This is a genomic window from Tardiphaga sp. 20_F10_N6_6 (assembly GCF_052076045.1).
GTDB lineage: Bacteria > Pseudomonadota > Alphaproteobacteria > Rhizobiales > Xanthobacteraceae > Tardiphaga > Tardiphaga robiniae.
In genome coordinates this window covers 284,772-400,114 of record NZ_CP197239.1, presented here as the reverse complement: position 1 = coordinate 400,114, position 115,343 = coordinate 284,772, and the positions used below count along the sequence as shown (strand labels likewise).

Below are 115,343 nucleotides of genomic sequence, written 5' to 3'. Positions count from 1 at the left end.
GAACGCGATCATATCGGGCATCGCCTCGCGCGGGATGATCGCACCGGGATGGCAGACGACAGTGCCGGCGAGATAGTGACCTGCCTGTGCGGCGGCGACGGGCTGAGCGCCGCTCAGACGTGCGTGCAGATAGGCAGCAGCGAAACTGTCGCCGGCCGCGGTGGTATCGACCACCGCGCCCCTGACCGGCTCGGCCTCGATACGCTGCGGCTGGCCGTTATGCCGTATGATGCTCGCGGGACTGTCGAGCTTGAGCACCACTTCATCTGCTTTAATACGCGACAGCAGCTTGTCCTCGGCCTCGCCGGGATAGAGCGGCAACAAGTCCTCGACCGAGGCGAGCACGATATCGGAGACCGCAAAAGCATCCTGAAACGCGGCGCGCGCCAGATCGAGATCGGGCCAGCCCCGCGCGCGGAAATTGGTATCGAAAGCGACGCGGACGCCTGCACCGCGCGCTTGTTGAAGCGCCGCAATCAGGCGGTCGCGTCCAGCGATGTCGAACAGCGACAGTGTGATGGCCGAGAGATAGATCAGATCATAGTCCGCGAGTGCGGACAGCAGCGCGTCAGTCTCGGGTAGACTTAGCAAGCTGCGGACAGCTGACGCATCGCGCCAGTGATAGAAGCGGCGCTCGCCCGCCTCATTGGTCTCGATCATATACAGGCCGGGCAGCTTGCCCTTGAGGCGCATCACCCGCTCAGTGCCGATGCCCTCGGCCTGCCAGCCGGCAATCATCTCGTCGCTGAGCGGATCGTCACCGAGCGCGGTGACGTAATCGACCTCCGCGCCAAGCCGAGCAAGGTAGACCGCAGTGTTCAGCGTGTCGCCGCCAAAGGACCGCGTCAGGTGCCCACCCGGCATCTGACGCAGCTCGATCATGCATTCGCCGATGCTGGCGATCCGCATGGTGGCCTCAATCGACGAACTTGCCGCCGAGTTCATCCTCGATATGGATGCGGATGATGTCGTCGAAGGTTTTCTCGGCCGTGGTGAAGCCGAGCTTCAGCGCGCGTGCGGTATCGAAATCACGCGGCCAGCCTGACACGATGCCAGTGATGACCGGATCGGTCTCGCGCTTGATGCGGGCGACGACATTCTTGCCGGCAACGCGATCCAGTGCGGCGATCTGCTCGCCGACGGTCACCGACATGCCGGGCATGCTGAGATTACGCCGCGGGCCCATCGCTTGAAGATCCGTCGTGCCGGCGTGGACGAGGAAGCCCACCGCAGAGCGCGGCGACGCGTGCCAGTGGCGGACGTCCTCGGACACCGGCAGGATGGCTTCCTTGCCGGCCAGCGGCTCGCGGATGATGTTGGAGAAGAAACCGGAGGCGGCCTTGTTCGGTGCGCCCGGACGGACGCAGATGGTCGGCAGGCGGATGCCAATGCCGTCCAGGAAACCCTTGCGGGTGTAGTCGGCGATCAGCATTTCGCAGATCGACTTCTGCGTCCCATAGGAGGTCAGCGGCGTGTGAATGAACTCGTCACCGATCTTGTCGGGGAACGGCGCGCCGAACACGGCGATGGACGAGGTGAAGACCAGCCGCGGCTTGTAGCCGCCGCCGATGGCGCGGATAGCGTCGATCAGGTAGCGGGTGCCGTCGAGATTGATGCGATAGCCCTTGTCGAAATCAGCCTCCGCCTCCCCCGACACGATGGCGGCGAGATGAAAGATCACCTCCGGCTTGTGGGCGACCAGCGGCGCAGCCGTCTTGGGGTCGGCGAAGTCCGACGTCACCAGTTCGATCGGAATCGACGCACCCGCAGGCTTTGCCGGCGCCACCACGTCCTGCAGGGTCATGCGGGTAATGTCGCGATTGCCGAGACGGCCGTCGCGAACCAGTTTCTCTGTGAGCTTGCGGCCAACCATGCCGGCGGCGCCGAGGATGAGGATGTGCAAGGGAAAACTCCTTCTTCTTGTTCTTGGGTTCAACTCTGGCCCTCATGGTGAGGAGGCGCCTCTTTGGCGCCGTCTCGAACCATGAATGAGACTACGGCCATCCTTCGAGACGCGGTCGAAGACGACCGCTCCTCAGGATGAGGGCGGTACATTGGGTAAGCCGCCTACTCCTTCACCGCGCCCGTCATCGCCGACACATAGTGCTCGACGAAGAAAGCATACAGGATCACCAGCGGCAGCGAGCCAACCAGCGCGCCGGCCATCAGCGAGCCCCATTTGTAGATGTCGCCGTCGACGAATTCGTTGACGATGGCCACAGGCACGGTCTTGTTCTGGGTCGATTGCAGGAAGGTCAGCGCATAGATGAACTCGTTCCAGCACAAAGTGAACGAGAAGATGAAGGCCGAGATCAGGCCGGGCACCGCAAGCGGGATGATGATCTTGACCAGGATCTGCCAGCGCGAGGCGCCGTCGATGAGGGCGCATTCCTCGAGCTCAAACGGGATGGTCTTGAAATAGCCCATCAGGAGCCAGGTCGAGAACGGGATCAGCAGCGTCGGATAGACCAGGATCAGCGACAGCGGCGAGTCGAACAGGCCATAGGCCTGGATGACCGAGGCCAGCGGGATGAACAGGATCGACGGCGGCACCAGATAGGCCATGAAGATCAGCGCCCCGACCGTCTCGGCACCACGGAAGCGCAGCCGCACGATGGCATAGGCGGCGAGCACACTGGCAACGATCGACAAAAATGTCGAAGCCGCTGCCACATACATCGTATTCCACAGCCACTGCGGATAGTTGGTTTCGAACAGCAGCTTTTGAATGTGCTTGAAGGTCGGCTTGATCACCCAGAACGGATTGAACCGCTCCATGTCGATCAGTTGCTCGTCGGGTTTGATCGAGGTCAGCGCCATCCAGTAGAACGGGAACAGCAGGATCACCACGATGATGAACAACGGAATGTAGAGCGTGACGATGCGCCTCGGCAGCGACTCCAGATAGGCCATGCCCTCACTGTGATCGTCTTTCTCGACGGTCGGCGCGACGGCAGTACGGTGATCGACGGCGTGATCAGTCATTGTCAGTGCCTTGCTGCCACTTGCGGCGTTGCATGCCGAACCAGGAAATGGCGATGGCTGCCAGGAGGAACGGGATCATGGCGGTGGCGATGGCTGCGCCCTCGCCGAGCCGACCCGAAAGAATGCCGCGCTGATAGCTCAGCGTCGCCATCAGATGCGTTGCATTCACCGGACCGCCGCGAGTCAGCGCCCAGATCAGCTGGAAGTCGGTAAACGTAAACAGCACCGAGAAGGTCATGACGACCGCGATGATCGGCGTCAGCAGCGGATAGGTGATAAAGCGGAAGCGCTGCCACGAGGTGGCACCATCCAGCGTCGCGGCTTCATAGAGTGACGGCGACACGGTCTGCAGACCAGCCAGTAGCGTGATCGCCACGAACGGCACGCCGCGCCAGATATTGGCGAAGATCACGCTCCCTCGTGCCCAATTGCTGTCGCCCAGGAAATTAATGTTGTGGTCGATCAGCCCCATTTTGATCAGCGACCACGAGATGATCGAAAACTGCGAGTCGTAGATCCACCAGAACGCGATGGCCGACAGCACCGTCGGCACGATGAACGGGATCAGCACGGCGGCGCGGATCAGCGCCTTGAACGGCATGTGGCGGTTGAGCAGCAGCGCCAGATAGAGGCCGACGGCGAATTTGATGGCCGAGGCGACGATCGTATAGAGCAGCGTATTAAACACCGAGAGCCAGAAGATGCTGTCGTCCTTCAGCCATTCGTAGTTCTCTAGTCCGACAAACACGCCGCCGCGACCGATGCGATCGTCGGTGAAGCTCATCCAGACGCCAAGGAACAGCGGGTAAGCGAGAAACAGCAGCAGGAATGCCGCGGCCGGCAGCATGAACCACAATGCGAGCCAGTTGCGGTTGATCCGCAGCCGGTCCCAGGCCGAGGATCTGGGGATCACTTTCCCTGCCCCCGGCATCGATGTCTGGATCGTGGTCATTGCAAGATAGCTCCAGTCGGATGTCGGCTTCGGTCTGATGTCGTGCAGTCAGTCATGCGTCATGATCCGGTTACGGCAGGATCGCTTCGCCCTCGATCTCGACACGTGCGTGCGGATCGATCAGAGCGGAAACCTGAACCAGTGTCATTGCTGGAAAATGCTTACCGAGCGTCGCGCCCCAGGCTTCGCCAATGGCGGCGCCGGACGTCTTGAATGCGTTGATGTCGGTAACATAAGCGCGCAGCATCACGATTTGCTTGGGTTCGCCGCCCGCTGCCTTCAGCACGGTGACGAGATTCTCCATCGCGTAGCGCCACTGCGTACCGAAGTCGGATCCCGCGGCGACTTCGCCCTGCCCGTTCTGCTTGCCGAGCTGACCGGAGATCCGGACGCTCCGCGTACCGCCGGCCACCACCGCATGCGCAAAACCGCGCGGCCGCGTCCAGCCTTCCGGGAGAACTGTCTTGTAGTCGGTCTCTGGCATTCCCATTCCCATCGTTCAGGCAGCCTTTTGTGAAACGAGATTCACGGCTGCTCCGGAGAGTTGCCGGCGCGGGTCGCTCCGCGCCGGCAAGGTCGTCCTCAGGCGCGGAAGATGCGCTTCGCCGCGCGCTCGGCAGACGACATCGCGGTCTTCACGTCCTCGCGGCCCGTGCAGTAATTGGCGTACATGTCGACGACCACGAAGTCGGCGATCGCCGCCGCCGCATTCTCGCTCATCTGCGCTTCGCCCGCCGGGGTCGTTGCCGTCGAAGCCACGTCGCGATATGGCGTGTTCTTCGGATCGGCGGTCCAGATCGGGTTCTTCTCGAAAGCAAGCTGGAACGGCGACAGATAGCCCTGGGCTGACTCGACCCACGGATTGAACTGCTCGGGCTCCATCATGAAGGCGGTGAACGCCTTGCAGGCCTGCGGGAACTTGGTGAAGGAGAAGATCAGGATCGGGAAACCGAGATGAAGCTCACGCCGCTTGCCGTCCAGACCGACGGGCAAATGCGCGTGGTTCATGTCTTCGGCAATCGCCGGGGCTTCCTTCTTTGCGGTCACATAGACCGAGATGCCGTTGGTCGTCAGATGCAGCTGGCCGGCCAGGAATGCCTTGTTGTTCGACGAGTCGTTCCAGGATGCGGTGCCGGGAATGAAGTTATCGTAGAGCGACTTGACGTATTCCAGGGACTTCGCGGTCTCCGGAGAATTGATCGTGACCTTGTTGTCCTTGTCGATCAGCTTGCCGCCATGGGCCCACAGCGCCCAGTGCACCCAGCCATTGGCATCGCCCGAAGCGTGGCCCAGCGCCATGCCGCCGGGGGTGCCGTTCTTGTTCATGCCCTTGAACAGATCCTGGAAGCCACCGAGATCATTCGGGAACGTCTTGTGGCCGGCCTTTTCAGCGGCGGCGACGCGATAATTCACCAGACCGCCGGTCGCAGCGACCGGAACGCCGATCCACTTGCCGTTATGCATGCCGTACTGCTTGCCGGACTCGGCCCAGCCGCCGTTCTTCTTGCCGAGATAGTCGGCGACGTCGGAGACGTCCATGCACTTGGTCGGGAACAGGAACGGCAGGGAGTACAGGCCCCAGACCATGTCGAGGCCCTGCCCGGTATTCGCCGCGACCGAAGCCTTTGGCTGAATGTCGTCATAGGATTCGTTGGAGACGGTGATGGTGACGCCGGTCGCCTTCTGGAAGGCGTCGACGATCTTCATGAAAGCCACGTCTTCGGCTTCGACGAAGCGCTTCCAGCGCAGCAGGTTGATCTTGGCGCCGGCTTCCGGCTTCCACTGTGAGGCCTGCGCCCAGGCTTTTGCGTAGCCCAGCAATTGATCCGCGGACATGGTCGCCGCAGCAGCAAGCGTGATCGCGCCGCCCTTGAGCAGAGATCGGCGATCCGGTGTAAATCCAGTCATCTTTCGTCTTCTCCCTGTAATATTGGTTCGTTGATCGACCAATGTTTTGAAATTGATTTGGTGCAACAGCGCGTCAGTTGACGCGCTTGCCGGTCTCCTTGTCGAACAGATGCGCCGAATTCGCGCGCGGCCTGAGATGAATCTTGTCGCCCGGTGCGACCGGACGCCGATCGCGGAAGATCGCGATGATGTCCTGGGTGCCGATGCGCGCAACGACCTGGGTTTCCGACCCCATCGGCTCGACCACCACGACCTCGGCCTCGATGCCGTCATCGGCGAATTCGAGATGCTCGGGACGAATGCCGTAAGTGACAGCCTTGTCGTTCCCTGCCGCAGGTGCTGCCGTAATCGGCAACTTCGCGCCATTGGCGGTTTCCACCCAGGGCTGGCCACCATTCACCTTCAGCGTGCCTTCGAGAAAATTCATCGCAGGCGACCCGATGAAGCCGGCAACGAACTTGTTCTCGGGGCGATCGTAGAGTTCCAGCGGTGCGCCCATCTGCTCGACGATGCCGTCCTGCATCACCACGATCTTGTCGGCCATGGTCATGGCCTCAATCTGGTCATGCGTCACATAGACCGTCGTGGTCTTGAGGCGCTGATGCAGTTCCTTGATCTCGGCGCGCATGGCGACGCGCAGCTTGGCATCGAGATTCGACAGCGGCTCGTCGAACAAAAACACTTGCGGGTCACGCACAATGGCGCGGCCCATGGCGACGCGCTGACGCTGACCGCCCGACAACTGCCGGGGGAAACGCTCAAGCAATCGCCTCAAATCGAGAATATCGGCGGCGCGATTGACCTTCTGATCGATCTCGCTTTTGTCGGCGCCGCGCAGCTTGAGCGAAAAGCCCATATTCTGGGCAACCGTCATATGCGGATACAGCGCGTAATTCTGGAACACCATGGCGATGTCGCGCTCTTTCGGCTGGACATCATTGACCACGCGATCGCCGATCGAGATCGTGCCGGAGGTGATCTTCTCCAAGCCCGCCAACATGCGCAGCAATGTGGATTTTCCGCAGCCGGATGGCCCAACCAGCACCACGAATTGGCCATCCTCGATGGGGACCGACACGCCGTGGAGAACCTCAAAACCGCCAAAAGACTTACGAACGTCGTGAATCTGCACGGACGCCATACATTTCCCTCCCAAATGTCCCATTTTAGAGACTGCGTCCTCCGATTGCCGGAGCCGCCTGTTCTTACTTGTCTGACATCCTACCAGATTTTCTGGCGGCGTGTCGTTGGATCATAGTCGTAGAAAAACTTCGCAGATGCAAACGTTGCGAAGCAGCCAGTGGCGTGCAAACATTCGTGACCAATCAAAAGAGACGACGCACCAGAATATAAAGTGTGCGCTGCGGGAGAAATGATGACCAAGTCGACTTCGTCCACGCCGACTGCGGGGACCTCGCCTGCAAAGGCAACCAAGCGCAAACTTCGTTCGAGCGAATGGTTCAACGATCCCCACAATCCCGGAATGACTGCACTCTATCTTGAGCGCTATCTGAACTACGGCCTGACGCGTCACGAATTGCAGTCCGGCAAGCCGATCATCGGCATTGCGCAGACTGGCAACGACCTGTCGCCCTGCAATCGCCATCATCTCGAACTCGCCAAGCGCGTGCGCGAAGGCATTACCGCCGCCGGCGGTCTTGTGATGGAATTCCCGGTACATCCGATTCAGGAGACCGGTAAGCGGCCGACTGCGGCGCTTGATCGCAACCTTGCTTATCTCGGCCTTGTGGAAATCCTGTTCGGTTATCCGCTCGATGGCGTCGTGCTGACAACCGGCTGCGACAAAACCACGCCGGCCTGTTTGATGGCAGCAGCGACAGTCAATCTCCCCGCAATCGTGTTGTCCGGCGGTCCGATGTTGAACGGCTGGCACGAAGGCCAGCGTACCGGCTCCGGCACCGTGGTGTGGAAATCACGTGAACGCCTTGCCGCCGGCGAGATCGGCTACGAAGAATTCATGACGCTGGTCGCGTCCTCGGCGCCGTCGGTCGGCCATTGCAACACCATGGGCACCGCGTCGACGATGAACTCGCTGGCCGAAGCTTTGGGCATGTCACTGCCCGGCTGCGCTGCCATCCCCGCTCCCTATCGCGAGCGCGGCCAGATTGCCTATGAGACGGGCAGCCGTATCGTCGACATGGTGTGGGAGGACCTCAAGCCGTCCGACATCCTGACGCGCAAGGCGTTCGAGAACTGCATCGTGGTCAATTCCGCCATTGGGGGTTCGACCAACGCGCCCATTCATATCAACGCGCTGGCGCGTCATATCGGTGTCGAACTCGATATCGACGACTGGCAGAAATTCGGCCATGACGTACCGCTGCTGGTCAACATGCAGCCGGCCGGTTTCTATCTCGGCGAGGAATATCATCGCGCCGGTGGTGTGCCCTCGGTGGTCCGCGAGCTGATGAAGCACAAGCGCATCCATGAGGATGTGATCACGGTGAACGGCAAGACCATGGGGGAAAATTGCGCCGCCTCGCCCAAACCGGACAACGACGTCATCTGGTCCTATGACAAGCCGCTGGTGGCTGATGCCGGCTTCCTCGTGTTGCGCGGCAATCTGTTTGATTCCGCGATCATGAAGACCTCGGTGATCTCCAAGGAATTCCGCGATCGCTATCTGATCAATCCGAAGGATCCGAACGCATTTGAAGGCCGCGCCATCGTGTTCGAGGGGCCGGAGGATTATCACCATCGCATCGACGATGCCTCGCTCGATATTGACGAGCATTGCATCCTGTTCGTGCGCGGCACCGGCCCGATCGGCTATCCCGGCGGCGCGGAAGTCGTGAACATGCAGCCGCCGGCAGCGCTGATCAAACGCGGCATTCTATCGCTGCCCTGCATCGGCGATGGCCGGCAGTCGGGCACATCCGGCTCGCCGTCGATCCTCAACGCGACGCCTGAAGCGGCAGCCAATGGCGGCCTCGCAATCCTGAAAACGGGCGACAAGGTGCGCATCGATCTCAACAAGGGCTCGGCGAATATCCTGATCTCCGACGAGGAGCTGAAGCGGCGTCGCGCCGAACTGATGGCCAATGGCGGATTCAAATATCCGGCCAACCAGACGCCGTGGCAGGAGCTCTATCGCAACACCGTCGGCCAGCAGGCCACCGGCGCCTGTCTCGAACTGGCGACGCGATATCGCGATATCGCCGGCACGGTCGGGACGGCGCGGCATAATCACTAATCCCTCGGTCGTCATTGCGAGCGCAGCGAAGCAATCCTGTCTTTCTTCTTGGCTTCTGGATTGCTTCGTCGCTTCGCTCCTCGCAATGACGGCGGAGAGTGAATGAAAAATTTCAGGGAGATTTCACATGTCTGACCGCTTGAAAGGCAAACGCGCCTTCGTCACCGCGGGCGCTGTCGGTATCGGCCGCGCCTGTGCACTGGCCTTTGCGCGCGAAGGCGCAACGGTGTTCGCCACCGATATCGACGACAAGGGCGTGGCGCTGCTGACCAAGGATGGTATCGCCGAGACTGCACGGCTCGACGTGCGCGACACGGCTGCCGTCGAAGCGATGGCGAAGAAGGTCGGCGATATCGACATCCTGCTCAACGCCGCCGGCTTCGTGCATCACGGCGCAGCACTGGAATGCTCCGATTCCGACTGGGACTTCTCGTTCGACCTGAACGTCAAATCGATGCACCGGACCATCCGTGCGTTCCTGCCCGGCATGCTCGCGCGCGGCAATGGTGCGATCGTCAACATTTCCTCCGCCGCCGGTGTCTTCAAGGCAGCGCCTAACCGCTACGTCTATGGCGCAACCAAAGCCGCCGTCGCCGCCCTCACCCGTGCTGTGGCCGTCGACTACATCACCAAAGGCATTCGCTGCAATGCGATCTGCCCTGGCACGATCGAAACGCCGTCGATGCTCGACCGCGCCGCAGCCGCAGGCCCGAATGGCCGCGAGCTGTTCGTGAGCCGGCAGCCGATGGGCCGCCTCGGGACCGCCGAGGAAATCGCATCCCTCGCCGTCTATCTCGCCAGCGACGAGAGCGCCTTCACCACCGGCGTCGCACACATCATCGACGGCGGCTGGACGCTGTAACCGAGGACATCGCATCATGAACAAGATCGATCTGAACGGCCGCTACGCCGTGGTCACGGGCGGCGCCCAGGGCTTTGGCCGCGCGATCACCGAACGCTTCGTGGCTTCCGGCGCCAAGGTGGCGATCTGGGATCAGGATATTGACCTGGCCGTAAAAACGGCGAGCGAAATCGGCGACGACGTGATTGCCCTCAAAGTCGACGTCACGGACGTGGCTTCAATTGATGAAGCTCGCGCTGCGACGCTTCAAGAGTTCGGCAAGATCGATATCCTGGTCAACAATGCCGGCATCACTGGATTCAACAAGCCGGTGTGGGAGATCGATTACGACGACTGGCGCAAGGTGATGCGCATCAATCTCGACGGCCCGTTCCTGTGCTGCAAGGCCGTTGTACCGGTGATGCTGAAGCAGAATTACGGCCGTATCGTCAACATCGCCTCGATCGCCGGCAAGGAAGGCAATCCGAATGCCTCGCACTATTCGGCGTCGAAGGCCGGCCTGATCGCGCTGACCAAATCGCTCGGCAAGGAACTCGCCGGCCACGAGATCAACATCAACGCCATCACGCCTGCTGCCGCGAAGACGGCGATCTTCGACCAGATGACGGAACAGCACATCAACTTCATGCTGTCGAAGATTCCGAAAGGACGTTTCGTACTGGTGCAGGAACTGGCCGCAATGGCTGCGTGGCTGGCCTCGGAAGACTGCGCCTTCTCGACCGGCGCGGTGTTCGATATTTCGGGCGGACGGGCGACCTACTAAGTCGCCCTTCTCGTCAGCCCTTGCCCTTGACGCGGAAGATCACGGGCACGGTGAAGCTCAGGCCGTCGTCGGCGATCAACGGCGGCGGCGCCGGCAGCGGGTCTGAGCGGCGGACCATAGCAACCGCGGCCTCGTCGAATGCGGCGTCGCCAGAGCCCTTCACCACCCGCACAGCCAAGACCTTGCCGACGCGGTCGATCTCGAAATTCACTGTCACTTCGGCGGTCTTCTGCTGGCGTTCCTGCGGATAGCGCTTGTTCTTTTCGAGATAGGCGCTGAGTTGCTTGGACCAGATTGTCGACAGGCGCTTCTTGTCGGTGCCGATGCCGCCCTGCTGCGCCTGCGCTTTCTCGCCGGTCTTGGAATCATCGAGCTTCTGCTGCGCGGCGGCTTCCGACGCGACGGATTCCTGCGACGCCTGCTGCTGTTTTTGCGCCTTTTCGGGTGTCTCTTCTTCCGGCTTGGTCGCCTTGCTCTCGGTCACGACCTGATCGGGTTCTTCGCTCTCGTGCGGCGTCTCCTTGGGGAGATCGCTCTGCTTCTCGACAGCCTTCTGCTCCTGAACGGCCGGAGATGCGGTCGAGGCCTCCGAATCCGGGCCCTGCGGAAGATCGGTCGGCTCGACGTCGGGCGACACCATTTCCATCCCGACTTCGATGGCATTGGCGCCGAGGCCGTCGTCGTCTTCTTCCTGCTGCATCTCGAACACAGCCGCGGCGATGCCGCCGACATGCAGCAGCACGGCGACAAGCGCCGCGATCAGCCACAGTCGCCAGGACGACTTTCTATCGAGCTCGGACATAGCGCTTCCGTAACGTCAGGGCTTCGGCGCGTCAGGTGCAGCGATCGGTGCCGGCGATACCGCAGCGGCATCCGGAACCCCTTCCAGTGCAACAAGCTTGGTCTTCTGATAGCCACCGGCACGCAGCCGTTCCATCACATCGAAGAATTCGCCATAGGGCACCGCGCGATCGACGCGCAGGAAGATCGGACGATCCTTGTTGCCATCGCCCATCGCATCGAGCTGACGCACCAGATCGACACGCTTGACCATGTTCTCGCCGATCGCGACCGCCAGGTCGGGCTTGATGCTCACATAGGTCGGCTTGTCCGGCTTCTTCTGCGGCGTCACCGTAGAGGACGGCAGATTGATCGGCAGGTCCACCGTCGACAGCGGCGCGGCCACCATGAAGATGATCAGCAGAACCAGAATGACGTCGATGAAGGGTGTGACGTTGATTTCGTGATTTTCACCGAAATCATCATCGTCGTCTGCACCCTCGGAAAGCGACATACCCATGATTATTCAGCCGCTGCGCGTGCGTGTGAACTCGAATGCGTGCGATCAAGATCGCGTGACAGCAGACGACCGGCGGCGCCCTGCGCACGGCCGACGATTTCCATGTAGGCCTTCGTCACGCGCGAGAAGTGATTGTAGATGATGACCGCCGGGATCGCCGCGACGAGGCCGATGGCGGTCGCCAGCAGTGCTTCGGCGATGCCGGGCGCGACGACGGCGAGATTCGTAGTCTGCGATTTCGAGATACCGATGAAGCTGTTCATGATGCCCCAGACGGTGCCGAACAGTCCGACGAACGGCGACGTTGCGCCAATGGTCGCGAGGATGCCCATACCGGTGCGTACCTTGCGGCCCTCAGCGCGAACGATCTCGCCAAAGCTCGACGCGGCGCGCTCCTTGATGCCTTCATCGCTCGAAATGCCGGCGGACATCCGCCCTTCCCGCATCGCCGCTGCCAAAAAGCGCGACAGGATCGTGCCGCGCTCACCGAGCGCCATCTGCGCCTCGGACAGCGAACGCGATTCACCGATCTTGCGGAGCGCGGCCTTCAGGCGACGCATGGCCCAGGTCAGTTCCATCATCTTGAAGATGCCGACCGTCCAGGTGACGACCGATGCGAAAGCCAGACCCACCATCACCGCCTTGACGATGATGTCGGCACCCATGAACATTTTCCAGGGCGACAGATCGTGCTCGCCGGTAGCGACCATCGGCCTGGGCGCGGCCTCCGTCACCGGGCTAGCAAGAGCTGTCGAAGCGGCCGGGCTCGCCACTGGGCTGCTCGGCTGAGCAGTTACCGGGGCCGGCGCCGCAGTGGGAGCTGCCTGAGTAACCACCGGCGCCACGGGCTTTGCAGCCTGCTGCGCAATCATTGGCGAAGCAAATGCGACGACTGCCAGCACAGCCAGCAACTTAAGAATAGTTCTAAACAAGCTTATACCTCGGCCCAGTAGCGGATGAGATTATGATAGATGCCCGTTAATTTGACCGTTTCTGGGTCGTCTCTTCCGAGACGTTCAACTAGGCTCTGAATCGCGCTGTCGAGATCGAAGATCATGCTGCGCGCATGAGCATCACGTATCATGCTCTGTAGCCAGAAAAAAGACGCTACGCGCATACCTGCCCTTAGAGGTGTTACAAGGTGCAAACTGGAAGCAGGATAAAGTACGAGGTGGCCGGCCGGCAGCTTCACCTCGTGTGAGCCGTAATTGTCTTCAATGACGAGCTCACCGCCTTCATATTCTTCGGGCTCGGAGAGGAACAGCGTCACTGACAGGTCGGTGCGGATACGCATGCCGGTGAGATGATCGCCGCGCACCGCATTGTCGACATGCACGCCGAAGTGATGTCCATCCGACGAGACGTAACGATTGAACAGCGGCGGGAAGATATGCAGCGGAATTGCTGCAGACAGAAACCGCGGGTTCGACGTCAGTGCCGAGATAATCTGATTACCGAGCGTGCGGGCCACATCGCTGTCCGGCGGCAGTTGCTCGTTCCTTTTGACCAGAGCCGATTGCGCACCGGCAGTCGAGCGACCGTCCTCCCAACCGGCCGCATCCATGATGCGGCGGAACTCCGCCACATCACTTTTGCTCAAGACATCAGGGATGCAGATCAGCATCCTCTAGAACTTCCCACTGAGAACAAGTGTTCCCGACCGACCCGGCGCCACCAGCACGAACGGTGCAGCGCTGTTGTAGAAGCCGTCATAGTAAAGCTTGTTGGTCAGGTTGTTGACGAACAGCTTGAGCGTGATGTTCTGGTCGATCTTCTTCTCGACAAACATGTCGAAGCGCCAGAATTCCGGCAGGACCGTCGTGGTGGTCGTGTACAGAATGCCACCGGTGCGCTGCGACTGATAGGTCGCCTGCCCGCCCAGCTCCCAGCCGTAGTCGAACTTGTACTTGGTCATCAGGTTGAACGATTGATGCGCGATATTGGCGAGATCGCGCCCGATGAAAGCAGGCGTTGCCGAGTTCAACACCTTGGATTCCATCAGAACCAGACCGCCGAACACGCTCCAGCGATCGGTAATCTTGCCGGCGACGCCGAGATCGATGCCGCGGATTCGGTATGACGCGCCAGCCACGACCTGCGTGGTACCGGCAACGGTCAACTGCTCGCGCGCATTGCTCTTGGTGGTCTCGAACAGGGCGCCTGTCAGCAACAAATGGCGATCGAACAGTTCCCACTTGGTACCGACTTCCGCCGACTTGTTCTTCTCCGGCGCAAACACCTGATTATAGGCGCCTGTGAGGTTGAAGCCGCCATAGCGCGCGTCGGTGCCGTCCAGTTCCGCACCGACCGGGTTGGTCGACGTGGCATAGGCCGCATAGACGCTGCCATAGGGTAGCGGCTTCAACGTCAGGCCGACATTCCAGTTTACATTTCCGCTATCCGCCTTTTGCGGGAACGTGGTGGTGGTCGCAAACGGCTTGCCTGCGCTGACGCTGTAGTCGTCATAACGGATGCCGGTGTTCAGATAGACGAGGTCGTTGTAGTTCGCCGTGTTGATGGCGTAGCCCGCATTGGTGTCGACCTTGATCACCGTTGGGTTGTTGGCACGGGTGGGCTGCGCAAAAGCCGAATAGGTCAGATACGGATTATTGATCGGAACGATCACCGAGCCGATGCTGGTGCTGCCACCCGGCAGTGACTCCGTCGTCAGGCCCGTAAAAGTGTCGATATCGACCTTCTCGCGCGAGATTTCGGCGCCGACGATGGTCGTGTGCCTGATCGGGCCGGTGTCGAACTTGAACTTCAAGTCAGACTGGTTGGCGATCGTGTCCGTGGTCTGGTAGCGGCTGACGGCGTTGAGCTGCACCAAACCGTAGCCGGCAGGATCGGGAGAATAGCCGGGAATGCCGGCGCGGGGCGCTTCCGGCAAAGTGCCGACATAGGCCAGGGTCGAACGTTCCAGCCGCATCTTGTTGCTGAAGGTGACATCCGGCGTCAGCGCGACTTCGGTGTTCAGCGAGCCGATATCCTGACGGGCATGCTGGAAGTCGCGATTGGCGAAGCCATAGTAGTTGTTGCGGTTGGCGATGCCGGTTTCCGTTGATGGCTTGTTGGCCGCGCGGTCCCATGGAATACCGAAATCCGGGATCGAATTGAGGTCGGTGTGGATGTAGTTGGCCGTGACCTTCACGGCATCGACCGGCGTCCACTTGATGGCCGCGAAGCCTCCCCAGCGATCGTCAGTCGTGGTGTTGCGGCCAGCAACATTGGCGTCCTGGAACAGGCCGCCGGCGCGCACCGAGACCGTCGGGCTCAGCACCTGATTGGCGTCGATAGTCACGCGCTTGGTGGCATCGGTGCCGAAGGCGGTATCGATATTGGTGAAATTCTTGTCGCCCGCCTGCTTGGTGACAATGTTGATCGCACCGCCTGCGGTGCCGCGTCCTGCGAAGGACGATGCCGGACCGCGCAGGATCTCGACCTGTTCGGTGAAGAAGTTTTCGCGAATGCTAACGGCCGGGTCGCGGATACCGTCGACGAACACGTCATTGCGGGCATCGAAGCCGCGAATGAAGAAGCGATCGCCGAAAGCGTTGCCGCCCTCACCGGTTCCAAGCGTCACGCCGGCTGTCGAACGGACGGCATCGCGCAGCGACGTCGCATTTTTGTCCTCGAGAACTTCCCGGGTGAGTACCGTGACGGTGCGCGGCGTATCCAGCAGCTTCTCGGTGAATTTGCCGCCCGCAAGCCGATCGCCTTTATAGGGCGCGGAGGGATCGGCATAAGGATCAGCGGCAAGTCCGCCAGCATTCGGAAACGGTACGGGCGCGACTGCCACCGGTTGAGCCCGGCGGGCGGCGCGGCGGAGCGCGGTGCGCGCGCGAATCTGGTCCGGACTTGGCTTCGACGCCGCCGGCCGGGGCCGGGCAACTGGGGCATCCACTGTGACCGGCGGAAGGGTGGATTGCTGCGCTTCGGCACCGCTGAACGACGCAACCGCGATAAGACCCGCAACCGCCGTTACTTTGCGGCCAGAATGGGGATCGGCGCCCTCGCCGACACGAACCTCAGAAACAGCACGCAAAGACCGCGGCATTTTCGCCGTACCCATCGAATTCCCCCAAAACTGCGACGCCAGGACGCATCAAGTGCGATAATTTGTCCCATGGACGTAGTCGGCAGGAGAACGGGTGGTCAACGCAATTGGGCGAGAATGCAGGGTTCTTATGTTTGAATATGTCTAGATTGGTCGCGGCAGCTACCTAGAGGTAATATGAAACGGTCACCCTATTCACTGCTGGGCGGCTTCATCAGCGAGAACATCTCGTCGACGGTCTGAAGCGCCGACTGCCTCACCCGATCCGTATTCTCCATGCCGGCGATGTTGATGCCACGCACGACGGCTTTGATCTCGTCCCGATAGTCGGTCAGGAAGCGCAGCGGATCCGGCGAGTCATTGGCGACCCGCGCGATCAATCCGGTAATCAAAATCTGACAGGCGATCATCCGCCCATTCAACTCGTCCATGTCCCGCTCCGGATTACAAGCCGCAATGTCGGCTTCGACGAGCCTATGGCGGATACGACGCGCAGTTACAACACCAGGCGCTTCTCACTGCGCCGATGGATTGTCCAAGACGCCGCATAAAACAAGGCGCAGTGTCCTGTTGGAACGATGCGAGAAATCACGCGTAAATCATAGTGAACATGAAGATTTGGCAATGAAGCACGCGTTCAAGCGGTCGTGTGTTTACAGCATTTGAGTCGACACCTAGCTGATCAGGAGCCGCCCACGCGGGCGCGCATTGGACGCGCATGTCTGCGTCAGTGGCTGCCAAGAGATTGATGAGATCACCATGACAACGCTTATCCGTTTTCGATGGACTGGACTGATCGCTCTGACGCTGCTTGCGGCCGGCGGAACTATCGCATGGCAGCATTACGGAGCTACCGGAGCACAGCAGGCGAATGCCGACAAACCGCGCGGCCCTGCCCCCGTCCCGGTGAAAATCGCATCTGTCGAAAAAGCTGATTTCCCCGTTTATCTCGGCGGTTTAGGCACCGTGCAGGGTTTTAATACTGTCGTCGTGCGGACCCGCGTCGATGGTCAGATCGACACGATCGCTTTCACCGAAGGACAGATCGTCAAGGAGGGTGACCTGCTCGCACAGATCGATCCGCGCCCGTTCCAGGCAGCGCTCGATCAGGCCAAGGCCAAGAAAGCGCAGGACGAAGCCAATCTCGCCAATGCTAATCTGGATTTGCAGCGCTTCACCAAACTCGGCGAATTCGCGACACGGCAACAGACAGACACACAACGCTCCACCGTGCAGCAGTTGAGCGCGCAGATCGCTGCCGACGATGCCGCGATCTCGAATGCGCAGACCCAGCTCGCTTACACCACGATCAAGGCGCCGATCTCCGGCCGCGTCGGCTTTCGTCAGGTCGACCAAGGCAACATCGTCAATGCCGCGACACAGACCGGTATCGTCACCATCGCGCAGATCGAGCCGATCGCCGTGATCTTCACCGCGCCTGAACAGAACCTCATCGACATCAGCCAGTCGCTCGCGGAACATCCGCTCAAGGTGATCGCGCTGACCACCGACGGAAAGCGGACGCTCTCGGAAGGCACGCTCGCAGTCATCAATAATCAGGTGGATACGACCAGCGGCACGATCCGGCTCAAGGCGGTATTCGACAACAAGGACCACGTGCTGTGGCCCGGCCTTTCGGTCTCGACACGGTTGCTGGTAACCACCCTGAATGATGCGACCGTCATTCCCGACGATGCCGTTCAACATGGGGCCGACGGGCTCTATGCCTTTGCGGTCGGGGCCGACAACAAAGCCGAGCTGAAGAAAATCAAGGTCGGCCGTTCCATCGATGGCCGCACGGTGGTCGAGGACGGGCTGAGCGCCGGCGAGCGCGTCATCGTCGCCGGGCAATATAAAGTGCAGCCGGGCGCGCTGGTGGCGACGTCAGTCGCAACATCCGCAGCCAGCCCTGCGAAAGGCGAATAGCCATGAACGGAGGAATTTCAGCACCGTTCATTCGCTATCCGATCGCAACATCATTGCTGATGGCCGGCATCCTGTTCGTCGGCCTGGTCTCCTATCCCCAGCTTCCCGTCGCGCCTTTGCCGCAGGTCGACTTCCCGACCATCCAGGTCGCCGCCACCTTGCCCGGCGCCAGTCCCGAGACGATGGCATCCTCGGTGGCGCAGCCGCTGGAGCGACAGCTCGCGCAGATCCCCGGCGTGGCGCAGATGACCTCGACGAGTTCGCTCGGCACATCGGCAGTCACGATCCAGTTCGACCTCAACCGCTCGATCGACGGCGCCGCCAATGACGTGCAAGCCGCGATCAATGCCGCTGGCGGGCAACTGCCGAAGACGCTTCCGAGCCCGCCCACCTATCGCAAGGTCAACCCGGCGGACTCGCCGATCATGCTGCTGTCGGCGACATCGGACACGCTGCCCATTACAACCGTCAGCGACAGTGTCGATGCGCAACTGGCGCAGCAGATCAGCCAGATCTCCGGTGTCGCCCAGGTTACGATCGGCGGCCAGCAAAAGCCGGCGATCCGCATCCAGATCGATCCCGCCAAGCTGGTCGCCAAGGGGCTGCAACTCGAGGACATCCGCAGCCAGATCGCGATCACCACTGTCGACAGCCCGAAAGGCAATATCGACGGCGCGACCCGCAGCTACACGATCTACGCCAACGACCAGTTGCCGGAATCGAAGGACTGGAACGACGTCATCATCGCCTATCGCAATGGTGGTCCGCTGCGAGTCAGGGATATCGGCCAAGCGGTGACCGGCCCTGAAGACGCCAAGCAGGCGGCCTGGGCTAATGGCAAGCGCGGCGTGTTTCTGGTGATCTTCAAGCAGCCCGGCGCCAACGTCATCGACACCGTCGACAAGATCAAGGCCGAGCTGCCGCGTCTGGTGGCCGCGATACCGCCGACCGTGAAGATCGAGGTCCTCAGCGATCGCACGCAGACCATCCGCGCCGCCGTGCAGGATGTCCAGTTCACCCTGCTGCTGACCATCGCGCTCGTCGTAATGGTGATCTTCGTCTTCCTGCGCAGCGTCTGGGCCACCGTCATTCCCAGCGTGACCGTACCGCTCGCATTGCTCGGTGCCTGCGCGCTGATGTGGGTGTTCGGCTATACGCTCGACAACCTATCGCTGATGGCGCTGACCATCTCGGTCGGCTTCGTGGTCGACGACGCCATCGTGATGCTGGAAAATATCACTAGATATATCGAGGAAGGCGAAACACCGATGGCTGCCGCGCTGAAAGGCGCCGGTGAAATCGGCTTCACCATTGTCTCGATATCAGTCTCGCTGGTCGCGGTGCTGATCCCGCTGCTGCTGATGGGTGGCATTATCGGCCGCCTGTTCCGCGAATTCGCCGTGACACTGACCATGACGATTTTCGTCTCGCTGGTGGTGTCGCTGACGCTGACCCCGATGATGGCCTCGCGCTTTCTGCGCGAGGAGAAACACGCCAAGCATGGCCGGCTCTATCAGCTCAGCGAGAATGCCTTCGATGCTCTGCTGCGCGCCTATGAGCGCGGCCTCGACCTCGTGCTGCGCTGGCGCCTGACGACGCTGATGGTGTTCTTCGCCACGCTCGTCCTGTCGGTCTATCTGTTCATGATTATCCCGAAGGGCTTCTTCCCGCAGCAGGACACCGGCCTGATCACCGCTTCCTCCGAAGCGTCGCAGGATATTTCCTTCGCCGACATGAAGATCCACCAGGAAGAACTCGGCAAGATCGTGCAGGCCGATCCCGACGTCGCCAGCGTCGCCATGTCGATCGGCGGCAGTGGCGGTGCGCTCAATACCGGGCGCATGTTCATCACGCTGAAGCCACGCGACGAACGTTCCGCCAATGCGCAACAGATCATCACACGGCTGCGACCGAAGCTGGAGAAGGTTCAGGGCGCACGCCTGTTCATGCAGGCGGCACAGGATATCCGGCTCGGTGGCCGGGCTACCCGCACCCAGTTCGAATATACGCTGCAGGACGCCAATCTGGCCGAACTGAACGAGTGGGCGCCGAAGATTCTGGCCAAGATGCAGACGCTGCCGGGCCTACGCGACGTCGCTACCGACCAGCAGACCAAGGGCACGACGCTGACGCTGACCATCGATCGCGACAACGCCTCGCGCTACGGCATCCAGCCGCAACTGATCGACGACACACTGTATGATGCGTTCGGCCAGCGTCAGGTCGCGCAGTATTTCACGCAGTTGAACAGCTATCACGTCATTCTCGAGATATTGCCCGAGATGCAGGGCAAGCTCGATTCACTTGACAAGATCTATATCAAGTCGCCGACGACAAGCGACATGGTGCCACTGTCGGCCTTTGCCAAATGGACGACGGTGCCGGTGCGGCCGCTCTCGATCAGCCATCAGGGACAATTCCCGGCGATCACGATCAGCTTCAATCTCGCGCAGGGTGTTGCGCTTGGACAGGCGACCGATGCCGTACAGGCTGCCATGCAGGATATCGGCGCGCCCTCGACCTTGCGCGGCACCTTCCAGGGCACGGCGCAGGCATTCCAGCAATCGCTATCGACGGTGCCACTGCTGATCCTCGCAGCACTGGTTGTGGTCTATCTGATCCTCGGCATTCTCTATGAGAGCTACATCCACCCCCTGACAATCCTGTCCACCCTGCCCTCTGCCGGCGTCGGCGCGCTGGCGATCCTGATGGCGTTCGGTTTCGATTTCAGTCTGATCGCACTGATCGGCATCGTGCTGCTGATCGGCATCGTCAAGAAGAACGGCATCATGCTGGTGGACTTCGCAATTGCTGCCGAGCGCGACGAACATCTCGAACCGGAAGAAGCCATCCGCAAGGCCGCTATCCTGCGTTTCCGCCCGATCATGATGACGACCATGGCGGCGCTGCTTGGCGGCGTGCCGTTGATGCTCGGCACCGGCACCGGTTCGGAAATCCGCCAGCCGCTCGGCTACGCGATGGTCGGCGGCCTGATCGTCAGCCAGGCACTGACGCTGTTCACGACACCAGTGGTCTATGTCTATCTCGACAAGCTTTCCAATATCATGTCGAGCTGGGGACGATCGAAGCGCGACGACGATAATCGGTCGGACAAGCAGATGCTGGCGAAACAGGCCGCCGAATAGCGCAACTGCGCTATACAGCTTCTTCGATCCTGGTGCCGACATAGACGGTGTTGGACACTTCCTCGTCCGCGTTCAGATTGTCGAAGGCCACGACATGCGCGGTGACGGCGCCGAAGACACTCTCCATCACGGCCGTGAATGCAGCTTCTGGTGGGTCGTTCGACCACAGCGCAAACACGCCGCCGGGCTTGAGATGCTCCGACAGACGCTGCAGCCCGGCCGCCGTATAGAGCACGGCATGGCTCGGATGCAGCAGGTTGTCCGGCGCATGGTCGATATCGACCAGTATCGCATCGAAGCGACGACCGGGTTCGTCGAGATCGAGATGACCACCCGTCGAGGTCGCCATCTTGAAGAAATCGCCATGGACGAGACGGCAGCGCCCGTCCGCCGACAATTCGCGGCCGATCGGGATCAGGCCGGCCTGATGCCATTCGATCACTTCGGGCAGTGCATCAATGACGACCAGCGAACCGACCTTCTCATGCGCGAGAACGGCCTGCGCAGTGTAGCCCAGACCGAGACCGCCAACGACGACATCCAGCCCGCTGCCGGTTAGTGACGCCAGACCGATATCCGCCAGCGCGATCTCGGCAGCCGTGAATGCGCTCGACATCAGAAATTCGTCGCCGAGCTTGATCTCAAAGATATCGATGTCCGTGCCCGGCTTCCGCCGACGTCGCAGGGTCAGGACACCCATCGGCGTCGGGCGATAATCCAGTTCTTCGAACATTATGCTCATATCCAACCATGTACATGGCGCGTGCAACCCGGCAACAACGAAATGCCCCAAGTGTGCAAATCTCGACAGACACCTCCGGCGAAATGACTAAACACTTGGCGTCGTCGGCGATTCGTCGCGTCATGGTTGCGTGTTGCGTGGAGAGTGACTGCAGGCTCACTCCAGCGCGCGGGGGCGCCGCCATGAAACGCATTCTGGTCGTCGACGACGACCCACTCGTGTCCATGTCCATTAGGCTGACACTGGAACGCGAGGGCTTCGAAACCGTCTCGGCCGATGGTGGCGAGATCGGTCTATTCGTGTTGGAAGATACAAGCTTCGATGTGATGATTATCGATATCTTGATGCCGCATGATCAGGCGTCAGCCATATCGCCGTGATCGCTCTTCGCCGGCGATTTCTTCTTGCTACCTTTGGTGTTCAGGAAGCGAATATCGATCTGCGCACCGTTGACCTTGACCAGTTCGCAGCGGCGATAGGCAAGTCCGGTCGATGACAGCAGCAGGAAGAACTCTTTCAGATTGAGGCCCTCGATGGAGGTCTCGAGTATCAACTCAGCATCATGACTCGACACAGCCTTCAGCACGCAACTGCGCCGCCATGTGCCGTCGATGGCCATGATCCAGACATTGTAGCCACGCCCGAAAATGACGCGCCCGTTGGTTGCAACTTCTTCTGCCATGACCGCTCCTACGCCCGCATACTGGCGGGAGACGTCTTCAGTCCGGCACCCATGTCGGGCACGATCGATGGCGACGCTTGCGCACTCACCGGCAGATAGACACCGCGACGATTGGAGCAAACCCGATAGCGGTCAGTGAGACCGACCACGGTCTCGGCTGCCCCCAGGAACAGATAGCCGTCAGGTTCGCTAGCTTTGGCAAGCCTGCCGAAGATCTCAGTCTTGGTCGCCTGATCGAAATAAATCAGCACGTTGCGGCAGAAGATGACGTCGAACTTGCCGAGATGCGCGTAGTCCTGCAGCAGGTTGAACTGCTTGAACTGAACCATCGCGCGGATGTCAGCATTGAGCTGCCACGTCGTGCCGGTCTGCTTGAAGTGTTTCACCAGCAACTGGATCGGCAGGCCGCGCTGCACCTCGAACTGGGTGTAGACGCCAGTGCGTGATTTTTCGAGCACTTCGGGCGAGAGATCCGTGGCCACGATCTCGACGCGCCACCCCGTCAGCGCGGCGCCGAGTTCCTTCATGATCATGGCGAGCGAATATGGCTCCTGCCCGGTCGAGCCGGCGGCGCACCAGATCCGCAGGCTACGCTTGCCAGCGCGCGCCTTGATCAGGTCGGGAATGACCGTGTTCTGAAAATGCTCGAACGGTGTCTTGTCGCGAAAGAAGAAGGTCTCGTTGGTGGTCATGGCTTCGACCACATCCGAGATCATCGGCTCGGAACCGGCTTTCATCTTCTGAACGAGTTCGCTGATCCCGGCGACACCGGCCTTGCGCGCCAGCGGCATCAATCTGCTTTCGAGCAGGTACTTCTTGTCGGCCGATAGCACCAATCCGGAACGATCTTTCAGAATCTTCTGCAAATACTCATAATCGATAGGGGTCATGGTCTCTTTCTAAGACGCAACGCCGGTCCAAATAACTTGCAGCGACGACGGTATGCCGCTGCGTGCAAAAAGCGCGTAATACACGATTGCAGCAAATGACTAAGAGATCGCCAAGACGCCGCAGGACGTTGCGCAGCGCCGGGCACAAAGTTGAGAAGCGCGACCACATAACCGTTGCACGCGGTAGCCCATAACCTGCGCAAACAGAACAGCGCACCAAGCGAATGGGTGGAAGCGGCGTCAATTGACAATGAAAAAAGCCGGCGCTTTCGCGCCGGCTTCGAGGACTTGATATTTGTAAGCGTCAGGCTGCGCGTACGGCGTTCAGGAACTTGCTGACCTCGACCTTCAGACGCGTGCTGTCCGAGGACAGCGACTGCGCTGCAGAGAGCACCTGCGAGGATGCCGAGCCGGTCTCGCTGGCGCCACGCTGAACGTCGGTGATGTTCGACGAGACTTGCATGGTACCCTGCGCTGCCTGCTGGACGTTGCGGGAGATTTCCTGGGTCGCAGCGCCCTGCTCTTCCACCGCCGAGGCGATCGTCGAAGCGATCTCGGACATCCGGCCGATGGTGTCCCCGATCTCCTTGATCGCACCAACCGATTCCTGCGTCGCCGCCTGGATGCCGGAGATCTGCGTCGAGATCTCGCCGGTGGCTTTCGCCGTCTGCTCGGCCAGCGCCTTCACTTCCGATGCCACCACCGCGAAGCCACGACCGGCCTCGCCGGCACGCGCTGCTTCGATAGTTGCGTTGAGCGCCAGAAGATTGGTCTGGCCGGCGATGTTGTTGATCAGCTCGACGACGTCACCGATGCGAGCGGCCGCACTGGCAAGCGCGCTGACGCGATCGTTGGTCAGGCGTGCCTGATCGACGGCCTGATTGGCGATGCTGGCCGATTCCTGCACCTGGCGGCTGATTTCGTTCACCGACGAGGCCATCTCCTCGGTCGCCGAAGCAACCGACTGCACATTGGTCGAGGCTTCCTCCGAAGCGGCTGCCACGGTCGTTGTCAGCTCCTGCGAACGTTCGGCAGTCGCGGTCAACGTGCTGGCAGAGGCTTCCAGTTCGGTCGAAGCGGACGACACCGTCTCGACGATCTCGCCGATCATCGTTTCGAATTCGCGGGTGATGCTATCGACGCGGCGACCGCGCTCGATCTTGGCTTCTGCATCAGTTGCTGCTGCTTCGTCCGCGGCACGCTTGTCGATCAGCGCCTGCTTGAAGATCTGCAGCGCGTCTCCCATCGTGCCGATCTCGGTCTTCATGCCCTGATGCGGCACGACCGCGGTCAGATCGCCCTGGCCCAACGCCTGCATCGGCTTGACGATCGATGCGATGCCGCTGGAGACGTCCCGCACGAGGTAGATGCCGATGCCGATGCCGAGCAACGCCGAGACGACGAGGATTGCGACAACCATCATGAAGGCAGCATCGTAATTGGCGAGGGCGTCGGCACCGGCAGTATCGGATCCCCTGAGATTGAGCTCGATGTCCTTGTTCAGGACTTCGTCAGCTTTCAGGCCGATCGGATTCACGGTCTTCGTGTTCAACGCATTGGCTTCCTGTGGCATCTTGCCGGCGCTCTTGCGCGACAGATCCATCACATCGAGCGTGCCCTTCTTGTAGCTGTCCCAGAGCTTGCTCCATTCCTCGTAGAGCGCGCGCTCTTCCGGCGAGGTGATCAGCTTCTCATACTTCGCGCGGATAGCGGTGTTGCTCGCCACCACCGTCTCGAGCGTTTTCTCATTGGCCAGCTTCTCCTCCAACGTCTCGGACAGCATGTGCTGACGGATCACGTTGCGATAGGTGATGACGCCGGAGCGCAGATCGCCGAGGAAACGCACGCTTGGCAGCCAGCTGGTCTGGATATCCACCGCATTGGCGTTGATCGCCTGCATCTTGCGAACCGCGACCAGGCCCAGACCCGTCATCGCAAGCAGCAAAAATGAAAGAACAATGGTGATCTTGGCGCGAATAGACAGGCTGGCGAGCATGACGAAGGGTCCCTCGGTTTTCGACCGTTGGTCCGCAATGTGCGGGGTGTCGTGGAAATGAAGCAGTCAGCAGAAGTGCAATGGCAGAGCGACGAACACGGGGGTCGATGACTTTCTTGTTATCAAGTCCCGTTCCTGCAATTTGTAGGTATTATGTAAACCGTTGGTAAAGGTGCGACATTCTGACTGAACAAAAATGAATCGGAGCTCTCTTTTTCGATGGCCTGCAATATCAGCCAGTTAGCGACAAACATCTGAGGTTGATGGCTACAATTTCACTACTTGTGGGCGCGCAGCGGCGTAGTGTGGCGACGACGTATGGCCTCCGGCCAAAGCAGCGAATCAGAATCGCAACTTTTGGTTCCAGCCACCGATATTGCCGACCTGAAGTTTATCCATCGCTCAGCGCGAGAAGCGACGCGGCGTGCGAACACGACTGAGCGTGCTGGTTGGAGAATCAGAAGCAATCCGGTCCGGATATTTTCCAGTCAGATTATAGCCACCCAATTGCATCTCAATCCGAAGATAGTAGCTGCGCCCCGTGCCGGTTGATTTGGTAGGTCTGGGACGACATGCAGCTGGGACACCGGAACGTCCTACGATCGCCGGGCAGACTGGCTCTAGGCTGCGCCACAATCTTGATAAGAGTGCGTGCCCCCCCGCAACGGCGGCACAGCAACAGATTGACTGCTGGTAGTTTCGTTGCTCTCACATCGATACCTCCGCGGAGTGAAGTCATCGACTCAAGTCCGGTTGTCTTGCTCCGTTCCACAACTTTTACTATGCGGTACTCCGTTGCAGCGCTCCTGATGATCGCCCGGCAGCTTTCAGAGAGTTCCTTCGCCTCAGCTTGGAGCGGGCCGGTCATGGTGAAGGTGCGGCCCTCAAGTACCTTTCTGAACATGTTCCGGACGACATACTGCACCCAGTCGTCGTCACAGCGCTGGGCATTCATATCGAGCTGGTGTTCAGCGCAGCGCCTGGCTTGCTACTTTCCAGCAACGCGGAACCAAGCCACCTCGATCATCGCGTGCTCGTGAGAATGAGCAGCAATCCCGCCGTGCCAACCCGAGATGATCGCGGAAATCAATGAAGCTCAGCGGCAGCGCCACCGCGACATAATGGCACACCGTTGTCCCATCTGTCGGCGACGTCCTTCAAACGCAGGATGTCGAAATTTCCATGCCCGGCGATAACAAGCTTTAGGCTCGGCAGGTGACCTATGGCTCGGACTTATCTCCAACCAGAAGTGGTGGAACGACCGGCCGACCCGTTCGTCAACCAGAGGCTGCGGCCCTCATGGGCGCAGGGACGCGAGCCGACGATCTATCAAATCGTGCGGGATGCCCAGTCCACGAGTTTCAACACCCCCAACATGCCTGGAACCTCGGAGGAAGCCGACGATTTATCAAGGCTGCAGCGGTGCATTCAGGAAATAGAGAGCGCCACCGGGCTGGAGCTCTCGGTCGCACACTTCGCGCTCGATATGACAGCCGCGGAGATGGTCAAGGCGATTGTGTCCGGGAAGGCAACCGCCAAAGCCGTGGGCGTGCAAGCCGATCTGCGTCCCATCCTGTTCCTGTTGCCGGGGTCCCTCGGTTACGGTCCGAGCATGGCCGCTTTTGCAGCGGGGCTCGGCAAGATCGCCCGGGTCGTCCCGATCAAATACCCCGACCTGGGGAGCATCCTCGCCGGAAATAACACGGTCGCCTCCATGGCAGATGCGGCGGTGGAGCAAATCCGCCGGAGCCAACCCGTCGGACATGTTCGCCTTCTCGGCCATTCCCTTGGTGGTGTGGTGGCATTCGAAGTTGCGGCGCGGCTGCTGGAAGCACGGCGGTCCATCAAGTTCCTGGGGATTCTCGATACAGCGATTATCAACGAGGGCCGCGATTACCGGGAGACGCTAGCCCGAACGTTGCGGCGGCTCCGCGCCAATCGTGTGAACATTTCGCGAATAGCCTGCCGAGCACTCGCAAAGGTTACGGCAGCAATCGGTGGCGAGGCCCCCCTTACCTGGATGCTTCATCGCTATGCGCGAGGGAAGTTCAACGCCACCTGCTTCCGAATTAGGCTTGAGCTGCAAGAGGTGTTGCGGTCGCGAGCTTTCTACCAATGGCTGGCGTCGCCCAGGCCGTCTTTGCCGATCGGAGCTACACTGTTTCGCTGCAACCGAGATGGAGCGCCGCAATCGCTCGGCTGGGATTGCTCACTCGCAAGCCTGGACGTGATCCCCGTCGCAGGCACGCATATCGAGCTCGTCGTCGAGCCCTACCTCGCCACCAACCTCCCCTTGGTCGAGAGTGCGGTCGTGCAAACCTACACGCCGGCCGAATTTTGCAAGCGGAAAGCGCTGTCATGACCCTTGCTGCGCACATTCCGGCTGCGCGGGAGTTTGGCAACAACGTATTGGCGCTCGATCCCGCTGCCGAAGTCGAGAAGATTGTCCAGACGCTACGCCAACAGGTCTTGAGCGTGTTGGGGCGCCGCGGCGCTGTCGTTGGTCTTTCCGGCGGCATCGACAGCTCCGTCGTCGCGGCGTTGTGCGTGCGTGCATTCGGCAACGACAAGGTCTTGGGTATCTTCATGCCCGAGCACCATTCTTCGGACGATTCGCTGAGGCTCGGCCGCAGTTGGGCGGCGCAGCTTGGCATCGATACTGTGTTGGAAGACATATCGCCCGCCCTCGAGGGGCTCGGCGCCTATCGCCGGCAGATCGAGGCAATCCGGACTGTCGTTCCCGAATATGACGACGGCTGGAAATGCAAGCTGGTGCTACCGTCGGTTTTCGCGAGCAACGGATTGAATATCACCCGTCTCACGGTTCAGAGCCGCGACGGCAGCACCCGCACCGTTCGTCTTTCGTCAAACGCCTATCTCCAGATCGTCGCCGCGACCAATTTCAAGCAGCGTGTCCGCAAGATGACGGAGTACTACCACGCCGACCGCCTCCGATACGCGGTCGCCGGCACACCGAACCGTCTCGAGCACGACCTGGGCTTTTTCGTCAAGCAGGGCGACGGAATTGCGGACGTGATGCCGATCGCTCATCTCTACAAGACACAGGTCTATCAGCTCGCGGAATATCTCGAGGTCGAGGAGGAGATCCAGCGCAGGCCACCGACCACGGATACGTTCTCGATGCCGCAGAGCCAGGAGGAGTTCTATTTTGCGCTACCTTATCACCAGATGGATCTGTGCCTTTACGCGGTGAATCACGGGGTTCCGTCAGACGAAGTCGCAGAGGCTATCGGACTGACAGCAGCCCAGGTCGATTTGGTATTCAGGGATATTGACGCCAAGCGTCGTGTCACGCGCTACCTCCACGCACGACCCCTGCTCGTCACTCAAGTGTTCGAGGACTAACCTGCATGTGCGGTGTCGCGGGCATAGTGTCAGTAACCGCCGCCGCAGGGCCCCCCTCCCGCGAAGCCTTGATGCGCATGCTCGGCGCGCTCGCCCATCGCGGCCCGGACGAGCGCGGCCTATACCGGGACGAACGCGCGGGATTGGCACATGCCCGCTTGTCCATCATCGACATTTCGAGCGGTCAACAGCCTCTCGCGGACGCGAGCGGCACGACGTGGATCGTGTTCAACGGCGAAATCTTCAACTACGTTGAGTTGCGTGAGAAGCTGATCCTGCTTGGTTACAGGTTCCGGACCCGCAGCGACACGGAGGTTATCGTCAACGCCTATCGAGCCTGGGGCGAGGACGCCTTTGAGCGGATGACCGGACAGTGGGCGCTCGCGATCTGGGACTCGGTAGCCCGTCGTCTGGTGTTGGCGCGCGATCGCACCGGCATTTGCCCTTTGCATTTCTGCGAGCGCGAAGGTCGACTGTATTTCGCCAGCGAAGTGAAGGCCATCTTCGCGGCGGATGCAGCGATTCCCCGCACCTTCGATCCAGCCGGCATCGATCAGACATTCACTCTCTGGACCGTTGTGGCGCCGCAGAGCGTGTTTCAAGGGATCAAGGAGCTCGTCCCGGGACATTTCCGCATTTATGAAAACGGCAACGTTCGCGAGAAAGCGTTCTGGAAGCCGCGATATCCCCAATTGTCCAGTTCGCCCGACGGCCAGTTTGCCGGTTCACTCGACGATGCCGTGAAGCAGGTGCGCAGCGCTTTGGAATCCGCGACGTCGCTTCGAATGGTGCGCTCCGACGTAAGCGTCGGCAGCTATTTGTCCGGCGGGCTCGACAGTTCGCTTATTGCGGCAATGGGATGCCACTTTGCCGGCGAACGCTTCCAAACTTTCTCACTGCGTTTCGCTGACGCCGAATATGATGAGACCGACTTCCAGCGACTGGTTGCCCGTGTCACCGGGAGTGAGCACCATGAAGTGGTGGTCTCGCGCAGCGACATCGCCGAGATTTTTCCGCAGGTCATCTATCACACCGAGCGTCCGATCTTGAGAACGGCGCCGGCGCCGTTGTTCCTGCTGTCGCGCCTGGTGCGCGCCTGCGGCGTCAAGGTTGTGCTGTCCGGCGAAGGCGCCGACGAAATGTTTGCCGGCTACGATCTCTTTCGCGAAGGCAAGGTCCGCCGGTTCTGGGGTCGGCAACCTGCGTCGACACGCCGCGCGCGACTGCTTGAGCGTCTCTACCCTTATCTCACACGCTCGCCGGTACGGCAGCAGGCGATGGCCCGGCAGTTTTTCGGGCGCAATCTGTCGGAGCACGCCGCGCCGGGCTTCGCGCATGACACCCGCTGGCGAACGACCAGCGGCATCAAACGACTGTTCTCCAGCGACATGAGCGCGGAGTCGGCGAGGCACGATGCGGTTTCCGAGTTGATCGCCGGTCTACCTCCGGAATTCACGCAATGGAGCTCCCTTGCGCAGGATGAATATCTTGAAATCCAAACACTGCTGTCGGGATATCTCCTGTCCTCTCAGGGCGATCGAATGCTCATGGCTCATTCGGTTGAAGGTCGCTTTCCTTTCCTTGACGAGGACGTGGTCGCGCTGGCGAATTCGCTGCCGCCCACCTACAAGCTCCGCGTCCTTGACGAGAAGCACGTTCTGAAGCGCGTCGCAGAGCCGATCGTGCCGTCGGAGATCATCGCCCGCAAGAAGCAGCCATTCCGCGCGCCCGACGCTCTCTGTTTCGTTGGCCGCGATACGCCCGCCTATATCGACGACGCGCTTTCGGAAACGGCTATTCGCGAAGCAAACGTCTTCGATCCTGACGCGGTCGCGCGCCTGCGGAGCAAGTGCCGGACACAGGCAGCAACCGGCAACGGCGATCTCTCGAACTCCGACAACATGGCGATGGTCGGCGTGCTATCGACCCAGCTCCTGCACCAACAATTCATCGCAAGCCGTCCTGGTGGGCGCCACGCTCTGGAGCTGACCGTCGATATCGATCGCGAGCACCGGGTTGAGGGAGCCCTTTCCTGATGCATGGTCCTGTACCGCTCCTGCACGATTACCTCATCCACTCCGCCCGTCATCTCGGTGGAAAGGTGGCGCTGGTGTGCGGCAAGCATCGCGTCAGCTATGGTGAGATCGAGGCACGCTCCAACGCAATCGCGAATTATCTGGTCGCAAGCGGAGTCGAACGTGGCGATCGGGTGATTATCTTCGCCGACAACACTGTCGAGACCGTCGTCAGTTTCTGGGCCGTGCTGAAGGCGAATGCCGTGGTGTGCATCGTCAATCCGCTCACCAAGCGCGACAAGCTTGGCTACCTGCTCAATGATTGCCAGCCGACGGCGCTTATCACCGACAAACATCTCTTGCCGATATTCAAGGAGCCCGCGCAGGCATGCCCGTCATTGCGCCGAGTGATCGTTTCCGGGCCCGTCGACGATGTCGAACTGACGGGGCTGCCCCATGCGGTACGCTGGAGCGCGGCAGGCGCCGCCAGCCACGACGTAGCTCCCGCGCGCCGCTGCATCGATATCGATCTCGCGGCCATCGTGTACACCTCCGGATCGACGGGCGATCCCAAGGGCGTGATGCTAACGCACCGGAACATGCTGAGCGCGTGCACGTCGATCGCCTCATATCTCGCGCTACGCGAAGACGAGGTCATTTTGAATGTCCTGCCGCTTGCCTTCGATTACGGCCTGTATCAAATGATCATGGCGTTTCGCACGGGCGCGCGGCTGGTCCTCGAACGGTCGTTCGCCTTTCCGGCACAGATTCTCGGGCTTATCGCCGAGGAGCGAGTAACCGGCCTGCCCGGCGTGCCGACGATCTTCTCGACGCTGTCGGGGCTCAAGTCGATAAAGGAGCACGATCTCTCGAGTATCCGCTATGTCACGAACACCGGAGCTGCGCTGCCGATGAAGCACATTCGTCTGCTGCAGGATCTATTCCCGGATGCCCGCATTTATTCCATGTACGGCCTCACTGAATGCAAGCGCTGCACCTTTCTGCCCCCGGAGGATATCGATCGAAAGCCGCTCAGCGTCGGGATCGCCATCCCGAATACCGAGATGTGGATTGTCGACGAGCGCGACAGACGCGTGGGCCCCGACGTGGTCGGCCAGCTTGTCATTCGCGGCGCGACGGTGATGCGAGGCTATTGGGGCAAGCCAGAAGCCACGGCCAGAAAACTCAAGCCTGGTCCGCTGCCAGGCGAGCAGGTTCTGTACACCGGTGACTACTGCCGGATGGACGCGGAAGGCTACCTCTACTTCGTTGGCCGCAGCGACGAGATCATAAAGTCCCGAGGCGAGAAGATCGCTCCCAAGGAAGTGGAGAACGTGCTGATGGATATTCCGGGCGTGAGGGAAGCCGCGGTTATTGGCGTTCCCGACGAGCTCCTCGGGCAGGCAGTTAAGGCGTTTGTCGTTATCGAGCAGGGAACAACACTGAGCGAGAAGCAGATTCAGAAAGAGTGCCAGCGACGTCTCGAAAGCTTCATGGTGCCGAAGTGTATTGTGGTCGTGCCTAGCCTGCCGCGAACGAATACAGCGAAACTCAACAAGAGAGCACTGCAGGAGTCGATTTCCGAATGATCCGATCGTGACTTTTCTTTACGCATTGGAGTTGAAACATGTTGCTAGTCAGGGAACCACTCGAGACCTATCGAAGGCAAGTTCGTGATTTCTTGCTGTCGAACTTCTACATTGCTGAAGCGAACTCGCTTGAGGTCGATACATCGCTACTCGACCAGGGCGTCATCGACTCGACCGGAGTGCTCGAGGTCATCGGGTTCATCGAGGAGACCTTCGGCATCACGGTCGAAGATAGCGAGCTCTTGCCTGAGAACCTGGATTCCATCGAGGGAATTTCACGCTTCGTCATGAGCAAGAAGAGCTGATGTTTGCCTGCAGCGTCCAGACCGCGTCACGAACGCCACCGTAGCGGTTCAGGTTGTTGCGCCTTTGCGGTATCCCATAACGACGCGGCCTTCGCCCGTTTCGTTCGTCACCACGCTGATGCTCTCGTAGCTCTTGTTGCGCTCAAGAAGGGTTGTCACCTGTCGCTCCTGACCGGAGCCGACCTCGAACAAGAGGATGCCGCCCGGCCGCAAATATCGGACTGCGTCCTTCGTAACCCGCATATGGATGCTAAGTCCGTAAGGACCGGCTGCGAATGCCTCACGTGGTTCGAGTTCGAGCAAGGGGGCCCGGTCGCCTCTGAGCCGCGTTTCCGAAATATAGGGTGGGTTGCAGACGATCAGGTCGATGGTCCCATCCAGCGACAGACCTGAAAAAGCGTCGAACAGATCGCCCTGAAGCACCGACATGCGTTGCGTGAGTTCGTGATAGGCGACATTGCGACGTGCGACAGTGACACATCCATCGGTTAGGTCGCTCGCCCAGACGCTTGCGTCGGGGATCTTGAGAGCGATGGCGCATGCCAGATTGCCTGCGCCGCAGCACATGTCGATCACCCGCGGCTCCGCCACGTTTAACTGACGCAGAGCATCGATAGCGCTCGCGCAAAGCAATTCGGTTTCCGGCCGGGGGACGAGCGCACCGGGTGCGACCAGCAACTCTATTCCCATAAATAGTGTGCGTCCCTTATCGTAAGCTTTGGCGACGTTGATCACTTCGCTCATTGCGGTCACCCTGCCTGGACGTTGCGCGATAACTGTTGCATGCGGCGTGATCATGCACCGGACAGAACCATGCCCTGTCCATGTGGCAATGGCGGTAGTCACAATGAGGTAGATGGGCCGATAGCGGCAATGCAGTTGTTTTCGGCAGCGCTCCTTACGCATTTTGGCGATGCGGCACCCCACCGGCTGCGTGGTCATCCGACGACGCAGACCTCACTCTGACTTCGGCCACTTCGAGGCTGCGTGGTATTTGCCTGTCCCGCTTTTCAAGTTCTCATGAACGGGGCCGCGGCGATCCGGCACCCTGTCCGGCGGGCTAACGATTCGTGACGATGGCTTCCTTGGCCGTTTGCTGCTATGGCGCTCTTGGTATCAACGAGGCTGAGGCCTTACGTTGTTTTTTATATTGTCCAAGACTCTTGGCAACGCACTTGCGCCGGTCAATTTCCTGATCGGCCTCGGCGTGCTCGGCGCGATCCTTTCGGCAACACGGCTTTCTTCGCTTGGCCGCGGGCTTATGATCACAGCCGCCGTGCTGCTAGTGGTGGCCGCGTTTTCACCGGCTGGAAGATTGCTGCTCTATCCGCTTGAATCGCGCTTCCCGCCATGGGATGCGGGACAGCGTGCGCCTGACGGCATCATCGTGCTCGGCGGCTCGATCGACGCCGATGTTTCGCTTGCGCGTGACACGCCGGTCGTCCGTCGCTCGCCCGACCGCATCATCGCAGCCGCAGCGCTGGCGCGACAATATCCGAATGCACGCGTGGTGTTCACCGGCGGCAGTCCGAGGCTGGTGTCGGATGCCAGAGAGGCCGATTACGCCGCCGCGCTCTTCGCTAGCCTTGGAGTCGACAAATCGCGGTTGATCATGGAGCGGCAATCGCGCAACACGCATGAGAACGCCGAGTTCACCAAGGCGCTCGTGGCGCCGACGCCGGGCGAGCGCTGGATTCTGGTGACATCAGCGTTCCATATGCCGCGATCGATTGGCCTGTTTCGCAAAGCCGGATTTCCGGTCGAGGCTTATCCGGTCGACTGGTGGGTCGGCGGTCGGCGCGACGCACTTTCCTTCACCACCCTCGCCCTTGGCGGGCTGTCGCGGACCGACATTGCGGTGCGCGAATGGTTTGGGCTCATTGCCTATCGAGCCACGGGGCGGATCGACGACTTGCTGCCCGGCCCCGATGCACATTGATTCTCCGGGCCCGAGATATGCAGGCGGCAAGCGCCCCAAGCCATCGGAAGCCAAAGGCCACGTATGGCCACGCCGCCGCAGGTACCGACCGGACGCCATTCGAGCCTCGTGTGGGCCATTGTTGTGGACCACCGGATTTTCTCGAAACGACTGCGGGTTAGAAGTCTTTGATCTGCGAAGGGAAATTCTAGTGTGGCTGGGGAACTAGGATTCGAACCTAGACAAACAGAGTCAGAGTCTGTTGTGCTACCGTTACACCATTCCCCAAACGATTCAGAGACTTACGTAAAAATCCAGTCTGGAATCGGTCGGAACAGAGATGCTCATCTCGTTCGGGCGCGTTCTAGCCCGTCCGCCGGACAAAGCGCAAGGCCTCTGGACGGAAATGACGGCTCATTGACACCACTGGTAATGGACAGGCCACGCAGACGCGGCCTGTCCGGTCGCCTTGCCTATTCGCCCGGCCCACCGACCGGGATGGCCATAGGCTCCGGCGCCAGGCGCCTGCTGAGCGCCAGATAGACGCCGCCGCCCACGACGATGCCGGCCAGCCAGCTCAGATCCGCGCCGCCGAGAAGGTTGATCGAGATCGGCCCCTGCAACGCAGGCACCAGACCATCCTGGAACAGCCAGGTGGCGATCAGTCCGGCGAAGAACGCGATCATGCCGCTCCAGTTGATATCGCCATAGATGCTGGTCTCCGGCGACTTGTAGAGTTCGGCGATATCGATCTGGCTCTTCCGCCTGACGAAGAAGTCGGCCAATACCACCCCGGCATAGGGACTCATCCACATCAGCAGGCTGATCAGCCAGTTGTCGAACGCCTTGGCGAAAGACGGCGCGAAGATGAAATACACTGTCACCGCATAGCCGGCGACGCCGACGATCAGCGCCAGCATCGTCCGCGAGAAGCGGACACCCATGCTGAGCGCCGCCAGCGCAGACGAATAGACGTTGAGGATATTGGTGGCGATCGGCCCGTGCAGGACCAGCAGCAGCACGAGAATGCTGGCGATGCCACCGAACACTGCCGACACCATCTTGGCCGGATCGGTGTCCAGCGTCACCGACGCGATGGTGGCGCCGAGAATGGCCAGCCACACCGACGGCACGAACATGCCGACGTAGCTGTACCAGAACACGGCCTTCGACGAGGTCGAACGTGGCACGAAGCGCGAATAGTCCGACGCCCAGGTCACCCAGGAAATGCCCCAGCCCACGCCGACGGCGGTCATCAGCAGCGACAGCATCGCCAGATGCGGGCCCGGTGGCAGCGACGTGGTGTGATTCCAGTTGACGACACCGGGCTGGCTCCAGGCCAGCACGCTCATCAGCACCATGATCACCACCGTGACTGGCACGGTGTATTTCTCGAAGGTGCGGATCGCATAGAAACCATAGGTGCCGATCACCACCTGCGTCACCATCACGATGGTGATCACCACGAGATTGGCGAACCAGCTATCCGCGATGCCGAACTGGCCGAGAATGGCCATGGAGATTTTGACCGGGAAATAGGTGTTCACGCCGATCCAGCCGAGCGTCATCAGGAACATCAACAGGCTCGGCAGATAGGCGCCGCGGCGTCCGAAGGCCGAGCGCGCGAGGACCATCTGGTTGACGCCGGTCTTGTGGCCCATGACCGTGAAGGCGGCGAAGATCGCGGAGCCCGCCGCATTGCCGATGACGATGACCGCGATCGTCTCCCACAGACCGAGCTTGAGAATGATACCAAGGGCGCCGAGCGCCCAGTTCACCGGCGCGATATTGGCGCCCGCCCAGATCCACATCTGCTGCGGCCCGGTGGAATCCCGGTCGGCATCGGGGATCGGTTCGATACTGTGGATGTCTGCCCGCAACTCAGAGTTAGTCATGCTCGCCCCCACGTCAGAAACAACCTGAGGTCAACAAAGCAAGACGCGTACCAATCCCGGCAGAGCGGCTTGCTACTTGTGGGGCACCGGCGGCGTTCCATGGGTGTGGAACGACTCGATGGTCTTGAGGCCCCAGGCCTGCCCCTTCTTGCGCTCCTCCTCGGTCCAGACGATCGGCTTCCAGTCCGGCGCCAGGATCAGCCGTGCGCCGGCATTCGCGACTTCGACGCGGTTGCCGCCGGGCTCGTAGACATAGAGGAAGAAGGTCTGCTGGATCGCATGTTTGTGCGGTCCGGTCTCGATGAACACGCCATTTTCCAGGAAGATATCGGCCGCGCGCAGAATGTCTTCGCGGCTGTCCAGCGCGTAGGTGACGTGGTGAAAGCGCCCCTTGGTGCCGGAGTGATCGCGCGAATAGGCGAAGTCGTAGCTCTTGTTCGACATGGTCATCCACATCGCCGCTTCCGTGCCGTCTTTGAGCACGATCTGCTCGGTCAGCCGGAGCCCCATATAGTGCTCGAAAAACTCGCGGTTGGCCTTGATATCCACCGCAAGGCAGTTGAGGTGATCGAGCCGCCGCACATTGATGCCGCGCGCCGGATAGCGCTGCGCCTGATTTTTAAGCGCCGGCTTGAGTTCCGGCGGCGCCTCGTACCATTCGGTCTCGTAATAGAGTTCGACGATATGTCCGTCCGGGTCGCGGCAGCGAAATGCCGGCCCGTGGCCGAGGTCACCGTCGGTCCAGCCGATATCGTAGCCGGAGCCCTTCAGCGCTGCGACGCGGCGCTCCAGCGCCTGCGGGCTGCGGGCCCGCAGCGCCATGTGTTCCATACCCGACGTGTTCGACGCCGTCAGCTTCAGCGAATAGCGCTCATAGTCGTCCCAGCCACGCAGATAGACCGACTCGCCTTGCCGACCCGACACGGTCATGCCCATCACGTCGACGAAGAATTTGAGACTCTCGTCCGGCTTCGGCGTCAGCAATTCGAGATGGCCGAGATGCGCGAGATCGAAAATGGGTTCGGGAGTCATTGGTCGTTTCCTCCAGTATTCTAGTCGAGCTTACTCGATCCCCTCATGGTGAGGAGCGCGTCTTCGCGCGTCTCGAACCATGAGGAATTGGGCGCTCATCCTTCGAGACGCGGTCGAAGACGACCGCTCCTCAGGATGAGGGCGACGGCGCGCTATCGCAACGCGCGCGTCACGTCGTCGAACAGCTCATCAACGCTGAACCTGCGCGGGATCAGCCCCTGCTGCGCAGAATAGTCTGTAATGAGAGCCAGCGAACGATTCATGGCATCCGCATCGAAAGACAGGCTCTTGCCGGCTGCCGCCGCCCTGCTCGCCTCCAGCATACGGTGGACTTCGCGCACGACGTCGGGCCGCGTATCGGACAATTGCTTGCTGACCACCACCATATGGTTGATCGGTACCACGCCATGCCTGGCCAGCCAGGCTTTCTCTGCAGCGGCTACGTCGGGGAATAGTTGCGCCACCCGTGGATCGTCGCTCTTCTCGCCGAGCACGGCGTCCAGTTCGCCGTCGAACAACATCTGCATGATCGCCTTGCCGGCAGGTGCCTTGGTGGTGCTGTCGACATATTCAGCGACATGCGGCTCCTCGAAGGTGATCCATTCGATCGCATCGAGATTGACGCCGTGGTCATTGGCGAGTATGCCGCGCAGCCACGCGCCCGTTGTCGTCGTAAACGATCGAATACCGACGCGCTTGCCTTCAAGATCCTTAGGTCCGGCAATACCAGCCCCGGGGCTCGTGACCGCGAAGCCAAACTGATGCCGCGCCATCATCACATCAGGCAGCAGCACCATCGGCTTGTCGTAGCTCCTGGCCATCAGATAGGTGACGATGGCCATTTCGGCGATGTCGAAGGCCCCGTCGCGCACCATGGGCTTGAAGCCCTTGTTGGTGGGCTTGTAGTCCGCGAAGTCCAGTTCGACGAGATCAGACGTGATCGCGCCGGATTTCAACGCAGCCGTATGCGGATGATCGCCGAGCAGAATACGAAGCCGCATGCCAGCCTCCTCCCCGCTCAGGCCTGATCGGGATCGTCGACGTAAACCAGACCCGCTTTGGCGAGCGGCTCCCGCATATTGTACATGTCGAGGCCGAGAATACCGGAAGCCAGCTTCTGCCGCTTGGCGTCCTCTTCGGCAAAACGCTTCTCGCCCTTCACCGCAACCTCCGCAGCATGTTTGCGCGGGATCACCACGACGCCGTCTTCATCGGCGACGATGACATCACCCGGCGTCACCTGCGCACCGGCGCAGACCACCGGCACGTTCACCGCGCCGAGCGTCGCCTTGACCGTCCCCTTCGCCGAGATCGCGCGCGACCACACCGGAAAGCCCATCTCGCGCAGCGTCTTGATATCGCGGCAGCCGGCATCGATGATCAGGCCAACACCGCCGCGCGCCTTCAGCGACGTCGCGAGCAGATCGCCGAACATGCCGTCGGTGTTGTCCGTCGTGCAGGCCACCACCAGCATGTCGCCGGGTTTGCACTGCTCGATGGCCACATGCAGCATCCAGTTGTCACCGGGCTGCGCCAGCACCGTCACCGCGGTGCCGGCGGCCTCTGCGCCGGACCACACCGGCCGCATATAGGTCTTCATCAGGCCAAAGCGGCCATAGGCCTCGTGCACCGTGGAGACGCCGAGCGCGCCGAGCCGCTGCACGACGTCGGCATCCGCGCGTTGAATATTCCTGACGACGACGGGTTTCATGCCAGCGTCTCCACGGTCATCGGGAACAGGCGCTGATAGGCTTCGCCATAGGTCATGGCCGCGCCGGTGTTGCGGCCACCCTGCATGCCGCGCTGCAAGGCCACCCGCTCGTAATAGGCCCAGAGGTGTTTTTGCGCAGCGAGAATTTCGAACGTCTTGCGCTTGATGTCCCAGACCTCATCGATGTTGAGGATCACCTGCGGCTTGAAATTGCACATCTCCGGCTGATGCGGCTCGAACAGGAACACCGGCGGCGCGGAGTAGCTGTATTCCGCTTCAGGCTTGTGCCCCATCGCCTGCGCGATGATGCGGGCTTCCTGTGCGGCGGCGGTCGCCGCGGGATGATCGACATTGTAGGGATCTTCGAGCGAATGCGTCAGTACGAAGCTTGGATTGAGCTCCCGATAGATATCGATCAGCCGCTCCTTGTGTGCTTCGGTCAGATGCAACGGATAATCACCGGCATCGAAGAATTCGATCTCGGCGCCGAGCGACGCCGCCGCGCGCTCGGCTTCGTCCTTCCGGCCAGCCTTGACCTTGTCGAGCGTCATACCCGCCTGCTTCCAGGCAAATTGCGACTCGCCGCGTTCGCCATATGCGAGACAGACGATCTTGACGCGATAGCCCTTCTTGGCATGCAGCGCGATGGCGCCGCCGGCGCGCCAGACGAAATCGCCGGGATGGGCTGAGACCACGAGGCCGGTCTTGGCTTTGGACATCGGATGTTCCTTCGGATTTTCGCGTCGCTTAGGTGTCGAATTCAAACAATCGCGCGGGATTGTCGACGAGGATCTTCTGCTGGATCACCGGATCCGGCGCGAAGAGCGGGATCAGATCGACCAGATCGCCATCATTGGGCATCGCCTTGACGTTGGGATGCGGCCAGTCGGTGCCCCAGATCACACGATCCGGCGCGGTCTCGCAGATCTTCTTGGCAAACGGCACGGCATCGGTGAAAGGCGGACCTATGGAGGTCACGCGCTCGCAGCCAGAGACCTTCACCCAGCATTTCTCGTCGCGCTTCATCAGGTCGATCAGGGTGCGGAACGGCTGCTGCTCCAGGCCATCAGCAGCCTTGACGCGGCCCATATGATCGATGGTGTAGATCACCGGCAGCTTCGCCAGCAGGTCGGCATAATCAGGCAGATCGACCGCATCGAAATGCAGATCGACGTGCCAATTCATCGGCGCGATCATGTCGATGATGCGGTGAAACACCTTCATGTCCGGCGTGCCGCCAAGATGCCGCACGAAGTTGAAGCGGCAACCACGGAAGCCACCTTCATGCAGTTCGCGCAGCCCCTTCTCCGTGATCGTGCCATCGATATTGGCCACCGCGCGGTAACGCCCGCCGCTCACCGCAATGGCATCGAGCGCCACGCGGTTGTCCGTGCCATGCACGCTGGCATTGACGATGACGGCGCGGCCGATGCCGAGCTTCTTGTGCAGCGCCTGGAAGTCCTCCAGCGGCGCGTCCGGCGGAATGTAGGAGCCGACATATGGGTACTTAGCGCCGGGGCCGAAGATATGCGTATGCGCGTCGCAGGCCAGCGGCGGCAGCTTGAACTTCGGCGTTTTAGTATGCGGATCGGGACCGGGAACGGTTGGCTTCGTCATTGTTTCGGAATTCCTGCCTTCTCGATCACGGCGGTCCATTTGGCGATATCGTCAACCAGCCGGGCCTTCAGTTCGTCGGGCGAACTCGCTTTCGCCTCGATGCCGAGATCGAGCAGCTTCTGCTTCACATCGGGCATCGCCAATACTTCGCGCAGGCCCGCATTCAACCGCGCAATCGCTTCGGGCGGCGTACCTGACGGTGCGAACAGCGCATTCCATGACACCACGTCATAGCCCTTCACGCCCCCCTCGATCATCGTCGGTACATCTTTCAGGATCACCGAACGGGATTCGCCCGTGGTCCCGACAGGACGCATCTTGCCATCCTGCAGCGCGGATTTCATCCCGACATAATTGTCGATCATCACATCGATGTCTTCGCGCAACAGCCCGACAATGACTTCCGGCGTTCCGCGATAGGGCACGATCTGGAAGTTGATCCCGGCCGTGGATTTGAGCAATTCGGCCGACAGGTTCTGGGTGCTGCCGACGCTGATGGTGCCGACATTCAATTTGCCGGGATTGTCGCGCGCGAACTTGATGACGTCGGCCAGCGTCTTATGTTGCGAATTCGTATTGGTGCCGACAATGAAATCGAAGAAGCCGATGCTGGAGATCGGCGCAAAGTTCTTTACGGGATCGAATGGCAGGTTCTTGAACAGCGGTACGCTGACGGCGGTGCCGTTGCTGAGCAGCGCCAGCGTATAGCCATCCGGCTGCGACGACAGTACTGCGCGCGCCGCAACGACTCCGCCAGCGCCCGGCATGTTCTCGATCACGAGACGCTGGCCGAGATTGTCGCCGAGCTTCTCGGCCACGATGCGGATGGTGATGTCAGCGACACCGCCGGCCGCGAACGGCACAATCACGCGAATGGGCTTGGTCGGATAGCCGGACTGGGCCTGCGCCACAGGTACCGCGTTCGTGAGGAATATCGCACCAAGCGCCAAATGCGCGGCGCTCAGCAGATGCTTGAGCCTGGTCGGGAAGCGGAGCGTCATGATGGATTGAAGACGCTTGATGCGTCCACCCTTGCCGTTTTTATGTCGGTACCCATGGCCGTCACGTCATCGCGACAAGGCTATGGACCGTTCTGCTCCCGCAGTAACCAATTCCGATATATGAAACAAATGAGAAATCTGGGATAATCGTGCAGTCTCCTGCATATATCCTGCCGAGCGGATTATCCCGCAGCCTGGAAGTATTTGCGGGTCAGGTCGATCAGCGCCTGCGCCGGCTTGCTCACCGGCTGTCCACGCTTGACGATGATGCCGACCGTCCGGCTGACACTTGGGTTGCGCAGCGGCACAGCGACCAGTCCGGCAGTTCCCTGCGTCGCCACTGCGATACTGGGGACCACGGCGATGCCGAGCTTCTCGAACACCATGCCCACCGCCGTCTGCAGATGCTGCACCTCGTAGCGCCAGTTCAGCTTGTCGCGGCGATGGCCGAGCGCGTCGTCGATCAGGGCCCTATTGCCGGCCTGCGGACTGATACGGATCAGCGGCATATCCTCGAGATGCGACCAGGCCACGAACTTGCGCTGCGCAAAGGCATGATCCTTCGTGCACAACAGGACGAAGCGCTCCTTGATCAGCGGGGTGACAGCCAGATCCCATATATTGGTCGCCGTGATCGTGATGCCGAACTCTGCCTGGCCGGACTGCACCAGCGTGGCGATCTCACTGGCTGAATTGTCGTGGATCTTGATCGAAATTCCCGGATGCGCCGCATTGAACTGCTTCAGCACCCGCGGCAGGTGATAGGCGGCGATGGTCGGCAGGCAGCCGAGTGCGATGTGTTCCTGCCGCTTGCGGCCTCGCGCCCTGAGCAAATCGATGGAGTCTGAGAGTTCCCCGATCATCCGCCGTGCGGTCGGCAGCAGTTCCAGCCCGGCCGGGGTCAGTGCCACCTGCCGCGTGGTGCGGGCCAGCAGCTGAAAGCCGAGATCCTCTTCCAGTTTCTTGATCCGGTGGCTCAGCGCCGTCTGCGACAGATTGAGGTGCGCGGCCGCGCGAGAGAAGCTGCCCCGCTCCGCGATGCTCAGAAACGCCTGCAGGCCGGGAAAATCGATGCGCATGAGAGGTCCGTGCACGGCCGAAGGCGGCCGCGCTGAGATAACGCGGCGACGACGACCCATGCAAGGTCAGGACGCCAGCCTATGCCGACCTCGCGGGCTGGTTAAAACCGCGTAAAGCCAGATCGCCAGCCACAAGCGACAAGGTATCCAGTGCCGGAGTTTCCGCGTTCCAGTGCGGAGCTAATTCCGCAATGCAAGTTTGACGAGCAGAGCCCACCGATAGCCCGCGGACGCGCCTTAACAATTTGTCCAGTCCCTGACCTGCATAGTCGGCCCAACCGGGGCGTGAGACGCGAATTCATCAATGACCAGTTTAAACGCAGCGGCGTCGTTCGGGCGCATTATCTCAGTTCGCGGCTCGCTGGCCCGGGTCGGCTTGCTCGCCGTGAACCCGATGACACCCTCGGAGATGCGCGGCACCGTCGGCCGCTTCGTCAGCATCCGTTGCGCCTCCTCGACCATCATTGCCATGATCACGGAAGTGTCCGCCGAGAACATGCATGCATCTGACATGTATATCGCGAGTGCCTCGGTCGATCTGCTCGGCGAGATCATAGGGCACGGAGACAAGGCCAAATTCCAGCGCGGCGTCACCAACTATCCCACCATCGACGACATCGTCGATCTGATCAGCAATCACGATCTGCGCACGGTCTATGCGCCGTCCGGCTCCGAGCAGATCAACGTGGGCACGCTGCAGCAAGACAAGTCGGTCGCCGCTTATGTCGACGTCGAGGAAATGCTGAGCAAGCACTTCGCGGTGCTCGGCTCCACCGGTGTCGGTAAATCCACCGGCGTGTCGCTGCTGCTCAATGAAATCCTGAAGTCGCGCCCGCATCTGCGCATCTTCCTGCTCGACGTGCATAACGAATATGGCCGCTGCTTCGGCGATAAGTCGCTGGTGCTGAACCCGCGCAATCTGAAACTGCCGTTCTGGCTGTTCAATTTCGAGGAAATCGTCGACGTGCTGTTCGCCGGCCGCCCCGGCGTGCCCGAAGAGCTCGAAATCCTCTCGGAAGTCATTCCGATCGCCAAGGGCGTCTACACGCAATACCAGAACGCCGACCGCATCGGCCTCAAGCGCATCGATCCGAAGACCATCGGCTACACCGTCGATACGCCGGTGCCCTATCGCCTGGTCGATTTGATCTCGCTGATCGACGAGCGCATGGGCAAGCTCGAGAACCGCTCGTCGCGCATCCAGTATCACAAGCTGATCTCGCGCATCGAAGCGGTGAAGAACGATCCGCGCTACGCCTTCATGTTCGACAACGCCAATGTCGGCGGCGACACCATGGCGGAAGTGATCAGCCATCTGTTCCGCCTGCCCGCCAACGGCAAGCCGATGACCATCATGCAGCTCGCCGGCTTCCCCGCGGAAGTCGTCGACTCCGTGGTGTCGGTGCTCTGTCGTATGGCATTCGATTTCGGCCTGTGGAGTGACGGCGCCTCGCCGCTGCTGTTCGTCTGCGAGGAAGCGCATCGCTACGCCTCCGCCGACCGCAATATCGGCTTTGGCCCGACCCGCAAGGCAGTGTCGCGCATCGCCAAGGAAGGCCGCAAATACGGCGTCTATCTCGGCCTTGTGACACAGCGTCCGGCAGAACTCGACGCCACCATCATTTCCCAGTGCAACACACTGTTCGCCATGCGCCTTGCCAACGAGCGCGACCAGGCGCTGCTGCGCTCCGCGGTGTCGGATGCCGCTGCCAACCTGCTCTCCTTCGTGCCGTCACTCGGCACCCGCGAAGTGCTCGCCTTCGGTGAAGGCGTCGCATTGCCGACCCGCCTGCGTTTCAAGGAAGTGCCGCCGCATCAGCTGCCGCGCTCCGAGGCCACCATCGCGACGGTGCCGTCGGTGGCTGCCGGTCACGACATGCAGTTCGTCAGCGCGGTGCTGGAACGCTGGCGCGGCGCCACCTCGCATCGCGAGGTACCGAACGATCCCGGCTTCATCGAGCGGCCGCTGGCAACGCCGAGCCGCAGCGTCGAAGCCCCGATGCTGCAACCCTCGCTCGGCCTCGATCCGGATCGCTTCTCGCTGCTCAAGAAGCCACTACGTTAATCGCATCAGCATGCATTGCCGCAAGCGCTTTGCGGTGACGGCGTGATCGCCTATGGTCTCGTGAAACAGAAACGTTCACGGGAATGCCAGATGACCCAGCCGATTGCGCAACGCTTTCCGACACCCGCCCTCGACAAGCTGCCCGAGGACATCCGCACGCGCATTATGGGCGTGCAGGAAAAGTCCGGCTTCGTGCCGAACGTGTTCCTGTCGCTGGCCTATCGTCCCGACGAATTCCGCGCGTTCTTCGCCTATCACGACGCCCTGATGGACAAGGACAGCGGGCTGACCAAGGCCGAGCGTGAGATGATCGTGGTCGCGACATCAGCCGCCAACCAGTGCCATTATTGCGTCATCGCGCATGGTGCGATCCTGCGCATTCGCGCCAAGAACCCGACCATCGCCGACCAGATCGCCGTCAACTACCGCAAGGCCGACATCACGCCGAAGCAGCGTGCGATGCTGGATTTCGCCATGAAAGTGAGCCGGTCCGCCGAGACCATCGGCGAGCAGGATTTCGCCGAGATCTCCGGCCACGGCTTCAGCGACGACGATATCTGGGACATCACCGCGATCTCGGCCTTCTTTGCACTGTCGAACCGGATGGCCAATGTCACCAACATGAAACCCAATGACGAGTTCTATATGATGGGCCGGCTGCCGAAGTAATGGCACGGGCTTAGAAGGATCTCGCAGTGCTCGACTGGTCGGACATCATCTTGCGTCTGGGCGTCGCCGCCCTCGTTGGCGGCGCTATCGGCCTCAACCGCGATCTGCATGGCAAGCCCGTGGGCGTGCGCACGCTGGGGCTCGTCAGCCTGGCCACTGCCATGATCGTAGTGCTGGCCGATCCGCTCGGCAAAGGCGGCTTCACGGATGCGGGAAGCCGGGTCATTCAGGGCGTGCTCACCGGCGTCGGCTTTCTCGGTGCCGGCGTGATCTTTCATGCCGAGCGGCATTTCCGTGTCCGCGGCCTGACCAGCGCCGCCTGCGTCTGGCTGACCGCCTGTGTCGGCATCATGTGCGGCGCCGGTCACTGGCGCATCGTCACCGTCTCGGTGGTGATCGCCTTCCTCGTGCTGCTGCTCGGCGGAAGGATCGAACGCGCCCTGCATCGCGTGCTCGGCGGCAAAGGCGACCCCGCTGCGATCCCGATGGATGCGCCTCAGTCGTCGGACGCCGGTCCGCACCAGCCGGGCAAATAGATCGCATCTTTGCTTTTGGCGATCGCCAGCGCTTTCTCCAATGCCTTGGCGAAATCGGCCTCGATCTCCTTGGTGGAGAGCCGGCTGCGAAACAGGTCCGCCCAGAGGAATTCGCTGAACGGCGTAGTGTCCTTGGCATAGCCGCCGGCGCGGCGAATTTCGCCTGCCAGGCTGCGGAACGGATCGTCCTTCAGGCCCGTCACCGATTTCGGAATGTCCTTGAAGTGTCGTCGCTCGCCCTTGGCGTCATAGGGATAGGCCCAGCGGCGGTGATCGAGCACGCCCCAGAAGGCTTTCATATCGACCATCGTGAGATCCGCGATCACGGTGACGAGCACATCCTTCACGCCTTCGTCATGCAACGCACGTGCGAGATGATGGTGGTCGACCACGTAGTGACGCTGATCCGGCCCCAGCACCACGGGGATCATGTGCTGGCCGAGCAGTTCGGCCTGTTTGCGCTTGGACTTATGCGCGCGCCATCGTTTGCGCTTCTCCTTCACCTCGCGCATGCCCACCGTCATCTGCGTTGGCCGCAGCGACAAGATCGGGACCGGATGCAGCAACGGTTCGCGTGTGTTCGGCATATGGCCTCCCATATCTGATGTCTGTCCGGAACGAACTATGGCATGGCCGCTGCGCCGATGCGGATCAGTTCCACGTCATCTCTGCCGATCGCCGCATCCGTGCCATGCGGACTTTATCTGCGCGAAGCGGCCGCCTCGTGTTAGACTGCGACATCGCATGCGCAGACCCACGACCATGAAGACCCAGCAGCCGATTATCAGAGAAGATGACGAGCACCGCGTGCTTCGCTTCGTGCCCCGCACCTCCGACACGCTGCCACACCATCCCACCGCTCCCGCCGACCACCCCCGCCGCCGCCAAACCACCGGCGCCAGCGAGCTGTCCCGCTATCAACAGGCACAGGACGACCCCGACGACTTCCGCCACCGGATGCTGGCCAATAGCGCAGCCTTCGGCTTTACGGTGATCCTGGTGGGTGTCGGGATCTGGCTCGCGGTCAGCATCGCGGATCTCCGCAAAACCCAGGATTGCGTGTTGATGGGCCGCCGCGACTGCGCCCATATTGTTGCGCCGCACGGCTGAGGCGCGCCAAACCCTCTTTCCACAGCCCACAGCGGCTGGTGAGCGGGCGCTCAACTGCATTGAACTGCCGCCCCCGCTCCGATATACGGGCAATCGACTCTATACGGCGGACCGGGACTGCCCCGGGGCGAAGCCCTGTCTTTGCGCGCGCCGATCGAACATTATCTTCAATATATCAAAGGCTTAGTAATGTCCTCCACATTCGATCAGGTCGCTACAATCATCGCCGAGACTTGCGACATTCCCCGCGACACGATCACACCGGAAAGCCACGCCATCGACGATCTGGGGATCGACAGCCTCGACTTCCTGGATATCGCTTTTGCGATCGACAAGGCGTTCGGGATCAAGCTGCCGCTGGAAAAATGGACCCAGGAGGTCAATGACGGCAAGGCGACCACCGAGCAGTATTTCGTCCTGAAGAACCTCAGCGCGCGCATCGACGAATTGGTCGCGGCCAAGGGCGCGTAACGCCCCGCCATGAACCTCGAATATTTTCACCTGATCGACCGCATCACCGACCTCAATGTCGGCGAACGGACGATCACGGTCGAAGCCAACGTTCCCGAGACCAGCACCATCTTCGAGGGCCACTTCCCGGGCTACCCGCTGATGCCCGGCGTGCTGCTGATCGAGTCGATGGCGCAGACTTCGGGCTGGCTGCTAATCGCGCTGATGAAGTTCGAACGCATGCCGTTTCTGGCCGCGGTGAAGGAAGCCAAGATGCGTACCTTCATCACGCCCGGCACGAAGCTGGACATCAACGCCAGCGTGCTGCACGAAGGCGACGGCTTCTACATGACCACTGTCAAGATCAAGGTCGACGGCAAGCTGACCTGCAACGCGCAGCTCACCTTCAAGACCGTCCCGTTCCCCCATCCGGATCTGCGCGGACACATGGACATCGTGGCCGAGCGCATCGGATTTCCCTTACAGGCGATCACCAATGGCTGAAACCCGACCGATGACATCCGAGCCGGTGGAAGCGTGGATCACCGGCATTGGCCTCGCCACGTCATTGGGCGAAGGCCCTGACGCGCATTGGGATGCGTTGAACAACAAGCGCATCAACGTCGATGAAACCGGCTTCGCTCCGAACATCGTCCACCCCCTCGCGCCGGTCTCTTACGACGCGCAGATCCCCAAGAAGGGCGATCAGCGTCAGATGGAAGCCTGGCAGCGGATCGGCACCTATGCCGCCGGCCTCGCGCTGGATTCGGCTGGCGTCAAAGGCAACAAGGACATCCTGTCGAGGATGGACATGATCGTTGCCGCCGGTGGCGGTGAGCGCGATCTGGCCGTCGATTCCGGCATCCTGAATTCGGCCGGCTACGGCGCAGCGACCCCGGGCCTACTCAACGAAAAGCTGCTCAACGACCTCAGGCCAACGCTGTTTCTGGCGCAGCTTTCCAATCTGCTCGCCGGCAATATCGCCATCGTGCACGGCGTCACCGGTTCGTCCCGCACCTTCATGGGCGAGGAAGCCGCCGGCGTGGACGCCGCGCGCATCGCACTGGCCCGCATCGCCGACGGCCAGAGCGACATCGCGCTGATCGGTGCCGCACATAATGGTGAGCGCAAGGACCTGCTGCTGCTGTACGAATTCGACGACTTCAACCTGAAGAACAAGTTCGAAACCGTCTGGGCGCGCGAGAAGAATTCCGGCTTTGCGCTCGGCTCTGCCGGCGCATTCCTCGTCATCGAATCCAGGGCGCATGCAGAAGCGCGCGGTGCCAAGCCTCTCGCACGTCTCAAGAGCGTGGTTGCCGATCATGCCCGTCGCAAGACTCCCGGCGAAGTCACGGCGTCGCTGCAGGGGCTGTGGTCGAAACTCGGCGCGAAGAACGACGCGGCGATCATCACCGGTGCGACCGGCGCTGAGCCCGTGACGTCCGAAGAGCGCACGTTCCTGAAGGATCATGCCGACGTCGCCATCCGCGGCACCGGCACCCTCTTTGGCCATACGCTCGAAACCCAATTCCCGCTCGGCCTCGGCCTTGCGGCGCTTGCGATCTCGCGCGGCGCGATGTTTCCGCCGAACGATTCAACCGGCCTCGAGATTGAAAAGTCCGGCAGGCCCACCCAGATTGTGGTGATCGGCGCCGGTCATTGGCGCGGCGAAGGCATGGCGCTGGTTGAAGCCATCTAGAACCCAACTGGGCTCTAGATTTTTCTTATGTTTGAGCAAGATCCTATCCGAAAACCGGCATCCGCTTTTCGGGATCATGCTCAAGTTAAGCGGTCGACGCGGCCGACGGAGAGAGCATGACTGCAACGCGCGATAAATTCGGCCGACCAATCGTTGTCGTTACCGGCATGGGTGTTGCGACATCTCTCGGCGCCGGCAAAGAGGACAACTGGGCCAAGCTCACCGCCGGCGAATCCGGCATTCGCACCATCACGCGTTTTCCCACCGACGGCATGAAGACGACGATGGCAGGCACGATCGATTTCGTGCCGGTCGAGCCGTTTTCCTCCACCGACCTCTCCGAGAAGCTCGGCGAGCTGGTCACCGAGGAAGCCATCGCACAGGCCAATATCGGCAGCAAGGGTGACTTCCCCGGCCCGCTGTTCCTCGCGGTTGCGCCCGTCGAAGTCGAATGGCCGCAACGCCAGGTGCTGGCCAGGGCCGCTGGCGCCAATAGCGACATCAATTACGACACGCTGCTGCGCGTCGCGGGCGGCGGCAAGTTCGTTCAGTATCATCGCCGCTTCCTGTTCGGCTCTGTCGCCGACCATCTCGCCGACACGTTCGGCACCAAAGGCTCGCCGATCTCGCTGTCGACCGCTTGCGCCTCTGGCGCGACCGCGATCCAGCTTGGTGTCGAAGCGATCCGCCGCGGCGAAGCCGATGCGGCGCTGTGCGTGGCCACCGACGGCTCGGTGAACCCGGAAGCGCTGATCCGCTTCTCGCTGCTGTCAGCACTCTCGACCCATAACGACCCGCCCGAGAAGGCCGTGCGCCCCTTCGCGAAGAACCGCGATGGTTTCGTGATGGCCGAAGGCGCCGGTGCGCTGGTCCTGGAAAGCCTGGAGGCCGCTACCGCGCGCGGCGCCAAGATCCTCGGCATTGTTGCCGGTTGCGGCGAGCTCGCCGACTCCTTCCACCGCACCCGTTCCAGCCCGGACGGCAAGCCGATCATCGGATGCGTGAACAACGCGCTGGTGGATGCTGGCCTGACGTCCGACCAGATCGACTACATCAACGCCCATGGCACCGGCACGCCGGAAAACGACAAGATGGAGTATCTCGGCATTTCCAGTGTGTTCGGTGAGCGCGCCAAAGAAATTCCGGTCTCGTCCAACAAGTCCATGGTCGGCCACACCCTCTCCGCCGCCGGCGCCGTCGAGGCGGTGTTCTCGCTGCTGACCCTGGAACACCAGCGGATCCCGCCGACGATCAATTACGATGTTCCCGATCCGGCCATTCCGTTCGACGTGGTTCCCAATACCGCCCGCGATGCACGCGTGACGGCCGTGATGTCGAATTCCTTCGGCTTTGGCGGCCAGAATGCTTCGCTGATCCTCACCGGCGAGCCCGTTTAGGGCTCCTTGGTCTCACAGGCCCCCTCGCCGGTTGACGTCATGGCGTGAACCGGCGATACGCAGGCCATCCGAAATCAACCTTTCTTGCCGGAGACGCGGTTCATGCGTGCGCTCAATCTTGTTGCCGATCGCGAGCTTGTCGTCGCCGACGTCCCGCCGCCCCCGCCGCCTGCTGCCGGCGAAGTGCAGATCCGCGTCAAGGCGGTCGCCCTCAATCATATCGACGTCTGGGGCTTCCGCGGCATGGCCTTCGCCAAGCGCAAGCTGCCGCTGTCGATCGGCGCCGAAGCTTCGGGCGAGATCGCTGCCGTCGGCGAAGGCGTCACCAACCTGAAGCCGGGCCAGAAAGTCGTGATGTATGGCGCGCTGACCTGCGGTCACTGCAAGGCCTGTCAGGAAGGCCGTGACAATTTCTGCGAGAACGTCGGCGGTCTCTACGGCTTCCACATCGACGGCTTCTCGCGCGAACTGATGAACATGCCAGCGCGTCTGGTGATCCCCGTCCCCGACGGCATCAACTTCCGCGACGCCGCCTGTGCCCCGATCGCCTTCTCGACCGTGCAGCACATGCTGTTCGACAATGCCAAGCTGCAGCCCGGCGAGACTATTCTCGTTCACGCCGGCGGCTCCGGCATCGGTACCGTCGCGATCATGATGGCCAAGAAAATTGGCTGCACCGTCATCACTACCGTGGGTGACGACAGCAAGATCGAAGGCGTCAAGGCGCTCGGCGCCGACCACGTCATCAACTATCGCAAGGATCGCTTCGAAGGCGAGACCCGCAAGATCACCAAGAAGAAGGGCGTCGATGTCGTGTTCGAACACGTCGGTGCCGACACCTTCAACGGCTCGCTGCTGGTGATGAAGCGCGGCGGCCGCCTGGTCACCTGCGGTTCGACCTCGGGCCCGACCACCACGATCAACCTGATGCAGCTGTTCCAGCAGCAATACCGCATCTTCGGTTCGTTCGGCGCCACCATGAAGAACATCAGTGAAAGCCTCGACAAGATGGCTGACGGCATGCTGCCGGTGATCGATACCGAAGTGCCGATCAGCGATGTCGAGACCGCGCTGAAGCGGATGGAAACCCGCCAGGTGTTCGGCAAGATCATCGTTCACTTCTGATGCTCCGCCTGCTGCTTCGCACCAAGGCCCGCATTCGCGATGCCCTGAAGCCTGCAGGCGACGCCGCTGTCGGTGCGCTGACGATCGGCATCCTGCGCAGCACGCGCTATTTCGATCCGGTGAAGACCGCCAATCTGTTCGGCAAGATCACGCAGCGTATCGGGCCGCTGTTTCGCGAAGACAAGATCGGCCGCGCCAACCTCACCGCCGCCTTCCCCGAAAAATCACCGGAAGAGATCGACAGGATCCTCGCTGGCGTCTGGGACAATATGGGGCGCGTCGGCGCGGAGTTCGCGCATCTCGACCAGATCTGGGATTACGACCCGGCACATCCGACCAAACCGAGCAACGTCGAATTCTCGGCGCGGACGGCGGAAATTTTCGATCAGCTGCGCGACGACGGCAAGCCGGCGCTGATTTTCGCGAGCCATCTCGGTAATTGGGAGATTCCGGCGCTTGCTGCCGTCGCGCACGGCCTCGACGCCGCCGTGTTGTATCGCCGGCCGAACAGCGCCGCTGCTGACCGCGCCATTCATCAGACACGCGCGATCAACATGGGCAATCTCATTCCAGCCAGCCATGACGCACCGCTCAAGCTCGCGCACGCGCTGAACGAGGGCAAGCACGTCGCCATGCTGGTGGATCAATGGTTCACCAACGGCGTCCCGGTGGACTTCTTCGGCCGCAAGACCAACGCCAATCCGATGCTGGCACGACTGTTGCGCCAGGTCGATTGCCCGATCCACGGCGTTCGTATCATCCGCCTGCCCGATCATCGGTTCCGCATCGAAGTCTCCGAAGAGGTGAAACCGGTGCGCGATGCCAATGGCAGGGTCGACGTTCAGGGCACGATGCAGGCGGTGACGTCCGTGCTGGAAGGCTGGATCCGGGAATATCCCGAGCAGTGGCTGTGGCTGCATCGGCGCTGGCGATAACACTCAGCGTCCCGTCTTCACCTTCGTCCATAACCGGTTGATCACACGCTGCGTCGCCGGATCGCGTGCGGTAATGACGAACAGCTTCTGCAGCATCGCCGCATCCGGATAGATCGTCTTGTCGTTCAGGATTTTCGGATCGATCAGCTTCTGGCTGGCGAGATTGCCATTGGCATAACCGAGGAAATCTGAATTCTTTGCAGCGACGTCCGGCCGGTAGAGATAGTCGATCAGCTCATAGGCCTCATTGACGTTCTTGGCATCGGCCGGGATTGCCAGATTGTCGAAGAACATCTGCGCGCCCTCCTTCGGCACCGCATAACCGATCTCGACGCCGTTCTTGGCTTCCTCGGCGCGCGCACGCGCCTGAATGATGTCACCGGACCAGCCGACCACGAGGCAGATATCGCCGGTTGCCAGTGCGCTCAGATATTCGGAGGAGTGAAACTTGCGGACATTGCCTCTGATCTTGCCGACGAGATCGGCCGCCTTTTCGAGGTCTGGCTGTTTGGTCGAATTCGGATCGAGGCCCAGCGCATTCAGCGCCGCCGGCAGAATGTCGTCGGCGGAATCCAGCATATGGACGCCGCAATCCTTGAACTTCGCAAGATTCTCCGGCTTGAAGACGATATCCCAGCTATCGATTTTTGCGTCGGGCCCGAGGATTTTCGCGACCTGCTTGACGTTGTAGCCGATGCCCGTGGTGCCCCACATGTAGTTCGCGGCAAACTGATTGCCGGGATCGTAGATCGCGAGACGCTTGGTCACCTCCGGCCAGGCATTGGCGAGGTTCGGCAGCTTCGCCTTGTCGAGCTTCTGGAACACCTTTGCGGTGATCTGGCGCTGCAGGAAATACGCGGTTGGCACCACAACGTCGTAGCCGGACTTGCCGGCCAGCAGCCGCGTCTCCAGCGTCTCGTTGGCATCGAAGGTGTCATAGACGACCTTGATGCCGGTCTCCCTGGTGAAGGCCTCCAGCACACCGGGCGCCATGTAGTTCGACCAGTTGTAGAAGTTGACGACACGCTCTGCCTTCTGGTCTTGCGCCTGCACCGGCAAGGACCACAGCAGCGCCGCTCCGACGACCCACGCGATCCCGTGCTTGCCCATGCGCATCAACTTCCCCTAGCGGCGATGAACGGCGTTGGACAGGCGTTCCAGCGCGGTATCGAGCGTTGCGTCGTTCTTGGCGAAACAGAAACGCACCACCGAGGTCACCTTGTCCTGCTCATAAAAGGCCGACACCGGAATGGCCGCGACCTTGTAGTCGTAGACGAGACGCCGGCAGAAATCCTCGTCGGTCTCGTTCAGTCCCAGCGGCGACAGATCGACGGTGAGGAAGTACGTGCCCTGCGACTTGATGACGGGAAAGCCGATACTTTCCAGACCTGCGGCCAGACGATCGCGGCTACGCGCGAGATCGGCGCGCATCGTCTTGAAGTAATCGTCGGACTTGCCGAGACCATAGGCCACCGCAACCTGCAGATTTGGCGCCGTCGTGAAGGTGAGAAATTGATGCACCTTGGCGCAGACGCGCAGGAGATGCGGCGCGGCGCAGACGAAGCCGATCTTCCAGCCGGTGAGCGAGAAGATCTTGCCGGCGGAGCCAACCTTGATAGTGCGATCACGCATGCCGGGAATGGTGATCAGCGGGATATGGTCGTGGCCGTCGAAGGTCACATGTTCCCAGACTTCGTCGCAGATCGCGATCGTATCGAATTCCTGACAGAACTTCGCCAGCAGTTCGAGATCCTCGCGCGGCGACACCACGGCAGCCGGATTGAGCGGGCTGTTGAACAGCACGGCCTTGGTCTTGTGATTGAAGACCGCGCGCAGGTCTTCCTCCGTGAGGCGCCAGTGCGGCGGCTTGAGGCTGACCAGACGCGGAATGCCGCCGGCCTGCCGGATGATCGGCAAATAAGAATCGTAGACCGGCTGGAAGCACACGACTTCGTCGCCGGGCTCCACCACCGCAAGGATCGACGAGGTCAGCGCCTCGGTACCGCCGGAGGTCACCATTACCTCGGTCATCGGATCGAGCGAGAGCTTGTGCCAGTGCTGGTAATGCGTGGCGATCGCCTGACGCAGCTCCGGGATGCCCATCATCGACGGATACTGGTTATAGCCGTTCAGCACCGCATCGGCGGCCGCCTGACGGATATCGTCGGGACCGGGATGATCGGGAAAGCCCTGCCCGAGATTGATGGCGTTGTGGTCGCGCGCGAGCTGCGACATCGCCTCGAACACCGTGACGGGCAGCTCAGAGAATATCTTGTTCATCGAGCGATCAGCCAACCTTTGTCGGCAGGCCTGCGGCCTTCCATCCAAGGATTCCACCGGCGAGGTGCTTGTCATAGGCAAGGCCATCGGCCTGCGCGGCCAGCGAGGCCGTCACCGAGCGCTTGCCGGAGCGACATGCGAAGACGATCTGCTTGCCCGCAGGATCGGGCAGATCGGCGCTATCGAAGCCCGACAGCGGCACCACGACGGCATCCGGATAGGCCTCGACCGCGACCTCGTTGGGTTCGCGCACGTCAACCAGCAAATACTTGCCTTCAGTGATCCCCTTGGACACTTCCTCGGGCGTCAAATCGTGAACGGTATGAGCTTCGCCTGCCACCACAACCTCCTGCCGCCCCGGTGTCCGGAGCGAATGCGAAGGGGCGGAAACGCCCCTGTTTTCGGGCGCCAACGTCGCCTCTCGCGAGGCGAAAATCAAGCGTTGGAAGAGCTTATTGTCGGGCCTGATCCTGCCCGAAAGCCGCAGGCCCGCTTTTCGGAATCAGGCCTAGATAGTCACCTGCGTGCCTACCTCGACCACCCTCCCCGTGGGGATCTGGAAATAGTCGGTCGCGTCATTGGCAGTGCGGCTGAGCGCGATGAACAGATGGTCCTGCCAGCGCGGCATGCCGGAATGCACCGCAGGCTTCAGCGCCCTGCGCGAGAGAAAGAACGAGGTCGACATGATGTCGAACTGCCAGCCGGTCTTGCGCGCAATCGCGAGGGATTTCGGCACATTCGGCGATTCCATGAAGCCGAAGCGCAGCGTCACTTTCGAGAAGGTCGCGCTGATCTCTTCCATGCGCACCCGCTCACTGGGATCGATGCGCGGCGTTGGTGCGGTTTCGATGGTGAGAATAACGTTCTTCTCGTGAAGCACTTTGTAGTGTTTCAGACTATGCATCAGCGCCGTCGGCGCACTCTGCGGATCGCTGGTGAGAAATACCGCCGTGCCGGACACGCGCTGCGGCGGACGTTTCTCCAGCATGGCCACAAGATCGGCCAGCGGAAACTCCAGCTTGCGCGACTTCTCGAACAGCAGGCGGCTGCCGCGCCGCCACGTATACATCATGAGAATGATCACGCCGCCCATCACCAGCGGCACCCAGCCGCCGTCGAACACTTTCAAGAGGTTCGCGGTGAGGAACGTGACGTCGATCACCAGAAACGGCACGATCAGCGCCGCAGCCGCGATCGGCGACCACTTCCAGCCGCGCCAGATCACCACAAAGCCCATCATCGCAGTGACGACCATGGTGCCGGTGACCGAGATGCCATAGGCCGAGGCCAGCGAGCTCGATGACTTGAACAGCACGACAAGCACGATCACAGCGATGAACAGCAGCATATTGACGCGCGGAATGTAGATCTGGCCGGAATGCGACTCCGATGTGTGCCGGATTTCGAAACGCGGCAGCAGGCCAAGCTGGATCGCCTGCTGCGTCAGCGAATAGGCGCCGGTGATCACGGCCTGACTCGCAATCACGGTGGCAGTCGCCGCGAGGATCACCATGGGGATCAGCGCCCAGTCGGGAAACATCAGATAGAACGGATTTTCGAGCGCGGTGGGATCATGCATCACCAGCGCAGCCTGGCCGAAATAGTTGATGGCCAGCGACGGCAGCACGAGAAACAGCCAGGCCAGCTGGATCGGCTTTTTGCCGAAATGGCCGAGATCGGCATAGAGCGCTTCGGCGCCGGTCACGGCGAGAAACACTGCGCCCAACGTCACGAAGGCGATGATGCCGTGATGGAACATGAAGTAGATCGCGTGCACGGGATTGAGTGCCGCGAGCACTTCAGGATGCTTCACGATCTGCGGAATGGCCGCTACCGCGATCACGATGAACCATAGGCACATGATCGGTCCGAAGAACGTCGCGACCTTCGCAGTCCCACGCGATTGCACGGCGAAAAGCGCCACAAGGATCACGATGGTGAGCGGTACAACATAGGGATCGAAGGCGGTGGTGACGAGCTTGACGCCCTCGATGGCCGAGAGCACGGACAGCGCCGGCGTGATCACCGCGTCGCCATAGAACAACGCCGCGGCGATGATGCCGAGCATCACCACCACCGGCCCGCTCGATCCGATCGCGCGCTGGGCCAGCGCCATCAGGGCCAGCGGGCCACCCTCGCCGTTATTGTCGGCGCGCAGCAGCAGCACGACATATTTGAGCGTCACGACGATGATCAGGGCCCACAGAATCAGCGAGAGGACGCCCAGGATTGCTTCATTGTCGATGCCGGGCGCCTTGTGGCCCCCGGCCGCGACCAGCGCCTCACGGAGCGCGTAAAGCGGGCTGGTGCCGATGTCGCCATAGACGACACCGATACTGCCCATGACGAGCGAGCCGAAGCTGGCCGTCGAGTGCCCATGGGTAGGGTCCGCCGGGGATGCCGCGGCGGGAGATGCGCTATCGATGGTCATGGAAACGGCCTCGAAGACTTCTGAATCGCAGGTCTCTGAACAGCGGGGCAGCGAGGCCGTTCCCGGCCCCGATGATCACACTCGTTATAGCGCAAATCGGGGAACCGGACATGACAAAAGATGCTTAGATCGTCACCTGAGTACCGACCTCCACCACGCGTCCGGTGGGGATCTGGAAATAGTCGGTGGCGTCGTTCGCCGAACGGCTGAGCGCGATGAACAGATGGTCCTGCCACAGCGGCATGCCGGATTGCGCCGACGGCTTCAGCGAGCGCCGCGACACGAAGAACGACGTCGCCATGATGTCGAACTGCCAGCCGAGTTTACGCGCGACGACGAGCGCCTTGGGCACGTTCGGCGATTCCATGAAGCCGAAGCGCAGCTTTACCATCGAGAATTTGTCGCTGATATTCTCCATGCGAACGCGTTCGGCCAGATCGACCTTCGGCGTTTGCGCAGTCTCGATGGTCAGGATCACATTGTGTTCGTGCAGAACCTTGTTGTGCTTCAGATTATGCAGCAGCGCCGTCGGCACGAATTCGGGATCGCTGGTGAGAAACACCGCGGTGCCCTTCACGATATGCGGGGGGCGCTTTTCCAGACTCTTGATAAGATCGCGCAGCGGCACTTCGATACGGCGCGTCTTGGTGATCAGGATCGCCGCGCCGCGGCGCCAGGTCCAGATCATGCCGGCCATCAGTACGCCGAACAGCAGCGGCACCCAGGCGCCTTCCAGCAGTTTCAGGAGATTGGCACTGAGGAAGGCCAGATCGACGAACACCAGCGGCGCGATGATCGCAGCGGCAGTCGCGGCCTTCCAGTTCCACAGCTTCCATATCACCACAAAGCCCATGATGCCATCGGCCACCATGGTGGTGGAGACCGCGATGCCATAGGCCGAGGCCAGACCACTCGACGATTTGAACAGCAGCACCAGCAGCAGCACACCAATCAGCAGCAGACGATTGACCCGAGGCAAATAGATCTGGCCGGCATGGGTCTCGGAGGTGAAGCGCACTTCGAAACGCGGCAACAGGCCGAGCTGCACCGCCTGACGCACGAGCGAATATGCTCCTGTGATGACGGCCTGGCTCGCAATCACGGTCGCGGCCGTCGCTAGCGCGATCAACGGCAACAGCATCGATTCCGGTGCCATTCGATAGAACGGATTTTCGATCGCGGCCGGGTTCGACAGCACGAGCGCGCCCTGCCCGAAATAATTGATCATCAACGCCGGCAGTACGAAGAAGAACCAGCCGTATTGAATTGGCCTGCGACCGAAATGGCCGAGATCGGCATAGAGCGCCTCGCCGCCGGTGACGGCCAGGAAGACTGCGCCTAGGGTCACCAGACCGATGGTCCCGTGGGTCAGCATGAACTGCACGGCATAATACGGATTGATCGCCTTCAGCACCGTCGGATCATCGAAGATATGCGAGGCGCCCATCAGCGCCAGCGCCGTGAACCAGATGATCATCACCGGACCGAAGGCGGAGGCCACCTTGGCGGTGCCAATACGCTGTACGGAGAACAGCACGACGAGAATCGCGACCGTGACCGGCACGACGTAAGGTTCGAGCGCAGGTGCCTTGAGCTTGAGGCCTTCCACCGCCGAGAGCACCGAGATCGCCGGAGTGATCATGGAATCGCCGATGAACATCGAGGCGCCGATCACGCCCAGTACCATCAGCGGCAAGCTCCGCCGACCCAAGGCACGCTGGCCGAGCGCCATCAGCGACAGTGTTCCACCCTCGCCATTGTTGTCGGCGCGCAGCAGGAACAGCACATATTTGGCAGTGACGACGATGAACAGCGCCCACAGGATCAGCGAGAGCACGCCGAGCACGATGACGGGCGTCACCGGCGCGCCATGAGTCGCGCCGTGTACCGCCTCGCGGAATGCGTAAAGCGGCGACGTTCCGATGTCGCCGAACACGACGCCGATACTGCCGACCGTGAGCGACCAGAAGCCGGTATGAACCGGAACTTCGATCGGTCCCTCGCCTGTTGTTTCCGTAACGGCCATTCTGCTCGTAACGCCTCTGGACAATCCGGACCCGGCTATGGCGCGCCGGGCAATGCCAGTCAACCGGGACACTAGCCTATCCTGCCGCAGATCGCTTATCGGGAGCGCAGCAAAAATCGGCATTGCCCAGCAAAAAAAGAGGCTGGAGCAGTAAAAAAGGAATTGACTGTTTTACGGCTTGAGGTTTGGCGGCAGCGGAGGGTCTTCCCGCATCAGCGTAATGGTCACCCGCCGGTTGGCGGCCATGGTCGGATCATCGGGGAATAGCGGCTGGCTGTCTGCCTTGCCCGACACCGAGAAGATATGGGACGACGGCAGGCCTTCGCGTTCCAGAATCTGCCGAACGACATTGGCGCGATCGGCCGACAGATCGAATGCATCGTATTCGCTGCGCGCCGGCACGAAGCCCGCGGCGGTGTGACCGACGATAGCCACGCGCAGCGGTGTTGCCTTCAGCGGCCCGGCGAGCTTCTGCAGCAACAGACGTGTGCGCTCATAGGGAACCTTGGATCCGTCAGCAAACATCGAGCGGCCGTTCTGGTCGATGATTTCCAGATTGAGGCCCTGCTTGGTCTCCTCGAACATGATGTTCTTGGAGATCTCGTTGATCTCCGGCATGTCCTGCAGCGCCTGCCGCAGTGACGCCGAGGCGAGCGCGAATTCACGGTCCATCTTCAGCTTGGCGCCCGCGGGACGGCCGCCCTTCTCGCTCGGACTGGTAACGTTGGACGCATCGTCCGGCGACACATGGTCCTTGTTCTTCGTCTGGCCGCGCGTCGGCAGACCATCGGATTCGATCACGCCTGAATAACGCGCATCGGATTGCACGCCGAAGGCTTCGCGGACCGAGCCGGCAACGATCTTGAGTTTGGCGCCGTCAGGGCTGGAGAATGCCACGAGCATGACGAAGTAGCTGAGCAGCAGCGCCATCAGGTCGGCGAAGGTCACGAACCAGCCATGGCCGCCGTGTGCTTCTCCGCGTTTTTTCTTCGCCATCGGACGTGCTCCGAGCCTGCCTCCAGTGTGTTACGCTGGGACCGGCTCACTTTCGTCATGGCGGTGCTTCTCGGGCAGATAGGCCAGCAGCATTTCTCGGACCAGCGCCGGGCTCTTGGAGTCGCGGATCATCAGGATGCCGTCGATGATGAGCGTGCGGTTGGTCTCCTCATCGAGCACCTTGACGTGCAGTTTGTCGGCGATCGGCAAACAGATCAGGTTGCCGACGATAGCGCCGTACAATGTAGCGAGCAGCGCGACGGCCATGAACGGGCCGAGCTTGGACGGATCGGACATGTTCGAGAACATCTGCACCATGCCCAGCAGCGTACCGATCATGCCGAAGGCCGGCGCGCAATCGCCGATGGCGCGGTAGATCTTCGAGCCTTCATCGAGATGCATGAGGAAATTGTCGCGGTCGCGCTCGAGATTGTCGCGGATGAATTCGAGATCGTAACCGTCGGCAACGAAGCGGATTCCTTTGGCGAGGAATGCGTCATCAGTTTCGACTTTTTCGAGTCCGACCGGTCCCTGCTTCCTCGCGATTTCCGCGATGCGGGCGAGTTCGTCAACGAGATCGCGAGCGTTCAGGCGGCTCAGCGTGAATGCAAATTTGGCGCCGAGCGGAATGCCATGAAGGATGGACGAGAGCGGAAAGCGGATCAGCGTCGCGGCGAACGAACCACCGAAAATGATGATGACGGCGTGGATGTCGTAGAACATCCCGAAGCTGCCGCCCATGAGGACCAGGGTACACAGCACAATGATGCCAGCGACAAAACCGACGAGTGTTGTGATATCCATGTCAACTCCGACGCTATACACGTATCGAACGACGCCCGTCCTGGACGGCGGCACGCCTCGAGATCAGGCCGCGCAAAGGTACCTTAGCGATACTGCGATTAAGGACGCGTTACCGCTTCACGGTTCATTAACGACAGATTAATGACGTGCGTGCACGCGTGGAACGATACGGAAAGTTCGTTCAGCAGACCGATTGAGGGCGATTGCGCGGCGTCAAACAGCGCGCTGGACGACCACGAAAGTACGCGATCCCGGCGCGTGGGTCGGGTCATCGAGAAACTCGATCGGCTTGAGGCCGGCGGCCACGCAGAAGTCCGCGATCGTATTCTTCGGCAACGGCTTTGCACCGCGCCACGACGTGTCCGCGGTTAGCGGATCCTTACCGAGCATCATTTTCAGGCGCTGGATGACAGGCGTCGGGACGAACTTGGCGATATGCCAGAGGATCGTCGGATATTCGTGCGCCGTTCGGAAGTGAATGAGTCCAAGCGCGGATGGACGCAGGATGCGGGCAACCTCGACCAGATTGGCCTTCACGACGTCATGCGACGGCATGTGCTGAAAGACCTCATATGACCACACGAAATCGGCAGTTTCGGACGCTAAGGGAAACACGACGCCATTGCCGGCGACGAAGTCGAGATTGCTGAACGCCGCTGCCGCCGCCTTCGCTTTTTCCACCATGACGTCGGACACATCGATGCCAACAGCCCTGGTGAAACGCCGGCCAAGCGCCTGCGTGAAACGTCCGACACCGCAGCCGATATCGACCGCCGTCTTGCCGACGGGATCAACTGCATATTTTGCAAGAACAGGGTCGATCAGCAGCGTCGCGCGTTCGCGTCCGAGTGCGAAGAATTTTTCGGGATCGTGATCCCACAACTCGGTCTCGACGTAAAAGAACGGGTCACGATTTGCACGCTCATTCCAAGCTTTCTTCATATCCTTGGTCTGAGGCAATACCGTCTCCAATGTCCGTTTTTACGGCGGAACCGGCAGTTAGCCCGAAGCCCTCCGGCCGCGCAAGCAACCGGAGCTGGTTCGGGTTGATCGGCATCTAACCTTTATCGTTAGTCTTAATAGCCCCGGATTTCAGTGTATTTCCGACGAGCGCGCCATCGCCTCTTTCAGCTTCTCGAGCGTGAATGACGGGCTGCGCGCGATATCGAGAATGGGTGTCTCCCGCCGCCCGCACAGCTCTGCCGCTTCCGGCAGTTTCGCGGCGACATCGAGCGGGATCACAACCGCACCGTGCTGATCGGCATGGATCAGATCGTCCGAACGGACACTCATGCCGGCAACGCGTATTTCATTGCCGAACTCGCTCACATGCACATGCGCATGCGACGGACCGATCGTGCCGGCGAGCGCCTGGAAGTCCGGTGCCCATTGCGGGATATCGCGGATCGAGCCATCGGTGACCACACCGAGGCAACCGAGCGCCCTGTGGACGGCGCTGTTCACCTCGCCCCAGAACGCGCCATAGCCCGCGTCGGGCCCGTCGATATCCTGGATGACGCTGATGCGCGGACCGATGCCCGTACCGACATAGTCGTAGTAAGCGAGCCGCCGCGCCTTCTGCTCCGCGGCAGGCAGACCGGACGCCATGGTCGCGCGAATGGTCGCGGTGCGCGCATAGCCGACGATGGGCGGCAGATTGGGAAACGGACAAACCAGCGGACGCGTGGTGTAGCCGATCAGCCGGCGATCGGGGGCGACGATCTCCATCGCATTGCAGATGGTCGGCGTGTCGTAGCGGCCCAGTGCTTCTAGAACGGATGCGGGCAGCGGACCGGTCGCGGAATTCGTCACGGCGTTTCTCCTGTGGGTGATTATCGCATCCCGTCTTCGCGGGACGTCGTCGTCGCTGAGTGACTTCGGATATAGCCGACTTCAGTGCATGCCCAAAACGAAATGCAGCCGCTTTCGTCGTGGCTGCTATCGCGGGGGAAAGCGGCTGCATGAATTGTTCGCGAGATGGATAATCAGTTCAGGCGTGCGGGCCGATCATCCGGTGCGATCTCAGGTGCACCCGGCGTATAGGGCGGCGATGCATGGGGCCCCGCCGGATCGACAGGGACCACCGACTGCGCGGCGAGCGCACGTTCCTGATCGCGATACGATTTCCAGCCCAGCGGCAGGCTCAGCAGATACATGATCGAGAGCGCCGACAGGATGTGCCAGGGGTAGCCGATCAGCAGCGCGATGAAGAGCACGACGCCGACGAACACCGGCAGCACCAGCTCGCGCGGCACCCGCATGTTCACGGCCTTGCCGGAGAACACCGGCAGCCGCGACACCATCAGGAAGCCGACCAGCAGCGTGTAAAGGGTCGTCAGGATGGCCGGCGGCATCGGCGTGCCCAGGAAGCCCAGATAGATCGGCAGCATCACGGTGAGCGCGCCCAGCGGCGCCGGCATGCCCGTGAAAAAGTTCGCGGCAAAGGCCGGCTTGTCCGGATCGTCCATGGTGGCGTTGAAACGCGCCAGCCGCAGACTGCCGGCGATGGCGAACACCATCGCGGCGATCCAGCCGGCATTGCTGAGATCGTGGAGCTGCCAGAAATACAGGATCAGGCCAGGCGCCACACCGAAATTGACGAAGTCAGCCAGGCTGTCGAGTTCGGCGCCGAATTTGGACTGGCCCTTGATCATGCGGGCGACACGGCCATCGACACCATCGAGCACGGCGGCGAACACGATGGCCGCCACGGCCAGTTCCATCCGCCCCTCGGTGGACAGGCGGATCGCCGTCAGGCCGGCGCAGATAGCCAGCAGCGTGATCATGTTCGGCACCAGCATCCGGATCGGAATGGTCCGGAACCGGCGGCGGCGCGTCTCGGGAGACTGGTCAGGAGGCATTTGCATGGCGTGATCCTAGCAAATCCCACGCTGTTCCGCCATTGTGGCGTCCTGCCGCTCAAACCGGCAGGAAATCGGGGTTAATCACCCCCGCGGCCATCACCCCTGGGTTATCACCCGGGTTAATCGACGCGGTAGGTGCGGCCGCCGTCACCGATCCGGAAATCGGCCAGCACGGTCTCGCCGGCAATCGCGGTCTGCCCCACGGCCACCAGCGCCTTGCTGCCTTCCGGCAGGTAGATATCCAGCCGGGAGCCGAAACGGATCAGGCCAAAGCGCTCGCCGGCGCTCAGGGTCTGGCCCTCGCGCACGAAGGACACGATCCGGCGCGCCACAAGCCCGGCGATCTGCACCACGCCGATCCGGCCGCCGGGGGTCGAAATAACCAGCGAATTGCGCTCATTGTCCTCGCTCGCCTTGTCCAGCTCGGCATTGATGAACTTGCCCGGCCGATAGGCAATGCGCTCGATCCGGCCAGCCACCGGGCTGCGGTTCACATGGACGTTGAAGACGCTCATGAACACCGAGATGCGCAGCAGCGGCTGGTCGCCGAGGCCGAGTTCGGCCGGCGGCAGCACCGGCTGCACCATCGACACTTTCCCGTCGGCGGGCGACACCACGACACCCTCGCGGGTCGGGGTCACGCGCACCGGATCGCGGAAGAACAGCGCACACCAGACGGTCAGCAACGTGCCGATCCAGCCCAGCGGCGTCCAGATCCAGAACAGCACCAGGCTCGCCAGCGCAAAGGCGCCAATGAACGGATAGCCTTCCTTGTGGATCGGCGGGATCTGGCCACGGATGGAATTTGCGATGGACATTTAAGCTCTATCTTTCTTCCCCTCTCCCCCAAGCAGCGAAGCTGCGCAGGCGGGAGAGGGTGGCGCGACGCGTAGCGGCGTGCCGGGAGAGGGGGCTGGCGCGGAATGGCCAAGATGTTCAACGATCACCTCAAGCACTCCATCCGTGTTGTTGAACACCTCATTATTCCAGAACCGCAGAACGCGAAACCCTTGTTGTTGAAGCCATTGGTCTCGGGTTTGATCCGGTTTGCTGTCAGCATGCTGCCCGCCATCGACCTCAATGACGAGGCGCCGTTCAAGGCAGACGAAATCAACGATGTATCGCCCAATCGGCACCTGACGCTTGAATTTGAAGCTCTGAAATCGGTGGGCGCGCAGCCGATACCAAAGCTGCCGCTCGGCATCCGTCATGTTGGCGCGCAAAGCTTTGGCCTGATCCCTCGCCATGCCCCCCTCTCCCGTCTCGCCCGCTAACGCGGGCGATCCACCCTCTCCCGCCAAGCGCAGCTTCGCCGCGCTCGGGGGCGAGGGAAAGAGAAAGAATCACTCCGCCGCGTCAGGCGTCATCAGCCGGTCGTCATCGACCGGCGGTGGGGTGCGATTGGGGGCGATGGCATCATCGCCGATCTGGGCCAGCCGCTCACGGGCCTCCTGGGCCTCGCGTTGCCGGTTCCACATGCTGGCATAGAGACCGGCCGCGGCCAGCAACTGACCATGGGTACCGCGCTCGGCGATACGGCCCTGGTCGAGAACGATGATCTCGTCGGCGCCGACGATGGTGGACAGCCGATGCGCAATCACCAGCGAGGTGCGGCCCTGCGAGACCTTCTCCAGCGCGTCCTGGATCTCCTGCTCGGTATGGCTATCGAGCGCCGACGTCGCTTCATCGAGCAGCAGGATCGGCGGGCCCTTCAGCACGGTCCGCGCAATGGCCACGCGCTGCTTCTCGCCGCCGGAGAGTTTCAGGCCGCGCTCGCCCACTTCGGTCTCGTAGCCCTTTGGCGACATCCGGATGAACGGGTCGATCTGCGCCATACGGGCGGCTTCCTCGACCTCCGCGTCGGTTGCGTCCCAACGGCCATAGCGAATGTTGTAGCGGATGGTGTCGTTGAACAGCACGGTGTCCTGCGGGACCATGCCGATGGACTGGCGCAGCGAGGCCTGCGTGACATTGCGGATGTTCTGGCCATCGATGGAGATCGTGCCTCCCGATACATCATACAGTCGGAACAGCAGCCGCGAGATCGTCGACTTGCCGGCGCCCGACGGGCCGACGATGGCGACGGTCTTGCCGGCCGGCACATCGAAGGAGAGCCCCTTCAGGATCGGCCGCTCCGGGTCATAAGCGAAACGGACATCGTCGAAGCGCACAGCGCCCGATGTCACCAACAGCGGCATCGCACCCGGAATATCTTTCACTTCCGGATTGCGGTTCAGGACACCGAACATCTTCTCGATGTCGATGATCGCCTGCTTGATCTCGCGATACACCATGCCCATGAAATTCAGCGGCTGGTAGAGCTGGATCATCATGGCGTTGATCATGACGAAATCGCCCACCGTGTGGGTGCCGTTGCGCACGCCGACCGCGCACATCAGCATCGTCGATGTCAAACCGAGCGTGAAGATGATTGCCTGACCGGTATTGAGCACAGCCAGCGACGTATAGGTCTTGACGCTGGCGCGCTCGAAACGCTCAACGGTCTTGTCATAGCGCTCGGCCTCGCGCGTTTCAGCGCTGAAATATTTGACCGTCTCGTAGTTCAGCAGCGAGTCGATGGCCTTGGTATTCGCTTCGGTATCGGACTCATTCATGTTGCGGCGGATGGCGATGCGCCACTCGGTCGCCAGGTACGTATAGTACATGTAGACGACCACGGTGATCGCCACGACCAGCACATAGCGCCAGTCGAACTGCCACAGCAGCACACCCATCACCAGCAACAGCTCGACGATGGTCGGCACCAGTTGCAGGATCACCATCCGCACGATGACTTCGATGCCTGCGCGGCCGCGTTCGAGCACACGCGTCAGGCCACCGGTCTTGCGCTCCAGATGAAAGCGCAGCGACAGTTCGTGCATATGGACGAAGGTGAGATAGGCCAGCTTGCGCACCGCATGCATGGCCACCTTGGCAAAGATGCCGTCGCGCCACTGCGTGAAGATCGCCATCAGCACGCGGATCGCGCCGTAGCTGACGGTCATGGCGACCGGCGATGCGATCAGCCACAGCGTCCAGTTCGAGGACTGGACCGGAGCCGTATCGGCGCCGGTCAGCGCATCGATCGCCCATTTGAAGGTGAACGGCACCGTCAGGGTGGCCGCCTTGGCGACCAGCAGCAGCAGCATCGACCAGACGACGCGCATCTTCAGGTCGTCGCGGTCGCCCGGCCAGATATAGGGCCACAAATGGGCGAGCGTTCCGAACAGGGTGCCGCGCTCGATATAGGCCGGATTGGGAGCTGTCTCGTCGTTCAGCGCGGGATCGGAATCAGACATGCACGGCGCCTGGAACGAACGGAGCTGCGGCCCGGGGCCGGCTCAAAATGGAGGTCGATTTCATTAGAATGCATATAGGCGCTTTGCGGGAACGTCGCACCCTCGCGGAGCATTCTTTTCCCTGTAGAGAGGTGTCCCGGGCAGGAATTTCCCGTATCGCGTTCATTCCGTGTCTTGACGGTGTTATCCCGCAGTGCCACATGGATTTCATGAGCACAATTAAAACGATCTGCGTCTATTGCGGCTCCGGCCCCGGTACCAATCCCAGTTTCGTCGAATCAGCCGTCACGCTCGGCAAGATCATGGCCGAGCAAGGCATTGGCCTGGTCTATGGCGGCGGCTCCATCGGCCTGATGGGCGCGGTAGCCAAGTCCGTGCTGGACAATGGCGGACGGGTCACCGGCATCATCCCGGAATTCCTGACCAAGCGCGAAAACGCGCTGACCGCCGCCCAGGAACTGATTGTCACCCACGACATGCATGAGCGCAAACGGCTGATGTTCGAGCGGTCGGACGCTTTCGTCGCCCTGCCCGGCGGCATCGGCACGTTGGAAGAGCTGGTCGAACAGCTCACCTGGCAGCAGCTCGGCCGCCACAGCAAGCCGATCCTGATGGCCAATATCGATAACTTCTGGGAGCCGCTGCTCGAGCTGCTCAAACACATGCGCTCGACCGCCTTCATCCGGCCGACACTCCCGCTGGACGTGCTGACGGCCGACCGTGCCGAAGACATCCTGCCCCGGCTCCGCACCGCTGCGGCACTGGCCTCCGACGAAGCCAAGAAGCTGGCTCCGGACGTCGCGACGCGGCTCTGAGACCTGCTACGACGTGGTGGCGTCGTCCTTCGGGAACGTCACCACCTCGATGCGATTACCATCGGCATCGGCGATGAAAGTTGCATAGTAGCGCACGCGATCATGCGGCCGCAGCGAGGGCGCACTTTCCGAGACCCCGCCAGCGGCGATGGCTGCCGCATAAAACGCATCAACCTCATCCGTCGTCCTCGCGCGCAGGCAAAGATGCACACCGCTATCAAGCGGTAGCGGCGCCATGCCTGCACGCAGATTGAGCCAGACTTCCGGATAGCTCTTGCCGAACCCGACCATTGCCGGACGTGTCACCAGTCGGGTCATGCCAAGCGGCGCGAAGCTGCGCTCGTAGAATGCTACGGCCCGTTCGAGATTGCTGACCGCGATGGAGATGTGATCGATCATCGGTCTTCCTCCTCCCCCGCCTTCGTCATTCGATTTACGACGCCCCGGATTCGCCCAGCGTCTTCTGCATCGTGGTGTTGGCAAGCCACTCGTCATTCAGCGGCACGCTGTTGCGCTGTGTCGGGATATATCCGCGTTTCTTGAAGAAGGGCTCGGCGGTGTCGCTGGCATCGACGGTCAGCAGCTTGGCGCCGCGTGCACCTGCGAGCTTCTCGATCGCATCGATCAGCAGCGATGCCACACCCTGGAGGGCCGCATTCGGATGCACGTAAAGCAGATCGATGTGATTGGCGCCTTTCAGCGATGCAAAGCCGACCGGAACGCCGTCCAGCGTCGCAATCAGTGTGAGTTGCGACGCCAGCCGCTTGCCGAAGGCCACTTCGTCGTCGACCGTTGCAGCCCAGGCTTCCTGCTGCGCTTCGCTGTAGTCGTCGCCCGTCAATTCCTCGATGCTGGCCACGAAGATCGCAGCCGCAATTGCGGTGTCATCCGGCAGGAACGGTCGCAATGCCGGTTTCGCCTCGCCCATCGCGCTCACCAGAAATCCACCAGCTTCAGCGCCAGCGCGATGGCGCCGATGATCAATGCCCACTTGAGGGCGATGTAATATTTCCAGTGCTTTGGAAACGGTGTGTCGGGTCGGCTCATCGCGCGATCTCCCAGGTGGTGCCTTCCTTCGAGTCCTTGATGACGACGCCCATGGCGGCAAGTTCGTCGCGAATACGATCCGACTCCTTGAAGTCCTTGCGGGCCCGCGCGGCTGTGCGATCCGCAATCAAACCATCGACCTTTGCTGCATCGATCCCGCTGGCCTGTTGTTTGCGTCCATTCCATGCAGCAGCCGTTTCCGACAGGAAACCGAGCGCACGCAACGACGCTGCAAACTGGCTGCGATCGCCGTCATTGCCTGCGGCCGCACTGTTGCGAAGACCGTGCAGCGCTGCAACAGCCAGCGACGTGTTCAGATCGTCGAACATCGGCTCCATCACCTTGTCGGAGACGTCGCCACCTGTTGCATCCGCCGCGACCCAATACCAGTCATCGAGCGTCTTGGCGCTTTCTTCCAAACCTTTCACGGTCCAGTCGATCGGCGAACGATAGTGTGTCTTCAACATGTTCAGGCGCAGCACTTCGCCCGGCCAATCTTGCAGCAATTCGCGGATCGTGAAGAAATTGCCGAGGCTCTTCGACATCTTCTCGCCTTCGACCTGCAGGAAGCCGTTATGCATCCAGTAATTCGCCATCGCATGCGTACCGTGCGCGCAGCGCGATTGGGCGATTTCGTTTTCATGATGCGGGAAGATCAGGTCGAGGCCGCCGCCATGAATGTCGAAGATCGTGCCGAGATAGGCCTCCGCCATCGCCGAGCACTCGATGTGCCAGCCCGGACGGCCCCTGCCCCATGGGCTCTCCCAGCCGGGCTCTTCGGCGGATGATTGCTTCCACAACACGAAGTCGGTCGGATGCTTCTTGTGCGCATCGACGGCGACGCGCGCACCGGCCTGTTGGTCTTCAAGTTTGCGGCCGGAGAGTGCGCCATAGTCGGCCATAGACTGGGTGTCGAACAGCACTTCGCCCGCAGCCTCATAGGCGTGGCCGCGCGCGATCAATTCCCTGATCAGCGTCACCATATCGGTCTTGCCGTCGGGTCGCGGCAGCACGAAGTCCGTCGCCCGCGGCTGCACTGTCGGCAACAGGCAGCCCAGCGCTGCGACGTCGGCCTGAAACTGATTGGCCGTGGTCTCGGTGACACGGCGGATCGCCTCGTTCAGCGGCAAGCCCGGAAAATCGCGCAACGCGCGATCGTTGATCTTGTCGTCGACGTCGGTGATGTTGCGGACATAGGTGACTTTGTCGACTCCGTAGACGTGTCGCAGCAGCCGGTACAGCACGTCGAACACGATCACCGGGCGCGCATTGCCGATATGGGCGAAGTCGTAGACCGTCGGCCCGCAGACATACATCCGGACGTTGTCGGCATCGATCGGCGTGAAGACGCGCTTCTCGCGGGTCAGGGTGTCGTAAAGGCGCAGTTCCATGGATGTCCGTCCCTAGCGGCCGGGCGTCCTCTCATCCCTCTTGAGATTGATCTCGTGTGAGAAAAGACGGCCTCAGCCAGCGAATCGCTAGCTCTTAATCTCGCGGCAAATGCCACAAATGGCGAGAGAACCGTTCATCGGGGCACCATGGGGCAACCCCAGGTGGCCCGTCAAGGGTGTGGAACTATGCCGCAAAGGGCTGATTTCGGCCTCAATCCATCGCTACCCCGCCCATGGTTAATGATTATTAATCTTTGGGGCGTATCGAATGAGGGCGAATTTCCTCATTCATTCGGTGAGTTATGAAATCCATTTCAGTCGTTCTGACGGCGGCATTTGTTCTGGCCGCTTCCTCGGCCTTTGCCGATTCCCGCGTCTTCATCATCGCCAACCAGTCTGACGGTTACGGTATCGACCAGTGCCTCGCCCGCGGCGAGAAGTGCGGCGCGCATGCCGCCCTGTCCTATTGCAAATCGCGCGCCTTCGACCAGGCAGTCGCCTATCGCCGCGTCGATCCCGATGAAGTGACCGGCTCGGTCCCGACGTCAGGCAGCGCCTGCCATCACGGCAAATGCGACGAATTCGTTGCAATTACCTGCCAGCGCTGACATCCCCCGGCCTGCGACTTTCTTGCGTCATGCCTGCGGCCACAGTGAGGCCCCGGAAACGACGTGACCCTGCCGCGAGAAGCAGCTATGGAAAGCCGCGTTCGCCGCCGCATTTTCATCGCGCGCGTCTGGCAACGTCGGCGAGAGGTTGGCGGCGGTATCGACGCGCGATGCCGCACCACCCCGCTTGTTTCTGTCTCGCTCGCTTCTGACTCGCGCATTGGCCGGATATGTCTGACACTGTGACTGCTTCCCTTTCTCGCTGGGCTTTCGTTGGTGCCGCACTGGTTGGTGCGCTGTCGCTGGGCACTCCTGCATCGGCGCAGAACGGACCGCCCCCGGGCTATCCCGCGCAGCAGGTCTATCCGCCGAGCCAGGCGCAGCAGCAGGGCTCCGCCAATCCGATGTGCGGGCGCCTTGAGGCGCAGCTCGCGACCATCGATCGCGGCAACGGCCTCGATCCCGCACGCGCCGAACAGCTTCGCCGCTATGAGGACGCCGCGTCCAAGCAGCAGAGCGAGCTCGACCGCGTCTCGGCACAGGCCAAGCGGATGGGCTGCGACAGTTCCGGCTTCTTCTCGCTGTTCAATGGCCAGTCGCAGCAATGCGGCCCGGTCAACAATCAGATCCAGCAGATGCGCGGCAATCTAGATCAGATCACCAGCAATCTCGAACGCCTGCGCGTCGGCACGCCCGGCAGTTCGGACCGTGATACCCAGCGCCGCTCGGTGCTGCTGGCCCTCGCGCAGAACAATTGCGGCCCGCAATACGCCGCCGCTGCGCAGCGCGCCGCGCCACAGAACTCAGGCCCCGGCGGTTTCCTGAGCAATCTGTTCGGCAACAACGAGCCAAGCCCCGGCGCGGCGCCGCTGGACGGCAATATGTCGCCCGTTCCGTCCGGCACCTATCGCACCGTCTGCGTGCGCACCTGCGATGGCTTCTATTTCCCGATCTCGTTCGCGACGATCCCCGCGCGTTTCGGCGATGACGAGCGGACCTGCAAGAACCTCTGCCCGGCCTCCGACGCCAACCTGTTCACCTATCGCAATCCCGGCGAGGACATGAACTCGGCCGTCTCGGTTTCGGGACAGCCCTATTCGTCGTCGCCGAACGCTTTCAAGTATCGCACCGAATTCAATCCGTCGTGCTCCTGCAAGGCGCAAGGCCAGACGTGGTCCGAAGCGTTGAAGAATGTCGACGACAAATCGGCAGCGGAGAATGGCGACATCATCGTCACCGAGGAACGTGCCAAGCGGATGTCGCAGCCGCAAAAGGGCACGCCTGCCGCCTTGAAGAAGGGCGCAGCACCGGAGGCGCCTGCAGCAGCAGTTCCCGCGCAACCGGCGGCGCCGTCCACACCGGGCCAGATCCGCACGGTCGGTCCGCAATTCCTGCCGAACAACGCGCCGCGTTAAGCCTCGGGTCCTCGCCGGGCCAGGCGGGGCGACGACGGCACGGCCCTTGCGTCCAGCTTCGGACAACCTCCGAACGGTAGGCTCACGCCAAACCGCGAGGGTGTTCGGATGGTCTCGACTTATCTCAACTATAATATCGTCTCCCGCAATCTCACCCAATCGCTGACGCGGATCTCGCAACAGGCCACCGTCTCGCGGGATACGGCCTATTACAAGGAGAACATCGGCAAGGTGAAAAACGTCGATGATCTCCTGAACGACTATCGGCTCTATACCTATGCAACGACGGCCTATGGTCTGGACGACATGGCCTATGCCAAGGCCTTCCTGCGCAAGGTGCTGGAAAGTGATCTCTCCGACGCCAACAGTTTTGCCAACAAGCTGAGCGACAAGCGCTACCGGGATTTCGCAGCGGCCTTCCCCTTCGGGACCACCAGCAGCAGCACCAACACCGCCCAGTCCGAGAACCAGGCCGACGACATGATCGGTCTGTACACGGCCGTAGCGCAGCGCGGGGTCGATGCCATCGACGCGAACAAGAACTACTACAATCTCACGATCGGAAAGATCACCAACGTCAATGGCCTGCTCGCCGACGACAAGCTGCGCGATTATGTTTTCTCGGCCTTCGGAATCGACAAGAATCGCTGGTCCCACGACACGATCAGCAAGGTGCTGAGCAGCGATCCGTCCGATCCGAACAGCTATGTCAATTCCGTTTGGGTGTCGCAGAAAGCCGACATCAATGCGAATATCACCAAAGCCCAGGCAGCGATGCTCGATGCCGCCAGCAAGATCGACACATACATGGCGGCATTGAAACAGCCGGGCGCCGATATGGCCGACCTGCGCCAGAAGATCGAGCTGGAGCGCACGCGCGGATCGATGAATGAGGTCAGCATCCTCAGCTATAAGGATGCACTCGAGACAATCGACAGCTATGTGGCGCTTGCCGGCGCTTTCGAGTTCTCGCCCGACGGCACATTGCCCACCGGAACGTCTGCCCAGACAGCCGCGCAGCTGAGCAACACCCATGCCAAATATGTCAACAGCCAGGGCGCGACCTATCTCGCAGCGGACGAAAAGTACGCGGCATCGCTCATCAAGCAGTATCGCTCCGGTCTCGCCAAGGTGACCACGGTCGATGCCTTTCTCAAGACGCCAAACGTCTATAATTTTGCTCTGAAATCATTTGGTCTCGATCCCGAAGAGGTTTCGCCGACGATCATCAAAAACGTACTCAAAAGCGATCCGGACGATCCCAAGAGCTACGTGAACAAGCTGCACGACGACCGATACGTTCAGCTCGCTCGGGCATTCAATTTCGACAGCAGCGGAAATATCACGACGCCCGTGGTGGCGCAGGACGCGGCGGAAGTCACCCAGGTGATGAAGGACTACATCATCGCCAAGACACGCTTCACGAAGGACAAGGAACAGGCCGAGCTGCGCAAGGCGGCCGACAAGGACGCGGTCTATTATCAGAAGAACATCGCCAATATCGAGAGCGTGAAGGATCTGCTCGCCGACAGGAAGCTCATCGACATCGCGCTCGTCGCCAAGGACCTCGACCCCGCCAAGGTGACCACCGCCGATCTGCGCAAGATGTTCGATTCCGACCTGAACGACCCCAAGAGCTTCGTCAACACGCAGAAGGATCCGCGTTTCGCGGAGCTGGTGGCCTCGTTCAATTTCGACGACGACGGCGAGATCGCGCGGCTGCCGAAATTCGGGCCGCAGACCCGCGACCAGTTCATGGAAATCCAGCACAAATATCTGCAGCAGACGCTGGAGACGCAGCAGGGCGAAAGCAATCCGGGCGTCCGGCTCGCGCTCTACTTCGAGCGCAAGGCGCCGAGCATCACCTCGGCCTATGACCTGCTTGCAGACAAGGCACTGGCGGAAGTGTTCCGCACCATCTTCAGCCTGCCGGACGAGGTCGGCGCGATGGATATCGATCGGCAGGCCAAGGTGGTGGAGAAACACCTCAATCTGAAGGACCTCGCCGATCCCGCCAAGCTGGCCAAACTGCTGAACCGTTTCTCGGCGCTGTATGACATCAAGAACAGCACCAGCGCCGCATCCTCACCCGTCGTCACCCTGTTTCAGGGCGGTGGCGTCCTGAGCGATTCAACCTTTGCGGCGGTGGCCAAAACGGCGCGGTGACGGGATCACGCGCCGATACACGACGGGTTTGTGGGGCGTCATTCGCCCTACAGCTTCATTCAAACGCTTCGCTGATGCCCTTGCCGGGCCGCGTCACCAGGTCCTCATCGGGCTTCGGCAACGGATTGGCCAGATCGCGAAACTTGTTGGTGATCGGATAGCGGCGATCCCTGCCAAAGTTCTTCCGCGTCACTTTCACGCCCGGTGCCGCCTGCCGGCGCTTGTATTCGGCGATGTTGAGCAGCCGATCGATGCGCGTCACAACGTCTTTCTCGTAACCGGCCGCGACGATCTCCGACAGCGGTTCCTCGCGCTCGACCAGACGTTCGAGAATACCATCGAGAATATCGTAGGGGGGTAGCGAGTCTTGGTCGGTCTGGTTTTCGCGCAGTTCGGCCGTGGGCGGACGGATAATGATGTTGTTGGGGATCACTTCGCCATCAGGACCGAGCGCGCCTTCGGGCTTCCATGAATTGCGCAAGGTCGAGATACGGAACACCTGGGTCTTGTAGAGATCCTTGATCGGATTGAATCCGCCATTCATGTCGCCATAGAGCGTGGCATAGCCGACCGACATTTCCGACTTGTTACCTGTCGTGACGACCATCGCGCCGGTCTTGTTGGAGACGGCCATCAACAGCGTACCACGGGTGCGCGCCTGCAGGTTCTCTTCGGTGATGTCGCGCGCGAGACCCTTGAAGGTATCGGCAAGGATCTTCTCGAAGCCGTTGACCGCATCGGCGATGGGCAGGATCTCGTAACGGAAACCCAGCGCCTTCGCGAGCTTGTCGGCATCGTCGAGCGACACCTGCGCGGTGTAGCGGAATGGCAGCATGATGCCGCGCACGCGGTCGGCGCCGAGCGCATCCACGGCGATCGCGGCGCAAAGCGCGGAGTCGATACCGCCGGAGATGCCCATCAGCACGCCGGGGAAGCCGTTCTTGTTGACGTAATCGCGCAGGCCGAGCACGCAGGCGGCATAGTCGCCCTCGTCGCCTTCCGGTACCGGTGCGATCGGTCCGTCGCAGCGCCAGTGGCCGTCGATCTTCTCGAATGTCAGCGTCGTGATGCTCTCGGTGAAGGACGGCAATTGCGCACCCAGCGAGCGGTCGGCATTGAGCACGAAGCTCGCGCCGTCGAACACCAGTTCGTCCTGACCGCCGACCTGATTAAGGTAGATCATCGGCAGATGGCTCTCGGTAACGCGGGCGACCTGCACCGACAAGCGCAGATCCGTCTTGCCCCGGGCGTAAGGCGAACCGTTCGGCACGATCAGGATTTCGGCGCCGGTCTCGGTCAGCGTCTCGACCACGTCTTCGTAGTCGGCGGACTCTTCCATCCAGGTATCTTCGCAGATCGGCACGCCGACACGCAGGCCGCGGATGGTGACGGGTCCCGAGACCGAGCCGCGCGCGAAGACGCGTTTTTCGTCGAACACACCGTAATTCGGCAGATTGACCTTGAAACGGATCGCGGCAATGCGGCCTTCGTCGAGCAGCGCGCAGGCATTGTAGAGCTTGCCGCCATCGACCCAGGGCGAGCCGATCAACACAGCCGGACCACCGTCCGCGGTCTCGCGCGCCAGCTCCTCGATGGCCGCGCGGCAGGCCGCCTGAAATGCCGGCTTCAGCACCAGATCTTCCGGCGGATAGCCGGCAATGAACAATTCAGGAAACACGATCAACGTCGCGCCGTCGGCTTTGGCCTGCGCCCGCGCAGCGCGCGCCTTGGCGGCATTGCCGGTGATATCACCGACGATGGGATTGAGCTGGGCGAGTGTGACGGTGAAGCGCGTCAATTCTGTCATGGAAACATCCAAGCCTACCGGCTCACCCTTCGCAACTGCAGGATTAGAAGATGCCTATGCGCTCACCGAGCGCATACAGCCAGGTCATGCCGGCGATCACAAGTGCGACGCCGACGGCCGCCGATCCCATGTCCTTCACACGCCCGATCTGCGGATCGTGTTCGGTAGTGAGCCGGTCGGCCAGTTTCTCGATGGCGGTGTTGAGCAGTTCGACGGTGAGCAGCAGCAAAACCACCGCCACCAGCTCGAGCCGACGCGCTGCGGTGGTCCCGATGAGAAACGACAAAGGCACCGCGAGGAGCAGTGCAAACAGCTCCTCGCGAATGGCCTGCTCCGATCGCGTCGCGAAGGTCAGGCCATTCCAGGTGTTGATGCAGGCCCGCCAGAGGCGCGACAAGTTTAGAGACCCGATGCCACCGGCAGCGGCTCCGCCCTGTCGACGCGGGACGTCTTCAGCAATTCGGCGATCAGGAACGCCATGTCGATGGACTGCTCGGCATTCAGACGGGGATCGCAGACCGTGTGGTAGCGGTCGTTGAGGTCCTCATCCGAAATAGCGCGCGCGCCACCGGTGCATTCCGTCACGTTCTGGCCGGTCATCTCCAGATGCACGCCGCCCGGATGAGTGCCTTCGGCGGCATGGATCTGGAAGAACGACTTCACTTCCGAGAGGATACGATCGAACGGACGGGTCTTGTAACCCGAGTTCGACGTGATGGTGTTGCCGTGCATCGGATCGCACGACCATACCACCGAGCGCCCTTCCTTCTGCACCGCGCGGATGAAGCCCGGCAGATGCTCCCCAACCTTCTCGTGGCCAAAGCGGTTGATCAGCGTCAGGCGGCCGGGCTCATTGTCCGGATTGAGGACGTCGATCAGCTTGATCAGTTCATCCGGCTTCAGCGACGGGCCGCACTTCAGGCCGATCGGGTTCTTGATGCCGCGGAAATATTCCACATGGGCATGATCGAGCTGCCGCGTGCGGTCGCCGATCCAGATCATATGGCCCGAGGTCGCGTACCAGTCGCCGGTCGTGGAATCGACGCGCGTGAAGGCCTGCTCATAGCCGAGCAACAGCGCTTCGTGGCTGGTGTAGAAATCCGTCGACCGCAGTTCCGGGTGGCTTTCCAGATTGAGGCCGCAGGCGCGCATGAAGTTCAGCGCGTCCGAGATGCGGTCAGCCAGTTCCTTGTAACGGCGCGACTGCTGTGAATCCTTCAGGAAGCCGAGCATCCACTGGTGCACGCTGCCGAGGTTGGCGAAGCCGCCGGTCGCGAAAGCGCGCAGCAGATTCAGCGTCGCCGCCGACTGGCGATAGGCCATCAGCTGGCGCTGCGGATCGGGCACGCGGGATTCTGGCGTGAAGGCGATGTCATTGATGATATCACCGCGATAGCTCGGCAGTTCGACGCCGTTGAGCTTCTCCATCGGCGAGGACCGCGGCTTGGCGAACTGGCCGGCGATACGGCCGATCTTCACCACGGGCAGCGCGCCGGCATAGGTCAGCACCACCGACATCTGCAGGAAGGCGCGGAAGAAATCGCGGATATTGTTGGCGCCGTGCTCGGCAAAGCTCTCGGCGCAATCGCCGCCCTGCAGCAGGAAGGCCTCGCCCGCAGCCACGCGGGCGAGCGACTTCTTCAGATTGCGGGCTTCGCCTGCAAAAACCAGCGGCGGAAACGTGGCAAGCTGCGCCTCGACATCGCCAAGGGCCTTGAGATCCGGGTATTCCGGCATTTGCAGCACGGGCTTGCTGCGCCAGCTATCGGGCGTCCACCGCTCGGACATCACTTCTCTCCTGAAAACCGCGCTTTATGGCTGCGGAGGCCGCGTTATACACAGCACAGATGGGGATCGCCAGTTCGAAATCCACATTGCGCCCCAAGCCCTTGCAGCCAAAGCCGAATTCGCATTTGCTAGGCCCGGGTAAGGAACATATGGGACACCATGGGAGAATCTGCGGTGTCGGAGGCTGCACTGGACGACGCTTTTGCCGATGACATCACCTTCCAGGCGACCGACGGCTATTCGTTGGGCGCGACGCTGTACCTGCCCCGCGGCACCCGCACCCACGCGGTTCTGATCAATTCCGCCACCGCCGTTCCCCGCAAGATCTACAGGGGCTTCGCCAGCTACCTCGCGAGCCGCGGCTGTGCCGTGCTGACCTATGACTACCGCGGCACCGGGGATTCGCGGCCCAAGGCCGATCCCCTGTCCGGCCGGTCGAACGCGCTGGTGGGCTTCAAGGCGTCCATGACCGACTGGGCTGCGCTCGATGTTACCGCCGCAGTGACCTGGATGCGCGAGCGCTACAAGACGATGCCACTTGCCTTTGTCGGTCACTCCTTCGGCGGTCAGGCGCTCGGCCTGATCCCCAACAATTCCGAGGTGTCACGCGCCTTGCTCATCGCGGCACAAGCCGGCACCTGGCGACTGATGACGCCGCCTGAGGGCTACCGCATCTATGCGCTGATGAAATTCGTCGGCGCGCCGCTGGCGCGCGTCATCGGCTATGCGCCCGGCAGGATCGGGCTCGGCTACGATCTGCCACGCGACGTGTTTCTGGAATGGGCGGGCTGGGTCACCAGCGATCGCTACTTCTTCGACGACAGCAAACTGCGGGCACTGGCGAACTTTCCGCGCTACCGCGGCGAGATGCGGGCCCTGAGCTTTTCAGACGATCCATGGGCCACACGCGCCGCCGTGGAAATGCTCTGTGCCGGCTTCACGTCGATCAAGCCGGAAATCGACAGTATCCGCCCCATCGAGGCCGGCTCGAAAAAGGTCGGCCATTTTGGATTCTTCCGGCCGGAGCACCGCGACACACTGTGGCGCGGCGCCGCCGAATGGATCCAGATGGAAGATTAGGGGCACATCATTGAAGCCGCAGATCATCGATCCGCCCTCATCCTGAGGAGCGGTCGTCTTCGACCGCGTCTCGAAGGATGGCCACAAACACCGATACGTTGCATCTCATGGTTCGAGACGCGCGCAAGGGCGCGCTCCTCACCTGAGGGCTGGTGTTACTCCGCGGCTTCGCGCACGTAGCGCGCGGTGGGCGTGCGCATCGTCACCAGTTCCTCGGCCGCACTCGGATGCACGGCCACTGTGGCGTCGAAATCAGCCTTGGTGGCCTTCAGCTTCACGCAGATGCCCAGCACCTGGATGAGTTCGGCCGCTTCCGGTCCGACGATATGGGCGCCGACCACGATATCCGTCGCACCGTCGACCACCAGCTTCATCAGCACGCGGCTTTCGCTGCCTGAAATCGTCGATTTGATCGACCGGAAATTGGTCTTGTAGATATCGACGTGGCTGAAGATGGCGCGCGCCTCTTCTTCGCTCATGCCGACAGTGCCGACCTCCGGCTGGGTGAACACCGCGGTCGGGATATTGCTGTGATCGACCTTCACGGTCTTCTTGCCGAACACCGTATCGGCAAAGGCATGGCCTTCGCGGATCGCCACCGGCGTGAGGTTGACCCGATTGGTGACGTCACCGACCGCGTAGATATGCGGCACATTGGTCTGCGAGAACTCGTTGACGATGATGCCGCCATGGGCGGGCTTGAGTGCAACGCCAGCCTTCTCGAGACCGAGATTGGCGGTGTTCGGATTGCGGCCGATCGCGAACAACACCTGATCGGATGCGATGCTTGCGCCGCTGGACAGATGCGTCGTGAATTCGTGCCGGTGTTTCTCGACCTTGGTCACCGTGCAGCCGGTCAGGATGGTGATGCCATCCTTTTCCATCTCGCTGCGGACATGGGCGCGCACGTCTTCATCGAAGCCGCGCAGGATGTTGTCGCCGCGATAGATCACCGTCACGTCGGAGCCCAATCCTGCAAAGATGCAGGCAAATTCGAGCGCGATATAGCCGCCGCCCTGGATCACGATGCGCCTCGGCAGTTCGGGCAGATGAAACACCTCGTTGGAGGAAATCACATGCTCGATGCCGGGAATCGCCGGCCCATGATTGGGCGCGCCGCCGGTCGCAATCAAGATATGCTTGGCGTTCACCGTCTCGCCGGTGCCGAGGCGCAGCGTGTGCGGATCCTCGAACACTGCGCGGGTCTTGACGGTCGTCGCGCCGGTCTTCTCCACATTGGACTGATAGATGCCCTCGAGCCGGGCGATCTCCTTGTCCTTGTTGGCGATGAAGGTCGACCAGTCGAACGTCGCCGTCGGGATGGTCCAACCGAAACCGGCGGCATCGTCGATCTCGCGCTGGACATGCGAGGCATAGACCATCAGCTTCTTCGGCACGCAGCCGCGGATCACGCAGGTGCCGCCGAAGCGATATTCCTCGGCCACCATGACCTTCGCGCCGTAGCCGGCCGCGATACGGGCGGCGCGCACGCCGCCAGAACCACCACCAATGACAAACAGATCGACGTCGACGTCAGCCATGATCGCTCCGAACTGGGGGCTGAGACCCGGGATGACGGGCCTCAGCTTACGCCCTTAGATTTCCTTGCCGCGCTTGCGCATTTCAGCGCGGAACAGGCCGTTGACCTGCTCCGAAAACTGCTGCGCCCACTGCTGCATATAGGTCATGCTGGCGGAAATCGACTGGGGCTCCTGCACCAGAAGTTTCTGGCCGAGCGGCGACTTGTAGAAGGTCGCAAGGTCCTTCAACTCAGCCTCGGTGAAGTCGCTGGCATAGATCTTCGCCATCTGCTCGGTGATCTCCTTGTCGCGCCCGGCCATCGTCTGCGCGATGGTGATGGCGACCTCGTTGAGATCCTTCTGATAGTTCAGATTGCTCTGCAGCAGCGAATCCTTGACGCGCTGAACCATGTTCGGCACGGCATTGGCATACATCGCGCTGGCGTTCTTCATCGCCAGAATTTCCTTGGCGTAACCGATGGCGGCGGGCGATGCCGGCTTGATCGGACGAGCCTGTCCTTCCGGAGATGCCTGCTGCGCGGAGACCGGCAGCGCGATCACTGCAACGCTGAGCGCTAGACCAGCGGACAGCAGCATGTGCGAGAGCTTCTTCATTCCAATTCTCCTTGATTGCGCCGTTACGGACGCTCGAAAACGCGAATTCCCTGCGATCCTGCCAGCATGGCGGTGCTTGCCAGGCCGATAAACAAACCGTGCTCGACCACGCCCGGAATGGCGCCGAGCAGCCCAGCCAGTCGGGGCGCATCGGTAATGGTCCCGAGCCGGGCGTCGATGATCCAGTGGCCGCCATCGGTGACGAAAGCATGGCCGTCCTTGCCGCTGCGAATGGCCATTTCGCCGTGCAACCCGCACTTGGCGAACACATCGGCAATCGCGCGGCGCGTGGCCGACAGGCCGAACGGGATCACTTCCACAGGCAGCGGGAAGCGGCCGAGGGTCGGTACCCACTTGGAATCGTCGGCGATGACAATCATGCGGTCGGACGCCGCCGCCACGATCTTCTCGCGCAACAATGCGCCGCCGCCGCCCTTGATGAGATTCAGCGCCGGATCGACTTCGTCGGCACCGTCGACCGTGAGATCGAGCCGATCGACCTCGTCGAGTGTGGTCAGCGGCACACCGCAACGCTGCGCATCGGCCCGCGTGGCCTCAGACGTCGGAACGCCAATAACCTTGAGACCGCCCGCCACGCGTTCACCGAGCAGTTCGACGAAGTGCTTCGCTGTCGATCCCGTGCCGAGTCCGAGCTTCATGCCATCACGCACATGTTCGAGCGCCTTGGCGGCAGCCTGTCGTTTCAGCTCGTCCATATTCATCGGCGCGGCGGTCCTTGCAGTTCAAAAACGGTCCCGCGGACGGGATGCGCCGCATATCTAGCGACGTTTGGGGGCAAGGAACAGGGCGAAGGACGTGCTTTCCCTGGGAATGCAGGCCTGCATTCCCAGGGGGATGCTGGGCTACGTCCGCCCCCCTTGCGGGATCGGCCGCGGACCGGTAGCGATCCCCGCATGACAGATGCTTCCCCTCCTCCCCTCGTTGTTTTCGACCTCGACGGCACCCTCGTCGATACCGCCCCCGATCTCATTAGCGCGCTGAATCACGTGCTCCATCAGGAGGGGTTGGCCCCCGTCCCGTTGGAATCTGCGCGGAAAATGATCGGCCAGGGCGCCCGGCGCCTGATCGAACGCGGGCTCGAGCTTGAAGGGCGGGAAATGACCCCGGACGAGGTCACACGCCTGACCGAGGATTTCATCGCTTATTACGCGGAGCATATCGCTGACGAGTCGCGCCCCTTCGAGGGCCTGATTGCGGCGCTCGACGAAATGGCGGGGCGTGGCTACCGCTTCGCGGTTTGCACCAACAAACTGGAATGGCTGTCGAAGCTGCTGCTCGACAAGCTGGAGCTGACCAACCGATTTGCGGCGATCTGCGGCGCCGACACCTTCGGCGTCGCGAAGCCCGATCCCGTCATCCTGCAGCAGACGGTAGCGCGTGCCGGTGGCGTGATGTCGTCCGTTGTCATGGTCGGCGATGCCGGCCCCGATGTCGGTGTGGCGCGGCGGGCCAATGTCCCGGTGATCGGCGTTACATTCGGCTATACTGATGTCCCGATTATCGAACTCAAGCCCGACATCGTGATCGACCATTTCCGCGATCTACCAACGACTGTCGACCGCCTGTTGCCACACCGCCTCGCCTAGCCTGTTCACATCATTGAGTTTCTCAGGTTGTTGGGCGACTTCGTTAACCATCAATTAACTATAAGCGGTCTGCGTGTTGCGTCATATGTACGACGCTCCTATGGTTGCCGGGGGATGGCGGCTAGCCGCAAAACGTGACGGATATACCCATGCGTAGAGTAATAGTTTTGGCAGCGGCAGGCCTGAGCCTGGCCGGTTGCACGTCGTTCTCCATGGACGCATTCAAGTCGGCACCGGAACCGGTTACCGTACAATTCGACTCGGTTCCGCCCGGCGCAGAGGTGGTCACGTCGATTGGCCCGAGCTGCAAGACCCCGTGCTCCCTGCCTCTGGCAACGGAAACCGGGTTCAGCGCAACCTTTACCCTCGCAAAATTCCAGCCGATGACAGTTCCGGTGACCATCACCCGCGTTCCCGGGGATTTCACCTCGCCGGCACGGACCACAGTCGATCCGAGCCCGGTCGTCGCCGAGTTGCAGCCTGCGACGCCGCCGCGCCGCGCCCGCAAGGCTGCCAAGCGTGCAGCAGCGCCTGCCGCGGCCCCGGCGGCCGCCGCATCTGCGGCGGGCTCGCCGTTCCCCGCCCCTCGCTGATCCACCAAACATATACGTTGGCGTGATTGTGCCAGCTGCAACCCGTGACTAGATTGAACGTGCGGCGTTTTTCGCCGCGCGAGCAATTCATGTTTTGCAGTCAGGCATCTGAATGACCGTCTCCGAGTTGAGCCCCGCCCTGGCCTCCTCTGCCATGACCGACCCGTTCGGTCGGCGGATCAGTTATTTGCGTGTCTCGGTGACCGACCGCTGCGATCTGCGCTGCTTCTACTGCATGTCGGAAGACATGACCTTCCTGCCCAAGGCCGACCTGCTGACGCTGGAAGAGCTCGACCGGCTCTGTTCCGCATTTATCGCCAAGGGCGCCACCAAGCTGCGGCTCACCGGCGGCGAACCGCTGGTCCGGCGCAACGTGATGGGTCTGGTGCGTTCGCTGTCGCGCCACCTCAAGACCGGCGCGCTGAAAGAGCTGACGCTGACCACCAACGGCTCGTTGCTCTCCAAATATGCCGCTGAACTGGCCGATTGCGGCGTGAAGCGCATCAACGTCTCCCTGGACACGCTCGATCCCGTAAAATTCCGCACCATCACGCGCTGGGGCGACCTCTCCAAAGTGCTGGCCGGCATCGACGCCGCGCAGGCGGCGGGCCTTGCCGTGAAGATCAATACCGTCGCCCTGAAGAACATGAATGAGGACGAGATCCCCTCATTGATCGAATGGGCACACGGCCGCGACATGGCACTGACCTTGATCGAAGTGATGCCCATGGGTGATATCGGCGAAGGTCGCATCGACCAGTATGTACCGCTGTCGCTGCTGCGCACGCGCCTTGCCGGTCAGTTCACGATAACGGATCTCCCGGACGACACCGGCGGTCCCGCCCGCTATGTCCGCGTTGCCGAAACCGGCGGCAAGATCGGCTTCATCACGCCGATGACCCACAATTTCTGCGAGTCGTGCAATCGCGTGCGCATCACCTGCACCGGAACAATCCATACCTGCCTGGGCCACGAGGATGCATCCGACCTCCGCAAGCCGCTGCGGGCTTCCGCCGACAACGACCTCCTGAACGCCACGATCGACCGCGCCATCGGCCTGAAGCCGAAGGGGCACGATTTCATCATCGATCGCCGCCACAACCGGCCGAGCGTCAGCCGGCATATGAGCGTGACCGGGGGGTAACCCACCGGCGGTGCTCCGTCCTTCCCCTCGACCAATGGCCTGCGACAAACCGTCAATTTCCGATTGACGATTGCATGACGCGCTGAAATGGTGCCGCCGAATTCTTTCGCCCAGCGGAAAAAGCTGCGCTTTCTCAGTGAGAAAGACGTGATGAGCGGACAGCGGGGCGACTTTCGGGGGGAACTGTGGACGTACTCAAATTCACACGTGCGATCGATGCACTGAGCGATGTGTTCGGCTTCATCGCCAAGTGGCTCGTGCTGCTTGCCTGCCTCGTCAGCGCCGGCAATGCCACGATCCGTTATCTCTTCAACTATTCGTCGAACGGCTGGCTCGAAATCCAGTGGTACATGTTCGCGGGCATCGTGTTTTTCGGCGCGGCGCAGACACTGCGCCTCAATGAGCATGTGCGCGTCGATCTGCTCTATTCGGCGGTCTCCGATCGCGCGCGGCTGTGGATCGACATCATCGGCCTCTGCATCTTCCTGCTGCCGGCGATGACATACCTCACTTACATGACGTTCCCGTTTTTCCTGAATTCCTGGAATTCGCAGGAGGTCTCCAGCAATGCGGGCGGCCTGATCCTGTGGCCGGTGAAGCTGGTGCTGCCGCTCGGCTTTGGTCTGCTGCTACTGCAGGGTGTGGCCGAACTTGCCAAGCGCATCGCCGCGCTCGCCGGCGTCGTCAAGATCGACACCCATTACGAAGCGCCGCTGCAATAGCGGCGTTCGCTTTTTCAGCCTCTCGCATTTCGACCAATCCGTTCGATAGAACCAGTTCGATAGTCAGGACCACCGATGTTTTCCTACGGCGTGTTCCCCCCGCTGATGTTCGGCACCATGATCTGCTTCATGGTGTTCGGCTTCCCGGTCGCCTTCTCGCTGGCCGCGGTCGGCCTGTTCTTCGGCATTCTCGGCATCTTCACCGGTCATTTCGATCCGTCCTTCCTGCAGGCGCTGCCGTTCCGCTTCTACGGCACGATCTCGAACGACCTGCTGCTGTCGATCCCGTTCTTCACTTTCATGGGCGCGATCCTCGAGCGCTGCGGCCTTGCTGAAGATCTGCTCGAAGGCACCGGCCAGCTGTTCGGCAAGATCCCCGGCGGTCTCGCTTATGCGGTGATCCTCGTCGGCGCCGTGCTCGGCGCCATCACCGGCACCGTTGCTGCTTCGGTCATCGCCATGGGCGTGATCTCGCTGCCGATCATGATGCGCTACGGCTACGACATGAAGCTCGCCACCGGCGTCATCGCCGCATCGGGCACCATCACGCAGCTCATCCCTCCGTCGCTGGTGCTGATCGTACTCGCCGACCAGCTCGGCCGTTCGGTCGGCGACATGTATCTCGGCGCCATCGGCCCTTCGATCATCCAGGTCGTGATCTTCATTCTCTATATCGTCGTATTGTCGATCCTGAAGCCGAGCGCGATGCCGCCGATCCCGGAACATGCGCGCGAGCCCATGAACTGGAAGCTCATCAGCCGTGTGCTGTGGGGCATGATCCCCTCGATCGTGCTGATCTTCCTTGTGCTCGGCACCATCGGCCTCGGCCTCGCGACGCCCACCGAAGCCGGCGCCATGGGCGCGGTCGGCGCGATGGTGCTCGCCGCGCTGCATCGCCGCCTGACCTGGCCGCTGATCGACCAGGCGATGACATCGACCATGCGCCTGACCTCGATGGTGGTGTTCATCCTGATCGGCTCGACCTGCTTCAGCCTCGTCTTCCAGGGCATGGATGGTGCGCGCTGGATCGAGCATCTGCTCACCGGCCTGCCCGGCGGCGCGATCGGCTTCCTGATCTTCGTGAACATCTTCGTGTTCTTCCTGGCGTTCTTTCTCGACTTCTTCGAGATCGCCTTCATCATCATCCCGTTGCTGGCTCCGGTCGCGGCCAAGCTCGGCATCGATCTCGTCTGGTTCGGCGTGCTGCTCTGCGTGAACATGCAGACGTCATTCATGCATCCGCCGTTCGGCTTCGCGCTGTTCTATCTGCGCGGCATTGCTCCGCCCGAAGTGAAGAGCCGCGATATCTATCTCGGCGCACTGCCATGGGTCGGGATGCAGATCATCCTGGTGATCATCGTGATCTACTGGCCCGGTCTCGTGACCTACTGGATCGACAACACGGCTGTGGATACGTCCAACGTGAAGATCGAGATTCCGCAGATCGAGATGCCGGCAATGCCCGATTTCGGACCAGCAAAATAGCGGATAACGTTACTATTGCGCTTTACGATCAGGGGATAACCGATGCTGCATGAAGGAAGTTGCCATTGCGGCAACATCGCCTTTGAAGTCGAGGGCGACTTCAATTCGGCCATCGACTGCAACTGTTCGATGTGCCGGCGGCGCGGCGGCCTGCTCGCTTTCGTTCCACGCGACAAACTGGTGCTGAAGACCGCGAAAGAAAGCCTGTCGACCTATACGTTCAATCACCACGCCATTCAGCATCACTTCTGCAGCACCTGCGGCATTGCCCCGTTCGGCGAAGGAAAAGCCCCGAACGGAATGATGATGGCATCGGTCAATGTGCGCTGTCTGCCTGCGGTCGATCTGAGCGCTCTGAATATCCAGCAATTCGACGGCAAGGATCGCTGACGCGATCAGCCGACAAACATGATCTCGGCTTCACCAAGCTTTTCAAATCGCACCACACAGCGATCACCGGGCTTCAGGAATGGCATGCCGGTCCAGCTGCCTGTCGTGACGATATGCCCTGCTTTCAAGCCTCCGGCATCCCGCCACATATTGGCCAGCGCGATTGCAGCGGCAAGCGGATCGTCGGTCGGATGGCCGCCTTTGCGCTCCAGCACCGTCTCGCCGTTCACAACAAACGTAACGTGCAGGTTCGGCAAATCGAGATGTGACCAGTCGGCCATCTCAGGCCCGAGCACCAGCCCGCCATTGATCCCGCAATCGGCGAGCTGCTCCAACCGCGGCCGGCTCGTCGGCTCCCGAAACCGGCTGGAGACCACCTCGATGGCCGGCAGCACGGCCACGGATTGCGCAATCTCTTCGCGCGTATAAGGCGCGGCGCGCGCCGGCATATCGCGGGTAAAGCGGAAGGCGACCTCGCCTTCGACGCCGAGATGCGGGACTTCGGCCACCGACATATGCGCCGGACTGGTGCGAACCATGCGCGCCTCGATTAGTCCGCGGGTCGGCTCCCCGTCGGGCGGCGCACCGGCCTTGAAGGCACCGATGGGCTCTCCGACCAGCGCAGCAACCCGATCCTGAATCTCATGCGCCTCCGCAACCGAAGATGGCGTGACGGGCAGCGCTTCGATCTGCGTTCCGCTGCGGCGCGCCTCGGCAAGAATGTCGGCGGCCGTTTCGATTTCAGATTCGGTCATGGCAAATTCAGCTCCCTCCAGGAACAGAACACTTAGCGGATTCGCTGTCCGCGCACCGGCTAAGGGAGACCGCTTCAACAAGAAGCCTGGCCTTCTCACGAAGGCCGGGCTCCTTTTTCCGAGACAGACTTCGATCAGCTGCGGGTGCGCGAGCGGATCATGAAACTGTCGAAGCTGTACTCGGCGACCTGCCACCAAGTGTACTGGTCGCCGCGGAAGGCCACCATGCTGTCATAGACTTTCTTGAACGCCGCATTGCTGGCCGAGGTCTCGGCATAAACCTCGTTGGCAGCCTTCAGCGACGCATCCATGATGGATGCGGGGAACGGCCGCAGCTGCGTGCCGCCGGCCACCAGGCGCTTCAGCGCCGGCGGATTGTAGGCATCGTAGCGTGCCTGCATGGTTTCGTTGGCGAGCGACGAGGCGGTCCTGATGATCGACTTGTAGCTGGCAGGAAGCTGCTCCCACTTAGCGAGGTTGACCATGTTGTGCAGTGTCGGACCGCCCTCCCAGAAGCCGGGATAGTAGTAATATTTGGCGACCTTCTGGAAACCGAGCTTTTCATCATCGTAAGGTCCGACCCATTCGGCAGCGTCGATGGTGCCCTTTTCAAGCGACGGGTAGATATCGCCGGCGGCCACCTGTTGCGGAACGAGCCCGAGCCTGGTGAGCACACGGCCGGCGAAGCCGCCGATGCGCATTTTGAGACCACTGAGGTCGGATGGCTCCTTCAGCTCCTTGCGAAACCAGCCGCCCATCTGGCAGCCGGTGTTGCCGGCCGCGAATCCGATGACGTTGTAGCCTTTGAGAAATTCATTGAAGAGTTCGGCGCCACCGCCCACCTGCAACCACGAGGTCTGCATCCGGCTGTTGAGTCCGAACGGAACCGCAGTACCGAACGCGAAGGTTGGATCCTTGCCTACATAATAGTAGGCCGCCGTGTGGCACATCTCCACGGTGCCGTTGGAGGCCGCATCCAGCGCCTGCAGACCGGGGACGATCTCACCGGCGGCAAACACCTGGATCTGGAATTTGTTGTCGGTGGCCTCGGCAACGGCCTTGGCGAATACCTCGCTGGCGCCATAGATCGTATCGAGCGATTTCGGAAAGCTCGACGTTAACCGCCATTTGATCTCCGGCGAAGATTGCGCGATGGCCGGCGCGGCAATGGCCGCACCGGCAGCCCCCAGACCGGCAGCCTTGATGAACTCACGACGCTTCATGATGTGCTCCCTGGATGTGAATGTGTCAGCGCCCTTCTTGGCGAGGGCGTTGGGGAGCAGCATGGGCCAGGTTCCAGCGAGAAGCCACGGTGATTTGAGTGACGCAATGCAAAAAGCCCGACCTTCTCGCGAAGGCCGGGCTCCATGTTTGATCGAGGCTTAAGATCAGCCGCGGGTACGCGAGCGGATCATGAAGCTGTCGAAGGTGTATTCGGCGACCTGCCACCACAGATATTCGTCCGAACGATAGGCCTGCATCGCGTCGATCGACTTCTTGAAGTCGGCGTTCTTCGCGGAGATTTCAGCCCAGAGTTCGTTGGTGGCCTTGAGGCAGGCGTCCAGAACTTCATTGGTGAACGGACGCAACTGCGTGCCACCCGCGACGAGCTGCTTCAACGCCGCCGGGTTCTGCATGTCGTAACGAGCGGCCATCCAGCTGTTGGCATTGGCGCAGGCATTGGTGAGGATCGCCTGATAGCTCTTCGGCAGCGCGTTGTACTTCTCGAGGTTGGTGAAGGCGTGGACGGTCGGGCCACCTTCCCAGAAACCTGGATAGTAGTAGTACTTCGCGACCTTCTGGAAGCCGAGCTTCTGGTCGTCATAGGGACCGACCCACTCGGCAGCATCGATGGTGCCTTTTTCAAGCGACGGATAGATGTCGCCACCCGCAAGCTGCTGCGGCACAACGCCAACCTTCTGCAGCACCTGACCGGCGATGCCGCCGATGCGCATCTTGAGGCCGGAGAGATCAGCAACGGTCTTGATCTCCTTGCGGAACCAACCGCCCATCTGCGTGCCCGTATTGCCGCAAGGGTGACCGATGACGCCAAATTTCTTGAAGAACTCGTTGCCGAGCTGTTCGCCGCCGCCCTGGTACCACCAGGAATTCTGCTGACGCGCGTTCAGACCAAACGGGACCGACGCATAGATGGCGAAGGTCGGATCCTTGCCGACATAGTAGTAGGACACGGTGTGGCACATTTCGACGGTGCCGTTCGAGGTCGCATCGAGCGCCTGCAGACCGGGGACCAGTTCGCCGGCCGCGAAGACCTGGATCTGGAATTTGTTGTCGGTCATTTCGGCAACCTGCTTCGCCATCATCTCGGCGCCGCCATAGATGGTGTCGAGCGACTTCGGGAAGCTCGATGCGAGGCGCCATTTGACCTCGGGCGCGGACTGCGCGATCGCCGGCGAGGCAACGGCGGCCACCGCGGCGCCGGCCGTCGAAACCTTCAAAAACTCACGACGCTTCATTCAAGCTCTCCTTTTGCGGGCGTTTTCCCTAGAATTCGTTTGAGCATATTCAGCGGCAAATCGTTGCGCGATTCAACCGAAGACGCTCTGGTGCAGAGGCTGTCTAACACGGTTATTCGGCCGCGGAAAACACGACGAACGTCGTTGCCAGCCCAATTGAACGAAAGTTCTATGCGACATCTCGGCCCCGGCCACCGGCCGGCTTACGCTGCCGCAATAACGCCCTGCAACCGGTCGCGGATCTGCGTGCCGATGGCCCGATAGATCGCGGCGTGCGGGCCGTTGGGCTCGCTGACGACCACCGGCGTGCCGGCATCCGACATGGCGCGGATGGACATATGCAGCGGCACCTCGCCGAGGAACGGCACCTTGAGCCGCTCTGCCTCATGACGGGCGCCGCCATGGCCGAAAATGTCGGAGCGCGTGCCGCATTCCGGGCACTGGAAATAACTCATATTCTCGATGATGCCGAGCACGGGCACATTGACCTTGGTAAACATCGCAAGGCCGCGCCTCGCATCGATCAGCGCCAGATCCTGCGGCGTCGAGACAATCACAGCACCCTTCAGGGGCACGTTCTGCGCCAGCGTGAGTTGTGCATCGCCGGTGCCGGGGGGCATGTCGACGATAAGGACGTCGAGCGTACCCCAGGCGACATCGCGCAACATCTGGGTGATCGCCGACATCACCATCGGCCCGCGCCAGATCATCGCGGTCTCCTCCTCGACCAGGAAGCCGATCGACATGATCGACAGACCGAAGCGCTCGATCGGAATCATCTTCCTGTTGTCGTCGAGAACAGGCTTTTCATTGATGCCGGTCAGCCGCGGCACCGAAGGACCATAGATATCTGCGTCGAGCAGACCGACCTTCAGGCCGAGATCGCGCAGGCCCAGCGCCAGATTGAGCGCCGTCGTGGACTTGCCGACACCGCCCTTCCCCGAGGCCACCGCGATGATCGCGGCAACGCCAGGAATTTCAGCCTGTTTTGACATTGGCGAGTTGGCCGGGTTGGCGTGCGGGCGATGCGCCGAGACCGGCTGTACGCCGCCGGACTGCGGACCATGCGAATGCCCACCGGGACCATGGGAATGTCCTGCGTGGTCGTGGCGCTGCGGCGCAGGCGGTGCGCTGCCCGGCTTGCGCTCGGCGGTCAGCGCGACCATTGCACCGGTGACACCAGGGATCGCCCGCACCGCGGCTTCCGCCTGCGCGCGCACGCTTTCCCAGGCCCGCGCTTCAGCGGCGTCCACATTGATCGAAAACAGCACCTTGCCGTCGGTCACGACGATCTCGGACAAAACATCCGCATGGATCAGCGGCACGCCGCGCGGCGATGTCACCTTGGCCAGACCATCCAGAACCTGCTGCTGCGAAACGCTCAATGCGTGTCTCCCGATCGACGGACAAACTAGACCGCACAGATAGAGAACTTCCGCCCTAAGTCCATGCCGTTTCTAGGCTATGTTGAGAATTCCGAGATTGCTCTGGCACAAGACCGGCACCAGATTTTCTTTTGCAGCGCACCATAAGCGGCTGCAGCCATGAGCGGTAACGGGGGCTTTGCCGCGTCCTGTGCAGCGACTATGCTGGCGCTCCTCATCACCAGCGATCTCGCCGCCACCAACCAGGGCGGCGCCTCACTTCCCAACAGTCGACGTTCGGCAGCAAAGCCGACAGCATCCAAAGGGTACGGACATGGCCAAAGTTGCATTTATCGGTCTCGGCGTCATGGGTTTCCCCATGGCCGGTCACCTTGCCACCAAGGGCGGCCACGAGGTCACCGTCTACAACCGCAACGCAGCCAAGGCCAAAGCATGGGTGGAGAAGTTCGGCGGCAAGTCCGCAGCAACCCCGAAAGCGGCTGCCGAAGGCCAGGACTTCGTGATGTGCTGCGTCGGCAATGACGACGACCTGCGTTCGGTCACCATCGGCGCTGACGGCGCATTCAGCGGCATGACCAAGGGCGCGATCTTCGTCGATCACACCACCGCCTCCGCCGAAGTGGCCCGCGAGCTCGATGCCGCGGCGACCAAAGCCGGCTTCCAGTTCATCGACGCGCCAGTGTCGGGCGGCCAAGCTGGCGCAGAGAACGGCGCCCTGACCGTAATGTGTGGCGGCACCCAAGCGGCCTATGCCAAGGTCGAGCCGATCATCACGTCCTACGCCAAGATGCAGAAACTGCTCGGTCCCGCAGGCTCCGGCCAGCTCACCAAGATGGTCAACCAGATCTGCATCGCCGGCCTTGTCGAGGCACTGTCCGAAGGCATTCACTTCGCCAAGAAGGCCGGTCTCGACGTCAATGCGGTGGTCGAGGTGATCTCCAAGGGCGCTGCGCAGTCGTGGCAGATGGAGAACCGTCACAAGACCATGAATGACGGAAAATTCGACTTCGGCTTCGCCGTCGAATGGATGCGCAAGGACCTCTCGATTTGTCTCGCCGAGGCCCGCCGCAACGGCGCCAGCCTGCCGGTCACGGCCACTGTCGATCAGTTCTACGGCGAGGTCGAAGCACTCGGTGGCAAGCGGTGGGACACTTCAAGCCTCTTGGCAAGATTGCCCCGGTAACCATCTAGGTTTACTGAACAAATCACGGCGGAGCGGCGCCCGACAGGCGCCCTCCGTCGATACCATTTTTATTGAATATTAACCGGATTACTTCGTTCTTTAAGGCACCTCTTAATGATTGTGCGGCACAGATAGGGTCTGTGAAAAACCGCGCGCGTTTGCGTGCAGGATTTGTGTACGAGTGATGAGTGAGCCCGCCGCCAGGCCCGAGGTCGTCCAGCTTCCGGCTGAAACGCCCGTCGCTGTTCCGCCGCGCAATCGCCGGGCGGCACAACAGCGGGTGCGCGAAGCGCGCGACCGGCTGACCTCGACTTCAGGAACACGCCCCGCATTCGATCGCGAACTGCTCCGCCAATACGCCCAGACCCGCCTCTCCGCCTCGCTCGTCATCACGCTGCTGGTGGTCGGCACAGGCATCCTGTTCGGGTTCTGGATGCAGCCGCTGCCGGCCGCCGCATGGTCATGCGGCATGCTGTGCATTCACGCGGTGATCCTGCGCGCCTGCAATCGCTATCTGGCGGAAACACCGACACCCAACAGCACGCATAAATGGCGGCTGCGCTTTATCTTTCTGGACCTGCTCTACGGCCTGTCGTGGACGGTGATTCTCGTGCATCCGACCGGCGTCGACGTCGTCTCCAATTCGCTGATGATGTTCCTGATGCTGCTGGTGGTCGCGGTCTCCAGCATGCTCGCCGCGAGCCTGCCGATTGCCGCCTTTGCCGCCACCGCGCCCGTAACCCTCGGCGTGGCGCTGAGCTTCATCCTGCGCGGCACCTTCGACAACTACGTGCTGGCCGTTCTGGCTGTCGCAGCCGAAGGCTATTTCGCGCTTCTGGCGCAGCGGCTGCATTCGACCACGCTCGCGACACTGGAAGCCCGCGCCGAGAAGGACGCCCTGATCGGCGAACTCGAACAGGCCAAGGCCATCTCCGACGAAGCGCGCCACCGCGCCGAAGCCGCCAATGTCGCAAAGTCGCGCTTCCTCGCGCAGATGAGCCATGAACTGCGCACGCCGCTGAACGCCATCCTCGGCTTTTCCGAAGTGATGAAGAGCGAGATCTTCGGTGGCCATGCCGTGCCGGTCTACAAGGACTATTCCGCCGACATCCATAATTCCGGCGTGCACCTTCTGAATCTCATCAACGAGATCCTCGATCTGTCACGCATCGAAGCCGGCCGCTACGAGCTGAACGAAGAAGCCGTGTCGCTCGTGCATGTCGTCGCGGACTGCCATCACCTCCTGAAGCTGCGCGCATCGAGCCGCGGCATTACCATCCACGAAGTATTCGAACACGGCATGCCGCGGGTCTGGGGCGACGAGCGCGCCTGCCGCCAGATCGTGCTGAACCTGCTGTCGAATTCGATCAAGTTCACGCCGCAGGGCGGCGAGATCTGGCTCAAGGTCGGCTGGACCGCCTCCGGCGGCCAGTATCTGAGCTGCAGGGACACCGGCTCGGGCATCGCCGAAGACGAGATCCCGATCGTGCTGGCCTCCTTCGGCCAGGGATCGAACTCGATCAAATCGGCCGAACAGGGTGCCGGTCTCGGTCTGCCGATCGCCAAGAGCCTGATCGACATGCATGGCGGCACATTCACGCTGAAATCGAAACTGCGAGTCGGCACCGAGGTGATCATCACTTTCCCGCCGGAGCGTGTGATGTCTGCGCTTGCGCCGATGGCGCCCGATGGGCCACCGCTGCAGCCCGATTACGAGATGAACGTCGCCGACGAAAAGCGTCGGGCCCGTAACAAACCCATCATGAATGCAGGAACAGGGCTGTGATTTCGACGCTTGCGCAAGCGAGCCGATCCGCTTCAATATTACTGGATGAGCAAAGAAACGCCGTGCATCGCAGTCTGCTTCATCGACCCCAAGACCAAGCTCTGCCTCGGCTGCGGACGCACGCTGCCGGAGATCGCGCGCTGGGGAAAAATGGACAGCGCGGAGCGTCTGGATACGATGGCACTACTGCCGGCCCGCATGGCCGACGCGGGGCTGGAGCCTTCGTCGACATACGCAGCGAAGAGGACATCCGCGGCCACCTGAGAGGCTCGCCATGAGTCGGGTCTTTCTTCTCGTCATCGTCATTGTCGCGACGGCAGGCGCCGCCCTCGCCTATGGCGATCCCAAGCAGATCTCCAAGGCCGGCAATCTCGTCACGGAAATCTTGCGCAAGCAGAGTCCTCCGCCACTGCGGCTGGTCGATGTCCCGCGCGGCAATACCGGTGAATTCGGACTTCAGGTCAAGATCAACGGCGTCAAGACGGCCATGGTGATCGATACCGGCGCAACCTCGGTGGTGCTGACTTATGAAACCGCAAAGGCCGCGGGCCTGCCGCTCGAATTGCTCGACTACAATGTCGACGTCGAGACTGCGGGCGGCCGCACCAAGGCTGCGCGATTGACGCTGGATCGTCTGGCGGTCGGCAAACTGGTCGAGCGATCCGTCCCGGCACTGGTGGTGCCGCGTGGGCAGATGAAGACCAACCTGCTCGGCATGAGCTTTCTCGACCGCCTGGAGAGCTGGGAAGTGCGCGCCGACAGACTGATGCTGCGCGGCTATCCGTAACTAAGCCGCGACCGACTCCGCAGGCTCGTCCTCGACCTGCGCAATGGCTTCTCGGAGCACATTGATGCTCGCACCATGCTTGACGCCATTCTCCGCCAGATAACGCCGGAATGCGCGTGCGCCGCGCACGCCGTGGAATGCGCCGACGAAATGCCGGGTGATCGAATGCAGCCGCGTACCCTGCGCGAGTTGATCCTCGATATAGGGCATCATCGCCGCGAAGGCGTCTTTCATCGTCGCATGCGGCGCGGGCTCGCCGAACAATTCGGGATCCACCGACAGTAGCCGCCACGGCTCCTGATAGGCCGCGCGACCGAGCATCGCGCCATCCACATGCGCGAGATGAGCAGCGGCTTCAGTGATGCCGATGATGCCGCCATTGATGACGATCGGCACGTCGGGCATTGCCGCCTTGAGCCGATAGACGCGGTCGTAGTTCAGCGGCGGAATGTTGCGGTTCTCTTTCGGCGACAGGCCGTTGAGCCACGCCTTGCGCGCATGCACGATCAGGCCATCGGCGCCGGCGGCGACCACCGCGCGTGCCAGCGTATCGAGTGCGACTTCGGGATCCTGATCGTCGATGCCGATGCGGCACTTGACGGTGACCGGCACGTCCACGGCCTGCTTCATCGCGGCCACACCGCGCGCCACCAGATCCGGCTCGGCCATCAGGCACGCCCCGAAGCGCCCGTCCTTCACACGATCCGAGGGGCAGCCAACATTGATGTTGATTTCGTCATAGCCGAAATCCACGCCGATCTTCGCAGCCTCCGCGAGGTGCGCCGGCTCCGAACCACCAAGCTGCAGCGCCACCGGATGTTCACTGTCGTCAAAGCCAAGCAGCCGCGCACGGTCGCCATGGATCACGGCGCCCGTCGTCAGCATCTCCGTATAGAGCCGCGCCCGTCGCGACAGCAGACGATGGAAGACGCGGCAATGCCGGTCAGTCCAGTCCATCATCGGGGCAATGGAAAAGCGGCAGTCTAACATATTGTTTTCATTGAACTTTGTGATTTTAGTCCGTGTATCTGATTTTTGGGCTGACATATGGTCAGAGCCACAGAGCTAAAGCATTTTCCTTTCTTTTCAACTGCTTGATCAGATCTCAGTCCTGTTCGCGGAGATTTCCCCTCGCCGGCACAGTATTGCGGTACCGGATGACCCAAGAGCAGCGATTACATGTCCACGGTCATCGACAGGAGATACGTACGCGGTGCTCCCAGGAAGAACGTTCCGAATGAGGCCACGCTGGACCAGTAATTCGCACCGGTCACATTCTGAACGTTCGCGCGGAAAACCGTCTTCCTGCCGTTGATTGCCGTCGTGTAACGGGTACCGAGATCGAGTCGCGTCCAGTCCGGAATCGGTTGCTTGTTCGCTGTATCGACGAACTGCTTGCCCGTGTAGATGACTGCCCCATTCAAAGTGAGCCCCCTCACCCACGGGAGATCCCACTCGGCGCCAATATTGGCCTGTACGTTCGGAACGCCGATTGGCGTGTTACCCACGTTAGCCGCGACAGCGGTCTTCGTCAGGGTGCCATCCAGCAGCGACAAGCCTCCGAGGACACGGATATCGGGCATGAGTTCGCCATAGACGTTGAATTCGAGCCCACGGACTTGCTGTTCGGCGGTCGCCGCGAAGCGTCCGCCGGACAGCTCGCCGCTCGCCTTCGATATCTCGAAGGCGCTGAAGGTGGTGGCGAACCGACCGAAGTCCAGCTTGATGCCGGCCTCGTACTGCTTGGCGATGTAGGGCGAGAGTACTTCGCCGAAATTGGAAGCGGTCTGGGGCGCGACGTCGCCTCGGCTTAGACCTTCGATATAGTTCGCGTACAGAGAGACGTTGTCCCGGGGCCGGATGACGAGACCAACCACTGGGGTAGTCGCGCTCCTGTCGTAGGACGACGTGAGCGTTCCGACATTGGAGAGATAGTTGTTCGCCTCGATGCCCTGGCGCCGGACACCCAAAGTCAACAAGACACGCTCATCGAGCACGGACAAGGTGTCAGCAATCGAGAGCCCCGTGAGTTCACTGTCCGAGAGCCGAGGGCGCTCGCTGATCTCGTTCGCGAACTGGGTCGGCGCCACCGTCGGATTATAGATGTTCGACGTGACCAGACTGCCATTGGTGAGTCGCCGGTACAGCGCGTCATGATAGACCGAAGCCTGGAAGGCGACCGCGTGGTGGACGACGCCGGTATCGAAGCGGGCGCGGACGCCACCATCATATGTGGTTCGATCGATGCTAAGCCCGAAAAATTGAGGCGTTGCGGTCGTGTCACCGCTCGTATTGATGATCGTCGGAAGACCGAAGAATCGCTCGACGTTAGTCCGAGATCCGCCCACGTCGGCGAACAGCGTAACCTGATCGCTTACATCGTATTCGGTCCGCAGCAAGGCAGATTGATCGTTGATGTGCGACCATTCCCATGGTTGCGTCATGTTCAACCGACCATCCGGCGCCTTTGATACTTGCAGGCCGGGAGCCATGAGAAAGGGACGTGACGGAGCGTCGAACCGATCGGTCTGGGCGATGAGGTAGAGCCAGGACCTGAACCGTTCGCCCTGATAGTCAAGGGCCAGCGATCCGACACCTGTCGTTTCGGACTGGCGGTCAATGGGCGTATCACCGTCGCGCAGGCTGCCGTTGACGCGCACGCCCCATTCCTTGCTGTCACCGTAACGCCTCGCAATATCCCAGTGGCCACCGAACTGTGCGGCAGAACCGTAACTTGCGGTGAAGCGGGTCAAGTCCTCTCCCGCGCGCTTGGGCACGACATTGATGACGCCGCCGACGCCGCCATTGGGCGCAATGCCCGAGAGCGCGGCTGAGGGGCCCTTGAGCACTTCGATGCGCTCGACGTAATCCGTGAAGATGCGGTATGTCGGCGCGATCCCATAAAGGCCCTCGAAGGCGAACTCACCGCTGTTGCCTTCGTTGACCGGGAAGCCGCGAATGTTGAAGGAATCGAGCACACCGCCCGTTGGGTGGGAACTGCGCACGGAAGGATCCAAGATTAAGGCATCCGCAGCCGTCGCCGCCTGCTGATCCCGGATGAACTTGTCCGTGTAACTCGTCATATTGAACGGCGACTTCATCGTATCGGTGTTTCCGAGCAGTCCCAGCCGTCCGCCTTGAGCGACCTGGCCGCCTGCAAAGGCGGGCACGACACCCGGCTGCGACGGCCGCGATTGCGCCGCGACGATTTGCGTTTGCGGGGCGTCAGACACCGTGGCACGCCGCGAAGTTGATCGGACCCCGGCGACATTTCGTTTGATTGGTGCGCGGCGGACCAACCGCTGCGTCGGAGCATCGACGGTCACAGGAGGAAGAGCGGTGGCGCCTTGCGGTGTTTGGGATTGAGCAGGCGATTCAAACCACGCCACAAACGCCACGCCACCTAGTAGTGTCACGCCAAAGCGAGCCACCGTCCGAACCCCACCTGCAAGTCGCATTCCCAGAAAGTCCTTCATCAACAGCACGTCGGCCGACGCGAAATGGTTCCGCACGTGGCCTGCAACGACCATAGCTCCGAGATCCGCTCTCCGCGTCCGAGCAGGGCCGACACTCAACGTGAATCATTTTCTCCGCAGAATCGCATTCCGCGTTAGCCGCCTGTGCCTCATCGGCAACGTCCGATTGCTCGTGATCTGCAGCGCTTCACTAGAGAGACGCCATCGTCACCGCAACGCTAATGCACGCGCTGCGATTTAGAATGCCTCGATCATCGACGAATCGAGTCAGTTGAAATCGTGTCTGGAAAGATTCCAAAGGTGCTTTGAAAGACTCAAAATCAGTGCCGTTGAAATTTGGCAGGAAGATAGACGCAGCGCTCTCGTCAGCGAGCCATGCTTTTCCTGAACGCGGCAACGTAATAGGCTGCGCTTTTCTGGAACGCTCCAGACATCGTCACGGCCGACTGTTGCGCGCAACCATTTCGTTCCTGTCGCTGTCATTACGACGACAATCTGCAGCAGCTCAAGATGCGCAAATCAGAGGGAACGTGAAGAGCTCTGGCGATGGTTCGATGGGCCGCCGTCGTCTACTAATATGGTCGCCCTGTTTTCATAGCGGCGAGCAGCCTGACTGGCGCCGCGGCCCGTGCAGAGAAATCGACTTTCGATGTCGTTCGTGGAGCCAAATTACAGCTCAGTCCTTGTATTCATACAACAAGCGGGCGCGGATCGTACCTTCCAGCGCCCGAATATCCGCCAGCACCCGCTCGCTATCCGCCGCCGATGCATCAGCATCGAGGACGACATAGCCGATGTCGTTGTTGGTCTCGTAATATTGCGCGGCAATGTTGACCGCATGGCGCGCCAGCACCTCGTTCAGCCGTCCCAGCATGCCCGGAACGTTGCGCTGGACCTGGATGAACCGGGTACCTGACGGGCGTGCCGGCAGTTGTACCTGCGGGAAGTTCACCGTGCCCATAGTCGACCCGCTGTCGCTGTAGTCGATCAGTTTACGTGCGACTTCCGCACCGATGCGCTCCTGAGCTTCTTCGGTGGAGCCGCCGACATGCGGCGTCAGGATGACGTTCTCCAGACCCTGCAGCGGGGTCACGAAGCGCTCCTGATTGGAGCTGGGCTCGACGGGGAATACGTCGACGGCCGCACCGCGCAATTTGCCCTGGCGCAGTGCATCGGCCAGCGCATCGAGATCGACCACGGTGCCGCGGCTGTTGTTGATGAAATAGGCGCCGTCCTTCATGGCGGCGAATTCGTCGCGACCGATCATCCCCTGCGTGGCCGGGGTTTCCGGCACATGCATGCTGACCACATCGCTCTGCGCCAGCAGTTCCTGCAGGCTTCCGACAGGTTCGGTGTTGCCGTGACGCAATCGATCGGTGTGATCGTAGAAGATCACGCGCATGCCCAGCGCTTCCGCCAGGTTCGAGAGCTGCGAGCCGATGCTGCCGTAACCGACGATGCCGAGCGTCTTACCGCGCACTTCATAGCTGTTATTGGCCGATTTCTCCCAACCGCCTTCATGCGCCAGGTTGGAGCGCGAGATGATCCGGCGGAACAGCATGACGATCTCGCCGATCACCAGTTCGGCAACCGAGCGCGTATTCGAGAACGGCGCATTGAACACCGGAATGCCACTACGGCGCGCCGCGTCGATATCCACCTGATTGGTGCCGACGCTGAAGCAACCGATCGCGATCAGCCGGTCCGCGGCATCGAGCACGTCCTGGGTGATCTGCGTGCGCGACCGGATACCGAGAATGTGTACGCCTTTGAGTGCTTCCTTCAGCTCATTGCCACCGAGCGCCTTGGAGAGCCGCGTCACGCTCGAATAGCCCGCTGCCTCGATCAGCTCGACCGCGCTGTCGTTCACGCCTTCGAGCAGAAGGATTTTGATCTTGTCTTTCGGGAGGGAAAGCTGCGGCAAAGGCAGGCTGTTCATGGTCACGGTCGCGGCGTCCTTTGAGCAATGAATGAGATAGAAACCACGCTGGAGCGGTAAAGCCCCGGTTGGTCCGGCTCACATCGTCTGGTTTGGTTTGGCGCCTGTTTAACGTCACCGCGGCGATCTTGCTACGGGTATCTAACCCGTTGAAATCACTTATCTCTAATCCAAGATGATGAGGGACCGGCGCGCGACCCCACCTGAGCCCGCGAGAATCTGGAGCAGTCTGCGCGCCCGCGCGCTCCCCCAGGGAACGGAACAGGACCCGGGAAATTGTCACGTGACTTCAGTACGAGGCGCGGACAGCGCCTTCCTTCCCCAGCCTCATGGTGCCCCATTTCCGATCTCGATCCCGATACCACCGAGCATGCTGATTTGCGCGGCGGACATTCGCCGTGGTTTGCCGGCCTGCAGCATGCCCCCCGTCGGCCCCTTACCGAAGACATCACATGCGATGCCCTGATCGTCGGCGGCGGTATCACCGGCGCCCTGATGGCCGAGCAACTGACGCGGCAGGGACTGGATGTGGTGATCGTCGATCGCGAATTGCCTGGGCGCGGCAGTACAGTAGCGAGCACGTCGATGCTGCTGTGGGAGATCGATCGTTCGCTGCAGGAGCTGACACATCTCTATGGCTATGAGCGCGCCGCGCGTGCCTATCGCGCCAGCTATGACGCCGTCCATGGATTGAAGGCGCTGGTCCGGACGCTCGACCTGCGATGTGACATGCGCGCGAAGGACTCGCTCTATCTTGCCGCAGGCGAGAGTGCCAAAGGACTGATCGAGGAACACGCGCTTCGCGCGCGCGCCGGCCTGCCCGGCACACTCCTCGATCACAAGACCCTCCTGTCCGAATACGACATTGCCCGGGCGGGTGCCATCGTCTCGCCGGACTCGGCAGATTCCGATCCGTTGCAACTGGCACTGGGGCTGCTGAATGTCGCGACGGCGCGCGGCGCGCGATTATTCGAGGCGGAGACGGCCGCGTTCGACTCCGCAGGCCACGCCGTCGGCGTTCAATTGACGGACGGCCGTATCGTCGAGGCGCGCCATGTCGTGCTGGCGACGGGCTATGTGATGCCCGACATCGTGCACACAACGGTACAGAAACCCTCTTCGAGCTGGGCGATCGCGACGAAGCCGCAGCCGGACAGACTCTGGTGCGGCGGCGTGCTGATCTGGGAAGACAGCAAGGATTATCTCTACGCCCGAACCACCGCATCCGGCCGCATCATCATCGGCGGCGAAGACAGCGACGAGATCATCGATCCCGATGCACGCGATGCCCTGATCCCTGCCAAGGCACGTGCGCTGAAGGAGAAGCTCGCATCACTCTGGCCACGCGCCGAGCTTGCCATCGACTATCGCTGGGCCGGCACTTTCGACACCACGCGCGATGGCCTGCCACTGATCGGACCTGTGCCCGGCCATCCGCGTCTCTATGCCGCCTATGGTTATGGCGGGAACGGCATCACCTTCAGTTATCTCGCAGCGCAACTGATCGGCGGGATGATCGCGGGCAAACGCTCGCCATTACTGGATGACTTCGCGCTGCAGCGCGATATCGCCTGAAACTTAGCGCGCTCGACTCGGCGAATTCAGCTATCCCCATGTGATCAAAACGCAGGCGGCGAACGCCCCGTTTTGCGTCAGCGACACTGATTGACTTCCAAAAGACGATTGTTAGCATACAAGTGAATTTTGGCCCTCCTGCCCGGGGTTTTTCCATATGAAGCCGGCGCCGTTCACGCGACACGTCCCACGCACCGTGGATGAAGTTGTGAGTGCATTGGCCGAGTTTGCGCCGCTCGATGGCCGCATTCTGGCGGGCGGCCAGAGCCTGGTGCCGATCATGGCGTTCCGCATGGCGCGGCCAGCACACTTGATCGATATCAATGAGGTCGAAGGGCTCGACCGCCTCGCTGTCGACGGCGACTATCTCTCGATTGGCGCGCGGGTGCGCCACGGCGCATTCCACAAGCCTGTCATCGACGGTCCGCTCGGTAAGCTCCTCGCTTTCGTCGTCAGCCACATCGCGCATTATCCGATCCGGATGCGCGGCACGTTTTGCGGCAGCCTCGCCCATGCCGATCCTGCATCGGAGTGGTGCCTCGTCGCGGCAACGCTGGACGCCCAACTTGTCGTGAAGAGTGTGCGCGGCGAACGCATCGTGCCTGTCACCGATTTCCTCGAAGGCATCATGTCGACATCGCTGGCCGAGGACGAATTTCTCGCCGAAGCACGGTTGCCGCTGCTACCCGACGATACCAAATTCGGCTTCTACGAGTTCAGCCGCCGTGCCGGCGATTTTGCGATGTCTGCCGCGCTCGTTACCTATCGTCTCGTCGATGGCGTGATCGCCGATGCGCATGTCGGCATCGGCGGTGCCGAGGATCGCGCGCGGCGCATTATCGAGGCCGAAGACGTCTTGAACGGTAACGCGCCCTCGCCAGACCTGTTCGTCGCCGCCGGTGAAGCCGCAGCGAATGCAATCGAACCGCTGGAGGATATCCAGACCACTGCGGAATATCGCTGCGATCTGGTCCGCGCCGTGACGCGGCGCGCACTGGAGCGGTCGACGCAATGACGATCCACACCAAGGGCACCGGCACGACCTGGGTTGGGCGCTCGATCCGCCGGCTCGAGGATCCCGCCCTCGTCACCGGTCGCGGCCGCTTCACGGCCGATATGCCCGCCACACACTGGGTGCGCTTCGTCCGCAGCAGCGTGGCTGCCGGAACGATCGAGAATATTACGGCACCAGAGGGCACAGGCATCGTCACGGCCAAGGACCTCGCAAAGCTGAAGCCGATCCGGCCGATGCTGAGCAAGTTCAATTATGTCGCGGTCGGTCAGCCGATCCTTGCCGATGGCGTGGTGCGGTTCACAGGTGAGTCCATCGCGGCCGTCTACGCGCCGAGCAAGGATCAGGCGGAGGACATCGCCGATCAGGTCGAGGTCGAGATATCCCAAGGCGCACCGCTGATCGACGCGATGGATGCGCTCGCCGAGGACGCTCCGCTGGTTCACGCCGACACCAAGCACAACGTGATCGTCGAGGGTCGCATCGCGACACCCGGCTTCGAGGATGTTTGGAAGACCGCACACAAGGTGCTGCATGTTGAAGCGCGCTCGCACCGTCAGAATGCGACGCCGATGGAGGCCCGCGCAGGTCATGCCTCCTATGACGCATCGACCGGTCGCGTGACACTGACCTGCACCACACAGATGCCGCATCTGACGCGCACGGCGGTGTGCGACATCCTCGGCATTCCGGAATCGGATCTGCGTGTCATCGCGCCTGACGTCGGCGGCGGCTTCGGCCAAAAGATGTCGCTGGCGCCGGAATATGTGCTGCTGGTCTGGCTGGCGCGCAAATTGCGCAGCTCCGTGGCCTGGACCGAGGATCGCCGCGAAAACCTGATTGCGAGCTTTCACAGCCGCGATCAACACGTCCAGCTCGAAGGCGCATTCGACAAGAGCGGAAAGCTGCTCGCTTTGCGCGGCGACATTGTCGCCAATATCGGCGCCTATTCCTGTTTCCCGACGACCTGCGGCGTCGAGCCCTTGATGGCACTGGCCGAGCTCCCCGGCCCCTATGACGTCCGCGCCTATGACTGTCGCTCGCGCGGCGTGATGACCAATACCTGTCCGATGGCGCCCTATCGCGGCGTCTCGCGGCCGGTCATCACCTTCGTGCTCGAACGCTTGATGGACAAGGCTGCCGCCGCTTTCGACATCGAGCCGACCGAATTGCGTCGCCGAAACCTCATCGACAAATTTCCCTATACATCAGCGACCGGTCTCGTCTTCGACGACGGCAGCTACAAGGAAACCATGGAGATGGCCATCAAGGCCATCGACCTCGACGCATTCCGCAAGCGCCAGAAAATCGCGCGCGATGCCGGCCGCTATCTCGGGATCGGCTTTGCCACCTTCTCCGAGCGTACTGGCTATGGCAGCCCGGCTTTCGCGGCACGCGGGATGGAGATCACGCCGGGCTTCGAGACCGTGTATCTGACCATCGATCCCTCGGGCTTCGTCGAAGCGCGGATCGGCTCGTCGCCGCATGGCCAGGGACTGCGCACATCACTGGCGCAGATCATCGCCGACGAGATCGGCATCGATCCGGAATTCATCAAGGTGGTTCACGGCGACACAGACCGCTCGCCCTATGGCTGGGGCACATTCGCCAGCCGCTCGCTGGTGCTCTCGGGCGGCGCCAGCTTGCTTGCGGCGCAGAAGATCCGCGCCAAACTGCTGAAGATGGCGAGCCATTTCCTTGAAGCAGCGCCCGAAGACATCACGCTGCAGTCCGGCTCGGCGCATGTCATCGGCACCGATCGCTCCGTCACCATCGCGTCGATGGCGCGTGCGGCCTATCACCAGACCCACATCTTCAAGGGCGAGATCGAACCGGGTCTCACCGAAACCGGCACTTACGATCCATCCGGAACCTTCTCCAACGCCTGCCATGTCGCGATTGTCGAGGTCGATATCGAGACCGGCCGCGTCGAGATGGAGAAATTTCTGGTCGCGGAGGATGCCGGGCTGATCATCAATCCGATGATCGCCGATGGTCAGGTCCATGGCGGGGTCGCTCAGGGCATCGGCAACGCGCTGCTGGAAGAGATCATCTATGACGAGACCGGCAACATCCTGACCAGCACGCTGGCGGATTTCCTACCGCCGACGACGCACGAAATTCCCGAGATCGAGTTGCATCACATCGAGACCCTGACCGGTAACTCCATCACCAAGGCCAAGGGCCTCGGCGAAGGCGGCGCCATCGGCGCGCCGGCAGCGGTGATCTCCGCAATCAACGACGCGTTGTCCTGCTTCGGAATCTCCATCGACGAAATGCCGGCAACGCCGCAGCGCATTCGTGCGGCGCTGCGCGCAAGCGGAAAATTGCCAAGCAACGGAAAACTTGCATGAGCGACAAGACCGACATCACCCTCATCATCAACGGCCAGTCCCACGCCATCTGCGTCGAGTCGCGCCGGACCCTCGCCGACGCGATCCGCGAGGATTGCGGTCAAACGGGTACGCATATCGGCTGTGAGCACGGCGTGTGCGGCGCCTGCACGGTGCTGGTGAATGGCGAACCGGTGCGCTCCTGCCTGATGTTCGCGCAGCAGGCGGACGGCAAGCAGATCCGCACCGTCGAAGGCCTCGCCGATGGCGACGAGATGCATCCGATGCAGCGCGCCTTCATGGAGAACCACGGCCTGCAATGCGGCTTCTGCACACCCGGCTTCCTGATGCTTGCCGTCGGCGTGCTGGAGCGCGAACCGGATATTTCCGACCATGATCTGGTCGACGTGCTGTCGTCGAATCTGTGCCGCTGTACCGGCTACCAGAACATCATCAAGGCGGTCCGCGCTGCCGCGGTGGAGATGCGCCAGTCGTGACTGCTGCCGCCAAACCGGGACTGGTTGGCCAATCCGTCACTCGCAAGGAAGACGGCCCGCTGCTGCGCGGCCAGGGCAAGTTTGCCGCCGATATCAATTTCCCGAACCAACTCCATATGCGTGTGGTGCGCTCGACCTACGCCCACGGCAATATCGTCTCGGTCGATCTCGCGCCGGCTCTGGCGATTCCGGGCGTGGTCGCCGCCTGGAGCTTTGCCGATGTCTCCGAGATTCCGCCGATTGATTTCCGTCTGACGCGGCTGGAGCAACTCGCCGCCTATCGCCAGACCATTCTGGCCAAGGACAAGGTGCGCTATGTCGGCGATCCCGTCGCCGTCGTGTTCGCCGAAGACCCCTATCTTGCCGAAGATGCCGCCGAGCATGTCGAGGTCGAGATAGAAGAACTGCCGGTGATCCTGCAGGCCGATGGCGAGGTCGGCGAGTTCCGCGACGGACTACCGACCGAGACCGCACTGATCGAGAAAGGTTATGGCGACGTCGATGGAGCGTTCGCCAAAGCGCATGCCGTAGTCAGCCTTTCGCTCTCCATCGGCCGTCATTCCGGCGTTCCCCTGGAGACGCGCGGGGCCATTGGCCGTTACATCGCCGAGACAGACATGCTGGAAATGTACGGCGCTGCGAAAGTGCCGCACTGGAATCGCGACCAGCTTGCGAAAATGTTTGGCCGCACCGCTGCCAACACCAATCTGTTCGAAGGCCATGTCGGCGGCGGCTTCGGCATTCGCGGCGAGATGTATCCCGAAGACGTACTGGTGTGTCTGGCCGCGCTGCGCCTCGGCCGCCCCGTGAAATGGATCGAGGATCGCCGCGAGCATCTGATCGCGGCCAATCACTCGCGGCAGCAGACCCATCACATCCGCGCGGCGATCGATCGCGACGGCAATATTCTGGCCATCGACAACGAGTTCTTCCACGATCAGGGCGGCTATATGCGCACGCATGCCGCCACCGTGCCCGACCTCGCCGCTGCGATGCTGCCCGGCCCCTATCGCATTCCCGCCTATCGCGTGCTCGGCCATATCCGCCTGACCAACAAGACGCCTGGCGGCACCTATCGCGCGCCCGGCCGCTATGAGAGCACTTTCGTGCGCGAACGCTTGCTGGATGCGGTCGCGGCCAGAGTGGGGATCAGCGGCGTCGAGGTCCGTCGCCGCAACCTCATCGCGACCGGCGAGATGCCGGTCACGCGTGCATTGGAAACGCTCGGCACCGACATCGTGCTGGATTCAGGCGACTACCCGAAGCTGCTGGACAAGGCGCTGAATGGCATCGGCTGGGACGACCTGCAGACGCAGATTACGTCGCGTCGCAAGGCGGGCGAACTGGTCGGCTCCGGTGTCGCCATGTTCGTCGAGAAAAGCGGTCTTGGCCCGTTCGACGATGTGCGGATCAATGTCGGGACCGACGGGCTCGTGGAAGTCGTCACCGGCGCCGCTTCGGTCGGCCAGGGCGTCGAAACTGTCATCGCTCAGATTTGCGCAGAGAAACTCGGCGCCAGCTATGACAATGTCAGCGTGATCCACGGCCAGACCAACCGTATCGCCAGAGGCCTCGGCGCGTTTGCCTCGCGCGTTTCCGTGATGACCGGCGAAGCGACGCGGCAAGCCGCGCTGAAGCTGCGCGACAAGGCTCTCGCGGCCGCAGCTGAATTGATGCAGTTGACGGCCGATCAACTCGATATCGTCGATGGCGAGATTGTCCGCCTCGATGGCGGCACTGGCCCATCGATGACGCTCGCCGAGATCGCAAAGGCGCTCGAACCGGGAGGCAATCTGGTTGGTGATAGCGAACCTGGCCTGTTCGCCGAAGCATCGTTCGAATCCAAGCATATGACCTACCCATACGGCGTCCATGTCGCCGTCGTCTCGCTGGCGCGCGATACAGGCGGCATCAGCGTCGAGCGGTATCTTGTCGCCTATGACATCGGCAAAGCGATCAACCCGATGCTGGTCGATGGCCAAATCGTTGGCGGCGTGGCCCAAGGCATCGGTGGTGCGCTTTATGAAGAGTTCACCTACGACGACCGAGGCGAACCGCTGGCGGTAACCTTCGCCGACTATTTGATGCCGACGGCCCGCGAAGTACCTGATGTCGAAGTGATCATTTCCGAGGATGCGCCGAGCCCGCTCAACCCAATGGGGCTCAAGGGCGCCGGCGAAGGCGGCACCAATGCCGTCGGCGCGGCGATTGCAGCGGCGATCGACGACGCGCTCGGCCAACCCGGGGCTATCACGCAGCTGCCGGTCTCGCCGCAGCGCGTGAAGGCGCTGCTCAACGCCAAAGTCTGATCAGGTAATCTTCTTCAGCAACCGCGTCAGTGTCCGTTGCTCTTCGGCGGTCAAGGGGCGTAGCGTCTTGGCGCTGACCTCCGCTGCAACGCGGATTGCCGCATCGACCACACGGGCGCCCTTCTCGGTCAGCGACACCGCACGGCGACGGCGATCCGTAGGGTCGCTACCGGTGGTGATGAATCCGCGCAGGCCCAGCCGATCCACAACCCCCTTGATGGTCGCGGCATCGAGATAGACCAGCCGCCCGAGATGGTTCTGTGAACTCGGGCCGACCTCATGCAACTTCGCCAGCACCGCGAATTGCGTCTGGGTCAGATCCTCGATCATGTTGGACATGAAGATGGAGGTGTGGCGCTGCATCGCCACGCGCATCAGGAAGCCGACCTGGGAGTCGAGGACATAGTCCGGCGGCGTCTCCGCGGTCGGAAGGGCCTTCAGCTTGGTCGGTTTCTGCGCCATGTCGTCCCCGATGATCTCTTGCTAGTTATGAACGATCTTCGGTTGCCGCGACAGTTGAAGTTTTGGTCGTTACACCGTCAAATAAGCGCGTTGAATGTCAATATTCTCCGCCAGCTCGGTCATGGTGCCGTTCCATTGGATCTGGCCCTTTTCGAGGACATAGGCCCTGTCCGAAACCAGTTCGGCGAAATGCACGTTCTGCTCCGACAGCAGGATCGACACTCCAGCCTTTTTCAGTTCGAGAATGGTATTGGCCATCAGTTCGACGATCAGGGGGGCAACGCCCTCGGACGGCTCGTCCAGCAGGATCAGCAGCGGATTGCCCATCAGCGTCCGCGCCACGGTGAGCATCTGCTGTTCGCCACCGCTCATCCGCCCTCCCGGACGGTTCGGCATTTCGCCCAAGTTCGGGAACAGCGCCAGCAACTTCTCCTCGGTCCAGACCGGCGCCGGCACGCCGTCGCTGAACTTGCGTGGCGGCTGGCGGCCGATATCGAGATTTTCCAGCACCGTCAGATCGGAGAAAATACGACGGTCTTCCGGCGTGAAGCCGAGGCCGAGCCGCGCGATCTCATAAGGCTGCCGGCCGGAGATATCGTGGCCATCGAACCGGATCTTGCCGGTGGACTGCGCCATCAGACCCATGATGGCCTTCATGGTCGTGGTCTTGCCAGCGCCATTGCGGCCCATCAGTGCGACGACTTCGCCGCGCCCGACATTGAGGCTGAGATCATAGAGAATCTGCGCAGCGCCATAGGAGGCACCGAGATTTTCGACCGAGAGCATCGGGGCACTCATCAGTGGGCCTCCGATTTCTGGAAGGTCTTGCCGGTGCCGAAATACACTTCCCTCACCTGCGGATTGTCCCGGATCGACTTCGCATCGCCGTCGGCGATCAGCCGGCCCCGCGCCAACACGATGATGCGATCGGCGAAAGCGAACACCACATCCATCGAATGTTCGGTGAACAGTACGGAGATGCCCTTCTCGATCACCAGACGCTTCACCAGCGCGATCAGATCGTTGCGCTCCTTGGGCGCCATGCCGGCAGTCGGCTCGTCCATGAGCAGCAGCCGTGGATCGTTGGCGAGCGCAATCGCCAGTTCGACGCGCTTGACGTCGCCATAAGCCAGCTCGCGGCTCGGCCGATCGGCGGCATCCTGCATGCCGACCTGGGCCAGCAGCTCCAGCGCGCGTTCACGATGCAGCGAGGATGCCGGCTTCCACAGCCGATAGACCTGATTGGCGTGGGAGATCAGCGCCATCTGCACATTCTCGATGACCGTCATCGAATTGAAGGTGGCGGCTACCTGAAAGGTACGACCGATACCAAGGCGCCAGATATCGCGTGGCTTCTTGCCGTTGAGCTTCGCCCCTTCGAACCAGATCTCGCCGGAATCCGGCGGCAACTGGCCGTTGATCATGTTGAAGCAGGTCGACTTGCCGGCGCCATTCGGGCCGATCAGCGCAAGAAACTCGCCGCGCTTGATGTCGAACGACACTTCGTTGACGGCACGCACACCACCGAAGGATTTCGAGAGCGAACGAATGGCGAGGTCGCTCATGATGCGGCCTTCGATGTTGTCTTTCGTCGCGAGATCAGCTTGACGAGGCCGCCGACGATGCCACTCGGGAACGCAAGCACCAGCAGCAGAATGATGCCGCCGAGCAAGGCCCGCCAGTATTCTGTGGAACGCATCATGAAATCCTGCAGCACCGCATAGACCGACGCACCGACAATCGGGCCGGTCAGCGTCTGGATGCCGCCGAGAAGCACCATGACGAGACCATCAATGGAGCGGCTGACGCCGATGGTCTCCGGCGAGATCGAGCCCTTGGCGAAGGCGAACAATCCACCGGCGATGCCGCAGATGCCGCCAGCAATGGCGAAGGCCAGCCAGTGCACACGCTTGACATCAAGACCGATCGCTTCGGCGCGCAAGGGAGAGTCACGCCCTGCCCGCATCGCGTAACCGAATGGCGCGAACAGGAATTTGCGGAGCAACAATACGCCGAGCGCGGCCAGTGCGAGTGTCAGGAAATAGAATGCCCCACGGCTGTCGAATGGCGCAGTGGGCCAGACGCCGAGAACGCCGTTGGAGCCACCGGTGAGTGTCTCCCACTGGAACACAGCGGCCCAGACGATCTGGGCGAAGGCGAGCGTGAGCATCGCTAGATAGACACCAGACAGACGCACGGCGAACCAGCCGAACAGCAGCGCGCCGACCAACGCCAGCACTGGCGCGGCTGCCAGTGCGAGCCCCATCGGCGCAGCAAACCATTTCACCAGCAGCGCTGCGCCGTAAGCACCGAGGCCGAAATAGGCCGCATGGCCGAAGGAATGCATGCCACCCGGCCCCATGATGAAATGCAGGCTGGTTGCAAACAGCACGGCAATCAACACGTCGATGCCGAGCACGAGCGTATAGGGCGAGTTCTTGGCGATCAGTGGCAGGCACACGAGAACGACAAGAAGGATGAGGCCCGCGATCTTCGTGGCCGGTGTCGCAGGACGCAGCGGCTCTTCGGGCTCAGCCACGCTGCGCACAGCCACCTGCTCCCGACCGAGCAAGCCGTAGGGCCGTGCGATCAGCACCGCGGCCATCACGAGAAATTCGGCCACCAGCGTCAGTTTGGAGAAATTCACCGTGAAGCCGCCAAAATTCACGACGCCGAGGCCGATGCACAACGCCTTCACCTCGGCGATGATGACCGCCGCAAGATAGGCGCCGGAGATCGAGCCCATGCCGCCGACCACAACGACGACGAAGGCGTCGCCGATCACGATCAGGTCGGTCGCCAGCGTCGCCGGCTCGCGCGCAATCTGCAGCGCGCCGCCAAGGCCAGCGAGCAAAGCGCCGAGCGCGAACACGCCCGTGAACAGCATGGCCTGGTTGACGCCGAGCGCGCCCACCATCTCACGGTCCTGCGTGGCTGCGCGCATCAACCGGCCGAAGCGGGTCTTGGCCAGCGCCAGATGCAGCATCCACAGTACGAAGGGGCCGACGAAAATCAGGAAGATATCGTAAGTGGGCAGCCGGCGGCCGAGCACCTCGATGGAGCCGGTCAGGCCTGGCGCGCGCGGGCCAAGCAGATCCTCAGGACCCCAGATCCACAGCGTCGCGTCGTTGATAACGAGCACCAGCGCGAAAGTAGCGAGCAATTGAAACAGCTCAGGCGCGCGGTAAATCCGCCGCAGCAGAAGGATCTCGATCGCAGCGCCGATCAGGGCCACCAGCAATGCGGTCAGAACAATGCCGCCCCAGAAGCCGACGGCACCGCCGACCTTGGTGGCGATGCTGTAGGCGATATAGGTCCCGATCATATAGAGGGACCCGTGAGCGATATTGACGATCCGGGTGACGCCGAAAATCAGCGACAACCCGGCCGCCACGAAGAACAGGCCGGAGGCGGCCGACAGGCCGTTTAGTGCCTGAAACAGAAACGCGTTGAAACTCATCGGAGGAATCCCCCTCCCCGCGTTGAACGTGCGAGGAGAGTATCAACGGCGATCATCGTCGTACTTCCTGTTACTCGGTCGCGGGACGGAGCTTCTTAACTTCGGCGTCGCTGGGCAGCACCGATGCACCATCGACATATTTGAAGTCGGCCATGGTGCCCTTGCCGCCTTCAAGCGCGATCTTGCCCACGTAAGCGCCCATGGTCGCCTGGTGATCGCTGGCGCGATACATGAACGGACCGAACGGGCTGTCGAGCTTCAGACCTTCGAAGGCCGTAATCAGCTTGTCGGTGTCAGTCGAACCTGCCTTGGCGATACCGGCAGCCAGAGAAGTCATCGTGACATAGCCGACGATCGAACCAAGACGCGGATAGTCGTTGTACTTCTTCTGATAGGCCGTCAGGAAAGCCAGGTATTCCGGGGTCTTGATCTTGTCCCAGGGATAGCCGGTGACGATCCAGCCGACCGGCGCTTCTTCCTTCACCGGATCGAGATATTCCGGTTCGCCCGACAGAAGGCTTACGACGGTGCGATCCTTGAACACGCCACGTGTGGTGCCTTCACGGACCAGCTTGGAGAAGTCCGCGCCGAACAGCACGTTAAAGATCGCGTCCGGCTTGGCATCGTCGATGGCCTGCACCACGGCGCCGGCATCGACCTTGCCGAGCGGCGGTGCCTGCTCGGTGACGAATTCGATGTCAGGCTGCTTGGCCTTCATCATTTCCTTGAAGGTCGCGACCGCGGCCTGGCCGTATTCGAAGTTCGGATAGACCAGCGCCCAGCGCTTCTTCTTGGCAGCCAGCGCATCCGGCAGCAGCATTGCGACCTGCATATAGGTCGTGGCGCGCAGGCGGAACGTATACTTGTTGCCGTTCTGCCAGGTGATCTTGTCGGTCAGCGGCTCGGCAGCGAGGAAGAACACTTTCTTCTTGCCGGCGAATTCGGTCACCGCGAGACCGATATGCGAGAGGAACGTTCCGGCGATGATGTTGACGCCTTCGCGCGTCACCAGCTCATCGGCCACGCGCACTGCATCGCCCGGCGTCGAGCCATCGTCGCGCGAAATAACTTCAAGCTTCTTGCCAAGCACGCCGCCCTTGGCATTGATCTGTTCGATCGCCAGCTCCCAGCCCTTCTTGTAGGGATCGAGGAACGCGGTCTGTGTCTTGTAGCTGTTGAGCTCACCGATCTTGATCGTGTCCTGCGCGAGAACCGCGTGGCCGAACGACAATGTCAGTGCGCCGGCCATTGTGCCGGCAATCGCGAGTGAGTGAAGGGAACGAGCCGTCATCATGATCGAACTCCGTTGTGATCGACGTTTGCGATAGAAGTGATTCTCGCCGAAGCCTTCGCAAGAAACGGATCGACCGTTCGCCCTTGCGTCGCTTGCAGCCCCATGTTTGCAACGTGAATTAGTTTGTACGCAAATAGTCCGGCGCACTCACTTTGTTGTCAAGACTGGTCTTGGTGCAACATGCCTAGCACACCGCTGAAGTTTTGATCATCCAATGTCAGCAGATTGCGTGCGCAACTGCGGCGTAATTTCGCAGAGCCGCGCGGCGGGGTATTCCGCCGCCGCGCGTCCTGTTTTGACGACTACCGATCGCGGAAACGGTCCATCAGCGCCTTGTCCTGACCGCCATCGATTTCGATCATCGTGCCGTTGGCCATCTGCACCAGAGGCGACGCGAGCATGACAACAAGGTTTGCAACTTCCTCGACTTCGGCGATGCGGCCGAGCGGGATCGAGGCCGGCGCCAGCTTGTCGGCTTCCTCGTAGGAGATCTTCATGTCGCGCGACATGGCGTTGACGAGGCCGGCCCAGCGCTCGGTACGAACCGGACCCGGATTGACGGCGCAGAACGAGATGTTGTGACGGCCGTACTGACCGGCGAGCGACAGGGTCATGTTCTGACCAGCAGCGTTCGCAGCACCCGGTGCGATTTCCCAATAGGATGGCTTGACGCCGTCATTGCCGATCAGATTGACCACGCGGCCACCACCCTGCTTGACCATGATGGGCAGCGCGTAGCGCAAGCAGCGCACATAGCCCATGAATTTGAGCTGCAGCGCCTGT

103 protein-coding genes, 1 tRNA gene and 1 pseudogene (2 of these 105 cut by a window edge) are annotated in these 115,343 nt (G+C 61.5%); 42 read left to right on the top strand and 63 right to left on the bottom strand.

Annotation, left to right across the window (positions count from 1 at the left end):
• The 7 genes from AB7813_RS01735 to AB7813_RS01705 all read right to left on the bottom strand — a co-directional run.
• On the bottom strand, positions 1 to 909 hold the 5' portion of the coding sequence (locus AB7813_RS01735) for a sugar kinase (RefSeq protein WP_439063641.1). 15 nt of this gene lie to the left of the window's left edge; only the first 909 of its 924 coding nucleotides appear in the window; the start codon lies at positions 907 to 909; its stop codon lies beyond the left edge, outside the window.
• Between the two features lie 7 nt (positions 910 to 916).
• On the bottom strand, positions 917 to 1,903 hold the full coding sequence (gene denD / locus AB7813_RS01730; protein WP_439063640.1) for a D-erythronate dehydrogenase: 987 nt from the start codon (positions 1,901 to 1,903) through the stop codon (positions 917 to 919).
• A 164-nt stretch (positions 1,904 to 2,067) separates the two neighbouring features.
• Positions 2,068 to 2,985: a carbohydrate ABC transporter permease gene (locus AB7813_RS01725; RefSeq protein ID WP_089267203.1), complete on the bottom strand. Its 918-nt coding sequence runs from the start codon at positions 2,983 to 2,985 to the stop codon at positions 2,068 to 2,070.
• On the bottom strand, positions 2,978 to 3,937 hold the full coding sequence (locus AB7813_RS01720) for a carbohydrate ABC transporter permease (protein WP_120291092.1): 960 nt from the start codon (positions 3,935 to 3,937) through the stop codon (positions 2,978 to 2,980). The genes AB7813_RS01725 and AB7813_RS01720 overlap by 8 nt, the downstream gene beginning before the upstream one ends.
• A gap of 70 nt (positions 3,938 to 4,007) precedes the next feature.
• On the bottom strand, positions 4,008 to 4,421 hold the full coding sequence (locus tag AB7813_RS01715; protein WP_158596833.1) for a RidA family protein: 414 nt from the start codon (positions 4,419 to 4,421) through the stop codon (positions 4,008 to 4,010).
• Positions 4,422 to 4,519: 98 nt separating this feature from the next.
• The gene (locus AB7813_RS01710) at positions 4,520 to 5,845 is read right to left on the bottom strand and encodes an ABC transporter substrate-binding protein (protein WP_175367345.1); all 1,326 of its coding nucleotides are present in this window, start codon (positions 5,843 to 5,845) and stop codon (positions 4,520 to 4,522) included.
• A gap of 73 nt (positions 5,846 to 5,918) precedes the next feature.
• Entirely contained in the window at positions 5,919 to 6,986 is a 1,068-nt protein-coding gene (locus tag AB7813_RS01705; protein ID WP_089267200.1) for an ABC transporter ATP-binding protein, read from the bottom strand.
• Between the two features lie 234 nt (positions 6,987 to 7,220).
• Between AB7813_RS01705 and AB7813_RS01700 the strand changes: the two genes are divergently transcribed.
• From AB7813_RS01700 to AB7813_RS01690, 3 genes are all read left to right on the top strand, one after another.
• Positions 7,221 to 9,059, top strand: a complete 1,839-nt coding sequence (locus AB7813_RS01700; RefSeq protein WP_439063638.1) for an IlvD/Edd family dehydratase — start codon at positions 7,221 to 7,223, stop codon at positions 9,057 to 9,059.
• A gap of 127 nt (positions 9,060 to 9,186) precedes the next feature.
• Positions 9,187 to 9,921, top strand: coding sequence for an SDR family oxidoreductase (locus tag AB7813_RS01695; RefSeq protein ID WP_068730627.1), 735 nt, complete (start codon positions 9,187 to 9,189; stop codon positions 9,919 to 9,921).
• A 16-nt stretch (positions 9,922 to 9,937) separates the two neighbouring features.
• Complete coding sequence (locus AB7813_RS01690) at positions 9,938 to 10,684, top strand: SDR family NAD(P)-dependent oxidoreductase (RefSeq protein WP_439063637.1); 747 nt, start codon at positions 9,938 to 9,940, stop codon at positions 10,682 to 10,684.
• A gap of 13 nt (positions 10,685 to 10,697) precedes the next feature.
• On the opposite strand, the gene AB7813_RS01685 is transcribed toward AB7813_RS01690, so the two are convergent.
• The 6 genes from AB7813_RS01685 to AB7813_RS01660 form a co-directional block, all read right to left on the bottom strand.
• Entirely contained in the window at positions 10,698 to 11,486 is a 789-nt protein-coding gene (locus tag AB7813_RS01685) for an energy transducer TonB family protein (protein ID WP_309944423.1), read from the bottom strand.
• Between the two features lie 15 nt (positions 11,487 to 11,501).
• Positions 11,502 to 11,984, bottom strand: a complete 483-nt coding sequence (gene exbD, locus AB7813_RS01680; RefSeq protein WP_439063636.1) for a TonB system transport protein ExbD — start codon at positions 11,982 to 11,984, stop codon at positions 11,502 to 11,504.
• 2 nt (positions 11,985 to 11,986) lie between these two features.
• Positions 11,987 to 12,856 (bottom strand): tonB-system energizer ExbB, encoded by an 870-nt coding sequence (exbB, locus tag AB7813_RS01675; protein WP_439064610.1) that lies wholly within the window; start codon positions 12,854 to 12,856, stop codon positions 11,987 to 11,989.
• A gap of 62 nt (positions 12,857 to 12,918) precedes the next feature.
• Positions 12,919 to 13,608 carry a Fe2+-dependent dioxygenase gene (locus tag AB7813_RS01670; RefSeq protein WP_439063635.1) on the bottom strand — a complete coding sequence of 230 codons (690 nt, stop codon included), beginning with the start codon at positions 13,606 to 13,608 and terminating at the stop codon, positions 12,919 to 12,921.
• Positions 13,609 to 13,611: 3 nt separating this feature from the next.
• Positions 13,612 to 16,056, bottom strand: a complete 2,445-nt coding sequence (locus AB7813_RS01665) for a TonB-dependent receptor (protein ID WP_439083602.1) — start codon at positions 16,054 to 16,056, stop codon at positions 13,612 to 13,614.
• Between the two features lie 176 nt (positions 16,057 to 16,232).
• On the bottom strand, positions 16,233 to 16,472 hold the full coding sequence (locus AB7813_RS01660) for a hypothetical protein (RefSeq protein WP_089267192.1): 240 nt from the start codon (positions 16,470 to 16,472) through the stop codon (positions 16,233 to 16,235).
• A 328-nt stretch (positions 16,473 to 16,800) separates the two neighbouring features.
• On the opposite strand from AB7813_RS01660, the gene AB7813_RS01655 reads away from it, so the two are divergent.
• Both AB7813_RS01655 and AB7813_RS01650 read left to right on the top strand, forming a co-directional pair.
• The gene (locus tag AB7813_RS01655) at positions 16,801 to 17,967 is read left to right on the top strand and encodes an efflux RND transporter periplasmic adaptor subunit (RefSeq protein ID WP_439063633.1); all 1,167 of its coding nucleotides are present in this window, start codon (positions 16,801 to 16,803) and stop codon (positions 17,965 to 17,967) included.
• A gap of 2 nt (positions 17,968 to 17,969) precedes the next feature.
• On the top strand, positions 17,970 to 21,113 hold the full coding sequence (locus AB7813_RS01650) for a multidrug efflux RND transporter permease subunit (protein ID WP_439063632.1): 3,144 nt from the start codon (positions 17,970 to 17,972) through the stop codon (positions 21,111 to 21,113).
• A 10-nt stretch (positions 21,114 to 21,123) separates the two neighbouring features.
• Here the strand turns inward: AB7813_RS01650 and AB7813_RS01645 are convergent, their stop codons facing one another.
• A complete protein-coding gene (locus AB7813_RS01645) occupies positions 21,124 to 21,846 on the bottom strand; it encodes a spermidine synthase (RefSeq protein ID WP_439063631.1) in 723 nt (240 codons plus the stop codon).
• Positions 21,847 to 22,037: 191 nt separating this feature from the next.
• On the opposite strand from AB7813_RS01645, the gene AB7813_RS01640 reads away from it, so the two are divergent.
• On the top strand, positions 22,038 to 22,235 hold the full coding sequence (locus AB7813_RS01640; RefSeq protein ID WP_158596832.1) for a response regulator: 198 nt from the start codon (positions 22,038 to 22,040) through the stop codon (positions 22,233 to 22,235).
• Here the strand turns inward: AB7813_RS01640 and AB7813_RS01635 are convergent.
• The 3 genes from AB7813_RS01635 to AB7813_RS01625 form a co-directional block, all read right to left on the bottom strand.
• Complete coding sequence (locus AB7813_RS01635; protein WP_068730616.1) at positions 22,211 to 22,537, bottom strand: pilus assembly protein PilZ; 327 nt, start codon at positions 22,535 to 22,537, stop codon at positions 22,211 to 22,213. The two genes, AB7813_RS01640 and AB7813_RS01635, sit on opposite strands and share 25 nt — an antisense overlap.
• Before the next feature lie 8 nt (positions 22,538 to 22,545).
• Complete coding sequence (locus AB7813_RS01630) at positions 22,546 to 23,427, bottom strand: CheR family methyltransferase (RefSeq protein WP_439063629.1); 882 nt, start codon at positions 23,425 to 23,427, stop codon at positions 22,546 to 22,548.
• Between the two features lie 304 nt (positions 23,428 to 23,731).
• Positions 23,732 to 25,423 (bottom strand): methyl-accepting chemotaxis protein, encoded by a 1,692-nt coding sequence (locus AB7813_RS01625; RefSeq protein WP_439063628.1) that lies wholly within the window; start codon positions 25,421 to 25,423, stop codon positions 23,732 to 23,734.
• Positions 25,424 to 26,645: 1,222 nt separating this feature from the next.
• Between AB7813_RS01625 and AB7813_RS01620 the strand changes: the two genes are divergently transcribed.
• The 5 genes from AB7813_RS01620 to AB7813_RS01600 are packed head-to-tail and all read left to right on the top strand — an operon-like array spanning position 26,646 to position 32,698.
• Positions 26,646 to 27,785, top strand: a complete 1,140-nt coding sequence (locus tag AB7813_RS01620; RefSeq protein WP_175367357.1) for a thioesterase domain-containing protein — start codon at positions 26,646 to 26,648, stop codon at positions 27,783 to 27,785.
• A complete protein-coding gene (gene nadE / locus AB7813_RS01615) occupies positions 27,782 to 28,789 on the top strand; it encodes an NAD(+) synthase (RefSeq protein ID WP_439083603.1) in 1,008 nt (335 codons plus the stop codon). Before AB7813_RS01620 ends, nadE begins: the two co-directional genes overlap by 4 nt.
• Positions 28,790 to 28,794: 5 nt before the next feature.
• On the top strand, positions 28,795 to 30,825 hold the full coding sequence (gene asnB / locus AB7813_RS01610) for an asparagine synthase (glutamine-hydrolyzing) (protein ID WP_439063626.1): 2,031 nt from the start codon (positions 28,795 to 28,797) through the stop codon (positions 30,823 to 30,825).
• Positions 30,825 to 32,393, top strand: coding sequence for a class I adenylate-forming enzyme family protein (locus tag AB7813_RS01605; protein WP_439063625.1), 1,569 nt, complete (start codon positions 30,825 to 30,827; stop codon positions 32,391 to 32,393). Before asnB ends, AB7813_RS01605 begins: the two co-directional genes overlap by 1 nt.
• 38 nt (positions 32,394 to 32,431) lie before the next feature.
• Positions 32,432 to 32,698: an acyl carrier protein gene (locus tag AB7813_RS01600; protein WP_439063624.1), complete on the top strand. Its 267-nt coding sequence runs from the start codon at positions 32,432 to 32,434 to the stop codon at positions 32,696 to 32,698.
• Between the two features lie 48 nt (positions 32,699 to 32,746).
• On the opposite strand, the gene AB7813_RS01595 is transcribed toward AB7813_RS01600, so the two are convergent.
• Entirely contained in the window at positions 32,747 to 33,442 is a 696-nt protein-coding gene (locus AB7813_RS01595) for a N5-glutamine methyltransferase family protein (RefSeq protein WP_439063623.1), read from the bottom strand.
• A 394-nt stretch (positions 33,443 to 33,836) separates the two neighbouring features.
• Between AB7813_RS01595 and AB7813_RS01590 the strand changes: the two genes are divergently transcribed.
• Complete coding sequence (locus AB7813_RS01590) at positions 33,837 to 34,637, top strand: YdcF family protein (RefSeq protein WP_439063622.1); 801 nt, start codon at positions 33,837 to 33,839, stop codon at positions 34,635 to 34,637.
• A gap of 193 nt (positions 34,638 to 34,830) precedes the next feature.
• Here the strand turns inward: AB7813_RS01590 and AB7813_RS01585 are convergent.
• From AB7813_RS01585 to AB7813_RS01545, 9 genes are all read right to left on the bottom strand, one after another.
• Positions 34,831 to 34,904: transfer RNA gene (locus AB7813_RS01585), tRNA-Gln, on the bottom strand.
• Positions 34,905 to 35,089: 185 nt separating this feature from the next.
• On the bottom strand, positions 35,090 to 36,511 hold the full coding sequence (locus AB7813_RS01580) for a purine-cytosine permease family protein (protein ID WP_439063621.1): 1,422 nt from the start codon (positions 36,509 to 36,511) through the stop codon (positions 35,090 to 35,092).
• Positions 36,512 to 36,583: 72 nt separating this feature from the next.
• The gene (locus AB7813_RS01575) at positions 36,584 to 37,543 is read right to left on the bottom strand and encodes a catechol 2,3-dioxygenase (RefSeq protein ID WP_439063620.1); all 960 of its coding nucleotides are present in this window, start codon (positions 37,541 to 37,543) and stop codon (positions 36,584 to 36,586) included.
• Positions 37,544 to 37,695: 152 nt separating this feature from the next.
• The gene (locus AB7813_RS01570; RefSeq protein WP_439083604.1) at positions 37,696 to 38,544 is read right to left on the bottom strand and encodes an ABC transporter substrate-binding protein; all 849 of its coding nucleotides are present in this window, start codon (positions 38,542 to 38,544) and stop codon (positions 37,696 to 37,698) included.
• A gap of 17 nt (positions 38,545 to 38,561) precedes the next feature.
• Positions 38,562 to 39,254: a 4-carboxy-4-hydroxy-2-oxoadipate aldolase/oxaloacetate decarboxylase gene (locus AB7813_RS01565; protein ID WP_089267178.1), complete on the bottom strand. Its 693-nt coding sequence runs from the start codon at positions 39,252 to 39,254 to the stop codon at positions 38,562 to 38,564.
• Positions 39,251 to 39,973 (bottom strand): PIG-L deacetylase family protein, encoded by a 723-nt coding sequence (locus tag AB7813_RS01560; protein WP_089267177.1) that lies wholly within the window; start codon positions 39,971 to 39,973, stop codon positions 39,251 to 39,253. Before AB7813_RS01560 ends, AB7813_RS01565 begins: the two co-directional genes overlap by 4 nt.
• 28 nt (positions 39,974 to 40,001) lie before the next feature.
• Complete coding sequence (locus tag AB7813_RS01555; RefSeq protein WP_439063618.1) at positions 40,002 to 40,871, bottom strand: amidohydrolase family protein; 870 nt, start codon at positions 40,869 to 40,871, stop codon at positions 40,002 to 40,004.
• Complete coding sequence (locus AB7813_RS01550) at positions 40,868 to 41,872, bottom strand: Bug family tripartite tricarboxylate transporter substrate binding protein (RefSeq protein WP_439063617.1); 1,005 nt, start codon at positions 41,870 to 41,872, stop codon at positions 40,868 to 40,870. Before AB7813_RS01550 ends, AB7813_RS01555 begins: the two co-directional genes overlap by 4 nt.
• 182 nt (positions 41,873 to 42,054) lie before the next feature.
• A complete protein-coding gene (locus AB7813_RS01545) occupies positions 42,055 to 42,951 on the bottom strand; it encodes a LysR family transcriptional regulator (RefSeq protein ID WP_439063616.1) in 897 nt (298 codons plus the stop codon).
• A 304-nt stretch (positions 42,952 to 43,255) separates the two neighbouring features.
• On the opposite strand from AB7813_RS01545, the gene AB7813_RS01540 reads away from it, so the two are divergent.
• From AB7813_RS01540 to AB7813_RS01530, 3 genes are all read left to right on the top strand, one after another.
• Complete coding sequence (locus AB7813_RS01540) at positions 43,256 to 45,016, top strand: ATP-binding protein (RefSeq protein ID WP_439063615.1); 1,761 nt, start codon at positions 43,256 to 43,258, stop codon at positions 45,014 to 45,016.
• Between the two features lie 90 nt (positions 45,017 to 45,106).
• The gene (locus AB7813_RS01535; RefSeq protein WP_439083605.1) at positions 45,107 to 45,685 is read left to right on the top strand and encodes a peroxidase-related enzyme; all 579 of its coding nucleotides are present in this window, start codon (positions 45,107 to 45,109) and stop codon (positions 45,683 to 45,685) included.
• A gap of 26 nt (positions 45,686 to 45,711) precedes the next feature.
• Positions 45,712 to 46,221 (top strand): MgtC/SapB family protein, encoded by a 510-nt coding sequence (locus AB7813_RS01530; RefSeq protein WP_439063613.1) that lies wholly within the window; start codon positions 45,712 to 45,714, stop codon positions 46,219 to 46,221.
• Here AB7813_RS01530 and AB7813_RS01525 read toward each other — a convergent pair.
• Entirely contained in the window at positions 46,182 to 46,808 is a 627-nt protein-coding gene (locus AB7813_RS01525; protein ID WP_439063612.1) for a ParB-like protein, read from the bottom strand. The genes AB7813_RS01530 and AB7813_RS01525 overlap by 40 nt on opposite strands.
• 175 nt (positions 46,809 to 46,983) lie before the next feature.
• Between AB7813_RS01525 and AB7813_RS01520 the strand changes: the two genes are divergently transcribed.
• The 7 genes from AB7813_RS01520 (at position 46,984) to AB7813_RS01490 (ending at position 52,937) form a co-directional block, all read left to right on the top strand.
• Complete coding sequence (locus AB7813_RS01520; RefSeq protein WP_439083606.1) at positions 46,984 to 47,331, top strand: hypothetical protein; 348 nt, start codon at positions 46,984 to 46,986, stop codon at positions 47,329 to 47,331.
• A gap of 189 nt (positions 47,332 to 47,520) precedes the next feature.
• A complete protein-coding gene (locus AB7813_RS01515) occupies positions 47,521 to 47,802 on the top strand; it encodes an acyl carrier protein (RefSeq protein ID WP_002711294.1) in 282 nt (93 codons plus the stop codon).
• Between the two features lie 9 nt (positions 47,803 to 47,811).
• Positions 47,812 to 48,285: a 3-hydroxyacyl-ACP dehydratase FabZ family protein gene (locus AB7813_RS01510; RefSeq protein ID WP_093758902.1), complete on the top strand. Its 474-nt coding sequence runs from the start codon at positions 47,812 to 47,814 to the stop codon at positions 48,283 to 48,285.
• Positions 48,278 to 49,480 (top strand): beta-ketoacyl-ACP synthase, encoded by a 1,203-nt coding sequence (locus AB7813_RS01505; protein ID WP_439083607.1) that lies wholly within the window; start codon positions 48,278 to 48,280, stop codon positions 49,478 to 49,480. Before AB7813_RS01510 ends, AB7813_RS01505 begins: the two co-directional genes overlap by 8 nt.
• Positions 49,481 to 49,596: 116 nt before the next feature.
• Positions 49,597 to 50,877, top strand: a complete 1,281-nt coding sequence (locus tag AB7813_RS01500) for a beta-ketoacyl-ACP synthase (RefSeq protein ID WP_439063609.1) — start codon at positions 49,597 to 49,599, stop codon at positions 50,875 to 50,877.
• Positions 50,878 to 50,979: 102 nt separating this feature from the next.
• Positions 50,980 to 52,002: a zinc-binding dehydrogenase gene (locus tag AB7813_RS01495; protein ID WP_439063608.1), complete on the top strand. Its 1,023-nt coding sequence runs from the start codon at positions 50,980 to 50,982 to the stop codon at positions 52,000 to 52,002.
• Positions 52,002 to 52,937, top strand: a complete 936-nt coding sequence (locus AB7813_RS01490; protein WP_439063607.1) for a lipid A biosynthesis lauroyl acyltransferase — start codon at positions 52,002 to 52,004, stop codon at positions 52,935 to 52,937. The genes AB7813_RS01495 and AB7813_RS01490 overlap by 1 nt, the downstream gene beginning before the upstream one ends.
• Positions 52,938 to 52,940: 3 nt before the next feature.
• On the opposite strand, the gene AB7813_RS01485 is transcribed toward AB7813_RS01490, so the two are convergent.
• The 13 genes from AB7813_RS01485 to AB7813_RS01425 all read right to left on the bottom strand — a co-directional run bounded on the left by AB7813_RS01485 (position 52,941) and on the right by AB7813_RS01425 (position 67,637).
• Positions 52,941 to 54,053, bottom strand: a complete 1,113-nt coding sequence (locus tag AB7813_RS01485; RefSeq protein ID WP_439063606.1) for a polyamine ABC transporter substrate-binding protein — start codon at positions 54,051 to 54,053, stop codon at positions 52,941 to 52,943.
• A gap of 9 nt (positions 54,054 to 54,062) precedes the next feature.
• Entirely contained in the window at positions 54,063 to 55,217 is a 1,155-nt protein-coding gene (locus AB7813_RS01480) for an aminotransferase (RefSeq protein ID WP_439063605.1), read from the bottom strand.
• Between the two features lie 7 nt (positions 55,218 to 55,224).
• Positions 55,225 to 55,557: a rhodanese-like domain-containing protein gene (locus AB7813_RS01475; protein WP_093758906.1), complete on the bottom strand. Its 333-nt coding sequence runs from the start codon at positions 55,555 to 55,557 to the stop codon at positions 55,225 to 55,227.
• Between the two features lie 168 nt (positions 55,558 to 55,725).
• Complete coding sequence (locus tag AB7813_RS01470; RefSeq protein ID WP_439063604.1) at positions 55,726 to 57,648, bottom strand: potassium transporter Kup; 1,923 nt, start codon at positions 57,646 to 57,648, stop codon at positions 55,726 to 55,728.
• A gap of 124 nt (positions 57,649 to 57,772) precedes the next feature.
• A complete protein-coding gene (locus AB7813_RS01465) occupies positions 57,773 to 59,674 on the bottom strand; it encodes a potassium transporter Kup (protein ID WP_089267162.1) in 1,902 nt (633 codons plus the stop codon).
• Between the two features lie 171 nt (positions 59,675 to 59,845).
• A complete protein-coding gene (locus tag AB7813_RS01460; RefSeq protein ID WP_315841660.1) occupies positions 59,846 to 60,670 on the bottom strand; it encodes an OmpA/MotB family protein in 825 nt (274 codons plus the stop codon).
• Positions 60,671 to 60,700: 30 nt separating this feature from the next.
• On the bottom strand, positions 60,701 to 61,474 hold the full coding sequence (locus AB7813_RS01455) for a motility protein A (protein ID WP_068730581.1): 774 nt from the start codon (positions 61,472 to 61,474) through the stop codon (positions 60,701 to 60,703).
• Between the two features lie 213 nt (positions 61,475 to 61,687).
• A complete protein-coding gene (locus AB7813_RS01450; protein ID WP_439063603.1) occupies positions 61,688 to 62,416 on the bottom strand; it encodes a class I SAM-dependent methyltransferase in 729 nt (242 codons plus the stop codon).
• A gap of 150 nt (positions 62,417 to 62,566) precedes the next feature.
• Complete coding sequence (locus AB7813_RS01445; RefSeq protein WP_309944514.1) at positions 62,567 to 63,286, bottom strand: RraA family protein; 720 nt, start codon at positions 63,284 to 63,286, stop codon at positions 62,567 to 62,569.
• A 173-nt stretch (positions 63,287 to 63,459) separates the two neighbouring features.
• Positions 63,460 to 64,335, bottom strand: a complete 876-nt coding sequence (pssA, locus tag AB7813_RS01440) for a CDP-diacylglycerol--serine O-phosphatidyltransferase (RefSeq protein ID WP_439064609.1) — start codon at positions 64,333 to 64,335, stop codon at positions 63,460 to 63,462.
• Between the two features lie 122 nt (positions 64,336 to 64,457).
• Entirely contained in the window at positions 64,458 to 65,156 is a 699-nt protein-coding gene (locus AB7813_RS01435; protein ID WP_439063602.1) for a phosphatidylserine decarboxylase, read from the bottom strand.
• Positions 65,157 to 65,549 (bottom strand): endonuclease domain-containing protein, encoded by a 393-nt coding sequence (locus tag AB7813_RS01430; protein ID WP_349636631.1) that lies wholly within the window; start codon positions 65,547 to 65,549, stop codon positions 65,157 to 65,159. It abuts the gene before it with no gap.
• Positions 65,550 to 65,681: 132 nt separating this feature from the next.
• Positions 65,682 to 67,637: an ABCB family ABC transporter ATP-binding protein/permease gene (locus AB7813_RS01425; RefSeq protein ID WP_439063601.1), complete on the bottom strand. Its 1,956-nt coding sequence runs from the start codon at positions 67,635 to 67,637 to the stop codon at positions 65,682 to 65,684.
• Between the two features lie 209 nt (positions 67,638 to 67,846).
• Between AB7813_RS01425 and AB7813_RS01420 the strand changes: the two genes are divergently transcribed.
• Entirely contained in the window at positions 67,847 to 68,452 is a 606-nt protein-coding gene (locus AB7813_RS01420) for a TIGR00730 family Rossman fold protein (protein ID WP_092151626.1), read from the top strand.
• Between the two features lie 6 nt (positions 68,453 to 68,458).
• Here AB7813_RS01420 and AB7813_RS01415 read toward each other — a convergent pair whose 3' ends face one another.
• From AB7813_RS01415 to cysS, 3 genes are all read right to left on the bottom strand, one after another.
• Positions 68,459 to 68,851 (bottom strand): VOC family protein, encoded by a 393-nt coding sequence (locus AB7813_RS01415; protein ID WP_439063600.1) that lies wholly within the window; start codon positions 68,849 to 68,851, stop codon positions 68,459 to 68,461.
• A gap of 34 nt (positions 68,852 to 68,885) precedes the next feature.
• A complete protein-coding gene (locus AB7813_RS01410) occupies positions 68,886 to 69,380 on the bottom strand; it encodes a GNAT family N-acetyltransferase (RefSeq protein WP_093758913.1) in 495 nt (164 codons plus the stop codon).
• Between the two features lie 115 nt (positions 69,381 to 69,495).
• Positions 69,496 to 70,890 (bottom strand): cysteine--tRNA ligase, encoded by a 1,395-nt coding sequence (gene cysS / locus AB7813_RS01405; RefSeq protein WP_439063599.1) that lies wholly within the window; start codon positions 70,888 to 70,890, stop codon positions 69,496 to 69,498.
• Between the two features lie 302 nt (positions 70,891 to 71,192).
• Here cysS and AB7813_RS01400 point away from each other — a divergent pair, with 302 nt between their 5' ends.
• The 3 genes from AB7813_RS01400 to AB7813_RS01390 all read left to right on the top strand — a co-directional run bounded on the left by AB7813_RS01400 (position 71,193) and on the right by AB7813_RS01390 (position 75,079).
• On the top strand, positions 71,193 to 71,498 hold the full coding sequence (locus AB7813_RS01400; RefSeq protein WP_089267154.1) for a hypothetical protein: 306 nt from the start codon (positions 71,193 to 71,195) through the stop codon (positions 71,496 to 71,498).
• Positions 71,499 to 71,728: 230 nt separating this feature from the next.
• Entirely contained in the window at positions 71,729 to 72,913 is a 1,185-nt protein-coding gene (locus tag AB7813_RS01395) for a DUF2865 domain-containing protein (RefSeq protein ID WP_439063598.1), read from the top strand.
• A 108-nt stretch (positions 72,914 to 73,021) separates the two neighbouring features.
• The gene (locus AB7813_RS01390) at positions 73,022 to 75,079 is read left to right on the top strand and encodes a DUF1217 domain-containing protein (RefSeq protein WP_439083609.1); all 2,058 of its coding nucleotides are present in this window, start codon (positions 73,022 to 73,024) and stop codon (positions 75,077 to 75,079) included.
• Positions 75,080 to 75,134: 55 nt separating this feature from the next.
• Here AB7813_RS01390 and AB7813_RS01385 read toward each other — a convergent pair whose 3' ends face one another.
• From AB7813_RS01385 to AB7813_RS01375, 3 genes are read right to left on the bottom strand one after another with little or no spacing between them, the layout of a single operon-like run.
• A complete protein-coding gene (locus AB7813_RS01385; protein WP_439063596.1) occupies positions 75,135 to 76,886 on the bottom strand; it encodes an NAD+ synthase in 1,752 nt (583 codons plus the stop codon).
• A 43-nt stretch (positions 76,887 to 76,929) separates the two neighbouring features.
• Complete coding sequence (locus AB7813_RS01380) at positions 76,930 to 77,283, bottom strand: diacylglycerol kinase (RefSeq protein WP_120291006.1); 354 nt, start codon at positions 77,281 to 77,283, stop codon at positions 76,930 to 76,932.
• Positions 77,284 to 77,285: 2 nt separating this feature from the next.
• Entirely contained in the window at positions 77,286 to 78,674 is a 1,389-nt protein-coding gene (locus AB7813_RS01375; RefSeq protein ID WP_439063595.1) for a class II 3-deoxy-7-phosphoheptulonate synthase, read from the bottom strand.
• A 159-nt stretch (positions 78,675 to 78,833) separates the two neighbouring features.
• On the opposite strand from AB7813_RS01375, the gene AB7813_RS01370 reads away from it, so the two are divergent.
• Positions 78,834 to 79,754, top strand: coding sequence for an alpha/beta hydrolase family protein (locus AB7813_RS01370; RefSeq protein WP_439063594.1), 921 nt, complete (start codon positions 78,834 to 78,836; stop codon positions 79,752 to 79,754).
• Between the two features lie 155 nt (positions 79,755 to 79,909).
• Here AB7813_RS01370 and gor read toward each other — a convergent pair whose 3' ends face one another.
• Genes gor through rpiA form a run of 3 tightly spaced genes read right to left on the bottom strand, consistent with a single transcriptional unit; the run spans position 79,910 to position 82,611 of the window.
• Positions 79,910 to 81,295 (bottom strand): glutathione-disulfide reductase, encoded by a 1,386-nt coding sequence (gor, locus tag AB7813_RS01365; protein ID WP_439076788.1) that lies wholly within the window; start codon positions 81,293 to 81,295, stop codon positions 79,910 to 79,912.
• Between the two features lie 54 nt (positions 81,296 to 81,349).
• Complete coding sequence (locus tag AB7813_RS01360; RefSeq protein WP_089267146.1) at positions 81,350 to 81,889, bottom strand: DUF2059 domain-containing protein; 540 nt, start codon at positions 81,887 to 81,889, stop codon at positions 81,350 to 81,352.
• A gap of 23 nt (positions 81,890 to 81,912) precedes the next feature.
• Complete coding sequence (rpiA, locus tag AB7813_RS01355; RefSeq protein WP_093758923.1) at positions 81,913 to 82,611, bottom strand: ribose-5-phosphate isomerase RpiA; 699 nt, start codon at positions 82,609 to 82,611, stop codon at positions 81,913 to 81,915.
• Positions 82,612 to 82,803: 192 nt separating this feature from the next.
• Between rpiA and AB7813_RS01350 the strand changes: the two genes are divergently transcribed.
• The 6 genes from AB7813_RS01350 (at position 82,804) to AB7813_RS01325 (ending at position 87,830) form a co-directional block, all read left to right on the top strand.
• On the top strand, positions 82,804 to 83,496 hold the full coding sequence (locus tag AB7813_RS01350) for an HAD family hydrolase (protein WP_439063592.1): 693 nt from the start codon (positions 82,804 to 82,806) through the stop codon (positions 83,494 to 83,496).
• A 383-nt stretch (positions 83,497 to 83,879) separates the two neighbouring features.
• On the top strand, positions 83,880 to 84,089 hold the full coding sequence (locus tag AB7813_RS01345) for a hypothetical protein (RefSeq protein WP_349509571.1): 210 nt from the start codon (positions 83,880 to 83,882) through the stop codon (positions 84,087 to 84,089).
• 112 nt (positions 84,090 to 84,201) lie between these two features.
• The gene (gene moaA, locus AB7813_RS01340) at positions 84,202 to 85,233 is read left to right on the top strand and encodes a GTP 3',8-cyclase MoaA (RefSeq protein ID WP_439083610.1); all 1,032 of its coding nucleotides are present in this window, start codon (positions 84,202 to 84,204) and stop codon (positions 85,231 to 85,233) included.
• Between the two features lie 185 nt (positions 85,234 to 85,418).
• Positions 85,419 to 85,955, top strand: a complete 537-nt coding sequence (locus AB7813_RS01335; RefSeq protein ID WP_089267141.1) for a TRAP transporter small permease subunit — start codon at positions 85,419 to 85,421, stop codon at positions 85,953 to 85,955.
• 75 nt (positions 85,956 to 86,030) lie between these two features.
• Entirely contained in the window at positions 86,031 to 87,440 is a 1,410-nt protein-coding gene (locus tag AB7813_RS01330) for a TRAP transporter large permease (protein WP_120290994.1), read from the top strand.
• A gap of 42 nt (positions 87,441 to 87,482) precedes the next feature.
• Complete coding sequence (locus tag AB7813_RS01325) at positions 87,483 to 87,830, top strand: GFA family protein (protein ID WP_175367386.1); 348 nt, start codon at positions 87,483 to 87,485, stop codon at positions 87,828 to 87,830.
• 5 nt (positions 87,831 to 87,835) lie between these two features.
• Here the strand turns inward: AB7813_RS01325 and AB7813_RS01320 are convergent, their stop codons facing one another.
• The 4 genes from AB7813_RS01320 to AB7813_RS01305 form a co-directional block, all read right to left on the bottom strand.
• Positions 87,836 to 88,585 (bottom strand): 2-keto-4-pentenoate hydratase, encoded by a 750-nt coding sequence (locus AB7813_RS01320; RefSeq protein ID WP_439063590.1) that lies wholly within the window; start codon positions 88,583 to 88,585, stop codon positions 87,836 to 87,838.
• A 134-nt stretch (positions 88,586 to 88,719) separates the two neighbouring features.
• The gene (locus AB7813_RS01315) at positions 88,720 to 89,808 is read right to left on the bottom strand and encodes a TRAP transporter substrate-binding protein (RefSeq protein WP_068730728.1); all 1,089 of its coding nucleotides are present in this window, start codon (positions 89,806 to 89,808) and stop codon (positions 88,720 to 88,722) included.
• 165 nt (positions 89,809 to 89,973) lie between these two features.
• The gene (locus AB7813_RS01310; RefSeq protein WP_089267138.1) at positions 89,974 to 91,062 is read right to left on the bottom strand and encodes a TRAP transporter substrate-binding protein; all 1,089 of its coding nucleotides are present in this window, start codon (positions 91,060 to 91,062) and stop codon (positions 89,974 to 89,976) included.
• Between the two features lie 203 nt (positions 91,063 to 91,265).
• On the bottom strand, positions 91,266 to 92,447 hold the full coding sequence (locus AB7813_RS01305; RefSeq protein WP_089267137.1) for an Mrp/NBP35 family ATP-binding protein: 1,182 nt from the start codon (positions 92,445 to 92,447) through the stop codon (positions 91,266 to 91,268).
• 313 nt (positions 92,448 to 92,760) lie between these two features.
• Between AB7813_RS01305 and AB7813_RS01300 the strand changes: the two genes are divergently transcribed.
• The 4 genes from AB7813_RS01300 to AB7813_RS01285 all read left to right on the top strand — a co-directional run bounded on the left by AB7813_RS01300 (position 92,761) and on the right by AB7813_RS01285 (position 96,203).
• Positions 92,761 to 93,630 carry an NAD(P)-dependent oxidoreductase gene (locus AB7813_RS01300; RefSeq protein WP_120290986.1) on the top strand — a complete coding sequence of 290 codons (870 nt, stop codon included), beginning with the start codon at positions 92,761 to 92,763 and terminating at the stop codon, positions 93,628 to 93,630.
• A 184-nt stretch (positions 93,631 to 93,814) separates the two neighbouring features.
• A complete protein-coding gene (locus AB7813_RS01295) occupies positions 93,815 to 95,416 on the top strand; it encodes an ATP-binding protein (protein WP_120290984.1) in 1,602 nt (533 codons plus the stop codon).
• A gap of 45 nt (positions 95,417 to 95,461) precedes the next feature.
• Complete coding sequence (locus AB7813_RS01290) at positions 95,462 to 95,680, top strand: DUF1289 domain-containing protein (RefSeq protein ID WP_120290982.1); 219 nt, start codon at positions 95,462 to 95,464, stop codon at positions 95,678 to 95,680.
• A 10-nt stretch (positions 95,681 to 95,690) separates the two neighbouring features.
• Positions 95,691 to 96,203: a TIGR02281 family clan AA aspartic protease gene (locus AB7813_RS01285; protein WP_439063589.1), complete on the top strand. Its 513-nt coding sequence runs from the start codon at positions 95,691 to 95,693 to the stop codon at positions 96,201 to 96,203.
• Here AB7813_RS01285 and dusA read toward each other — a convergent pair whose 3' ends face one another.
• The 3 genes from dusA to serA form a co-directional block, all read right to left on the bottom strand.
• Positions 96,204 to 97,193, bottom strand: coding sequence for a tRNA dihydrouridine(20/20a) synthase DusA (gene dusA, locus AB7813_RS01280; protein ID WP_439063588.1), 990 nt, complete (start codon positions 97,191 to 97,193; stop codon positions 96,204 to 96,206). It abuts the gene before it with no gap.
• A 185-nt stretch (positions 97,194 to 97,378) separates the two neighbouring features.
• Positions 97,379 to 99,733, bottom strand: a complete 2,355-nt coding sequence (locus tag AB7813_RS01275) for a TonB-dependent receptor (RefSeq protein WP_093758933.1) — start codon at positions 99,731 to 99,733, stop codon at positions 97,379 to 97,381.
• 622 nt (positions 99,734 to 100,355) lie between these two features.
• On the bottom strand, positions 100,356 to 101,618 hold the full coding sequence (serA, locus tag AB7813_RS01270) for a phosphoglycerate dehydrogenase (protein WP_089267132.1): 1,263 nt from the start codon (positions 101,616 to 101,618) through the stop codon (positions 100,356 to 100,358).
• Between the two features lie 378 nt (positions 101,619 to 101,996).
• Between serA and AB7813_RS01265 the strand changes: the two genes are divergently transcribed.
• From AB7813_RS01265 to AB7813_RS01245, 5 genes and pseudogenes are all read left to right on the top strand, one after another.
• Positions 101,997 to 103,193 (top strand): NAD(P)/FAD-dependent oxidoreductase, encoded by a 1,197-nt coding sequence (locus AB7813_RS01265; RefSeq protein WP_439084242.1) that lies wholly within the window; start codon positions 101,997 to 101,999, stop codon positions 103,191 to 103,193.
• Between the two features lie 157 nt (positions 103,194 to 103,350).
• The gene (locus AB7813_RS01260) at positions 103,351 to 104,208 is read left to right on the top strand and encodes an FAD binding domain-containing protein (protein ID WP_089267131.1); all 858 of its coding nucleotides are present in this window, start codon (positions 103,351 to 103,353) and stop codon (positions 104,206 to 104,208) included.
• Positions 104,205 to 106,559 (top strand): xanthine dehydrogenase family protein molybdopterin-binding subunit, encoded by a 2,355-nt coding sequence (locus AB7813_RS01255; protein ID WP_439063585.1) that lies wholly within the window; start codon positions 104,205 to 104,207, stop codon positions 106,557 to 106,559. The genes AB7813_RS01260 and AB7813_RS01255 overlap by 4 nt, the downstream gene beginning before the upstream one ends.
• The gene (locus AB7813_RS01250) at positions 106,556 to 107,035 is read left to right on the top strand and encodes a (2Fe-2S)-binding protein (RefSeq protein ID WP_089267129.1); all 480 of its coding nucleotides are present in this window, start codon (positions 106,556 to 106,558) and stop codon (positions 107,033 to 107,035) included. Before AB7813_RS01255 ends, AB7813_RS01250 begins: the two co-directional genes overlap by 4 nt.
• Positions 106,963 to 109,131, top strand: a pseudogene (locus tag AB7813_RS01245) (xanthine dehydrogenase family protein molybdopterin-binding subunit); the annotation flags it as partial. The gene AB7813_RS01250 and the pseudogene AB7813_RS01245, both read left to right, overlap by 73 nt.
• 213 nt (positions 109,132 to 109,344) lie before the next feature.
• On the opposite strand, the gene AB7813_RS01240 reads toward AB7813_RS01245, so the two are convergent.
• The 6 genes from AB7813_RS01240 to AB7813_RS01215 all read right to left on the bottom strand — a co-directional run.
• Positions 109,345 to 109,806 (bottom strand): MarR family winged helix-turn-helix transcriptional regulator, encoded by a 462-nt coding sequence (locus AB7813_RS01240; RefSeq protein ID WP_092151504.1) that lies wholly within the window; start codon positions 109,804 to 109,806, stop codon positions 109,345 to 109,347.
• A 69-nt stretch (positions 109,807 to 109,875) separates the two neighbouring features.
• Entirely contained in the window at positions 109,876 to 110,604 is a 729-nt protein-coding gene (locus AB7813_RS01235) for an ABC transporter ATP-binding protein (protein ID WP_175367396.1), read from the bottom strand.
• Positions 110,604 to 111,371 carry an ABC transporter ATP-binding protein gene (locus AB7813_RS01230; protein ID WP_093758939.1) on the bottom strand — a complete coding sequence of 256 codons (768 nt, stop codon included), beginning with the start codon at positions 111,369 to 111,371 and terminating at the stop codon, positions 110,604 to 110,606. Before AB7813_RS01230 ends, AB7813_RS01235 begins: the two co-directional genes overlap by 1 nt.
• Positions 111,368 to 113,266: an ABC transporter permease gene (locus AB7813_RS01225; RefSeq protein ID WP_120290966.1), complete on the bottom strand. Its 1,899-nt coding sequence runs from the start codon at positions 113,264 to 113,266 to the stop codon at positions 111,368 to 111,370. The genes AB7813_RS01230 and AB7813_RS01225 overlap by 4 nt, the downstream gene beginning before the upstream one ends.
• A 70-nt stretch (positions 113,267 to 113,336) precedes the next feature.
• A complete protein-coding gene (locus AB7813_RS01220; RefSeq protein ID WP_120291209.1) occupies positions 113,337 to 114,557 on the bottom strand; it encodes an ABC transporter substrate-binding protein in 1,221 nt (406 codons plus the stop codon).
• Positions 114,558 to 114,862: 305 nt separating this feature from the next.
• On the bottom strand, positions 114,863 to 115,343 hold the 3' portion of the coding sequence (locus AB7813_RS01215) for an SDR family NAD(P)-dependent oxidoreductase (protein ID WP_089267123.1). Its footprint extends 329 nt past the window's final position; only the last 481 of its 810 coding nucleotides appear in the window; its start codon lies off the right edge, out of view; its stop codon occupies positions 114,863 to 114,865.

Excerpts from the sequence above, each read along its gene's own strand:
- AB7813_RS01725 (WP_089267203.1), bottom strand. The coding sequence starts at position 2,985 with ATGACTGATCACGCCGTCGATCACCGTACTGCCGTCGCGCCGACCGTC.
- AB7813_RS01715 (WP_158596833.1), bottom strand. The coding sequence starts at position 4,421 with ATGCCAGAGACCGACTACAAGACAGTTCTCCCGGAAGGCTGGACGCGG.
- AB7813_RS01295 (WP_120290984.1), top strand. The coding sequence starts at position 93,815 with ATGAGTGAGCCCGCCGCCAGGCCCGAGGTCGTCCAGCTTCCGGCTGAA.
- AB7813_RS01230 (WP_093758939.1), bottom strand. The coding sequence starts at position 111,371 with ATGAGCGACCTCGCCATTCGTTCGCTCTCGAAATCCTTCGGTGGTGTG.
- AB7813_RS01260 (WP_089267131.1), top strand. The coding sequence starts at position 103,351 with ATGAAGCCGGCGCCGTTCACGCGACACGTCCCACGCACCGTGGATGAA.
- AB7813_RS01495 (WP_439063608.1), top strand. The coding sequence starts at position 50,980 with ATGCGTGCGCTCAATCTTGTTGCCGATCGCGAGCTTGTCGTCGCCGAC.
- AB7813_RS01545 (WP_439063616.1), bottom strand. The coding sequence starts at position 42,951 with ATGCGCATCGATTTTCCCGGCCTGCAGGCGTTTCTGAGCATCGCGGAG.
- AB7813_RS01345 (WP_349509571.1), top strand. The coding sequence starts at position 83,880 with ATGACAGTTCCGGTGACCATCACCCGCGTTCCCGGGGATTTCACCTCG.
- AB7813_RS01350 (WP_439063592.1), top strand. The coding sequence starts at position 82,804 with ATGACAGATGCTTCCCCTCCTCCCCTCGTTGTTTTCGACCTCGACGGC.
- exbD (WP_439063636.1), bottom strand. The coding sequence starts at position 11,984 with ATGGGTATGTCGCTTTCCGAGGGTGCAGACGACGATGATGATTTCGGT.
- cysS (WP_439063599.1), bottom strand. The coding sequence starts at position 70,890 with ATGGAACTGCGCCTTTACGACACCCTGACCCGCGAGAAGCGCGTCTTC.
- gor (WP_439076788.1), bottom strand. The coding sequence starts at position 81,295 with ATGGCTGACGTCGACGTCGATCTGTTTGTCATTGGTGGTGGTTCTGGC.
- AB7813_RS01460 (WP_315841660.1), bottom strand. The coding sequence starts at position 60,670 with ATGGCGAAGAAAAAACGCGGAGAAGCACACGGCGGCCATGGCTGGTTC.
- AB7813_RS01420 (WP_092151626.1), top strand. The coding sequence starts at position 67,847 with ATGAGCACAATTAAAACGATCTGCGTCTATTGCGGCTCCGGCCCCGGT.
- AB7813_RS01275 (WP_093758933.1), bottom strand. The coding sequence starts at position 99,733 with ATGGTCGTTGCAGGCCACGTGCGGAACCATTTCGCGTCGGCCGACGTG.
- AB7813_RS01255 (WP_439063585.1), top strand. The coding sequence starts at position 104,205 with ATGACGATCCACACCAAGGGCACCGGCACGACCTGGGTTGGGCGCTCG.
- AB7813_RS01520 (WP_439083606.1), top strand. The coding sequence starts at position 46,984 with ATGAAGACCCAGCAGCCGATTATCAGAGAAGATGACGAGCACCGCGTG.
- serA (WP_089267132.1), bottom strand. The coding sequence starts at position 101,618 with ATGAACAGCCTGCCTTTGCCGCAGCTTTCCCTCCCGAAAGACAAGATC.
- AB7813_RS01595 (WP_439063623.1), bottom strand. The coding sequence starts at position 33,442 with ATGAGCGAAGTGATCAACGTCGCCAAAGCTTACGATAAGGGACGCACA.
- moaA (WP_439083610.1), top strand. The coding sequence starts at position 84,202 with ATGACCGTCTCCGAGTTGAGCCCCGCCCTGGCCTCCTCTGCCATGACC.
- exbB (WP_439064610.1), bottom strand. The coding sequence starts at position 12,856 with ATGATTGCGCAGCAGGCTGCAAAGCCCGTGGCGCCGGTGGTTACTCAG.
- AB7813_RS01425 (WP_439063601.1), bottom strand. The coding sequence starts at position 67,637 with ATGTCTGATTCCGATCCCGCGCTGAACGACGAGACAGCTCCCAATCCG.
- AB7813_RS01700 (WP_439063638.1), top strand. The coding sequence starts at position 7,221 with ATGACCAAGTCGACTTCGTCCACGCCGACTGCGGGGACCTCGCCTGCA.
- nadE (WP_439083603.1), top strand. The coding sequence starts at position 27,782 with ATGACCCTTGCTGCGCACATTCCGGCTGCGCGGGAGTTTGGCAACAAC.
- AB7813_RS01395 (WP_439063598.1), top strand. The coding sequence starts at position 71,729 with ATGTCTGACACTGTGACTGCTTCCCTTTCTCGCTGGGCTTTCGTTGGT.
- asnB (WP_439063626.1), top strand. The coding sequence starts at position 28,795 with ATGTGCGGTGTCGCGGGCATAGTGTCAGTAACCGCCGCCGCAGGGCCC.
- AB7813_RS01235 (WP_175367396.1), bottom strand. The coding sequence starts at position 110,604 with ATGAGTGCCCCGATGCTCTCGGTCGAAAATCTCGGTGCCTCCTATGGC.
- AB7813_RS01560 (WP_089267177.1), bottom strand. The coding sequence starts at position 39,973 with ATGTCCAAAGCCAAGACCGGCCTCGTGGTCTCAGCCCATCCCGGCGAT.
- pssA (WP_439064609.1), bottom strand. The coding sequence starts at position 64,335 with ATGCCTCCTGACCAGTCTCCCGAGACGCGCCGCCGCCGGTTCCGGACC.
- AB7813_RS01555 (WP_439063618.1), bottom strand. The coding sequence starts at position 40,871 with ATGACGAAGCCAACCGTTCCCGGTCCCGATCCGCATACTAAAACGCCG.
- AB7813_RS01370 (WP_439063594.1), top strand. The coding sequence starts at position 78,834 with ATGGGAGAATCTGCGGTGTCGGAGGCTGCACTGGACGACGCTTTTGCC.
- AB7813_RS01320 (WP_439063590.1), bottom strand. The coding sequence starts at position 88,585 with ATGACCGAATCTGAAATCGAAACGGCCGCCGACATTCTTGCCGAGGCG.
- AB7813_RS01580 (WP_439063621.1), bottom strand. The coding sequence starts at position 36,511 with ATGACTAACTCTGAGTTGCGGGCAGACATCCACAGTATCGAACCGATC.
- AB7813_RS01705 (WP_089267200.1), bottom strand. The coding sequence starts at position 6,986 with ATGGCGTCCGTGCAGATTCACGACGTTCGTAAGTCTTTTGGCGGTTTT.
- AB7813_RS01310 (WP_089267138.1), bottom strand. The coding sequence starts at position 91,062 with ATGAAGCGTCGTGAGTTTTTGAAGGTTTCGACGGCCGGCGCCGCGGTG.
- AB7813_RS01720 (WP_120291092.1), bottom strand. The coding sequence starts at position 3,937 with ATGACCACGATCCAGACATCGATGCCGGGGGCAGGGAAAGTGATCCCC.
- AB7813_RS01660 (WP_089267192.1), bottom strand. The coding sequence starts at position 16,472 with ATGGACGAGTTGAATGGGCGGATGATCGCCTGTCAGATTTTGATTACC.
- AB7813_RS01645 (WP_439063631.1), bottom strand. The coding sequence starts at position 21,846 with ATGTTCGAAGAACTGGATTATCGCCCGACGCCGATGGGTGTCCTGACC.
- AB7813_RS01330 (WP_120290994.1), top strand. The coding sequence starts at position 86,031 with ATGTTTTCCTACGGCGTGTTCCCCCCGCTGATGTTCGGCACCATGATC.
- AB7813_RS01625 (WP_439063628.1), bottom strand. The coding sequence starts at position 25,423 with ATGCTCGCCAGCCTGTCTATTCGCGCCAAGATCACCATTGTTCTTTCA.
- AB7813_RS01375 (WP_439063595.1), bottom strand. The coding sequence starts at position 78,674 with ATGTCCGAGCGGTGGACGCCCGATAGCTGGCGCAGCAAGCCCGTGCTG.
- AB7813_RS01650 (WP_439063632.1), top strand. The coding sequence starts at position 17,970 with ATGAACGGAGGAATTTCAGCACCGTTCATTCGCTATCCGATCGCAACA.
- AB7813_RS01600 (WP_439063624.1), top strand. The coding sequence starts at position 32,432 with ATGTTGCTAGTCAGGGAACCACTCGAGACCTATCGAAGGCAAGTTCGT.
- AB7813_RS01500 (WP_439063609.1), top strand. The coding sequence starts at position 49,597 with ATGACTGCAACGCGCGATAAATTCGGCCGACCAATCGTTGTCGTTACC.
- AB7813_RS01385 (WP_439063596.1), bottom strand. The coding sequence starts at position 76,886 with ATGACAGAATTGACGCGCTTCACCGTCACACTCGCCCAGCTCAATCCC.
- AB7813_RS01490 (WP_439063607.1), top strand. The coding sequence starts at position 52,002 with ATGCTCCGCCTGCTGCTTCGCACCAAGGCCCGCATTCGCGATGCCCTG.
- AB7813_RS01285 (WP_439063589.1), top strand. The coding sequence starts at position 95,691 with ATGAGTCGGGTCTTTCTTCTCGTCATCGTCATTGTCGCGACGGCAGGC.
- AB7813_RS01550 (WP_439063617.1), bottom strand. The coding sequence starts at position 41,872 with ATGACGCTCCGCTTCCCGACCAGGCTCAAGCATCTGCTGAGCGCCGCG.
- AB7813_RS01450 (WP_439063603.1), bottom strand. The coding sequence starts at position 62,416 with ATGAAGAAAGCTTGGAATGAGCGTGCAAATCGTGACCCGTTCTTTTAC.
- AB7813_RS01525 (WP_439063612.1), bottom strand. The coding sequence starts at position 46,808 with ATGCCGAACACACGCGAACCGTTGCTGCATCCGGTCCCGATCTTGTCG.
- AB7813_RS01665 (WP_439083602.1), bottom strand. The coding sequence starts at position 16,056 with ATGGGTACGGCGAAAATGCCGCGGTCTTTGCGTGCTGTTTCTGAGGTT.
- AB7813_RS01505 (WP_439083607.1), top strand. The coding sequence starts at position 48,278 with ATGGCTGAAACCCGACCGATGACATCCGAGCCGGTGGAAGCGTGGATC.
- AB7813_RS01315 (WP_068730728.1), bottom strand. The coding sequence starts at position 89,808 with ATGAAGCGTCGTGAGTTCATCAAGGCTGCCGGTCTGGGGGCTGCCGGT.
- AB7813_RS01575 (WP_439063620.1), bottom strand. The coding sequence starts at position 37,543 with ATGACTCCCGAACCCATTTTCGATCTCGCGCATCTCGGCCATCTCGAA.
- AB7813_RS01455 (WP_068730581.1), bottom strand. The coding sequence starts at position 61,474 with ATGGATATCACAACACTCGTCGGTTTTGTCGCTGGCATCATTGTGCTG.
- AB7813_RS01325 (WP_175367386.1), top strand. The coding sequence starts at position 87,483 with ATGCTGCATGAAGGAAGTTGCCATTGCGGCAACATCGCCTTTGAAGTC.
- AB7813_RS01540 (WP_439063615.1), top strand. The coding sequence starts at position 43,256 with ATGACCAGTTTAAACGCAGCGGCGTCGTTCGGGCGCATTATCTCAGTT.
- AB7813_RS01390 (WP_439083609.1), top strand. The coding sequence starts at position 73,022 with ATGGTCTCGACTTATCTCAACTATAATATCGTCTCCCGCAATCTCACC.
- AB7813_RS01300 (WP_120290986.1), top strand. The coding sequence starts at position 92,761 with ATGGCCAAAGTTGCATTTATCGGTCTCGGCGTCATGGGTTTCCCCATG.
- AB7813_RS01225 (WP_120290966.1), bottom strand. The coding sequence starts at position 113,266 with ATGAGTTTCAACGCGTTTCTGTTTCAGGCACTAAACGGCCTGTCGGCC.
- AB7813_RS01685 (WP_309944423.1), bottom strand. The coding sequence starts at position 11,486 with ATGTCCGAGCTCGATAGAAAGTCGTCCTGGCGACTGTGGCTGATCGCG.
- rpiA (WP_093758923.1), bottom strand. The coding sequence starts at position 82,611 with ATGAATATGGACGAGCTGAAACGACAGGCTGCCGCCAAGGCGCTCGAA.
- AB7813_RS01465 (WP_089267162.1), bottom strand. The coding sequence starts at position 59,674 with ATGGCCGTTACGGAAACAACAGGCGAGGGACCGATCGAAGTTCCGGTT.
- AB7813_RS01515 (WP_002711294.1), top strand. The coding sequence starts at position 47,521 with ATGTCCTCCACATTCGATCAGGTCGCTACAATCATCGCCGAGACTTGC.
- AB7813_RS01240 (WP_092151504.1), bottom strand. The coding sequence starts at position 109,806 with ATGGCGCAGAAACCGACCAAGCTGAAGGCCCTTCCGACCGCGGAGACG.
- AB7813_RS01695 (WP_068730627.1), top strand. The coding sequence starts at position 9,187 with ATGTCTGACCGCTTGAAAGGCAAACGCGCCTTCGTCACCGCGGGCGCT.
- AB7813_RS01570 (WP_439083604.1), bottom strand. The coding sequence starts at position 38,544 with ATGCGGCTTCGTATTCTGCTCGGCGATCATCCGCATACGGCTGCGTTG.
- AB7813_RS01415 (WP_439063600.1), bottom strand. The coding sequence starts at position 68,851 with ATGATCGATCACATCTCCATCGCGGTCAGCAATCTCGAACGGGCCGTA.
- AB7813_RS01565 (WP_089267178.1), bottom strand. The coding sequence starts at position 39,254 with ATGAAACCCGTCGTCGTCAGGAATATTCAACGCGCGGATGCCGACGTC.
- AB7813_RS01605 (WP_439063625.1), top strand. The coding sequence starts at position 30,825 with ATGCATGGTCCTGTACCGCTCCTGCACGATTACCTCATCCACTCCGCC.
- AB7813_RS01535 (WP_439083605.1), top strand. The coding sequence starts at position 45,107 with ATGACCCAGCCGATTGCGCAACGCTTTCCGACACCCGCCCTCGACAAG.
- AB7813_RS01655 (WP_439063633.1), top strand. The coding sequence starts at position 16,801 with ATGACAACGCTTATCCGTTTTCGATGGACTGGACTGATCGCTCTGACG.
- AB7813_RS01430 (WP_349636631.1), bottom strand. The coding sequence starts at position 65,549 with ATGACGGATGCCGAGCGGCAGCTTTGGTATCGGCTGCGCGCCCACCGA.
- AB7813_RS01250 (WP_089267129.1), top strand. The coding sequence starts at position 106,556 with ATGAGCGACAAGACCGACATCACCCTCATCATCAACGGCCAGTCCCAC.
- AB7813_RS01470 (WP_439063604.1), bottom strand. The coding sequence starts at position 57,648 with ATGACCATCGATAGCGCATCTCCCGCCGCGGCATCCCCGGCGGACCCT.
- AB7813_RS01290 (WP_120290982.1), top strand. The coding sequence starts at position 95,462 with ATGAGCAAAGAAACGCCGTGCATCGCAGTCTGCTTCATCGACCCCAAG.
- AB7813_RS01630 (WP_439063629.1), bottom strand. The coding sequence starts at position 23,427 with ATGACCCCTATCGATTATGAGTATTTGCAGAAGATTCTGAAAGATCGT.
- AB7813_RS01410 (WP_093758913.1), bottom strand. The coding sequence starts at position 69,380 with ATGGGCGAGGCGAAACCGGCATTGCGACCGTTCCTGCCGGATGACACC.
- AB7813_RS01220 (WP_120291209.1), bottom strand. The coding sequence starts at position 114,557 with ATGACGGCTCGTTCCCTTCACTCACTCGCGATTGCCGGCACAATGGCC.
- AB7813_RS01710 (WP_175367345.1), bottom strand. The coding sequence starts at position 5,845 with ATGACTGGATTTACACCGGATCGCCGATCTCTGCTCAAGGGCGGCGCG.
- AB7813_RS01670 (WP_439063635.1), bottom strand. The coding sequence starts at position 13,608 with ATGCTGATCTGCATCCCTGATGTCTTGAGCAAAAGTGATGTGGCGGAG.
- AB7813_RS01620 (WP_175367357.1), top strand. The coding sequence starts at position 26,646 with ATGGCTCGGACTTATCTCCAACCAGAAGTGGTGGAACGACCGGCCGAC.
- AB7813_RS01690 (WP_439063637.1), top strand. The coding sequence starts at position 9,938 with ATGAACAAGATCGATCTGAACGGCCGCTACGCCGTGGTCACGGGCGGC.
- dusA (WP_439063588.1), bottom strand. The coding sequence starts at position 97,193 with ATGTTAGACTGCCGCTTTTCCATTGCCCCGATGATGGACTGGACTGAC.
- AB7813_RS01435 (WP_439063602.1), bottom strand. The coding sequence starts at position 65,156 with ATGTCCATCGCAAATTCCATCCGTGGCCAGATCCCGCCGATCCACAAG.
- AB7813_RS01635 (WP_068730616.1), bottom strand. The coding sequence starts at position 22,537 with ATGGCAGAAGAAGTTGCAACCAACGGGCGCGTCATTTTCGGGCGTGGC.
- AB7813_RS01510 (WP_093758902.1), top strand. The coding sequence starts at position 47,812 with ATGAACCTCGAATATTTTCACCTGATCGACCGCATCACCGACCTCAAT.
- AB7813_RS01480 (WP_439063605.1), bottom strand. The coding sequence starts at position 55,217 with ATGAACAAGATATTCTCTGAGCTGCCCGTCACGGTGTTCGAGGCGATG.
- AB7813_RS01400 (WP_089267154.1), top strand. The coding sequence starts at position 71,193 with ATGAAATCCATTTCAGTCGTTCTGACGGCGGCATTTGTTCTGGCCGCT.
- AB7813_RS01640 (WP_158596832.1), top strand. The coding sequence starts at position 22,038 with ATGAAACGCATTCTGGTCGTCGACGACGACCCACTCGTGTCCATGTCC.
- AB7813_RS01360 (WP_089267146.1), bottom strand. The coding sequence starts at position 81,889 with ATGAAGAAGCTCTCGCACATGCTGCTGTCCGCTGGTCTAGCGCTCAGC.
- AB7813_RS01485 (WP_439063606.1), bottom strand. The coding sequence starts at position 54,053 with ATGCGCATGGGCAAGCACGGGATCGCGTGGGTCGTCGGAGCGGCGCTG.